A 115,343-nucleotide genomic window follows, 5' to 3' on the forward strand; every position below is an offset into this window, starting at 1 on the left:
TTAGCTTCGATTGCTGCGGTTTCAAGATTGACTTTGACCAGTAGCCAAGATGAAAGTGGTATTGGTCATCAAGTTGAAGTAAACGGTACAGCATTTGATCATCAAGAAGTACAAGCAGTTGCTGCTCAAAAGGGCACCCATATTCGTGTTCAGGATTTATTTTTTAATGTTCCTGCACGCCGTAAATTCTTAAAAAAACCAACTACAGAATTTGGTCATATTGAAGAAATTGTTCGCCGTCTAGCTCTAACACATTTCGATATACGTTTTGTGCTTGAACACAATGATAATATTAGAATTAATTTACCGATAGCAGATAGCGGAGAACTGCGTTTTCAGCGAGTTCAGCAGTTATTAGGTTCGCAATTCGTACAAAATGCATATTGGATGGATGCCGAAAGTATTAGCATGCGTTTATCAGGTTGGCTTGGTCATCCTTCGGATGCACGTGCACAGGCTGATATGCAATATGTCTATGTAAATGGTCGTATTGTCAAAGATAAAACGATTTCGCATGCGCTACGCATGGCTTATGACGGTATTTTGCATGGTCATCAACATTCATCTTATTTACTTTTTTTAGAGGTTGACCCTGAAAATATTGATGTCAATGTCCATCCTACTAAACATGAGATTCGATTTTTAAATCAAAGAGAAGTGCATGAGTTTGTAAGACATTATGCAAAAGAAACTCTCGCACAATTTCAGACAGCGAGTGCTGATCTAGCTCAAGCGATGAAAGTAGATGAACAATCAGATTATTCAGTACAGCCGCAGCCTAAATATCAAGAACAATTTTCATTGCACCGTGCAAATGAAACTTTAAATTCAGACAGTGAAGCACGAACTCAGCCTGCACCGACAGAATTATTAACTGATTTTAACGCTAGTCGTCCGCAAGCTGTTCACTATGCAGATCAAACACCAAAATATAATGGTTCTGCTCAACTAAATAATGCTTTAAAAACTTATTTAGCCCCACTTCGCGACCAACCTACTAGTTTTTCGGTAAATGAGGATGTTGAGCCAGTTGCTAAAGTAGATGAATTTCCATTAGGTATCGCAATTGCTCAACTGCATGGAATTTATATTTTAGCGCAGAATACTGAAGGGCTTATTATTGTTGATATGCATGCGGCACATGAACGTATTTTATTACAGCAAATGAAAAATGCTTGGGATAAACCTGAATTTTGGACATCTCAGCAATTGCTTATACCTAAGGTGATTTCCATTAGCCGTATGCAAGCCGTTAGAGTTGAAGAGTTAAAACCTCAGCTTGAGCGCTTAGGTCTGGAAATTGATTTATATGGTGATGAGCAAGTTATTGTTCGCGGTGTGCCTGCCATATTACAAAAAGCTGATTTTGAAAATCTTATTCCAGAGCTTTTAAATGATTTAGATCCAAATGATGAAGCACAAGGATTACTTCAAAAAAGAGATGAGTTGTTAGCTGGAATGGCATGTCATGGAGCCGTACGTGCGCATCGACAACTCAGTCTTTCAGAAATGAATGCTTTACTTCGTCAAATGGAACAAACCGAATTTGCGAGCCAATGTAACCATGGGCGGCCAACTTGGCGCGCATTCCCATTATCTCAATTAGATAAATTATTTGCTCGAGGAGAGTAGTTTTACATGTCAAATCAATTGCCCGTCATCAATTTAATGGGACCAACTGCGAGCGGAAAAACCGCTTTGGCATGTGAATTATACGAGCGTGGAAATTTTGAGCTAATTTCTGTTGATTCCGCTCTTGTCTATAAAGATATGGATATTGGCACGGCTAAACCAACTCGTGAAGAGCAAGAACTCTATCCTCATTATCTTATTGATATTATTACTCCTCTGGAAGTCTATTCAGCTGCTCAGTTTGTTGAAGATGCATGTAAATTGATTGATGAAATACATTCACGTGGCAAAACTCCTATTTTAGTAGGAGGGACAATGTTATATTTCAAGGCACTGTTAGAAGGATTATCTGGTAATCTACCAAGTGCTGATGCTGAAGTTCGAGCTGCAATTGAAGAAAAAGCTCTAAACGAAGGATGGCAGGCAGTTTATGATGAGTTGGTTTCTGTAGACCCTGCTGCCGCTATAAAGTTTAATGTAACTGATAAGCAAAGAATTATTCGGGCACTGGAAGTTTATAAAATTACGGGTGAACCAATTACTAAATTGCAGGCAGAACAACCAAAAAACGTACCATATCGATACATATTTCATAACTACGCTTTACTTCCAGATCGGGTAGAATTACATCAACGCATTGAGCAAAGATTAAGCAAAATGTGGGATATCGGTTTTTTGAGTGAAGTTGAAGCTCTAATTGAAAAATACGATTTAGATGAAAATTTACCCTCAATGCGTTCGGTGGGTTATCGACAAGCACTAGAATTTCTATTAAAAAGTGATCTAAGTCTCAAAAGTAAACGTGAAATGGAGGATAAAGCTTTATTTGCAACACGACAACTTGCCAAACGTCAATATACGTGGTTACGTTCTTTGCAAGAAATACACGATTTTAAAACTTACTTGACGATAAAGCAGGCGAAAGAAGACTTGCGAAACTCTTATGGATAAAGCAAAATTTGCACACTGTCTTTTTATAATTTTTAGTTGAAAAATAAAGATAGTTTTTTTGCGCTGATTTAAAAATTTTTTTTGGAGTTAAAAATGTCTAAAGGTCAAACTTTACAAGATCCGTTCTTAAATTCTCTCCGTAAAGAACGTATCCCTGTTTCTATTTTCCTTGTGAACGGTATTAAATTACAGGGTCATATTGAATCTTTTGACCAATATGTTGTTTTATTAAAAAATACTGTAAGTCAAATGGTTTACAAACACGCGATTTCAACTGTTGTTCCAGCACGTAACCCTCGTCCAGCAGGCGCACAAGGTACAGGCTTCCCAGCACAAGGCGGCACTCAAGGCGGTTTTGGTGGTCAAGGTAGCGGCTTTGGCGGCGGTCAAGGCGGTGGCTTCGGTGGCGCTCAAGGCGGCTTCGGTGGCGCTCAAGGTGGCTTCGGTGGTCAAGGCGGCTTCGGTGGTCAAGGTGGTTTCGGTGGTCAAGGTGGCTTTGGTGGTCAAGGCGGTTTCGGTGGTCAAGGTGGTTTCGGTGGTCATCAAGGTGGTTTTGACAACGATTCTAAATTTGAAGATGGTCAAGACGACGAAAATAATCGTTAATTGAAATCTTAAAAAAGAAACCAGTCAGACAATGACTGGTTTTTTTATGTGTATTTAAAGGTTGATTCAGAATATTTAACTGGTCATGGAGAATGATTTGCCATGATGACTAATTTTATTTAAATAAATAGGGCTTTAATGAATGCTATTAATATTAGCTGCTGCTTTTAGCAGCGTCTTGGTATCTATCCTATTAAAAAATTTAAAGAGAAAAGGTTATCAACCACTACAAATGATTGCGTGGAACTATGCAAGCGCAAGTCTTCTTTGTTTTTGGTGGTTTCAGCCTGATATTCAACATGTTTCAATACAACATACTCCTTGGTGGTTAATCTTTGCTTTAGGAATAATTTTACCTAGTATTTTTTTATGTCTTGCTAAATCATTAGAGTATGCAGGAATTGTGAGAACCGAACTTGCACAGCGTCTTTCAGTTGTTCTTTCCTTACTTGCGGCATATTTCTTTTTTCATGAACAATTTAATACCTTAAAACTGTGGGGTGTAGGCCTAGGGATTTGTGCGGTCTTACTCGTATTATTTGGGCAAATCAATTCTTCAGCAAATCACCAATCTCGAAAAGCGATCTTTGCTCTTTTAAGTGTATGGTGTGGTTATGCTGCAGTAGATATTCTCTTGAAATATACAAGTAGTTTAGGTCTGCAGTTTACACTCACTTTAAATCTTATTTTTATTACTGCTTTTATATTGTCGATTTCATATTTATTGCTACAGAAGACTCAAAAGTGGCAGTTTAAAAGTACGATAGCTGGATTAATATTAGGAATACTCAATTTTTCAAATATTGCTTTATATGTAAAAGCTCATATTCTTTTAAAAGATTCTCCTGCAATTGTTTTTGCGAGCATGAATATTCTTGTTGTGTTATTGGGAATTTTAAGCGGAGTGATTTTATATAAAGAAAAATTAAAATGGCCTACCATTTTGGGGATTCTTTTAGGAATAAGTGGAGTAGTTTGTTTAGCTAGCGCAATGGTTTGATAGTTCAAGAGAATAGAATCTCTTGAACTATAGAGATTTTTATAAATATGTGAAAATCACTTCATCTGGCAGACGTGATTTAGGAAGCTTAGCATTAAAGTCATTTTCACTGCGATAGCCTAGAGAAACAATTACAGAGCTTCGTAAGCCTTTTTCAGTTAACCCGAGCTCAGTATTTAGAACTTCTTCATCAAAGCCACCCATTGGAGTCGCATCAATGCCTTCTAAGCCAGCAGCAAAGAGTAGCTGTCCTAAAGCAATGAATGTTTGATTTTCCATCCACCCGAATAAATTCTTCTGTTCATTTCGGTAGAACTCGACGTAGCCATGGCGAGTATCTTTTTGGCCTAATTTTGCTTTTTCATCTTTAAAACGGCCACTTAAATCATCTTGCTCAAGTAGTTGATTTAAGTACTCAGATGTAATATCCGTTTTTGTACAGAATACAAGTGTATGTGATGACTCAAGCACTTTAGGAGCATTGTAAGCATACTTTCCTGTTAATGCTTTTGCGATTCGTTCTTTAGCTGCAAGATTGTCTGCAACTACAAAGTGCCAAGGCTGAATATTTACTGAAGAAGGGGTAAAACGTAAAATTTCTAATAATTTATTAATTTTTTCTTGAGGAATTTTCTTTTCAGAATCATATGCTTTTGTTGTATAGCGGCTTTTAACCGTATTTAATAAATCCATACTTTACTCCATATCAGTTTTATAGCAATTGAGAGAATTTAATCTTTGCCATCATACGCTATTTTATTCAAAAACATTTCCTGTGTAGTTTGATAAAGAAATATAATTTCATATAAAGTTTTAGTAATCTATTGAAAATGATTGATTTAATGCCAACAGATGCAAAGAGTAAGCTGCGGGAAATTAGAATTGTGAAAGCCTTTATCATTTTTGCATTTGTTTTGAGTCTTTTGATTTTATACATTGAGTATCATACTCATGCATATATAAGCTGGAAATTTGTATTTATTGCCAGTCTTTGTGCGATTTACGATTTTGATTTAAATAACAAAATTAAAGAATTGAAAGTTCAAATAAAAAGTTACTAACTTCATAACTAATAATTCCAGATAATCAATTCAAGCTGTTGCATATTTGAAGAGGGATCAATTTCTAAAATATAAGCTTGATCTTCACGCCAATCGCCAAGAACAATTCGTTGTTTAGCTTGTACTTGGTGAATTGCAGGGCGATGGGTATGCCCATGAATAAGTGTATCTACATATGTTAAAGCAGAAAGTACAGCTTGTTCATTTACATCCATAATTTCATAGCTTTTTTGCTGTTTATCAGCGGAGCTTCTTTTTCGAAAGCCATTAACCAGTTTGGTGCGAAAACTCAGGGGCGTACGGCGTAAAAAAGCCACTAAAAGTGGATTTCGAATAATTTTTCTAAATCTTTGATAGGAAACGTCATCTGTACATAGTGCATCACCGTGTTCTAGGCGGTACTGATGTCCAGCAATATTAAGATAATAAATGTCGGGTAGTAATACACCATTAAATTTATTAAGGAAAATCTGATTTAAAGCAAAATCACGGTTACCTACTTGGAAGTAAACCCGATTTCCTTTTTTGTTAAAGTCTTTTAATGCCTCAATAATTTCATCGAGCCATGGTGCCGAGTAATCATCGCCAATCCAAGCGTTAAACCAGTCACCTAAAATATAAAGCTGTGTTTGTTTATTTTGATAATGCACCAATAAATCTAAAAACCCTCGAACAAGTCGAGGGTGTTCAGGTGACAAGTGTAAATCAGAGATAAACAGATAAGTCACAGCTTATTCCTAAAATTATTCAGAAATAATTTTAGCAGATTCGATTACAACATTTTCTAATGGAACGTCAGCGTGGTAACCACGGTTGCCAGTGCGAACACCTTTGATCGCTTCAACAACATCCATACCTTCAACAACTTTACCAAATACAGCATAACCCCAGCCTTGAGCAGTTTTAGAGGTATGGTTTAAGAAAGAGTTGTTTTTTACGTTAATAAAGAACTGTGCAGAAGCAGAGTGAGGTGCTTGAGTACGTGCCATAGCAATCGTACCAACATCATTGCTTAAACCGTTGTCAGCTTCGTTTTCGATAGAATCACGAGTTGCTTTTTCTTTGAAGTTTTCATCCATCCCGCCACCTTGGATCATGAAACCATCAATGACACGGTGGAAAATAACGCCGTCATAAAAACCGTCACGTACATATTCTAAAAAGTTTGCTACTGTTTTTGGTGCTTTTTCAGTATTTAGTTCAAGAACAATACGACCTTTATTGGTGTTTAATTCGACTTGAGGAAAACTCATTACATTAATCTCCTAAACATGGGCTTATGACCATGGGTTTTTGGTTGAGAGAAGCATAAGCAAACTGTAAACTACAAGGCAAGTAAAAAACGTTAAAATCTTTGTGAAAAATGAAGATAGCGTTTAAATTTTTCGAAATTTATCTACAAAGAAGTGATTGATACACTATGAAGCCTAATGATGTTGTCTCGAGCCTGCCTAATAACCCGACACCGAATACTCATGCCTCTGTCGATTCTGCGCAGCAAGAACAACAGGCTGGCTTAGATTTTGTTCGCCAAGTCATTACTGATGATTTGGCTACGGGACGTGCAAAGCAGATCGTAACGCGTTTTCCACCAGAACCAAATGGTTATTTACACATTGGCCATGTAAAAGCGATTTGCTTGAACTTTGGTGTGGCTGAAGAGTTTGATGGTTTGTGTAATTTGCGTTTTGACGATACAAACCCTGATGCTGAAGAACAAGAGTATGTTGACGGTATTGCTAACGATGTGAAATGGCTTGGTTTTAACTGGAATGGTGAACCACGCTATGCATCGGGTTATTTTGATCAATTATATGCATGGGCAGTTCAACTTATTGAACAAGGCGATGCATATGTAGATTTACAATCTCCAGAAGAAATTAAGTTAAACCGTGGTAGCTTTGTTGAGCCAGGTAAAAACTCTCCATACCGTGATGCTTCTATTGAAGAGAATCTTGCTCGCTTTGAAAAAATGCGTAGCGGTGAGTTTAAAGAGGGTGAAGCGGTTTTACGTGCCAAGATTGATATGGCAAGTACAAATGTACATATGCGTGATCCGATTTTATATCGCGTATTACATTCAGAGCATCACCAAACTGGCGATAAATGGAAAATCTATCCAATGTATGACTATGCTCATCCATTGTCTGATGCGATTGAAGGGATTACCCATTCGCTTTGTACATTAGAGTTCCAAGATCACCGTCCGTTTTATGACTGGATTGTAGAAAAAGTAAAATCTAAAGCTGTTCCGCATCAGTACGAATCTTCACGTTTAAACGTGGACTACACCATTACGTCAAAACGTAAATTACGTAAATTGGTGGAAGGTGCGTATGTAAATGGTTGGGATGACCCACGTATGCCAACCGTAGTCGGTATGCGCCGTCGTGGTTTTACTCCTGAAGGCTTACGTGATTTTTGTAAGCGTGTAGGCGTGTCAAAAACTGACGGTATTGTTGATGTTGCAATGCTTGAGTTCTGTATTCGTCAATCTTTAGAAAATACTGCTGCGCGTGGTATGGCTGTTTTAAGTCCACTTAAAGTGACTTTAACTAATTTACCTGAAGATATGGATCTTACGCATGCTCGCCATCCTAATGTTGATATGGGTGATCGTGTGATTCCTTTAACTAAGGAAATCTATATTGATCGTAAAGATTTTGAAGAAGTACCGCCAAAAGGCTTTAAACGTTTAATTCCTGACGGTGAAGTGCGTTTACGACATGCTTACGTGATTAAATGTGATGAAGTCATTAAAGATGCAAATGGTGAGGTGATTGAACTGAAATGTTCAATTGACCCTGAAACTCTAGGAAAGAATCCGGAAGGCCGTAAAGTTAAAGGTGTGATTCACTGGGTATCTGCAACTAAAGGGATTCCTGCTGAAGTGCGTATTTACGATCGTTTGTTTACTGAAGCCGCACCTGATGCAGATGATGACTTCTTGGCAAATCTTAATCCTGAATCATTAAAAGTGGTACAAGCTGTCATTGAGCCAGCTTTGGCACAAGCGAATCCTGAAGATCGTTTCCAATTTGAGCGTGAAGGCTATTTTGTCGCTGATCAATATGATCATTCACCAGAGAAACCGGTTTTCAACCGTATTCTTGATTTGAAAGATAGCTTCAAGCCTGAGAAAAAGTAAGAGATTGATTATCTCTTACTTTTTCGCAAGACGAACAACATGTTGTGAGTAAACAAGAGATATAAAAAAGCCCAACTCAGTTGGGCTTTTTATTTAGATGTCTTCTCATATTTTCTTTTTCTTTATGATTAATATCCTTGGCAAATTAGCTTAGGTTGGATTAATCACATAAAAATAAAGAACCAAGATTATAAGGAGAATACATGAAAGCAATAAATAAGTATTGACCGTATTAAAGCTTTTAAGAAATTTCCAGATATCCATAGTAAATCAACGTATATTTCGTGTTACAAATTAATAATACACTGAAAATTTTATTAAATGTTTGTTAAAGGCGAATATAGCACTCTCTTTGTTTGAAAAATAAGCAAACAATAATACCAAATGGTAAAATTTAATATTAGCGCACATTCGAGTCTTTATAGTTTATCCACTATAACCAATTCTTTTTAAGAATTTTTGAATAACCTCAAATGCAGCATGTTCAAGTGCTTGAGCATATTGTAAGTTTTCTTCGCGAAGTTTCTGAATCGAAATCTTGGCATTACGAAGTTCACATGTGTGGCCAATTAACCATTTCTCAAAATTTTCTTCTGTTGTTTCAATATGAAACTGCAACGCGAGAATATTATTTCCAACTTCAAATGCCTGATTGGTATAAATCTCTGAACTAGCTAATAACACCGCGTTTTCAGGGAGATCGAAAGTATCGCCATGCCAATGTAGAACATGGACATTATTAAGCAAAGGAGATAACACCTGATTGGCACGTAGGCTTAAGCTCAGTGGTCCCCAACCAATTTCTTTTTGATGTCCTGCATATACTTTTGCGCCAAGCGCATGGGCAATCAGCTGCGCACCTAAGCAAATACCAAGTGTAGGTTTATCTGCTGCTAAACGTTGTTTGAGTAAAGCAATTTCATCTTTTAAAAATGGATAATCTTCAGTTTCATAAACCCCGATTGGACCACCTAAAATAATAGTTAATCCATCGTGTGCAAAAGCAGCAGTTAAATCATCTACACCTGCTTCAAAATAACGGACGCGAAATCCGAGTTGATAAAAGACATCTTCTAATGAACCTAAGTCTTCGAAAGCAAGATGCTGAATGGCATAAATAGTTTTAGGGAAGGCGTTTGTTGTGTTCATACAAATGATTCATAGAAGATCAATAGGTGGAGTATAGCGATAAATATAAAGAAGAAAATATCTGTATAAATCGTCAATACCTGAAAATTGATATTTTTCGTTAAGATAATATGGTTATGCAAAGGATTATCTATTTTCCAATAAATCTCTTTGCATATTCCATTGCTTAAAATAATAGCTTTTGAGTTTCTTCAAAATCTATATTTGGAAGTTGATGTTCATCTTTCAAATTAACTCCTGAAAAGCCAAGCTGTTTTGATTTTTTCATTAATGCCATTAAACGTTGTACTGCAACTGGAATACTTAAACCTGCTGAGCGAACATTAGAAATACAATTACGTTTGGCATCGAGGCAGCCTGAATATGCATTCCATGTGTAGTAAATTCCCATACTGTCAGGAGAGCTTAAACCAGGGCGCTCACCGATTAGCATCACAAGCATGGTTGCTTTAAAGATTTCTGCGACTTCATCGCCTAATGCAACCCGACTGCCTGTCGCAATTGTAATTGGTGCAAGGCTCCAGTTTTCTTGCTGAACTTGTTCATTCAGCATTGTAATAAATGGAATAGCATTCGCTTCAATCGCTCTTGCGGAGAGACCGTCACCGACTACAATACAAACATCATACTGTTGCGTGTTTTCTGCATACTTCTTAATTAAGACTTCTTTTGATAGGTTTGAAAGCTGACGACCTAAATCTGGACGTTTAAGATAAATTTCTTTATTAGGTGCATTACTTTGGACATGAAGACTTTGCAGCTGTTTTTGCGTTAATTGCTCAGATAAATATGAAACATTCATGTCTTGATAAACCGCATCTTTTGCTTGTGCATGCGACAACTGAAATTCAAGTAAGGCGCGTGTTGGGATACTACAACCCGCACGGCCCAGAGCAATACGGGCATCGGTAAACTGTTTAAGTTTTTCCCACTGATCTTGATGGGTAGAAGATGGATATTGAATATCACGGTTCAGTTTCATGGTGTTCTCCCTAGTTCATGAGCAGACGAGAGAATTGGTCGGGCATGTGGTCTGCCCAACATATTTGGGAGTTTTGTTGTTTAAAAATACCTTGCTGTTCAAGCCATGCTGAAAACTCAGGAGCGGGTTTTAAACCGAGGAGTTGTCTTAAATAGAGGGCATCATGGAATGAAGTGGTTTGATAGTTGAGCATGACATCGTCTGAACCCGGAATCCCCATTATAAAGTTAATGCCCGCGGCACCAAACAGAGTAAGGAGAACATCCATATCATTTTGGTCAGCATCGGCATGGTTGGTATAGCAAATGTCGCAGCCCATTGGCACACCAAGCAACTTACCGCAGAAGTGGTCTTCTAGACCTGCACGTATAATTTGTTTGCCATTAAAAAGATATTCGGGACCAATAAAACCAACGACTGTATTTACTAAAAGCGGATTGTATTTACGGGCGACTGCATAAGCACGCGTTTCTAATGTTTGCTGGTCAACGCCGTGATGTGCATTGCTGGATAACGCACTGCCTTGACCCGTTTCAAAGTACATGACGTTTTGTCCAATGGTTCCGCGCTTGAGTGCAAGTGTGGCTTCATATCCTTCTTGTAGTAAATCGAGCGATATTCCAAAGCCTTCGTTAGCCAGTTGTGTACCAGCGATTGATTGGAACATTAAATCAATTGGCACATTTTTTTCAGCAAGTTGAATGCCTGAGCTGATATGTGTGAGAACACAAGATTGTGTTGGAATCTGATATTCCTGAATGACATGATCAAGTAATTTTAGTAGCTCTGACAAATTATGAAGATTATCTGTGGCGGGGTTAATGCCAATCACGGCATCACCATTGCCATACATTAAACCATCTAAAATACTGGCAGAAATACCGAGCACATCATCGGTCGGGTGGTTCGGTTGTAAACGGGTAGAAAGATGGCCTTTTAAACCAATCGTGTTGCGAAACTGGGTGACCACTTCACATTTGCTGGCGACATAAATTAAATCTTGATTGCGCATAATTTTGCTGACAGCAGCTACCATTTCTGGAGTTAAACCTGATACTAAGGCTTTTAAACTTTGAGCAGTGGCTTCTTCTCCAAGTAACCAATTTCGAAAATCACCTACTGTAAAGTGTGAAATAGGGGCAAAGGCTGCCAGATCATGTTCATCAATAATTAGTCTTGTAATTTCATCAGTTTCGTAATCGACCACAACTTCATTTAAAAAGGTTTTAAGTGGTACATCGGCCAAAGTCATTTGTGCCGCAACATGTTCGGTTGCATCTCTGGCCGCTACACCTGCTAATTCATCACCTGAACGTAACGGCGTTGCTTTTGCCATCAAGGTCTTCAAGTCAGCAAAGTGATACTGTTGATTGGCGACAATATTGCGATAACTCATAGTTGAATCCTTTTTTATAGTTCTTGTTCTGCGGCTTTAATATTTGCAAACTCTTCTTCTGGTGTACCTTTAACTAAATGATAACGGCTATAGAATAAAAAGTAAGCAATAAATACGACATAAATAGCGGCAGCAATAAACCAAACTTTTGGGTTAACAACAAAGCCCGCAACTACAGCAGCGACTGCTAGAACTAAGGCAATACTTGAAGTAACGATTCCTCCAGGAGTTTTATAAGGACGAGGCATGTCGGGTTTAGATAGGCGTAGTTTGATGTGAGATAAAAGAATCAATACATAGGAAATGGTGGCACCAAAAACAGCGATTAAAATGAGTGAATCACCTTCTTTGGTGAGTGAAAGCAAGAACCCAATAATGCCCGGAATAATAATTGCGAGATAAGGGGCTTTATTTTTATTGGTTAAAGAGAGTGAAGTAGGTAAGTAACCAGCACGAGAGAGTGCAAAAATTTGACGCGAATAGGCATAGATAATTGAAAAGAAACTCGCGATTAAACCTGCTAAACCAACAAAGTTAACAAAAGTCGCAAGCCAAGTATTGGTGCCATACACTTTAACCAGAGCATCGACGAGGGGAGCGCCAGAGTTTTGTAAAGTACTTGCACCCGCTGCACCTGCACCTAAGAATAAAATGAGCATGGCAAAGGCTGTTAAGATGAGCATTGCTCCGATTAAACCGCGTGGCAGAGATTTGGCTGGATCTTTCGCTTCTTCGGCTGCTAATGGCACACCTTCAACTGCAAGGAAAAACCAGATTGCAAAGGGAACTGCGGCCCAGATGCCTAAATAGCCATGAGGTAGAAAACGACTTGCACCAGCTGCTGTGCCAACAGGAATATCTAACAGGTTTTGTGTATTAAAATGTGGAATCATTGCGACAATAAACACAACTAGAGCAACAGCTGCGACAAGTGTAATTGCGAACATAATTTTTAAGGCTTCGCCGGCACCTTTTAGATGTATGCCCATAAAAATGGCATAGCAGGCGAGGTAAATCATCCAGCCATTAATGCCAAATAAAGATTCGCAATAACCGCCAATAAACACGGCAATCGCCGCTGGTGCAATTGCGTATTCAATTAAAATGGCTGTTCCTGTTAAATAGCCCCCAAAAGGACCAAAGGCAGCACGTGCAAAACTATAACCGCCACCTGCTGTCGGCATCATGGTGGACATTTCTGACATAGAAAGACACAGGCACAGATACATGATTGCAGCAAGGGCAGTGGCAATAAACATACCACCCCAGCCGCCTTGGGCTATGCCGAAGTTCCAGCCAGCAAAATCACCTGATATCACATACGCTACGCCTAAACCAATCAGGAGTAACCAACCAACGGTACCTTGTTTAAGTTGGCGCTGAGCAAAATATTCTGCTGACGAGACTTCTGTCTTTGAGGAAATAATGGAAGCTGTTTCTGGTTGATTCATACAATACTCCTGCGAGTGGATTTGTATGAATTAATGCAAAAGCAATGCCTAAATGAAGCACCTCAGGGAGTAGATAGAACTTTTTTGTTCTAAATGATAAAAATTCAATCTTAACAATCGGGAATAAAGAAGCCAGTAATCTAAATTACTGGCTTCTTATATATTAATGGTCTTACTTCTTCTAGTGTTGATAGTTTGGTATCAACTTGGTGCGAAACTTAGAAGAAGCCCATTGGTTTAGTTGAATAACTCACCAACAAGTTTTTAGTTTGTTGATAATGATCTAGCATCATCTTATGGTTTTCACGACCAATACCTGACTTCTTGTAACCACCAAATGCAGCATGTGCAGGGTAGATGTTATAGCAGTTTGTCCAAACACGGCCAGCTTCAATAGCACGACCAGCACGATAAGAAATGTGAGCTGAACGTGACCATACACCTGCACCTAAACCATACATGGTGTCATTGGCAATTTTAATTGCATCGTCAAAGTCTTTGAATGTTGTCACAGCAAGTACAGGTCCAAAAATTTCTTCTTGGAAAACTTGCATACCATTGTGACCTTTAAAAATAGTCGGATCGACATAGTAACCATCGCCTACTTCTTTACGGCCGCTACCGCCAAGTAATAGCTCTGCACCTTCTTCACGACCAGTGTTAATACAACGTAAGATTTTCTCTTGTTGTTGCAAAGATGCTTGAGCACCAATCATGGTTTCAGTATCAAGTGGATGACCAGTTTTAATACGTTTTACACGCTCGACAGCCATCTCTAAGAACTGATCAGCAATGCTTTCTTGTACTAAAGCACGAGAAGGGCAAGTACATACTTCACCTTGGTTTAAGGCAAACATAGCAAAACCTTCAAGCGTTTTTTCTAAGAAGTCGTCTTCTTTATCCATGATATCTTCGAAGAAAAGGTTTGGTGACTTACCACCAAGTTCTAAAGTGACTGGAATAATATTTTCAGTCGCATATTGCATTACCATTTGTCCAGTTTGGGTTGAACCTGTGAATGCGATTTTTGCAATACGTGGGTTGGTAGCTAACGGGCGGCCGACTTCTGAACCGAAACCATTGACAATATTAAGTACACCCGGCGGCAAAATGTCTTGGATGAGTTCAGCCACCAACAAAATACCCACTGGAGTTTGTTCAGCTGGCTTAATCACAACACAGTTACCTGCTGCTAAAGCAGGTGCAAGTTTCCATGCTGCCATCAAAATTGGGAAGTTCCATGGAATAATTTGACCAACTACACCGAGTGGTTCATGGAAATGATAAGCAATGGTATCTTCGTCAATTTCAGAGATGCCACCTTCTTGAGCACGAATACATCCAGCGAAATAACGGAAATGGTCAATCGCAAGCGGAAGGTCAGCTGCTAAAGTTTCACGTACTGCTTTACCATTATCCCAAGTTTCGGCAACAGCAAGCATTTCAAGATTTGCTTCTAAACGATCAGCAATTTTTAAAAGTATATTTGAGCGTACCGTCGGTGATGCTTTATTCCATGTTGCTTTCGCTTTATGTGCTGCATCTAGAGCGAGTTCAATATCTTCGGCACTAGAGCGTGGAATACGTGTGAAAGCTTTTCCATCAACAGGAGATACATTGTCAAAATATGCACCCTTTAAAGGTGCCACCCATTCACCGCCAATAAAATTTTCGTATTGTGATTTAAATTGAACTTTTGAGCCTGGTTGATTTGGATCGATATAGCGCATATAAATATTCCTTTGCTTTTTAGGACTAAAGACTAACAAGAACCCTGTCAGTAGGTACTTTCGTACTTTGTATAATTAGGATATAAAGAAGAAGGTTGGAGAAAGGTTGGAATAGAAATGTGGATATATAAGGAATTTACAAATGTTCACAAAAAAGGATTTATTGCAGCAACGGACGTTGATTGATCAACTGCGCACGCAAAATAGTCTCTCTCCTCAGAACGCTGCCAAACTCGGCCAAAGTATTGCAAGCTCGTGGGAACGATCGGCTTCTGCCGCGATTCCTAAAGAGCGTTTTGCTGCTCCATTAGTCGAGAAAAAAACTGCTTCACAAAATGCTTTAGATATGGCTTTAAGCCAATGTGCCGATGACTTACGTCATATTGCAGAGCAATCTTCAATGGTAATTGCTGTCGGTGATATTGGCAGTACGATTATCTGGACGGCACCAAGTGCTCAAATGCAAAGTGCTGCTGAGCGTGTACATTTCGTACAAGGTGGTCAGTGGCGTGAAGAATTTGTGGGCACCAATGCCTTGGCTTTATCTTTAAAAACTCAACAATCAAGCTGTGTTTTTTCAAACGAACATTACATGGAGTCGATTCATGATTGGGTGTGTTATGCCGCGCCGATTATCGATCCATATTCAAAACAAACCCTTGGTGTCGTTGATTTATCAACCACTTGGAAGAACCATAATAGTTTAGGAATTCTGGCCGCTGAACGTTGTGCATCCATTATTCAGTCTGCTTTGTTAGAGCAGCAGCGCCAGCAATTACATATTCGTGCATTTTCGACACCGCAAGTTAAATTTAATGGCAAAAGTTTATTATTAACGCCGCGTCAAATTGAAATTTTAACCATATTGGCACTATGTCCACATGGTTTAACTTTAGAGCATCTTTATCAGGCGCTCTATGGCGAACGTAAAGTAAGCATGGGCACACTTAAAGCTGAAATGTCTCAACTACGAGATATTTTGGGTGGTTTACTTGGTTCTCGTCCATATCGTTTACTTGTACATGTAGAGGCCGATTTTTTACAAGCGGAACAAGCACTCGATGCAGGATATGCAGCCTCGGCTTTGCAGCTTTACACAGGTGTATTTCTGGCAAAAACTGAAAGTCCGTTTTTATGTGCATGGCGTGACTGCCTTGAATCACGCTTGAGCGATGCAATTTTTAAAACGCAAGAAACTGATTTATTACTTAAGCATTTAGCTCATTTCCCTGAAGCAATCGATGCGGTAGAGCGTCTTATGGAGTTAGTTCCGAGCGAACATCCTGCGCATCAATTGCTGATGAAATACCTTGACTCACCTAAGCTCAGTTAAGTGATTTTTTGATCCAGCCACTGAAACAATTGTTGATAGACTTGTTCTCGTACTGGCTGGGCCGAAAGGACTAGGTCATGCAACCCATTGTGAATAGACACAACAGAGACATCACCTTTGATTTTTTTACCAAATTTTTCAATGTCTTTAACGTCTAAAATTACATCGCTTTGAGTCGCATCTGCTCCCCATTTGCGCGGGTTTTTAGTTTGATGCGAATGCATAATCAGTGCGGGAACGTTTAGTTTAACCCCGCGGTGAATCTCTTTTTGTGCCGTATGAATCGCATGTACAAAGCTGAGTTGAACTGTAGGGGCAGAGGTTGGTTTCCAGTCAAGGTTAAACTCCCATTCACCTTTGAGCTGCTTGTGAAGACTGGTGGTGTACCATTTGTTGAGTTGGCTTGGGAATTTAACTTTTGGTAGATATTTTCCTACTCGACTGAGCATTGGAATACCAAATTTCTTTTCAACTAGACTTAAATTAAAGTCGTAAAACGGACTATTTGCCCATAGCGCTTTAATAAGAGGATGATCTGGATGATGGGCAGCATAAAGCGTTGCTGTCAAACCACCAGTTGAATGACCAGCGAATAAAACCTGAGTGTGTTGCTCTTCGCCAATAATCTGTAATGCTTGAGTAATTTCGGCGTTGTATTCATTTAAATCAAGCACATTATAGAAAATTTGATGAGGCAGCTTTGAGCGGCCATATTTTCTTAAATCAAGTGCATAGAAGTCATAACCATGAGCATTGAATTGCTCAGCCATTTCGGTTTGAAAGAAATAATCTAAAAAACCATGAATATATAGTACGGCTTTTTGAGTAGATTGAGCAGCTTTTTTACGCACTAAGGTGGCTACAACTTTCCCTTCATAATCATCAGGAAAACTAAGTGTGAGCTGTTCGTAGCCCGTGCCTAAAATATCTGGAACATAAGTTTGATTAGCTAAAGATGTATTCATTTTTATCGAGCTATTGTAATTAAGACATGCTGAGTATCCTTCAATGAAATGGGCGAATTGTCAATCAGGTTTAGAGAAGGTTGGAGTATAGGTTCTAAAAAAAGGGAATACCGCTGGAGCTAAGTATTCCCCAAAAAAGTAAGTCAACGGTCGGAGGGATTTGACTTACTAGAGGGATATGCCATTACATCAGTATTAAAGTGCTGCTTTGAAAATCTCCACAACTTGCGCATGATTTGCTTTACGAGGGTTGGTGAGCATACATGCATCTTTTTGAGCATTATCTGCCATCACTGCAAGGTCTTCAGTTTTTACACCAAGCTCGGTTAAACCAGATGGAATACCAATTGATGAAGACAGTTTACGAATGGCATCAATTGCAGCATAGGCAGCTTCTGTTACGGTGAGTCCGTGAGTTTTTACACCCATTAACTCTGCGATTTTTGCGTAGCGATCTGGGCAAGCAATTAAGTTAAATTCACAAACGTGTGGTAACAAGATTGCATTACATACGCCGTGAGGTAGGTTGTAGAAACCGCCTAACTGGTGCGCCATTGCGTGAACATAACCTAAAGATGCGTTGTTAAACGCCATGCCAGCCAAGTATTGTGCATAGCTCATTGCATCACGCGCTTCGATGTTTTCACCATTTGCGACCGCAGGTTGTAACCACTGGCTAATCATCGTAATCGCTTTTTCTGCACACGCATCAGTAATCGGGTTCGCCGCCGTAGAAACATATGCTTCAACTGCATGGGTTAATGCATCCATACCTGTTGCAGCGGTTAAACCAGCCGGTTTTGCAATCATGAGTTTCGGGTCATCGATCGCAATGAGTGGAGTACAACGCCAGTCGACAATTGCCATTTTTACGTGAGTATCGGTATTGGTGATAATACAGAAACGAGTCATTTCAGATGCCGTACCAGCTGTGGTGTTCACTGCAATCAATGGCGTCATCGGTACTTTGCTTTTATCAATGCCTTCGTAGTCACGAATATGGCCGCCACCCGCAGTGACTAAACCAATCCCTTTGGCACAGTCGTGAGATGAACCGCCACCTAGAGAGACAATAAAGTCACAGCCATTTTCATTATAGGCATCTACACCGTTATGAACATTAATATCGGTTGGGTTAGGTTCAGCACCTGGAAATATATGGCTTGCAACGCCTGCTTCAGTTAAATAGTTTGCGATAAGATCTGCAACACCAAATTTAAATAAGCCTTCATCGGTCACAATTAATGCTTTTTTTGCGCCGAGGTTTTGTGCCTTTGTACCAATTTCTTTAGCACATCCTGGTCCAAAGAGTGATACGCATGGAATATAAAAACCGTTTGTTTGATCTGCAATATTTTTAAAAGCCATGGAGTGATTCCTTCTTCCATAAATCCATTGTTTGTTATTACAGGTGAGCCTCACCATGGCCTTAGTATTGTGATGTGAAGTTTATTTTCCTACCTACCAAAAACCTACCAAATATTATTTTGTTTTTAATTATTGATTTATATGTGATTTTTAGAAAGTTTGGCACATTCATTTAATTTTTTCGGGAAAATCGTTAAGCTATGGGCTGTTGAAGATGTACATATGAGATTATGAAACAGGAAACTGCGCTTAAACTGCTTAAAGCAGGTGAAAATGTCTTTTTAACCGGTTCGGCTGGTGCAGGGAAAACCTATACACTTAATCAGTACATCCAATACCTCAAAGCACGTAAAGTGCCTGTGGCAATTACGGCGTCTACAGGTATTGCAGCAACACATATGAACGGTATGACCATTCATACATGGGCTGGCATTGGCATTAAAGATCTGTTAACTGACGACGATCTAAAACGCATGAAAGAGCGTAAATATCTCAAGGAACATCTTGAAAATGCGCAAGTTCTTGTGATTGATGAAATCTCAATGTTACACGCGAAACAGCTTAATCTGGTCAATCAAGTTCTAAAATATTTTAAAGAAAGCGACGAAGCATTCGGTGGTATTCAAGTCATTGTGGCTGGAGATTTCTTCCAGTTGCCGCCTGTAGGACGTAATGGTGAAGCCAATCGTGACAAGTTCTGCTTTATGTCAGATGCATGGGTCGAAGCCAAATTCCGCGTATGTTATTTAACAGAACAACACCGTCAAGATGATGAAATTCTGAATCAGATTTTAAACGCTATTCGCGCGCAAAATATTCAAGCAGATCATTTGCAAGCACTGCGTCAATCACGCTCGCATGATATTGGTGAGACCTTTACTCGTCTTTATACGCACAATATGGATGTTGACAATATCAATTATCAGCACCTAAATGAAATTGATAATGAAGGGCATCAATTCAATGCTGTTTTAGATGGTAATGAAAAGTTATTAGAAACTTTAAAATCTTCAGTGCGTGCGCCAGAAGAACTCACACTTAAAAAGCATGCCAAAGTCATGTTTGTAAAAAATAACTTTGATATGGGCTATATCAACGGAAGTTTGGGTGAAGTCATCGGCTTTGAGGAAGATGACGAAAATGGCTTACTGCCGAAAGTAAAACTGACTGATGGCACCACTTTACTGGTTGCCCCTGAAACTTGGTCAGTCGAAAACGAAGCAGGCAAAGTGATTGCAAGTTTTCAGCAAATCCCACTTCGTTTAGCGTGGGCGATTACTATTCATAAAAGCCAAGGTATGACTTTAGAAGCGGCTGAAATTAACCTCATGAATACCTTCGAGAAAGGTCAGGGTTATGTTGCATTGTCGCGCTTAAAATCTTTAACTGGTCTAAAATTATTAGGTATTAACGAGCAAGCTTTGAAGTTAGACAGTTTAGCTGTCAAAGCCGATCGCCGTTTCCAAGAACTTTCAAAAGAGGCCGAAGACAACTTTGCAGATGTAGATTTAACTGCTCAGCATAAAGCGTTTATTCGTCATTGTGGCGGTACCTTAAATGAAACCGAGATCTCTCGTAATGAGAAGAAACTCGCAAAAGGTGGCAAGCAAAATTACGCTACGGCAACTTTAGATGAGACACGTGTTTTGTTTGAAGAAGGCTATGAGATTGAAGACATCGCGCATGAACGTGGTTTAACCCCAGCGACAATTATTAATCACTTGGCTCGACTTCATAAAGAGCAAAAGCTAGATATTTCGATTGCTCATCCAGGTGAAGAAGTGGTCGAAGAAATTCGTAAAATTTATAAGAAGCTGAAAAAGCGCCAAAATCCAGATCATTTTTCTGATGATGGTTCGATCAAACTAAGACCAATTGTTGAAGCAACCAGTCCTCGAATGGGATATGATCAGGTCCGATTAGCTTTATTATTTATTGAGTAAAGTTTAATTAGCTTAATGACTTATTATATAAATTGAGGTGGCTATGCCGCACGTTATAGTTGATTATTCAGAAAATTTAACTGGATTAAACGCAAAACAATTACTTGAAGAAATTAATACCACATTGATTGATACAGAGCTATTTAGTCCAGAAGACATTAAAAGCCGTGCGCGTAAAGATGATGTTTTTCTCATTGGCTTAGGGGCTGATCAAGCCTATATTCATGTAAAAGCCTACATTTTGTCAGGAAGAATAGCTGAACAAAAACAACTTATGGGTGAGCAGTTATTAGCGGCACTCAGCAACAAAAAATATCTACAACCAGAGTTTAATAAAGAAATTCAATTGTGCGTTGAGCTTGTCGATATGCCAAGAGAAGATTATTTCAAGCAAGTTGTATAACACTAAAAAGCGCAATTTCGATCAAGAATAGCGATTAGCACTATGTAAAAGTAGTGCTATCGAATGAACAGACATCTACTTACTTTTAAAGTGAGTCTAGCGTGATACAGGCATAACCTAGATTATGCCAGTATCTCTAAAAGCTTAATATCTGCATATTGCTCAATCAAGTTGTCATCTAGCATGTGGATGTAATCCATAAAGATGGTGCTAAAACTTCCCATAGTTTGCGCTTGATTTGCAGCAAGTTTACCCGCAATCGCAAAATGAACATGAGCTGAAAGAGCAGCAATTGTTGGCGTCGTCACATCGCTATATGCTGCGATTAACGCACCTAAAGCGCAGCCTGTTGCTGTGATTTTGGGCTGTAAAGGGCTTCCGCCGTTCACTTGAATAACGGTGTCTAATTCTTTAGATAAAATATAATCTGACTCACCTGAAATAGCGATACAGTCCGCATGTGCTAATAGTGCATAAGCCTGTTGATAGGCTTGATCACTGCTTAAAGTACTATCTACACCTTTAGATTGAACTTGGTTGCCTGCAAGCGTACTAATTTCTGAGGCATTACCACGAATAACGCTTGGCTTGAACTGTAAAAGCTCGTCTGTCATTTGACTACGCCAAGCTAAAATTGGTCCATAGCCGACTGGATCAAGCACCCATGGAATGCCATTGAGCTGTGCAGTCTTGGCAGAGATTTGCATAGCTTGCATTTGCTCTGAGGTTGGCGTACCCAAGTTAATGCTCAAAGCTGATGAAATTTTAGTAAAACTTTCAGCTTCATAAGGATTATCAATCATGGCAGGTGAAGCACCAGAAGCAAGTAAGACATTGGCTGTATAGTTGGCCGCAACACTATTGGTAATGCATTGCACAAGAGGAGTTTTTGCCTGCATGTTTTGCCAAGCGTCAATTACCTGCTCAATCAAAGTCGATGCTGATGTCATATTATTATCCTTATTAAGCCAAAGTGATTATAGATTTAGTGAGTAAAATAATGATCTTGATGCTTACATCTTTGGCAGATTAAAGAAACATAATCTGCTGCATCATAATCAACACTTAAATCGTTTGAACCACAATGCATACAACGTTTAACTGAATAAAAGTTTAATCGAGGTTCAATTTTTCGCCATGCTTTCCAGACAGGTTGTACAAAGATCTGTTCGTCGTAGCCTAAGAAGCGGTTAAGTAAAATATAACTCATTTTACTGTAGGGAATATTGTGAGGACGAGGCAACATTGAGGTTTCCCACTTTTCAGCTAAGGCTCTCTCGCGATATTGCTCTAAGGTTTTCTTTAACAAATTGGTGTTAATAAATTTTTCATTACGCGGCTGTAGGGCTTTCTGTTTATAAAGATACTCAAGTGCGGTTTGAATTAAATAATAAATCTGCCCAATTGCCAATGAATCCATTAAACGATAACAAAAAGTTTGGAAATTAGAGCTTCCTGCAATTTGAATGCCCCAAGTTCGGCAATAGAACTGCATAAACTGAATAATCTCTTGATAGAGCACCTGAAAAAGTACGTCTTTTACTTCATCGGCACTACGAAACGGAATACCAAGACTTAAATTTTCATAAAACCAGTGGCGTAGTTGCTGAGCTACACTAAATAAACTTGGGTCACTATAACCGTCCAAGCGAATATTTAAATAAAAGCACTGAGGTTCATCAGCTTGATCTTGGGCGTTTAAAATTCCATCTTTATGGAGTTGCTTAATCAGATAGTTTTGAAAGATCCAGTTCGGGGTAATGGATTGATATTTAATTTGGTCCCAGTGAATGTATTCGTCATGAGCAACATCGTCTCGTGCATAGTCGTCGAGCAGGCTGAGTAAAAAAAGTTTATGCAAAAAACTGAGCTGTTCCAGACTACGTTGAGGTTGCTCTTTTGACTTAAACTGGCGTTGTTCTTGTAGGCGTGTTTGCTGTAAAAGCTTTTTTCGTTGTTTTGTGCATGTTTCACAATGGCAAGTCATTTTCGTGTCTTTAAAAACACGGTGCTGACAATGACTGCATTCATGAAACTGAATGTCTTGTTCAAATTGCTCGGCATCTACCCAGTACATTGAAGCTTGGCAGAGAGGACAATGGCTACTTTCATCTAGCTGTTTCTGTAGAATTTGTAAGACCATTTTGCTCCGAACGTTTAAAACTATCATGATTAACTTATTATACACAGCCGCATTGCCGATAGCTGAGATTGTCTTTTTGTTTGGTGCAAAAATAGAAAACCTAAAGTCTTTGTCTTAACTTTAGGTTTTCATAAGGGGTTAAAATTTAAAATTAAACAGGGCACGGCAAGCTCTCATCATTCTGTCCAAGCTTTTTGGCATTGATAAGTGCCTGCACTTTTTTACTTGGTAATTTTACTTTACCTAAAGCATCATAAGTATTAACGATAGAGGTCACCTCCTGAGCTGTAATAGAAATACCTTCCGCAGATAAAAATACTGCGATCACATGGTGGTCGAGTCCTGCTGCATCTAGATCATGAATTGCTTTGATATTTTCTAAACGATGAAAATGCGCTTTTAATTCCATACTGACACCTCTTGTTCTGATTGAAATATTTATATTGGTGTATTAGTGAAGGCAAGAACCATGCCCAAAATGTAAGCTGACTCTAAAAAATGTTAAAAGCTGAAGTTGTTTTATTTTTATTGTATAGATTGATTATATAAGCAACGATTATCGTAAATTTGGTCTAATCTGTGCTAATAAAAGACGATTCTAATTTGAAATGTATAAATGAAGTCCCATTAATTTTATAAAGGTAAATAAACACGGTATGTATGAATGTATATGATCAAGTTCATAAAATTCGTACTACGGTTTCCGAAAAGTATATAAGGAATAAAGATGAATATTGCGGCGCAGCCTCCAGTTCAGGCAGATCAAACAGTTTATTTAAAAGATTATCAAAAACCTTCATTCTTGGTTGAATCCATTAATCTTGATATTCAAGTATATGACGACAAAACAATTGTTGATTCAACATTAGTCATGAAGCGTCAAACTGCTGGAGACTTGGTGTTATTAGGTCGTGATCTTGAGTTGCAATCTATTCAGCTCAATGGTCAAGATATTACTCCTGCACAATATTCACTCGACAGTGAACAACTGGTGATCACTGATGCACCAGATGAAGTCATTTTACAAACTCAAGTCATTATTCACCCTGAAACCAACACTCAGCTTGAAGGTTTATATAAAGCAGATGAGTTGTTTGTAACCCAGAATGAACCTGAAGGCTTCCGTAAAATCACGTTCTATCCAGACCGTCCAGATGTACTTTCAGTCTTTACGACACGCGTAGAAGCAGACAAAAAATATCCAGTGTTACTTGCCAATGGTAATTTGCTTGAAACAGGTGAGGTAGGTGAAAACCGCCACTTTGCGATCTGGCAAGACCCGACTAAAAAACCAAGCTATTTGTTTGCTTGTGTCATTGGTGATTTAGCTGTTCTTAAAGATCACTATACGACTTCGGAAGGGCGTGATGTTGCTCTAGAAATCTATGCCATTGAGAAAGACATTCCAAAATGCCATATCGCGATGGAAGCATTAAAGCATTCAATGCGTTGGGATGAAGAACACTACGGCCGTGCGTATGACCTAGACAACTATATGATTGTTGCTGTTAGTCAGTTCAACATGGGTGCAATGGAAAATAAAGGTTTAAATATCTTTAATACTTCATGTGTGCTTGCCGATGAAGAATATACCACTGACGCAGCGATTATGCGTGTGCAGTCTGTGATTGCCCATGAATATTTCCATAACTGGACAGGAAACCGTATTACTTGCCGTGACTGGTTCCAACTGTGTTTAAAAGAAGGCTTAACGGTATTCCGTGACCAGTCTTTCTCGGAAGATTTACAATCTGCTGCGGTTCAACGTATTGATGATGTTGCGGTACTTAAATCGCATCAATTCCCTGAAGATGCAGGTCCATTGTCACATCCACCACGTCCAGACCATTTTGTCGAAATTAATAACTTCTATACAGCGACAGTCTATGAAAAAGGTGCGGAAATTAACCGCATGATGTCGACTTTGTTGGGTAAAGAAAAATACCGTAAGGGTACGGATGAATATTTCCACCGTCATGATGGCCAAGCCGTGACTGTAGAAGACTGGGTTGCTGCATTATCTGCAGGTTCAGGTGTCGATTTATCTGCATTCTTAACTTGGTACAACCAACCGGGTACGCCAAAGCTTGAAGCAAAAGGTGAGTACGAAGCAGCAGCACAAACATACCGTTTAAGCTTTAAACAAAGCCTAAAAGCACATCCTAAATATCCAAATTTAAAAGCTGTTCCAATTCCTGTTGCTTTAGCGCTTTTTAACGCTAAAACAGGTGAACAATATACATTGCACAGTGACAGCTTATTCGTAAATGATGTTAAAGATGGTGTGTACTTGTTTGATCAAGACGAAGCAACCATTGAATTCACAGGTATGACTGAACAGCCAGTTGTGTCGTTACTCCGTAATTTATCTGCGCCTGTAAATCTTGTATTTGACTATACCGATGCTGAATTAGCGTTCTTAATTCAACACGAAACCAACGGCTTTAACCAATGGCAAGCAACGCAAACCTTGCTTGAGCGTATTTTGCTAGAAGACCATTCTGCAGATGCGTACATTCAAGCTATTCAGAGCACTTTGCCTGAGTTGGTTGGCCGTGACCCACTTTTAGCATCACGTTTGTTTGATGTACCAAGTGAAGGTTATTTGGGTAGTCGTATTGATCAGAACTATGCACCAGCAGATATTCATGTAAAACGTGAAGCCTTGCTTAATCGTTTAGCACAAGAGTTGGGTTCATTCTGGAAAGATACTTATCTTACCCTTGACCCAGACTTGCAAAAAGAATTCTCGTTAGCCATGGGTGTTCGTGCATTAAAAAATATCATGTTGATGATGATGGCTCGTCAAGGCGATCAAAGTGCATTTGAATTAGCACATGTTCAATACCAAAACACAGGCAATATGTCTGAGCGTTTAGGTGCGTTACGTGTATTGGTTTGGCAAAATGCGCCTCAAGCTCAAGAAGCACTTGCTGATTTCTATGATCGCTTTAAAGATGAAGCCTTGTCTTTAGATCAATGGTTCATGATTCAAGCTGCAAACCCAAATGCCACTACAGAAACAATCGAGTACCTTACTCAACATCCAGACTATGATTTAACAACTCCAAATCGTATTCGTGCGGTAAGTGGTGGCTTGTCAAATAATCCTGAAAATACTTGGGGCTTTGGTGTAGCTCACTTTATTAACCTTGCAGAGTATCTAGACGAGAAAAACCCAATTTTAGGTTCACGCCTGTTACAGGTATTATCACGTTGGTATACGCTTGCAGAGCCTCAGCGTACTCAAGTACAACAAGCTTTACAAGCATTGCAGCCTAAAGTGAAATCGAAAAATGTTTCTGAAACTTTAAATAGCATGCTGAGCGTTTAATTATTTAAACTTACTAAATAAAGGTCTCTAAAGAGGCCTTTATTTTTTTATATCTCATAGCTCTTCAAGATTTAAAATAAATAAAACTATCCTTGTTATAGTTCATCTGTAGATCAAGTTTTATCATTTTATTTTTATATAAATTATAATCTCTAATAATTTTCTGAAGGTGCACTTTTAAGAAATAATGTAAAATGAAAATTAAAGAGATAAATAATATAAAAAATAAATTGGCTCTTGAAAATTATTTAATTTTTTAAAGTTAGCTAAATTTTGAAATATTTATTTAAATTTATCTTAATATTTTTTCTAGTGTTTTTATTAAAATTATTTAAATCAAATATTTATATTTTGTAAATATTGTTTTTTTGTATCCGTAAGATAGGTTTAAGTAAATTTGTTTTATTGATTAGAAATTAAAATAATAACGTGAACATGCATTTTATTTATTTTTATGTATTATGTTGGAAAGTAGGATAAAAAAATAAGCTTTAAAAGAGCAGTCAAATAAAAATGATTGTAAGAATAAGGGTTAAATTTTTTATATCTATTAATTCGACAATTTAGTTTAAAAGGTTTTGGCCATGAAAAAGACTTTTATTTATTTATCAGCAGTTGTTGCAGGAGTATTTTCTCTCAATGCGGCAAATGCAGCTACAGCAACAGGTACATTAACTGTTAGAGCAACAGTAACGAATAGTTGTGTATTGAATACCTCTGCAACTGGCACGACAACAAATGCCGTTTTAGATTTTGGCACTTTAAGTTCACTTGCTGGTAATGTTGATGCAGATACCACAACGACTGGTGGTACCTCAATTAAAGTCCTTTGTAATAATACTGTGCCATGGACTTTGTCATTTGATGGTGGTCAGAATGTTTTATCAACCCAACGTCGCATGATCGGCGGGGCGACTAGCAACGAATATATTCCTTACAACCTTTTCTCTGACACAGGACGTGCCACAGCAATTGGTATTGCAACGACAGCCTACAGTGGAACCGGAACGGGTAATGTTCAAACTGTAAATGTATATGGTCGTATTCCTGCAGGAACAACTTTACCAAGTGCAGGTAGCTATGTTGACAGTGTGACTGTAACGGTAACTTATTAATTTGCATAAATTAGAATTACGTTAGCCCTTTTGAAAGGGCTAATACATTAAAAAGTTATATTTGAGCAAATCATGAAAAAAAATATTTTTATTATTACGGGATTATTCTTATCTTTATCTAGCTCTATTAACGCCGCAACAATCCGTCTTTCACCTGTAAATGTAGAAATATTAAGTAATCAAAATGCTGCTTCAATTAGTTTATATAACCAGTCAAATGAAAGTGCTGATTTGCAGGTACGTGTATTTGAATGGAGACAAAATGCTGGTCAAGATCAGTTAATCCCTACGGATGAGATTGTAATTAGTCCACCATTTCTAAAACTACAACCTAGTGACTCTTATAACTTACGTGTAGTTAGAATTAACCCAGAACCTGTTTCTGGTGAAAAAACTTATCGTATTATTATTGATGAGTTACCCAAACCAATTGATAGCCGTAAAGCAGCTCAGGGAGTAAATGTATTACTTCGCTCATCATTACCTGTATTTGTCGTCAATAAAGATGCGATTACCAAACTGAGTTGGAAAATTGATGTTAACCAGAACACACCTTCTTTAAATATTAGCAATATAGGTAACCGACATGCGCTGTTAAATAGTCTAATGCTTGTTGATACAACTGCGAATAAAAGTTATCCGATTAAAGTAAATACTGTGAATGGTTATATTCTTGCGGAGAAGTCGAAAAGTTACTCGATTAGTAACTTTACCTATCAACCAAATCATAAATACAGCGTATCTCTAACAGTTAATGGTAAGAAAACCACACTTTAAGAGGCTTATATGAAATACATTATAGGTGTCTTATGTGTTGCGTATTTTCCTGCATATTCTTTTGCCGAACAGTTATTAGATCATACGAATACTGCAGTTCCCAGTGTTCCTAAATCTATAGGTAACGATAGTAGATATACACAAGTAGGAACGAATGAGCAGGAGCAAGATCTTAATTTCATCCAGCTATTTTTAAATATTTCGATTAACTCAAATGCTTCTGAAGATTTGGTTGCTGTAAAGCAATCTAAGGATGGAAAACTATATATTCGTTCTAGTGCCTTAAGAACTTTAAGAATAAAAATAGATGAACATATCCCAGATAACCAGTGGGTGTGTATTAATGATCTAAACGGAATCCAGTTTAAATATCTCGAAAATGAGCAGTCTCTAAACTTAAAAGTTCCGTCGAACATGTTAACGGGTTACTCAGTTGACTTAAGTGGTCAGCAGATCACTAGCCCGCGTTTGCTAAAGATGAAGCCCTTAAACGCGGCTATTCTGAACTACAGCCTGTATCAGACTATGACCAATGATGAGAACGTTTTCTCAGGTACGGCTGAGGGGATCTTTAATAGCTTAATCGGTAACTTCTCATCAGGGGTTTTATATAACGGTAGTAATGAAACTAGCTATAGCCATGAAAAATGGGTGCGCTTAGAAACTAAGTGGCAATATGTCGACCCTGAAAAGATCAGGATATATACCCTAGGGGACTTTATTCCCAATAGCCCAGATTGGGGAAGCAGTGTCCGTCTTGCCGGTTTTCAGTGGTCGAGTGCTTATAGCCAACGCGGGGATATTGTCACCTCGGCACTCCCGCAATTTTCTGGCTCGGCAGCATTGCCTTCAACCCTAGATTTATATGTCAATCAACAAAAGATTTATTCAGGGTTAGTCCCATCTGGTCCATTTGATATTAAACAGCTTCCATTTATTTCAGGAAATGAAGTCACACTTGTGACTACCGATGCAACTGGAAAGCAGAGCATTACCAAAAAGCCGTACTATTTTTCATCGAAGATTCTGGCAAAAGGCATTAATGAGTTTTCAGTAGATGTGGGGGTTCCACGTTATAACTATGGACTCTATTCAAATGATTATGACGATGCCACTTTTGCCTCAAGTGCGATTCGATACGGCTACAGTAACTCACTGACCTTAAGCGGTGGAGCAGAAGCTTCAACAGATGGCCTGTCGAATCTCGGCACAGGATTTGCCAAGAATGTTTTGGGGATTGGCATGATCAATGCCGACATTGCAGCGAGCCAGTATAAAGATGAAAACGGCTATTCTGCCTTGTTGGGTTTAGAAGGGCGCATTAGTAAAAATATTTCATTTAACACCAGTTACCGTAAAGTACTTGATAACTATTTTGACCTAGCCCGTGTATCTCAAGTGAGATATTTAAAAGATAACCAGATCAATGCCGAGTCACAGAACTACCTGAACTACAGCGCACTGGCAGATGAGATTTTTAGGGCAGGGATTAATTATAACTTTTATGCAGGCTATGGGGTTTATCTGGGCTATAACCAGATTAAATATAGCGATAACTCCTATAAATTACTGTCTACCAATTTAAGTGGAAGTCTGGACAAGAACTGGGGTTTTTATGCATCAGCATATAAAGATTATGAAAACCACAAGGACTATGGAGTTTACTTTGCGCTGAGATATACACCGTCCAGTAAAGTGAATGCGATCACGAGTGTATCTAGTGACAGCGGTAGCCTACGGTATCGCCAAGAAATATTCGGTTTGTCAGAACCACAAATTGGTTCATTTGGCTGGGGTGGTTATGTTGAGCGAGATCAGGATGCCAATGAAAACAATGCATCGGTCTATGCGTCTTACCGTGCCCGAGCAGCTTACCTGACGGGACACTATAACCGATTTGGGGATAACGACCAGGTTGCACTTTCGGCGACGGGTTCATTGGTTGCGGCAGCGGGACGTATCTTTGCGGCCAATGAAATTGGAGACGGCTATGCGGTCGTAACCAATGCAGGGCCACAAAGCCAAATTTTAAATGGTGGTGTTAATTTAGGTGCGACCGATAAGTCTGGCCGATTCTTAATTGCAAATTTAAGACCCTACATGTCTCATCATATCTACCTAGACACATCATATTTACCTTTAGAGTGGGAAGTTAGCTCTACGAATCAGACAGCGTTTGTGGGTTACCGTCAAGGAACTTTGGTTGACTTCGGTGCTCATCAGGTTATTTCAGGGTTGATGAAAATAATTCACCGTTAATGCCGGGTTATGCCGTTCGAATTAATGGTCAGCAAGATGGGATGGTTGGGTATGACGGTGAAGTATTTATTCCAAACCTGTTAAAACAAAACAAACTTGAAGTTGATCTTCTAGATCATGGCTCATGCCAAGTTGATTTTGCGTATGAAAATAAGCAATACAGTGCTAAAAAATTGGGGCCTTATGTATGTCGATAAATATTGCTAGCTTTAACCAGCCGACAACTTTTAAAGGTCTTTCATTTATCCTGAAATATTTTTTGGGAATGAGCTTGCTATGCCTGATCTTTACATTTTTTAACTCTGCCTATGCAACTTGCACACCTACAGGGACAACTTCTGGTACATACACATACACTGCCGCAACAATTAACAATGATGCAGTTCTGACATACACGGGAACAATACGTTGTTATGGGGGACGTACAACACCAGAAATTTCAGGTTATATGTGTATGAAAACCGTCTTTACTGGAACAACGAGTAATAATAATAATGTTTCATTACCTTACACCGTCACAGCAACTGTAGGTGGAGCAGGGTCTTCTACCACTAATCAAAATTCGAATATCTGGTATGGTCCAGTAAGAACAGTCGCTTCAAATAATGTTATTAGTTTCTCTGTAAATATAAAAGTACCAGCCCGTACAGGGTCGCTCATGGCATACCCTAAAGGAACCTATACGGGTACGGTTCAGCTATTTTGGGACATGCAAGCAAGCTCTAGCACTGTGTGTGAGGGGGATAGTGGTGGAGGTTGGGACTCGGGTAATACCACTATAACTGCTAATTATGTTGTGCCAAGTTTGTGTCAAATAGATTCAACATCAAATGTCGATTTTGGAAATATTAATGATATTGGTGAGACTGCTCGTGATTATACAGCTCAAGGAGTGGTAAATACGACCTGTAATAATGGACTGCCATATAGTATTTATTTGGGGGATGGGAATAACCGTATTGCTGGTGGCTTTAGGCAGATGACAAATGGTAGTGGTCAATACATCCCGTATCAGTTATATCAGAACTCGAATTATAGCGCGGTATGGGATACTACTGGTGGTGTAAGCGCAGTTGGAGGTTCTGGAGGTGTTTCTAAAACAGGTTCGGGCAATTCTCAGGGTACAAATGTCTATGGAAAAATTCCGCAAGGTACCACTATTTCAACAGCTCCGGGTAATTACTCAGATGCGATAGTTGTTACAGTAACTTATTAAGAATTTATTGGAATTTTATGTTGAGTATATTTTTAGGATTTGAGTTGAACACTTAGCATTTAAAAAGTGGTCTATAAATTTGGTGTTTAATTGTTCTAATTTAAAAGAAGCAGCTAGGTTTTTAAAAAGTAGGGGTAATAAGTGGTTAGCGGTAATGTTGTTTCAAGATGAGTAAAAACAGAAAAAGACAAATTAAAAAAATAAGAAAAAACATCTGATAAATATATACCTTATGAATATTAAATGTATTTTTACACAAGTTAACAGATTGTACAAATTAAATTACAGTTCTCTTTTCTTTATTTATTCTTTCTTATCAATAAAAAATACTTATAGAGACCAGCCGATTCTCAATAATTTAATGATTTGTATTGGAAAACAAAGTGTTAAAATTGAAAGGCTGAGATGCTCTGATATGTTTAATTGTATTTTATTCGGTGAATCTACGAATCGAAATTTGTGGATGCTTAGTATTACTAAAGACAAATGGCTACATGCGTGACAGCTATCCCGAATTTTAACCTCATGAAAATACAAAGGTTTATAAATTGTTTCAACCACTTACTATCCAAACTCGACTTGGTGGATTCTACTTTTTCTACTATTCCATTGTGGGTACATTCATGCCTTATTGGAATTTATATCTTCAAGATCAGCGATTTAATTATCAAGAAATTGGTGTTTTATCATCAATTGCGATTGTAACTCGTTTTTTTGCGCCTTTAGTTTGGGGGTGGATTGCTGATAAATCTGGTAGGCGGATGTTGCTTGTTCGGATAGCAACTTGGATGGAATCTTGTATATGGTTGGCTATTTTTATAGTGCCAAATACTTTTCAATCAGTTGCTTTGCTTATGCTTATTTTTAGTTTCTTTCAAAATGCGATTTTAGCTCAATTTGAGGGAGTGACTTTATTTTGGTTGGGTGATCAAAAAGCTAAACTTTACGGCAAAATTCGTAAGTGGGGATCGGTTGGGTTTATTGTTGGGGTATTCACTATTGGGGCTATTTTAGAAATAGTGCATATTTCAATGCTCCCAATTTTACTATTAATTATCGCGTCGCTAGCGTTTATTTGGTCTTTTACAATCCGAGAACCTGATAGTGCGCCTACTTCCCAAAAACATTTAGAACCTTTACTTCCTGTTCTTAAGCGCCCAACAGTGGCTGCATTTTTTGCAATTGAATTTATTCTACTTTTTTCACATGCGCCTTTTTATAGTTTTTATAGTAATTTTCTGAAATCTTTGAATTTCAGTACGACTGAAATTGGATTTTTATGGGCCATGGGCGTTTTTGCTGAAATTTTTATGTTTTCAATTGCCTCAAAGATTTTTCAACGTTTTTCGTGGCGCAGTTTAGTGATAGTGTGTCTGCTAGTGACGAGCATACGTTGGATGCTAGTTGCAGTATTTTCACATTATTTTATTGGTCAACTTTTTGCGCAGTGCTTACATGCCTTTAGTTTTGGTTTATTTCACTTGATCGCAATGAGAGTTATTTTTCAAAACTTTTCTGCTGGACAGCAAGGGCGTGGACAAGCACTTTATAGTACCATGTGGGGGTTAGGTGTAGCTTTCGGTAGTGTTCTGGCTGGGCATTTCTGGAAAATTCTTTCTGGTGAACTCATCTTTATGTGTGCCAGCGTGGTTGTGCTCTTAGGTTTGTGCTTTGTAAAGTGGCTTCCGAAACAAGTCGATTCTTCAACTACCTAAGCTTGAGATCATGCAAAACAAAGAATTTATATTGAAAAAAGCAAGTAAATATAAAATTGTTTGATGACTTGTTGTGACACGTTACAGTTGAAAAATATTGTTTTTATATGGTTATGGAGCAGTGATTTTGTCAAAAAATATGCTAACTTAACTTCATGCGTTTAATGATTAATAAATCTATGAAAAATATTTATATTATTGGATTATTGTGGGCTTGTTCTGGTTTGGCTGTGGCAGAAACGGCTACTCAACAGCCAGCTGAACAACCCGTTCGGACCGCAAGTAATCCTAATGCTATACGTATTGTTACGCGCCCTGAAATTATGGGATTATGGGGAATGGAAATTCCAAATAATAAGAAATGTGTGGAATATTATAACTTTCGTAGTAGTAATGATGTAGTGATCAAAAGCGGTCAGGAATGGTCTTATGGTATTTATGAATATCAACCATCTGATGACCCTAAAGAGCAGCTAGCCGCTTTAGTAATGCAAATTAAATTTGACAATAATAAAGTAGATTGTTCTGGTCAGAAACAAGACCAAACAGGTGATGTCTCACAGTATTTTGTACAATGGAAAAACGACCATACAATCAATTTCTGTTCAACAGCTAAAGGTGAGCAGTGCTTTGCGACTTTACGTCGGGTATTACCATAAAATTATAGATATAAAAAAAGCCTCTTATTTAAGAGGCTTTTTTTATTATGCAGTTTCAGCTTTCTTTTCTTCGACTTGCTTTAACAAGTGTTTTTCAAGATAATGGATATCCATTGCTTGAGAGCAGAAGCTCTTATCTTGCAAAATAAGATCTTTATGTAGAGGAATATTTGTTTTAATTCCCGTAAGGATCATTTCATCTAGCGCTTGACGCATACGAGCAATTGAAGTTTCACGGTCTTTACCATGAGAAATCAGTTTAGCAATCATAGAGTCATAGTAAGGTGGAATGCTGTATTCTGGGTAGATATGAGAATCTAAACGAATACCAGCACCGCCTGGTGCGTAGAAACTTTCAATTTTACCTGGTGAAGGTAAGAAGGTTGTTGGATCTTCTGCATTGATACGGCATTCAATTGCATGTCCTTGAACTTTGATATCTTCTTGTTGAAGCTCTAGTCCTAGGCCACCAGCAATGCGTAACTGTTGTTCAATAATATCGACACCGGTAACCATTTCAGTTACAGGGTGCTCTACCTGAACACGAGTATTCATTTCAATGAAGAAGAATTCACCGTCTTCAAATAAGAATTCAAACGTACCAGCACCACGATACTGCATCAACTGACATGCATGAACACAAGCTTCTAAAATATCAGCTCGAGCTTGCTCTGGTAGGTTTGGTGCAGGTGCTTCTTCTAGTACTTTTTGATGGCGACGTTGTAATGAACAGTCACGGTCATATAAATGAATTGCATGACCATTACCATCACCAAGAACTTGAACCTCGACATGGCGAGGTTTTTGTAAGAAGCGTTCCATGTAAACGGTATCATCACCGAACCACATTTCTGCATCGCGCTGCGCTGCTTGAACTGATTCAAGTAGTGTATCTACACGCTCAACAATACGCATACCACGACCACCACCACCAGAAGCCGCTTTAACAATAAGCGGGAAGCCGATTTCTTTCGCTTCTGCCAAGGCATTGTGGATGGTTACTGCATGGTCGCAACCTGGTACAGTAGGTACGCCAGCTTTTTTCATGGCAACAATCGCAGAAACTTTATTCCCCATAAGGCGGATATGTTCTGGACGTGGACCAATAAAAGTAAAGCCTGAACTTTCTACAATTTCAGCAAACTCAGCATTTTCTGAAAGGAAACCATAACCCGGGTGAATAGCATCAGCACCGGTAATTTCTGCAGCAGTAATAATTGCCGGGATATTTAAATAGCTATCACTACTTGCGCCCGGACCAATACATACTGCTTCATCAACAAAACGTAAATGCATCAAATCCTTGTCGGCATCTGAATAGATACCAACAGTCTTGATTCCTAATGTTTTACAAGCCCGGGTAATACGTAAAGCGATTTCACCACGGTTTGCAATTAAAACTTTTTGCAACATAGACGTCCCCGGGGTAATTACGCGCGATAACGGAATAAAGGTTGACCGAATTGGATAACTTCACCATTTTTCACTAAAATTTCTTCAATCACGCCGCTTTGAGTTGCTTCAATTGGGTTCATGATTTTCATTGCTTCAATAATACCCAAAGTTTCACCAGCAGATACTGTTTGGCCTACTTTAACAAATGGTGCTTCACCTGGGCTTGGAGCAGCGTAGAACACGCCAACCATTGGAGAAGTTTCAACTGCTCCACGCGGTGTTTTTGCAACTGGTGCTTCTGCAACAGGAGCAGCCGGAAGTGCTACACCAGCCGCAGCAACGACAGGATTGCGACGAGTTAAAGCGATTGATTGATCACCTTCTTTAACTTCGATCGCTTGCAAGTCAGACTCAATCATTAAATCGATGAGTTTCTTAATTTTGCGGATATCCATGGGCGACTATTCCTAAACTAGTTTGGGTTAGATGGTTGAATTTTTTCAATAGCGTAATCGAGTGCAAAGCGATAGCCTTTTGCACCTAAACCACAAATCACGCCAATTGCTTTATCAGATAAATAAGAATGATGTCTGAATGCCTCTCTTGCATGGACATTAGACAAATGAACTTCAATGAATGGAATCGCAACGCCAAGTAGGGCATCACGTAGAGCAACTGAAGTGTGGGTGAGGGCAGCAGGGTTAATAATGATAAGTTTTACGCCTTCAGTTTGTGCCTGATGAATACGATCAACAATGGCACCTTCCCAGTTGCTTTGAAAAGTATCTAATGTGAGTGAAGCTTGTTGAGCTTGGCTAATAAGTTGTTGGTTAATATCATCTAAGGTAAGATGACCATATACTTCTGGTTCGCGTTTTCCCAGCAAATTCAAATTCGGTCCATGAATCACCAAAATGGTCGAACTCATTCAGATTGCTCCAGCTCTAAAGTTGCAAATATTCTTTGCAAGATGTCTGCAAAGTTTGCTTATTATGGCATATGTTTCTACAATTTTTTTATAATTTGTTTTCATCGTCGCAGAAAGGGTATACCAAATTCGGCTTATATATTGTAAATTTTGCGATGATTTAGCAATGTTAAAAAATGACAAAATTTCAAGTAATTTAATGGAGCTTATTTTAAACTGAATTGACAAAAACAGTTCATGTATTTTGTGTAACGGCTATAGAGTTCTCTCCAATCACTAATAGCTCATTCCATCGAGTTAGATAATTTTTTGAACGGTGGCATTGTTTCATGTGCCAAGATGGATTGCGGGAATGATAACCGACTTGTAAATAGTGACTACCGAATCGGTTACGAACTGTGCTGAGGGTTTGCATTAATTGTTGTCTTTGCTGAATCAACTCAAGAGGTTGCCATAAATCATCAATGTGATGTTGACGAGGATGCAAACCACAAAATAAAACTCCAATCTTTATATATTTTTTATTTTCTTTATATAAAACATCTATTTGCTGCATGGCTGCTTTTGTTAATATGCATAAATCATCTGTTGCATAATTTAAGCCTATCGCTTGAGAAGATGCTTTTTTATAAGGTGGTTTATCTATTTTTTCATAAAGCATGACTTGAACGCAGGCACAGAGCTGTTCTTGTTTCATTAAACGGCGATGAGCTCGGTTAAGATGAAAAATAAGTGCTTGCTTAATAATTTCAATGCTGGACAAAGCTTGAGCAAAACTACGTGATGCTAAAATTCGTTTGGTGACAATTGCAGGATCGTCGAGTTGAATACAGGATTGGCCTTTTAGCTCACGAATGGTACGTGCCATAACCACAGAAAAAGCTTTTGCTAGATGATGCTCATTGGCAAAAGTTAAGTCTAAGCATGAATAAATCTCATAGCTACCTAATTGTTTGACTAATTGATAGCCAATTCCCCAGACTTCTTTGACTGGAGTGTGTTGCATGAGGTCTTCAAGAAGCAGAGGATCTAAAGTAGTGAAATTACAAATTCTATTAAAGCTTCTAATTTTTTTAGCATAGTGATTGGCTAATTTTGCTTGAGTTTTTGAATATCCGATGCCAATACAACAGGGTAAGCTTAACCATTCTTCTAAGGTTTCTACGACTTTGACACAATAAGAATGAATATCTAGAGATTGAAGGTAAGGGGTAAGGCGAATAAAACATTCATCTATAGAATAAGCTTCTAAATCATCGGGCGAGAAAAACTCACCAAGAACTGAAAAAAAGCGACGTGACATTTCAGCATACAAAGTGTAGTTGCTTGAATAGACGTGTACACCTGCTTGAAGAGCTTCTTGTTCGATTTGATACCATGGAACCCCCATTTTGATACCCATATTTTTTGCTTCTTCACTACGTGATACAACACATCCGTCGTTATTAGAAAGTACTACGACTGGTAGGCCAATAAGTTTGGGATTAAATAGTCGCTCACAACTCACATAGCAGTTATTAATGTCTACGAGCGCGTAAATTTCGCGGTGTGAGATTTCCATTATGATTTGCCCCATTAAGAATATTGGTAAAACTACATATTGATATTGTTTTCATAAACACAGTGGGAGGAAGTGTTGGATGAAAAAGTTGCATCTTGAATATGTAACAAAATCAAGTTAACAAAATTTTTAGCAGAATACTAGGGTGGTTCTGTGGGTTTAACTTAGGTTAACCATGGAAAAAATAGATAAGGATTTAATATTTTTAATAAAAAAAAGGAGACCGTATTGATCTCCTTTTTGTGACACATTCAATGTCAGTTTTTGATTACCATTTATGGCTATAAGAAACTTTCAGCGTTGCACCATTTGCTACTAAATGGCTAGTGTTATTACCAGATCTTAATAATTGGCTATAGAGAGGGTAGTACTTGCGGTTAAACATGTTCTCTAAACCAATCGTCACAGTGTCTTTTTTGTTAAGCGCAAAGCTACTGATTAAATCTGCTGTTGTATAAGTTTTTACATCATAGCGGCCAAAACTGTTTACACCGTTTAAGCGGTAGTCTTCTGAACCGAAGTAAGTAGCTTGTAGACGATTCGTCCAAGTTTCAGTTGGACTATAAGAAACGTAAGCTGTGAGTTTTAATGGTGGAATACGGAAGCCTGTCATGTCTTGTTCTGTACCGTTTTGCGGTTTTTCACGGCCTTTCATCCAAGTAACGCTACCACCAGTTCCCCAAACATTGGAATCGTCAAGATAGTCAAAAGTTGCTTCAACACCAGTGACTTTCTCTTTCGTTCTAGTCATATCCAAACTATTACTTACTGGTTGCACAGCGCCAAGGTCAGAAGTAGAGTGGAATACAGCTAAACTTGAAGAGAAGTTATTGAAGTTTCCTTTCCAGCCTAACTCATAGTTATCAACTTTTACAGGTTCTAAGAATGACGAACCAAGGTTAAAACCTGTGCTGGCATTGCGAATGACTACACCGACATCAGGCAACTGGAAACCTTGGTTGAATGATGCATAAATCGAGTGTTGATCATTTGGAGAGAAAGTCACATTAGCATTGTATAACCATGCATCAGCTTTTACTTTTCCGCCCTCAACGGTGTAAGGGTTAGGCTTACCTAATTGTGATAATGGAACAAAGCTATCAATTTGGGCATAGCTGTCTTCATAACGCGTACCAGCTTCTGCTGACCATTGGTCATTAAAGCGGTGTTTTAACTGTACAAAGCCACCCAAACTTTGCGTGGTAAGTTCAGGTAAATAAATAAGTTTGCCAATTTTTACAAACTCTAAGCCACCAGATTGATCATAAATATCAGGATCGAAAATATCTAAAGGCATTTCGCTTTTTTCGCGGCTAAAGTCACCACCCCAAACTAGGGATGTATCACCTAAAAACTCAAGCGGTGTGGTCACAGTTAAGCGGCTACCGAGTACGTTATTTTCTTGATAAACCTGATCCACTTGTCCACCACGTGGGCTGACTTTACCTGGAGCAACACGTGCGTCAAATGGTGAAAAACGGGTAAAGAAGTCACGGTAATAAATTTGAGCATCAACTTTATTGCCAAAAAAGTCTTTATGGTTATAGGTTAAATTGTAAATCTGGTTTTCGTTTTTAGTCTGGTCTTTAAGCTTTAAGCCTTTAATTGCTTTCGCTGGTACAGTTCCAGCAGGAGCATTTTTTACACTTGGGTCAGATGCATAATCTGAGTCTTGCTCGGCATTATAATAGTTTGCAGCGAATTGTAGGTATTGGTTGTCATCAATATGATAACCAAGTTTACCACCTACGCTGTAAGCATCGGCATCATATAAATCGCCTTGACTTGGTTCTGGTGCAACACGGTCACCACTTGCATCGTACGGGCTACCAATACGCTGATAACCAAAGTCGAGCGCATAGTCAAAAGCGTTAAAGCTGCCTGTGAAATATTGGTGAATATCGCCACTTAAAGCATTAGAACGGAAATTTGTTAAAGGTGTTTGAAGTCCAACAACTGTTTTTGCTGTAGGTTCACCACCAGCCGCTTTCGTGGTAATTGAAATAATACCACCTGCAGCGCCACCACCATAAATTGCGTTACTGCCGCGAATCACTTCGATGTTGGCAATGCTTTCAGGGTCAATTGCTGAAAGTCCGCGTGATGTGTCACGTGTGAGGTTCATTGGAACGCCATCGACCAAGATGAGAGCATTACGACCACGTAAAGTTTGACCATAATCGGTAATGGTTCGGCTTGAGTCTGATAGGCCCGGTACGGCTTTTGCTAAAACAGTTGCAATACTGCCAGATGAACCATTTCTTAAAAGTTCAATTTGTTTTTCATCTAGTTTGGTGACTTGCTTGGCAGAAGTGGAAAGTTCATCTGCACGTGAAGCGGTAATTGTAATTGTAGGAAGTGCCTCAGGCTTTTTTTCAACATCTGTTGTTTCAGAGGCTGATGCTGCAAAGGCCGAGTTTGAGAGAAAGATGGCCCCACCAAGTGAAAGGAGTGGAATGATATTTTTTACTTCAGACTTCCTGGTAAAAAGTTTGTGACTTTTTATCTTATTTCCCATTGTCTCGCCCTGAGAGTGATTTTAAATTTGTCGAATTATAAGTGAGAATGATTGTAATTCACAATATCGTTGTTGGACAAAAAATAATAAAATTTATTTTTATTAATTGTTGTGTAGAGGAAGGTGCACCCATCGCTCTACACAACTGAAAATTTACGAGATTTCTTTATAAGAATTCAAATGATTTTGATGAGCACGACGAATAATGCTGCGGTCATCACCGAGTACAAAAAGCTGAACGGATTGTTGTTTCCATGCCGCAATATCTTCAGGTTGTCGGGGAATAGCACAGAAATGCTTTTGACTATTTTTAGTCTTAGCATACATCTCTTGAACTTTTTCTTTCACTTTTGGATGGCTAGATTGCCATGGCATTCCCATAGATTGAGAAAGGTCGGCAGCACCTTCCAGAATAATATCAACGCCTTCAACTTTTAATATTTCATCTAGTTGTTCTAGTCCTTCCAAACTTTCAATCATGGCAACGACAACCGTTTCGTTTGCTGCGTGTTGAACAAAACTAGCTAAATCATCTATGCCATATCGATTTAACCTTGTCGAGTTGAGACCTCTTTGCCCAAGAGGCATATAGTGACAATAGTTCACGGCTTCTTGTGCTTGCTGAGCATTTTCTATACGCGGAAAAACAATACCCGTTACCCCTGCATCGAGCAGAGGTAGAACTAAATGGTTGGCGTTTAACGGCACCCTGACAAAGACATCAAGACTCATGGCTCTAGCGGCTAAAATCATGGTCTCGACTTGAGACGTACTAAATAAAGTATGTTCCAAGTCGATAATAATAAAGTTGTAACCCGCAAGTGCCATTTGCTCGATATTAATTGGAGAAGCTACGGAACAAAAGATTCCGTAGAGCGTCTCGCCATTTGCTATTCGTTTCTTAAAAGAAATCGAATACTTATTCATATTCAATTTCCTTAATCAGGCTGAGCGGGTTTGGCGTGGTTTGTACTCTTAAGCGAATTTCTGGAAGGAAACGGCGGCTTGCGAGTTGTTCAATATCGATGGTGTCATCTGTAAAGTTAAACAATTCATATCGCTCGGCAAACTCTGGGTGAGCTTCTTTATGCTGATTAATAATGGTTCTTAACATGGTCCAGAATTTGATTTCATCGAAGTCATAATGTTCATTTAAGAAAATCGCTAACTCAGCCAGATTTACAAACCAAAGCGCATCTTGAGTAAAGTCTCTTAACTCATTTGGAGAGTGGGTTTCCAAGAACGAGTTCGGGTTAATCTTGGCGTGCTCTTTTGGCGCATCTTGTAAGTTGGGTAAAAGGCTCGGCTCACGTAAAAGATGACGACTAAAACGAATTCCATCATGGAAATCTTTCAAAGCTGCTTTAACGGGTAAGCCATTTTTATGAATTAGTACCATGTTTTGTGCATGTGATTCTAAAGCGAGGCCGTGACACCACAAAATATGCATGATTGGTAAATAAGCATTGCTGAGTAATTTTTCTAACCAGAACTCAATACCATACTCTTGGATCCACTCATCGATTAGTGGTTTTTGGTCCGTATCAACTTGCATTAGACCCGTTACAGGCGTTGCTGATTCGCCTTCTTTTAAGTAGCTGTAAATACTTTCGCGCCAAATGCAAGCCAGTGCGCCGTATTGAACAGGTAGCGCAATTTGCTGGTTCACTGAAAGACCGCCGATCTCTCTTAAAATAACAGGCTTACGCTGTTTTTCTAAAATATGGTCTTGTTCAACAATGTTATAAAGCCAGTCACTCATTTTTGCCGCATTTTGAACGGTATGCGGTGCCAATACACGAGAGGTAGAAGTATTGACCAAGTTCATTGCCAATTTAAGAGAAAGCGCCGAGATATCACTAATATTTGATAAGGTTCGAATGGACTGTTGCGGTAAATAAGTCGGACCTTCAATATCTAACGGGATGATCAGTTGGTTGCTAATAGCATCTTGATAATATAATTCAATAATTTTATCCCACTGCCACGGGTGAATTGGGGTGAGGATATAATCTTTAAAATCTATATTTTGCTCTTTCAATTGATCGTTAATGGCTTGTAGATCTTTTTCTGAAAAATGCTGTTTATAAAGCTGCTCTAAGTTAATGGTTTCACTTAAAACTAGTTTGCATAAACTGTTATGAGTCGCCACCCATTGAACCGTAAAACCTTCAGAAAGCTCTGGTGCGTATTTTTTATTTTCTTTTAAATCGAAGCCGATACGAGACTTAAAACTTGGGTGATATAAATGTGCATTGGTAATCCGCGCTTCTTGTTCTAGGTAAGGCAAGGTTCTTAAAGGTTGGGCAGGAACTTGGCTCAAAGTCTGCGCATGTTTAACGTAAGTTAAATTGAGTTCATCATTAAAGTTTTGCCATTTAACTGGGTCAGCTTCAATAATATTTTTTAGATCGGCAAGTAATGTTTTTAAGTTAGGGCGAGTTTCAGTGCCTAAAGTAATATCAGAGCGGACTAAGCTTGAAGGATCTAACTTAATTCGTTTAAAACTAAAATGTCGTTTGGCCGCGCAGGTATAAAAAACGGTATCGGAAATATAGAACTTGATTTGACCTTTAGAAAACTCGTATTTAAAAGTATTTTCAAAAATGAGTGCTTCTAATAATTGGCCCATCACGCGATTTTCCGCGAGGGTTTTATAATTGGTTTGTTGTGTTGGTTGAAGAGGGCAAAGTGCTTCTGCGCCGCGATATTTATAAATAGGGTTTTCAACTTCAATCCAGATAGGATTGCCACCACTGTGGTAGAGCGTATTTAACATATTTGCCTTGATTGGTAATGTGAGTGAATTAATTAATAAATCGCGATATTGCTGGCCTTTGGCGCTAAAATTTTCTTGCGTGAGCGTAAGGCGTGTAGCTTGCCAAAGCTCAGATTCTTCAATGGCCGTAACTCGTGCAATTGCACTGATGAGATGAGCAATGTGATTGATCACAAGGTAATATTTTAAAAAGGTCCACGCATCTTTCTGAGAGAACCAAACGGTACTATCTTCAGAAATAGATGAGTCGTCTTTTATCATTTCTGGAACAATGCTAATGCCTTCCATGTCTCGAAGAATAAGGCGATGTGGATAGCCGTTTTTAAATTCCATTAAACTATTTTGCATGTGCGCTTCTACGCTAATGCCTTTATTTGCAAACAACTCAATTAATGGAATCAGTGAAACTTTAACGTACTGTTTCCACCAGAAAGTAATGAAGTCTTTCGCGTCTTTCGATTGTAGATTTTGATTCGGTGCCGCTTGCTGAATAAAGCTTAAAAGTGGGATTTCATGGTTTTCATTTTCTTCAACCAAGCCGCCCAGCATTCGGGTATTTTCTAATACATCAGTAGTGAGCCCAGCTCTATAGAGGATGCCAAATGAACTTTCAATCTCTGGAATTTTGACTGTTTTTGCCTCTAACTCCGGCAGAATCACAAGGTCTGGATATTGCTCATTAATCTTGTGATTAATAATAATTTTGCTCGCATCAATCGCGCGTTCCATTTCATCCATTGGGTTATTACGAATGAAACTGGTAATTCGTACATCAATTGATAGCTTTAAGAATAGATTTGATTGAGGCAACCATACTGTACGAACGGATGAGGTCGGCCATACGGTTTGACCTAAAGCTCCCAGATAGATCACGTCTTGGCTATCTAAATGTTTCTTTAAAGATGGATGTTGAAGTAAGAAATTAGCTTGCCACGGATGGGTTGGCATTAGCTCGTAATTTGCTAAGTTTTCTTGTAAACGTTCTTTTGCAGTTTTTAAAACTTCATCTTCAATACGATGAGAAAGCTGTTCTTCACTTACAAGCTTTTGGATTAAAGAAGAATGGATTGCAAAGTAATGAAGTTGGAAACTTGCGCCTAACTCAGGGCTATATTTTTTCATGTCTTCTTTAGAGAAACCTAAATTGGCTTTAGAGGTCACATGAAAAGGGTGCCCATATAACATGCCTTGTTCCGTAGCCTGAAAACCGCTTAACGCTTTAGTTGCTGTTTGGGAAGGCTTATTTTCTAAAAAGAATTTTGTATTTTCGATACTATTGGCAATATCGGAGTACAGGTTCTTATTTTGGTTTTTATCTTTAAATAGACTATTCAACTCATCTGTAATCAGTTTCACTAACTGTTTAGGGTTGGTGAGTGAGTCAAATGTATTGTCGTTTAAGTTTTGCAGGACAAAACCACGTTGATATCGGTGATAACCCGTAGTTGAAAGATGCTGAACTGCACCATAAACAATCGTGTTAGACGCATTAAACGTATAAGCAAAATACAGTGTGTCTGGTTGCTCAGCATATAGGGTGAATAAAGGAGAATCTTGAGCTGGGATAATGTGCTTTTCAAGATTTACTTTGAGTTCACGAAAGAAAGTATTCAGGTACTGTTCGAAAAGTTTATAAGACCATGCATCGGTTGTAATAATTGAGTTCATTCTTGTGCCTCTTCTAAAATTGTATCCATTAAGAATCTGTTCAAAATCACCACTAATCCCGCACCGATAAAAAATAGTGAGGTGCAGATTAATGCAGCTGTAATATTGAAAAATGAGTAGGTGAGCGTGATCGTGATTGGGCCAATAAGTTGTCCTAAGACAAAGGCACTGTTAGAAATACCAATCACTTTTCCTTGGCTTTGAGCGCCGGCTTTTAGAGAAATTGTGTGCAAGATCGAAGGAATAAGGGCTGCAAAGCAGAAGCCTTGTATGAGTCGTAATACAAGAATCAGCCAGAGATTAGAAACCCAGATCAATGCGAAAATCGTGATGCCGCAAATTAAGGATGCGTAAATGAAGTTATTAAAAGAATCTCCTTTATCATCATTTCTTTTTCCCCAATAGGTTGCAGCAATAAATGCTGCTCCCCATGAAAGCGCATGAATTGTTCCCGTTAAACTCGCAGCAGATAACGATGAGTGAGTGCTTTGGCTTATTTCACTAATGTATAAAACAAAGCATGACACCAAACCAAAGCCGCCCGCTTGAACCAAAATGCCGGCGCTTAACCATGAAAAAATCGTTCTATCAAAGAAAGCTGGAAGCTTAGATTTCTCTTTGGTTTTTGTGGTTTCGGTTTTAACGGGATTGGTTAATACAAATGACGCAATCACAATGAGTGTCATCACAACAAATGCTGTCGCGTTGAGTAATACTTCAACCCGCCATTGATCCATAAATATCCCGCCGAGCACGGGACCACATAGGCAAGCTAGCGCAACACTACTTTGTAGTTGCCCAAAAGCGGCACCACGTTGTTGTTCATTAGAAAGATATGAAACATAGGCATTTAAAATTACGGAAAGACCGCAAAAACCGAGTAAAACTCGCGCGAAAATAAATAGGTATAAATGCTGGGCGCTCGCCATGAGCAGTATTGAAATACAGAAACCAGCCAGAGAAAGTAACAAGGCTTTTTTATGGCCGAATGTGTCGGATAGGTGGCCAACAATCGGTGCGGTAAATAAGCTGCCAATAGCTGGAGCCGCGAGTGCCAAACCTGCCCAGATAGTGGGAGCACTCATATGTGCCGTCAGTTTTTCCATATAGAGCGGCATGATCGGAATAAGCACCATGAGCCCGAAAGTAGAAAAAAACTGACAGAGCAAAATAATGAAATGATCTAGGCGAGATGAGCGCATGATTTAGATATCCATGGTCTCATAGCTAGAAACAGATAAGCTCTGATAAGGGTTTGGCGTACTTCCGATTTTACTTGGCATACCTGTTGAGTCGCTTTCTTGCGCAAGTAAAGGCGTAAGTAGCTGTTTGAATGGCCAAGTCGTATTGTCAAAAAGATAGGTTTGAATTTGCGATTTTGTTTGTTCTGAAATGGGTTGGGTTTCTACAAAATCTTGAATAATGTCTTGAACCATCTCCCAAAAATCGCTTTCTGTACGATCCGTATACTTCAAGGTAGCTAAAGCAATCGGGTAGAGGTTAATTTGAATTCCTAGGGTAATGAAGTAATTAAATAAGTCTTCATTTTTAGTAAAGATAAGATTGTTCGGTGTGCTCGTATCGATGGTATAAATCGGAGGTGTAAAACCATTTTCTTCAATGGCTGTGGTACATATTCTTAAGGTATCGTGGTCACGCAAAACAAAGCATTTAAACTTATTATTTTCATAACACACCATAGTGTTTTGCCCGTGGCATTCAGGCATGATTCCTTTTGCCCAAAGCGTTAAGAATGTTTGAATAAAATGAACACTTAAGTCTTTTAGTAATGACCATTTGTCACCTTCAACGCCTAAAGTTTCCCAAGGGTCGACATACGTACAGCTTAAAGCTGACATGGTGATTGGTGTAACGTTTTTATCTTGGCAAAAGTCGGGTAAATGTCTGACTTGGCAGCCAATCACCCCTAAATTTTTTACAATCGGCTCTTGTTTACCTAGCACCCACCAATGCGTTTCATTACTTAAAAAGAGACGATTTTTTAATAAAGCAGTTTCATTAATGACGTCATTTAAAAAATCATAAGCCGTATGACCATTCATTAAATAACGACCTGGCATGGAGCGGATTGCACCTAATGTTTTGGCATTGGTTGAAAGTTTTAAATGCAGAGTCGGGTTTGTGTTGTGAATAAGAGTTCTTAAAGAAGAAGTCGGTAAACCAATTGTGGTGACATGGTTTAGGTCAATACCGTCGTACTTATTTTCTTCAAACTTTAAATAGCGATGTTGCGTCTCTAACAAAGGCAGGGCTAAGTAATCATCTGAAAGCTGAGCCATTTTGTCAGCAATAAGACTTTCCTCAACTTCTGATAACAGAAGCTCTTTGTGAGGAATCGACTTCATATTATTAATCACGTCATCTTTCTTAAATGCCCACCAGTACACCTCAATTTCTTTTTGAGTTGTGAGTGGTGCAAGTTCACCTTTTGAGTGAGCGAACGGATGAAATGGACGATCAGCTACCAACGATAGCAATTCACTAGTAATCAAAGGCGAAGAAAATGAAAGTGCTGACTGCAAAATTTGAGGAATTCTTTCAGCCGTTACTAAGTTATCTAGCCAATAATTAATCGCTTTTTGATGGTGTGGTGACGGCCACCAAGTTGCTTGGGTTAAATAGTTAAAAACTTCAGAAATAGAAATTTTAGAAGTTGTATTGCTCAACACGTTATGAAGAAAAACTTCGGGTTGGGTAACATAGAAAGGATTTACACCATCTACTTTTAAACAGCTGAAATAGAGTTCCAACTCATCATTGAGAGTAATTGCCAGATAAGGCTTTTTATAGGAAATATAATCTTTAAAATCTCCATAATTCTCCATGTAGAGTGCGTCTATCGTTTTTTGTAGTTGTGCTGTGTAAATCCGATCTAACATTTTAGTTATTCCTATTCTTATAAAAGCGGTAGAACCGTGCCAACGTTTTGTTCTTGTGCAGCATTGAAGAACCATTTAGCGCAGACAATGTCATCAATCGCCATGCCCATTGGGTTGAGCAAAATGATTTCATCTTCGTGTTCGCGGCCGTTTTTATGACCAATAATGATGTCGCCAAGTTCAGCATGTAGTTTTTCACGGCTGAATAAGCCATCTTCAACCAGTACATTGATGACTTTCTTTTCTCGGTTTGATTGGTCCCAGTCATCTACAATCACTTTGTCGACTTTTAAGAAGACTTCAGGCTCGATATCCATAATTGAAATATTTGAAACAAAGCAGCCTTTTTTAAGCCACTCAAATGGAATGTAAGGTTTATCTGAGACTGTGCAGGTAATGAGGACATCAGCTTGCTGAATCGCAGACTTAGCACTGTCATGAATTTCAATTTCTAGATGTGGATATTCTGATAAAAACAACGCTTTGAGTTTTTCAGCTGCTTCAGGGTTTACATCAAATAAATGTACTTTTTTCACTTGAGCATATTGTTCAAGCACAGTTTTAATCTGCATTTGAGCAATTGGACCGCAGCCAATTACAGTAATGTCTGAAAAGTCTTTTTTTGCTAGATATTTAATCGAAACACCAGTAATTGCCGCAGTTCGCATGGCACTGATGAGGCTGCCTTCCATCACCGCAACTGGATAATTTGTTTCTGAGTCATTTAAAACAATCAGTGCGCTGGCACGCGGAATATTGAATTTTTTAGGGTTATGTTGTCTTGAACCAATCCATTTGATTCCAGCAATCGGGTCGTTGCCGCCTAAATAACAAGGCATTGCGATAATACGGTCGGCAATATGGTCTGCACCTTGCCAGCGAAGATAAGGTTTTAAAGGTTGAACAAACTGTTTATTTGCATGCAGAGTTAAACCTTCAGTAATCGCTTCAATAAATGAATTACTATGATTTGCGCCAAGATTTAATAAATCTGATTGACTTAAGTAGCGAAGGGTAGCCAAATTGCTCATGAATATTTCCTAAGGAGAAGGTTAAACAGCATTTTGTAAAGTAAGGTTTTCTTGACGTCGTACGTTTCGATTGAAGTGACGCTTCTTGATCATTTCGAACCATTCATCTTCATAAACCAGATCGAGATAACGATCGCCACGATCGGGCAACAGTGTTAAGACGCACGATCCATCAGGAATGGTTGGAATCAGTTTTTTGATGGCTGAAATTGATGAGCCACTTGAACCGCCAGCAAAGATTCCTTCGTGTTCAAGAAGTTCTCTGCAACCGAGTGCCGACTCATAGTCATCTACATAAATGACATCATCAATTTCATCGGGGGAGAGTAGCGGTGGGACTGTACTTGCACCAATCCCAGGAATTTCGCGTGGACCAGATGTGCCACCGAACAACACAGAGCCGACGATATCGACTGCGATCACTTTTAATTCTGGAAATCTTTCTTTAAGGCGACGAGATACGCCCATAATCGTGCCAGAGGTACTTGCCCCAATCACGAGGTAATCAATCTTGCGATCAATTTGATTTAGGATTTCTTCTGCTTCTCCAAAATAATGGCTTTTCCAGTTATTTGGGTTTGCATACTGATTAATCCAAACAGCATTTGGAAGCTGTTGGCAGAGTCGTTTTACAGTGTCAATTCTGGTTTTTAAATAACCGCCGTTTTGATCTTTTTCAGAGACCATTTCGATATTGGCCTTGTAGAGCTTCAACATTTGTAAGTTTGCTGAGGCAATTTTCGGGTCAATAACGGCAGTAAATTTTAATCCATATATTTTGCAGGCCATTGCAAGCGCAATCGCTAAGTTCCCTGATGAACTTTCAACAATATGACTATCTTTATTAATCACTCCAGATTTCAGGCCTTCCTGTAGCATGAATAATGACGGACGGTCTTTAATACTTCCTCCTGGGTTTAACAATTCCATTTTCGCAATCACTGAGATCGATTGATGCGTGAATAGCCTTGATAATTGTAGTAGTGGCGTTTTACCTATGCAGTCGAGAATATTTTCATGGATCATGGTAGATCTTCTCAGGTTTTTATGTGGTGTGAATGATAATGATTATTAATTTAATTATTATTACCATTTGTTCCATGATTGTTGCGGTTTGTAACTAAAAACAGGAGGGACTTAGAGGATTTTTCACTAATTTTTTTTATCTAATTATTTGAATCGTAATATTTAAGTTTTACAAAAGAATTAATAAATAAATCTTTTTAAATATAATGATATAGGCAATAAATTACTTTAGAGCTAAAAAAATTAATTTAATTAAGACAGAGGCGAGAAATTATTTTGAAGAAATAAAATGAAATTTATGACCTCACCCGCGTAATTGATGCATCACTATTCTGTAGTGAGTATGGGTAGATTTAAGGCTTAAAGAAGGGATAAATATTTAAAGACTGACTTAAGATGCTTTGAATAATGAACTGAAATTGATCAAGTGGCAGTTATTGATATGAAAATGACTGAAAATGATACGCTTAGATAGATATGATCATTTCCATAAGCGCTATATTTTCAATGGATCAGTTGAGCCTAGAAAATATAGTAATGCGTGTTTCGCATTTTGTCTTATGGGTCTTTCAAGCTGTCTTTGTCATAAAAGACAGCTTTTTTTTATGGCGATTTAATAAGTAGAAAAGTTATGAACGATAGTGTTGTTTAGCTTGTTCATAAGCCTCAAGATTAATGCATTGAGCACCCAAGCTTGTGATTTGTGCTTGGTCGAGTTGAAGTTCATCCCATTTTTGCATTTGCTCGAGCAGCCAATAAAAGTCTTCTACTTTTGGAAGTGCACTTTCTTTTACTAAATGACGGACAATATCCTGAATCATATAGTATTTGTCGACATGTACTTCTTCTGAACAATGGAAGCGCACAATTCCAAACTCGACCAATAATTTTAAAATTGGAGCAAAATCGTCTAACTCACTCAATTCTTGCTGGGCTTTCATAATTGCCGTGATGAGTGCGACCAGTGTTTGTGGATGCTGTTCAGCCCATTCTTGAGTTACGGCTAAAACCTTATCAGCCACAGGTGGAATAATGTTTTGACTTGAGCAAATCATTTTACTTAAGCCTAAAAGCTCGCCTTGAGTATTCCATGGTTCTCCGACGCAAAAACCATCAATCACATGTTTGTCTAATGCTTCTACCATATAAGGTGGCGGTAATGTTTTAAGCTGGATAGATTGTGCAAGTTCAGGGTTTGCTAAGGCGAGCCACTCTCTTAAACAATAATGATGAATAGAATGCTTAAATACATGCGCTAAAGAAATGGAGTGACCTTGTTCGAGATAATCTGCCACTTTTTGCGCTGTTACTTGAGCCGTATCATTTTTTTGAATTGCAAGTTGATGAGTAAGTTTTTGACTTAAGCTAATGAAAGCACGATTTTCACTTAAAACGAGTGATGTTTGTAGTGGCGTGCCAATTTGATCTGTGCCGACAGCCGCCGCAGGTAACATTGCAGATAAGCAATGCGCTGCATCTAATAGACCAAAAGCAAGACGGTCTCGAAGACTTGCCCAAGATGCTTCTTTAACTAAAGTGACGTCTAAACCGACTTCCTCAAAGAAGCCTCTTTGTTTTGCCCAAAGCAATGCAAGACAATCAAGCAAAGGAATATAGCCGAGTTGTAATTGAGTCTTTTCTAATGTGCTCATTTATTCATCCTTTAGTTGATTGTTGAGTAATTTTTGGGCATCAAGTAACCGCCGTGCCATTTCTCCAATCGTTATACGGTGACTCATGGCATTTTTTCTGAGAAGTTGGAAAGCTGTATCTTCAGGCAGACCGTGGAGTTGCATGAGTAACACTTTGGCCTTTTCAACATCTTTACGGTCAGCCAGTTTGGTTTGAGCCTCTTTTAAGTCACCTTCGAGTTTTTTGTGTTTTTTATATTGCTCAATCGAGATTTCTAAAATGGTATGTAAACGGGCAGGGTCTATGCCATCTACAATATAAGCCGTTACTCCCGCATCGATGGCTTGTTTGATGGTGTCTTTATCTGAATTTTTAGTGAACAGGACAGTCGGTAGGTCATAGCTACTCACACAACTTTCAATAATGTCACGATGAGGATGATCCATATCGAGCAAGATCACATCGGCTTGTAAATGCTCGAGACGAAAAATATTTAAATGGTCCAAAGTAAGACAAGCGACCACTTCAAAATCATTTTCAAGCAGACTTTTTCTTATATAGTCTGCTCGCGCATGATCATCATCAATAAGGGCTATTTTGAGTTTTGGCATAAGTTCAGAAAATCAGGCTAAGAAAATGCGCCAATTCGACGCGTTTTTTGTTATCAGGTTTTAAGCAAGATTAGTGCCATCCAAAACTAAACAAAAAATCCAGTTTAAGTGGCATTTCAGCGAGCTAAACAATGAATGTGGTCAGTCTTGGTGCAAAAATACGATTCATTTTGTGGCAAGACATATTTTTATCTTAAGCATTTAAGTGTACAGCGATGGGGCAAATAGAATAAGACATTATTTTTATAAGATAGCTGGCGAAATTATATCTATATGAAATTAAAAATAAAAAATTTTTAAATTAAATTTATATAAGGATTGGCATGCAAAATGCTTACTTAATTACAGGTCGAAGACGACCATAAGTTTTAAAGACGGCCAACGATGTCCGTTCTGATCGAATTTGTGAGTGCAACTGTGCACACAAAGAATTTACGTTCAGTCGGAGTGAAGGCCATGTCTTTATTTTTATTGCATAAAAAAGTTACATCTGAATTATCTAATTTTTCAGTTCCAGCGATGCGAGCCTTCTCTATGAGGGGGCTCGCTTTTTTTATTTCTTTTTATGACTTTGCTGTGCACTGGGTGTCATTAACGAGTGGGAAAAATAGATTCCAAGCAGCTACATGCTTTGTGAGATTGATTCGCTTCTCGGTAGAACACAAGGCAAAAAAACAACGTCTATTTGAGAACGCAATAACGCAGCTTAAAAGCAACGTGATTTGAGGAGAAACACTATGAAATTGGTAATGATTGGTCATGGTATGGTGGGCCACAAATTCATCGAAGCCATTTTAGAAAAAGCAGATGATGAACTGGAAATCACGATTCTCGCGGAAGAACCTCGTATCGCCTATGACCGTGTACATTTGACAGAATATTTTTCTGGGAAATCAGCAAAAGATTTATCTTTAGCACGTTTTGACTTTGCTGATGCTCATGGCATTGACTTACGTCTAAATACAAAAGCAACTGCAATTGATACAGCTGCACAAACAGTCACAACCAATCATGGTGATGTCATCAGCTATGACAAATTGGTGTTGGCAACTGGTTCGTATGCATTCGTTCCACCAATTCCGGGTAATGACCGTGAAAACTGCTTCGTTTACCGTACGATTGAAGACTTAGACGCGATTCGTGCAGCGAGTCTTAATGCAAAAACAGGTGTAGTCATTGGTGGTGGTTTACTTGGACTTGAAGCTGCAAAAGCTTTACGTGATTTAGATCTAGAAACGCACGTTGTTGAGTTTGCGCCACGTTTAATGGCAGTTCAAATTGATGATTTGGGCGGTAAAGTTTTACGCCGTAAAATTGAAGACCTTGGTGTAAAAGTTCATACACAAAAAGCGACACAATCTATCGAATGTGGCAACAGCACTACACATGTAATGAAATTTGCAGATGGTAGCGAGCTTGAAGCAGATGTCATTTTATTCTCTGCGGGGATCCGTCCACGTGATGAGCTCGCACGCAATAGTGGTCTGGCGATTGGTGAGCGTGGCGGTATCGTCATTAATGATTATTGCCAAACTTCAGATAACAATATTTATGCCATTGGTGAATGTGCGCTTTGGCAAAATAAAATTTATGGTTTGGTTGCACCGGGCTATGACATGGCGCGTATTGCAGCAAAACACATTTTAGATGAAGAGTGTAATTGCTTCGCCGGTGCAGACATGAGCACCAAGTTGAAGTTGATGGGTGTGGACGTTGCTTCTGTAGGTGATGCACATGCCATGACTCCGGGTGCATTAAGCTATTTCTATGCAGATGAGCATGCGCTGGTTTATAAAAAGATTGTTGTAAATGCAGATAAAACCAAATTGCTGGGCGCAGTTTTGGTGGGCGATGCCAAAGAATACAATGACCTTTTACAAATGATGTTAAACGGTCTAGCTTTACCGGAAGTACCTGAAAGCTTGATTATGCCTGGCTTTGAACAATCAGCAGGTAAGTCTGGTGGTAGCGGTGTAGATTTACTTCCAGACAGCGCGACCATTTGTTCGTGTAACAACGTATCAAAAGCAGACATCTGCCAAGCAATTAGCGATGGTTCGACCTCTTTAGGTGCATTAAAGAAATGCACCAAAGCAGCAACAGCATGTGGTGGCTGTGCACCATTAGTGACACAAGTGTTGAAGTCAGAGTTGCAACGTCAAGGTGTGACTGTAAATAACCACATTTGCGAACACTTCCCGTACTCGCGTCAAGAGTTGTATCACTTGGTTCGTGTCAATGAAATTAAGACATTCGATGATTTGATTCATCAACATGGTCATGGTTTAGGTTGTGATATCTGTAAACCTGCTGCCGCAAATATTTTGGCATCTTGCTGGAACGATTTCGTACTTGAGCCAAGTCATGCAGGCTTACAAGACAGTAATGACTACTATTTGGGGAACATCCAAAAAGACGGTTCTTACTCGGTTGTACCGCGTATGGCAGGTGGTGAGGTGACTCCAGATGGTTTAATCGCGATTGGTCAAATTGCAAAGAAATATAACCTGTACACCAAAATTACTGGCGGTCAACGCGTTGACATGTTTGGTGCTCAAGTTCATGAACTTCCATTCATTTGGGAAGAGCTGAATGCTGCGGGCTTCGAGTCTGGTCATGCTTACGGTAAATCATTGCGTACCGTGAAATCTTGTGTAGGTAGCACATGGTGCCGTTACGGGGTAGACAACTCAGTTGGTTTAGCGATTGAGCTTGAAAACCGCTACAAAGGTTTACGTTCACCGCATAAATTAAAAATGGCAGTGTCTGGCTGTACTCGTGAGTGTGCGGAAGCGCAAGGTAAAGACGTTGGTATTATCGCTACCGAAAAAGGTTGGAACCTTTATGTCTGTGGTAACGGTGGTATGAAACCACGTCATGCAGAGTTACTTGCATCTGACCTTGATAAAGCAACACTGATCCGTTACATCGACCGTTTCTATATGTTCTACATCCAAACCGCAGACCGTTTACAACGTACGAGTGTATGGCGCGACAACATGGAAGGCGGCTTAGATTACCTTAAATCTGTAGTGGTGGATGATTCACTTGGTTTGGCTGCCGAGCTTGAGCGCCGTATGGAACACATTATTGGCACATATCAAGACGAATGGCGTACTGCGGTGGAAAATCCTGAAGTTCGCAAACGCTTCCAAACGTATATCAACGCAGGAGCAAATGAACAGGCCGATCCACACATTCAATTTACAACTGAACGTGGTCAAATTCGCCCATTAACTGAAGCTGAACGTTCAGAAGACCGTATTCCAATGGTTGAAGCATAAAGGAGAGTTTCTATGAATATTGTACAAGACAAAAATATGCTTCCTGATGATCAATGGATTGATGTGTGTGCACTCGATGATTTAACCCCAAACACTGGTGCAGGAGCGCTAGTGGGCGGACAAGCGGTAGCAATTTTTCGTGTAGGACATGAAAAACGTGTTTACGTGCTGAGTAATAAAGATCCGTTTAGCCAAGCGAATGTGATGAGCCGTGGGATTATTGGTGATTTACAAGGCGAACGCGTCGTTGCATCTCCAATCTATAAACAACATTTTAGTTTGGCAACGGGCCGTTGTTTAGAAGATAAAGACCAAAAATTGGCGGTTTACCCGAGCAAAATTGTTGATGGTCGTGTTTGGGTCAATGCGGTACCGCAAAAAACTTATATTACCAATACAGGTGTATCACAAGACAAACTTAAACTGGTGCTGATCGGGAATGGCTTGGCGGGTATGCGTTGTCTGGAAGATTTACTAGATATGGCACCAGACCGTTATGAAGTTACGGTGATTGGTGAAGAACCTTGGGGTAACTATAACCGCATTATGTTATCTCCGGTTTTATCGGGTGAAAAAACTATTGAAGACATTATGTTGCATCCACCAAAGTGGTATGACGATAAAGGCATTAAATTTATTGCCGGTGATAAAGCCGTAAAAATTGATCGTCCACGTAAAGTGGTTTACACCGAAAAAGGCCAGACAGTTGATTATGATCGTTTGATCCTGGCAACAGGTTCGGCACCATTTATTCCACCAGTTCAAGGTGTTGACTTAAAGGGGGTGTTAACTTTCCGCGATATTTATGACGTCAACACCATGATTGAATACTGCGATTCAAAAACCAATGCAGTGGTGATTGGTGGCGGTTTACTCGGTTTAGAAGCGGCGTATGGTTTAAAACAACGCGGTATGAATGTCACAGTATTGCATTTGATGGACCGTATTATGGAACGTCAACTTGATGGTCGTGCGAGCCAGTTATTACGTCATAGTATTGAACAAAAAGGCATTCAAATCATTACCGAAGCCAATACCGAAGCGTTAATTGGTGATGAAAATGGGCATGTGAAGCAAATCCGTTTGAAAGATGGCACGGTCTTAGATGCAGACCTTGTGGTGTTCGCCGTGGGCATTCGTCCAAATATTGCTTTGGCACAAAGTGCTGGTTTACGTTGCAATCGCGGTGTATTGGTGAATGACACCATGCAAACATTTGACCCAAGTATTTACGCGGTGGGTGAGTGTATTGAACACCGTGGTCAAACTTTTGGTTTGGTTGAGCCACTATGGGGGCAAGCTTTTATTTGCGCGACCCATTTAGCAGAGCACGGCAGCTTAACTTTTAAAGCACCAACTGTGCCGACTCAGTTAAAAGTCAGTGGTGTCGATGTATTCTCGGCTGGTAATTTTGAGCCGAAAGATGATTATGAAGACATTATCCTGAACGATGAAAAACGCCAGATTTATAAGCGTATTATCATTCAAAGCGATCGGGTAATCGGTGCAGTACTGTTTGGTGATACTGAAGATGGCATGTGGTATGCAGAGTTAATTGCAGACCAAACACCTGTTTCTTCATTTAGAAATAAACTGCTATTTGGTCGAGATTTTGCATTAAAAAATGCAGGCTAAATAGGGAAAGGAGCAGTTATGAGTAGTATTCCAAGCGTTGAAGTCGATAGCTCCGATCATGTTGCAAAAAACACTAAAACAACATGTCCATATTGTGGTGTAGGTTGTGGTGTTAGCGTAAACGTCCAACAAAAATCTCAAGGACCTGTGGTGCAAGTTGAGGGGGATGCTGAGCATCCTTCCAACTTTGGACGCTTATGTATTAAAGGTAGCCGTCTTGCGGATACTTTAGGGTTAGAAACACGTGTTTTACAACCAATGATGGGGCGCAAAGCTGATCGAGTGGTAACGACATGGGATGCGGCAATCAATAAAATTGCTGATAAATTCCAATCTTGTATCGATCAATATGGTCGTGACAGCATTGCATTTTATGTTTCAGGTCAGCTTTTGACTGAAGACTATTATGTGGTGAATAAGTTTGTAAAAGGCTATTTGGGTACTGCAAATATTGATACCAACTCACGCCTTTGCATGTCATCTGCGGTGGCAGGTCACAAACGGAGTTTCGGTGAAGATATTGTGCCTGCGAGTTATGAAGATTTTGAACATGCAGATATGGTGGTATTGGTCGGATCTAATACTGCATGGTGCCATCCGGTGCTGTATCAGCGGATTATGCAGGCTAAAAGCCAAAATCCGGATATGTTTGTGGTGGTAATTGACCCACGTTTTACCAGTACCTGTGAACAAGCGGATTTACATTTACCGATTTTACCGGGCCAAGATGTCGCATTGTTTAACGGTCTATTCCAATATCTATATCAAAATGGTCATGCCGATCAGGCATTTGTAGAGGCTTATACCGAAGGCCTGCAAGATGTTTTGGCAAGCAGCCACCCAGAAGCCGATATTGAATATGTGGCAAAACGTAGTGGTATTTCCTTAGACAAATTACAGCAGTTCTTTGAGAAATTTGCTCAAACTGAAAAAGTAATTACCCTATTTTCAATGGGTGTGAATCAATCAAGTCAGGGCGTAAATAAGGCCAACAGTATTATTAATTGTCATTTACTAACAGGCAAAATTGGTAAGCTCGGCGCCGCACCATTTTCAATGACAGGCCAACCCAATGCGATGGGTGGTCGAGAAGTGGGTGGCTTAGCCAATATGCTAGCGGCACACATGGACTTAGATAATCCATTACATCAAAAAGTAGTGCAAACCTTTTGGGATAGCCCATTTATTGCAACTCAAGCTGGTTTGAAAGCAGTTGATTTATTCCGTGCCGTTGAAGCTGGAAAAATTAAAGCGATCTGGATTATGGCAACTAATCCAGTGGTGAGTTTGCCAGATGCCGATCAGGTGAAACGTGCTTTAGAAAAATGCGAATTAGTCGTTGTGTCAGATATCTGTGCCGATACGGATACTACAGCTTACGCCGATATTTTGCTTCCAGCTTTAGGTTGGGGCGAAAAAGATGGAACCGTTACTAACTCTGAGCGTCGTATTTCACGTCAACGTGCTTTTTTACCTGCGCCGGGCGAAGCAAAAGCAGATTGGTGGTCGGTGAGTCAAGTCGCGAAAAAATTAGGCTTTAATGGTTTTGACTTTGCGAATGCAAGTGACATCTTTAATGAGCATGCAGCGCTATCTGCACAAGACAATGCAGACATGGGCATGCGAGAAGAGAGTAATAATTTTCGTTATTTCAACCTGAAAGGTTTAATGAACCTAAGTACTGCTGAGTACGACGCTCTACAACCAGTGCAATGGCCAGTATGGGATAAAAACCAAGATGCTAAAGCCGTTCAACAACTGTTTGGCAAGGGCCAGTTTAGTCATAAAAATGCCAAGGCAAAATTGATTCCGACTGTTGCAATTGATCCGGTACATGCAGTTTCAGAAGATTATCCGCTCATTTTGAACACGGGACGTATTCGTGATCAATGGCACACCATGACGCGTACTGGTTTGTCACCAAATTTGACCAGTCACCGCGCTGAACCATTCTGTGAGATTCATCCAAGTGATGCCTTGAAATTTGGTGTACGTGATCAAGGCTTGGTAGAAGTTCGTTCGAAATGGGGCTGTTGTGTACTACGTGTGACCTTCTCATCGGGTGTCCGTCGTGGGCAAATTTTTGCACCGATTCACTGGACTGAACAGGTTGCATCCGACGCCCGCATTGGTAAAGTCGTTAATCCAGAAGTTGATGCAATTTCAGGTGAACCTGAGTTCAAACATACGCCTGTAATCATTCAGCCGTTCTATACCACTTGGCAGGGCGTGCTCTATATTCGTGAAGGATACGATTCGCATATTCAAGAATCGCTACATCACTGTGCATGGTGGACCAAAGTCAAAATGGTGAAAACCAATCGTTATGAACTTGCAGACCGCCAAACTTTTCATGATACTCAAAAGAATCTGAAAAGCTTTTTACCATTTGCCGATGAAACCTTTGAATGGTTAAGCATAGAAGATATCTCTTCACAACTGAGCCATAGCGTTATTTTGAAAGATGGCATTGTAATTGCAAGTCTATATATTGCACCGCCAGATTTATTGCCAGACCGTGATTGGGTAGCGAGTCTCTTTAAACGAGAACGTTTGAGCGCCTTGCACCGAAAAGCTTTACTAGCGGGTATGCCAATGGCGGCTACTAATAATGATGGGCCTTTAGTGTGTAGTTGTTTTAAAGTAGGTAAGAATAAAATTATCGACGTGATAAAAACACAAAACATTACCCATGAAAAACAGGTTACTGCATGTTTAAAAGCAGGTGGGAACTGTGGTTCATGTTTACCTGAGATTCGTGGCTTGATTAAAGCTTGCCAACAAGAGGTGGAAGTGTGAATAAGGGATATCCCGTAACTGATCTGGTCATTTTGGCGGGTGGACAAGCCCGCCGTATGAATGGTTTAAATAAGCTGTTGCAGCAATTTGATGGCGATACGCAACTACTCAAAATTCATCAAAAACTAAAGTCATCTGTATCTGAAATTTGGGTAAATAGTCATCGTGATTATTCGATTTATCAAAGTATTGTGCCTGATATTAAGTGTTTTCAAGATGATGCTTCCGGTTTTTTCGGCCCACTTATGGGCATGAAAAGCGCATGGTCACATGTAAAAGCAGATTATGTTTTGTGTATTCCCTGTGATGTGACGTATATACCTACGCAAGTCGTTGCGAAATTACACAGTGCACTACGCAAAAATAAACAAGCTCAGGCAGCCTATGTTTCAATTAATGGGGATGCTTTATACCCATTTTGCTTATTAAAGCGTGAAAGCCTGCTTACGATAACAGCGCAAATTGATAAACAACGATTAAGTTTAAAAGAGTGCTTTAAGCTTTTACATGCACAAGTCGCCGTATTCCAAAAACAAAACTTATTTTTTCATAGCATTAACTCTTTGGATGAGCTTCAACAATATAAACAAATCAATGCTTTTAAAGAGATATTTACCGCGAGTTAGACATTGGATTCTACCAGTTTACAAACTAAAGTGATGTTATAAACAAATTTAAAATGATGCGTTCTTGACTATCTAATACATAAGTTCTATTTTGGAACCTGATGTTTTCATTCTAGCCAGATGTATAAAAATAAATGGAGCCAGAAAAATGATGGACGCAGCTCAGCAAAGTAAAACAGATGTGACCGCATGTATTTTATGTTCTAGGAACTGTGGTTTAAGTGTCGAAATTAAAGATAACCAGTTTGTCAAAATTAAAGGTGATCCCGAACATCCTTTTTCTCAAGGTTACATTTGTCAAAAAGCTGCCAGATTACAGCATTACCAGCAACACGCAGACCGTTTGACCACACCTTTGAAACGTCAACCTGATGGATCATTTCAAGAAGTAAGTTGGGATGTTGCCATACAAGAAATTGCTGATCGATTAGTGCAGATTAGAGATGATTTTGGTGGGACTGCTTTTGCTTCGGTTGGGGGTGGTGGTCAAGGCAATCATTTAGGTGCAGCGTATGGTCGACAACTTTTGCTGGCCATGAAAAGTTATTATGCTTACAACTCACTTGCCCAAGAAAAAACGGGCGATTTTTGGCTCAATGGACGTTTGTTTGGTAGTCAGGCTTGCCATACCACAGAAGATGTTGAACACGCCGACTATGTACTTTTCATTGGAACAAATCCTTTTCAGGCCCATGGCATTCCTAACGCCCGAGACACGCTAAAACATATTAAGAAAGATCCGAACCGAACCATGGTGGTGTTTGACCCGCGTGTTACCGAAACGGCCAAACAAGCAGATATCCATGTGCAATTAAAACCGGGGACAGATGCTTTTTTAATGTCGGCCATGATTGCGATCATTATTAAAGAAAAGCTTTATGATGCAGCGTTTATTGAGCAGCATACACAAGGTTTCGAAGACGTAAAAACAGCATTTAGTCGAGTTCCAATTGAAGATTATATTGCTAAAGCTGATGTACCTGTCGATTTGATTTATCAGGTTGTTCGAGACTTTGCTAAAGCAAAAAGAGGCTGTGTGCGGATTGATTTAGGTATTCAACATACTTTGAATACGACTTTAAATGGTTATTTAGAAAAGCTTTTATACTTACTGACAGGGAACTTTGGAAAACAAGGTACTAATAATTTACATACTATGTTTATTCCAATCTTAAGCGATACAGATGAAAGAAAGCCGAAATATAGACGTAGTGTTTACCATAAAATGTTCCCGATTTCCGGGTTTTTCCCGCCTAATATTTTACCCGATGAAATCTTAAAAGCAGGGGAAAAGCGAATTCGTGCTGTGTTTGTAGATAGCTGTAATCCACTATTAACCTATCCTGATACACCAGCTTTTGAGGAAGCATTTAAAGCCTTAGATTTATTGGTGGTAGTTGATGTTGCTATGACAGAAACAGCGAGGCTTGCGGACTACATTTTGCCAGCTCACACTCAGTTTGAAAAATGGGAATTTACTGGTTTTAATTTGGAATTTCCTAAGAATGGCTTTCACCTAAGACATCCCGTATTGGCTGCACAAGCAAACACTTTACCGGAAGCCGAAATTTATACTCGATTACTTGAAGCTATGCAGGTGATTCCAAAACGCTTTCCAATTTTAGAAAAAATAGCTTCAGTCGACTCGAAAAAAACAGCCTATTTACCGTATTTGTCGGCATTAGGACTCACTTTTGCACGACACAAAAAATATATTCCTTTTGCAGCTTCAATTATCTATCGTACTTTAGGTAAGCAGTTAGAAAACTCAGCTGGTTCAGTTGCTTTTTTATTGCCGCTCTCTATTCAATATGCTGTGTTACACACCAAAGCGGTAAGTCGTGCAGGTTATAAAGGTAATCCGTTAACACAAGGTGTCAAACTATTTGAACAGATATTAAAGCAACGTTCAGGTGTTGTGCTGTCGCAACATGAATATGATGAAGTCTGGAAACTGGTAGCTTATAAAGATAAGAAAATACGTCTAGCTATTCCCGAGATGTTAACTGAGCTCACAAATTTAAAAAATCATCAGGTTAACGTTGAAGAATTTCCTTTTATCCTCTTATCAGGTGAGCGACGTAGCTATAACGCCAATCAAATTTACCGTGATCCAGCTTGGCGAAAAGTAGATGTGGAAGGAGCTTTACGAATTCATCCTGAAGATGCAGAAGCCTTAAGTGTAGCTATGGGTGATCAAATTAAATGTATCTCACAACATGGAGAAATTCAGGTTACTGTAGATTTTGATGAGGGAATGCGAAAAGGAGTTGTTTCGCTTCCACATGGTTATGGCATGCGCTTTCAAGGTGGGGAACCAATTGGACCACAATTAAACATGCTCATTTCTGGTGAGCATTGTGACCCTTTATCTAAAACACCGTACCATAAATATGTACCCATCCGTTTAGAAAAGTGCTAGAAATAAAGTAGGGTATATAAAAGGTTGACGCCGCACTGATTTTGTAAAGCTTTAAAGTTTGAGCTAAAACGGTACGGCCGAAATTTCAAATACAACCCAAAAAGTTATGGATGATAAATAGAATTGGAACAAATTTTGCAATAAAGATCAAAGCACTACTAAGGCGCAATTTTAAAAGTTTAATTGCTCTTAATGAGTGCTTGCAATATTTGAACTGTTCTCGATATGAGTGCAAATAATGAAACAATATCACTCTGAAACTGCGCCAATGCTTTTGCAAGATCAATATGGGCGTATCAAGCGAAAGTTACGTATTTCAGTAACTGATCGCTGTAATTTTAAGTGTGTGTATTGCATGCCTGAACATCCTGAATGGCTAAATAAACAAGATTTGCTTAGTTTTGAGGCGCTCTTTCAGTTTTGCAGTTTTATGGTGCAACAAGGTATTGAAAGCATCCGTATTACGGGTGGTGAACCATTAATGCGTCAAGGTATTGTTCATTTCATTCGCGATTTACAAGCTTTAAAAGCATTAGGTTTAAAGCGTATTTCAATGACCACTAATGGACATTATCTTGCAAAATACGCTCAGCAATTAAAAGATGTTGGTCTAGATGATTTAAATATTAGTTTAGATAGCCTAGATCCGATTCAATTTAAAGAGCTCACTAAGAAAAAGTTAGAACCAGTTCTTGAGGGTATTCAAGCTGCAAAAGATGCAGGGTTACCTTTTAAAATTAACTGCGTGTTAATGAAAAATAAAAATGACGATCAAATCCTACCTATGGTGAAATGGTCTATCGCCAATCATATTCCGCTACGTTTTATTGAATTCATGCCACTTGATGGTGATGCACTTTGGTCAAATAAAGATGTGGTGAGTGAAGCCGAAATTTTAAAGGCGTTGCAACCACATTATTCAGTACAAGTGATTGAGCAGCAACATGAGCCAGCACGCCAATATTTACTTAACAATAGCTACGCGCTAGGCATCATTTCTACCATTACTCACTCATTTTGCCATCAATGTGACCGTATACGACTAACGGCACAAGGTGAACTTTATAACTGTCTCTTTGCGCTGCAGGGTTTAAATATTAAGCCACAGCTTCAAACGCTGGTAAGTAAACAACGTACACCAGAATACGATATGTATATCCAAAATTTAAAGAATTTGGTCCATCCTTATATTTGGCATAAAGCTACAGGCTTTCATGCCTTACAACATCAACAAACCCGTAAAATCAGTATGCATATGCTTGGGGGATAAATGCAGCAATCTATCCAAATTAAAATAGAATCATTTGGTGCAATTGAAAAATTGCTTCCACAAAATCTTTCGTTAGTTTTCCCCACCGATATTTTAGTTAAAGATGTATTAGATGAAATTGTTTCATTGCATCCGGAATGTATACAGGCCATGGAAAAATGTGCATGCGCTATTGGCGATAATGTCATAACAAGACAATCTGCCTTAAGTGAACCGTGTACTTTGGTTTTATTATCACCAGTTGCAGGAGGATGAGTCATGCGAGATTTTGCACGTATTCAAGAGCAGGTTTTAAGCCTAGATATTTTTGATCCTATTGAATTATTTCCTGAATGCGGTGGAATTGATATTTTTATGGGTACAGTTCGTAATCACCATGAAGGTAAAGCGGTTAAGGCTTTGAAATATACCTCGTATAAACCGCTTTCTGAAAAAATGATACGTGAAATTGAACTGGAAATTGAGAAAAAGTATCAGGTATCTTATGTGCGAGTGGTTCATCGGATTGGGCATCTAGATGTCGGTGAAACAGCCATTATTGCAATTGCTTATGCAGCCCACCGCCGTGAAGCTTTTCAAGCATGCGAAGAAGCGGTTGAGCGGGTAAAACATGAAGTGCCTGTTTTTAAAGAAGAGTTCTTTACAGATGGCACAAGTCATTATGTAGAGGGCTGCTGTATTCGTAAGGATGCACCGCACGAACACAAGCATCACCATCATGCCGGCCATGAACACTCACACTGAAATAAGTTCGACTAGGATAAATAATGAAAAACGTAGGAATGAAGCCGGAAAGTTATCGTGTTGCTGAAGCACAAGCAATTTTATATGCACCACCGCACTGTATTGAATTATTAAGACAAGGGAATACGGAAAAAGGTGATGCATTAAAAACCGCACGTGTTGCAGGAATTTTGGCAGCAAAACGTACTGATGAGCTGATTCCTTTATGTCATCCACTGCCGATTTATCGGGCAGATGTTGAATATGAACTAGAACATGATTTTGTAAAGATCATTGCCGTAGTTGAAACCATTGGTCCAACTGGCGTAGAAATGGAAGCTTTAACGGCTGCAAGTCTTGCCGGCTTAACCATTTACGACATGTTAAAACCACATTGTGAACCAGAAGAACTCTGGATGGACCAATGTAAATTGCTTAAGAAAAAAGGTGGTAAATCACACTTTAAGCGAGTTCTTCGTCAGCCTGTTTCGGCTGCGGTTATTGTGTTGTCAGACACCGTAGCGGCGGGTAGAAAGCCCGATACTGCCGGAAAATCTGTGGTTGAAACTTTAACCGAAGCAGGATTCGATCCAATCCATTACCAAATTTTGCCAGATGAGGCGGATACTTTAAAAAACTTAGTGCTTGAGTTGAGCAAATCATATGCTTGCATTATGACGGTTGGTGGAACTGGAATTGGTAAGCGTGACATTACGGTTGATACGCTAGAACCACTTTTAGAACGAAAGCTAGATGGCTTAATGGAAGCTGCTCGTTCATTTGGACAAAAACGCACGCCATACGCTGCAATGTCGCGTGGAGTAGCTGGTTTTATTGATCGTTCTTTAGTGGTGACTTTACCGGGAAGCCGTGGTGGAGCAAGCGAATCAATGGCTGCTATTTTACCTGCCTTAGTCCATATTTTTGATGTTTGCCGTGATTTACCACATCCGGGAGGCTATGAATAATGTCAGGTTGTGGTACAGAACGTGGGTTGATTAGCGTAGATGAAGCAATTGAGCTGATTAGTAACCGACCTAAAAAATTAGGTTCGATTCAGCAACCTCTTCAAAATAGCCTAAGTAGGTATCTTGCTAAAGAAATCTATTCAGAAATTAACCTACCAAGCTTTTCTCAAAGTGCTGTAGATGGTTATGCACTTTGTTGTCATGCCGAAGATTTAAATAATCAGAAGTTTAAGGTTACTGGGGAGATTCGTGCTGGAAGCGAAAGTCATGACATTTTGAGTGAAGGTCAAGCAATTCGTATATTTACAGGCGGCAAAATTCCTGAAGGGACAACGCACGTAGCTCGGCAAGAAATCGTATCGGTTGTTTCGCCTCAAGAAATTTGTTTAACGGAGCATATACGCCTTCAAGCTGATATCCGTTTTACGGGTGAAGAAATCCAGCAAGGGCAGTTGCTTGCCCAAGTTGGACAGTTTTTAAATATTGGAAGCTTGGCTGCCTTAAGTATGGCGGGTGTACAAACGGTTGACGTTTACCGTGCGCCGAAAGTTGCTGTTTTGATCACGGGTGATGAAGTTGCCGAAACAGCAGAAGATCTAGCTGAAGGTAAAATCTTTGATGCAAATGGACCATTACTAAAAGCTTGGTTTGAAGATTATGGTTTAGATGTTGAACTCATTCATGTGGCAGATGAGGCAGCACAGGTCACACAATATTTCGACCAATTAAAAGATAGCCATGATGTGGTAATAACCACAGGTGGAGTCTCTGTAGGTGATTATGACTTTGTTCGGCCATGTGCTTTTGAAGTTGGTTTTGAACAGATCTTTTGGAAAGTAAAACAAAAGCCAGGTAAGCCACTCTTTTTTGCTGAATATTTTCATCCAGAATCAGATCACCACTGTTATTTACTGGGGTTGCCCGGTAATCCTGCTGCGGTCTATGTGTCTATGCAGGTTTACGGTAAAGCATTGCTCGACACTTTGCAGGGAAACCAAGCTGGGCCAGTGTGGTTTAGTGCAATTTTAGATCACGATTTAAAAGAAGATGCACGCGAGCGTTTTCTAAGAATGCATGCCTATTTTGACAATGGACAACTCAAAGTTAAAAGTTTGGCAAAACAGCAATCACATATGCTCAGTAATTTAATGCAAGCTAATTGTCTAGTCCGAATTCCGGCAAGTGCAAAATTGGAAGCGGGTTATATATTGAAGGGCGTATTTATTTCAAATTAATAACCAGTAATGATAAATATAACTCACTATATAATTGAGTGAATTATATTTATTAAGCAATTTTAAATAATAACTTTTAATTTTTTATAATGAAAATTCGTTCCTAAGCTTGATAAGAAGTTATTTTAAGAATGAATCTTGCATAAATTGTGCTAAGTGGTTTAGGGTATAAACAATAGGGCCATTAGGCTAGGAAATATCGAGGAACGCATAAAGATGAAATGGGATGACATCGGTGATCAACCTTGTTCGGTTGCTCGTATGCTATCAGTGATTGGCGATCGATGGACGATGCTAATATTACGTAATGCTTTTATGGGAATACGCCGTTTTGACGATTTTCAAAAGTCATTAGGTGTCACTCGTCATGTCCTTTCGGATCGTTTAAAGCGTTTGGTTGAATATGAAATTTTAGTCAAAGCCCCTTATTTTGATCGGCAGGAACGCTTTGAATATAAATTGACTGATAAAGGTTTTGAACTTTATCCAATTATTTTGTCTATGGCGAATTGGGCAGATAAATGGATGGATCAAGGTTTAGGCAAACCTTTAGAATATCGTCATAAAACTTGTGGTCATAAATTTGAACCAGTCATGGTATGTTCGGTTTGCCGTGAACCTTTACATGCAAAACAAGTTCAGGTTTCAGCTGGGCCGGGTTATTTTGCATATATGCAGCAAAAACAGAAACAAGCTTAATTTCTCTTATTGCCAACTAAGACTCTTGTTGAATCGCATCAGCTAGAGTCTTATAAATGTGGTCATGATTTGACTGTGTCACATTAAAGCGTATGAATTGACCAGCATTGGAAGCTTGGCTAAACGCATTTCCTGGCGCAAGAATAACCTGATGATTAATACAATATTTTGCAATTTCTGAAGCTTCAACTCCCTTTGGCAAATGACACCAAACAAAAATTCCAGCTTGAGGCTTAATCCATGGTTTTATACCCAATGGTTCTAACTGAGTAATGGTATCGTGCATCGCTTTTGCTAATCGGACCTTTAATAATTCTATATGTTTACGATAAGATCCATCTGTTAAAGCACTTAATAAAACTTCAGCTGATACACCATTGTGAGAAAAGCTTGTGGCAATTTTCAGGTCAGTGAGCTGATCAATCCATTCTGGTTTAGCAATAACATAACCACAACGAATAGATGCGGATAACGTTTTAGAAAAACTTCCAATAAAGATTACACGTGAAAGATTATCCAAAGCAGCAAGCCGCGGAGCAGGGCTATATTCAAAGTCTGAGAAAATATCATCCTCAACAACAATCAAATTTGATTGTTCAATAAGTTTTAATAATTGATGCGCCGTAGAAAGAGAAAGTACTGCACCAGTTGGATTATGAATTCCTGAGTTGGTGATATAAAGACGGGGATTATAAGTTTCAATTGCTTCTTTAAATGCCTCTAAGTCAGGACCTGTTGGTGTGTAGGGAATACCAATAACTTTGACTTGATGGACTTTAAGTAATGCATGAAAGTTGAAATAACAAGGATCATCAATGAGAACGACATCATCAGGCTTTAGTAAAAATCGGCATACTAAATCAATTGCTTGAGTTCCTGAGTCTGTTAAAAGCACTTGATTAAGATTTGCATTGATACCTTTTGCTTGAGCGCGTCTTGCCAGTAAGTCACGTAGAGCGGGTAATCCTAATGGCGTTGAATAACCCATCAAACAATCATCTGGGCTTCTTGCAGCCGACCTTAATGCTTTACGAATACTATCTAATGGCATCCAGTCATCAGGTAACCAACCGCAGCCGGGTTTAAAAACATCTGCTTTTGCTTCTAAAGATTGACGTGAAATCCATAATGGATCGACTGAGCGATCTAATTTAGGACTTAATTCGCTTAAAGAAAGAGGGGCAAGCGGACCAACAATATAAAAACCAGAGCCAGTTCTTGATTCGATTTTGCCTAGAGCAATTAATCTTTCATAGGCTTCTACGACGGTTGAAACCGAAAAGCCAAGATCATTCGCTAATTTGCGTACAGATGGTAAGCGTGCTCCAGGCATTAAAGACCGATTTTTTATTTGTTGCTCAATCTCTGAAATGACAATTTCAATTTTGGTTTTGTTCTGTTTCACTGGCTTACAATCCGAACTGTACTGGTTATTAATGCATTACAGTTCTTTTGAATTGTACTGCTTTGTATCTGGTTTATTCACCTTAGCACAGCTTAAATTCTTCGTATAGTGACGGAGAAAATTATGAATAGGTTTATGAATGGCTGGGTGAATGGTTTTATTGGCGTGGCTATTTTTGCGGGATCACTACCAGCAACACGCGTAGCCGTAATGGGGTTCGAACCGGGTTTTCTAACTGCGGCACGTGCCGCAATTGCAGGTATTTTAGGCCTTATTCTTATTTTGGTTTTAAAACAAAAAAAACCAGCCAAGCAAGATTGGTGGCCTCTTGCCATCGTCTCTTTAGGCGTGGTGATAGGTTTTCCTCTATTTACAGCGCTTGCTCTCCAATACATGAATGCGGCTCATTCAATCGTTTTTGTTAGCCTTTTACCTCTCGCAACTGCAATATTTGCTGTACTGAGAGGCGGAGAAAAACCCAATCAATTTTTCTGGATATTTGCAATCTTGGGGAGCGCGGTTGTATTTGCTTATATGTTCTTCATCTCTGGTGATACCTCACTTGGGATAGGAGACTTTTATATGTTAATGGCGATTATTTTATGTGGTTTTGGCTATGCAGAAGGCGGTGTACTTTCAAGAAAAATAGGGGGGTGGCAGGTCATTTGTTGGGCGCTAATTTTATCATTACCGTTTATGCTATTTCTGACTATTTTCTATATGCCAGCTTCATTTCAGAGCGTATCTACATCAGCTTTGGTCGGCCTTATTTATGTGTCTTTATTTAGTATGCTGATAGGTTTTTTCTTTTGGTACAAAGGGCTTGCACAAGGAGGAATTGCTGCGATTAGCCAACTACAACTCTTACAACCTTTAATGGGATTAGGTATTGCTGCGGTCTTGTTACACGAACAAGTAAGTTGGTCAATGTTGGTGGTTACAGCAGCAACGATTTTATGCGTCGCTGCTGCCAAGAAATTTACTTAATTTTATAAACAATTTGCTGGTTTAGGGATTCCTGCTAAACGACTTAAATGACGCGCCACTAAACCAGTATTAAATTGTTGCTGTAAAACTGCATTATTAATCTCTGGACTAACCGTTTTCATTAAAAATTTAATCAGCGGGCGAGTTGCTGGAGAATGTCCAAACTGTTGATAAAACTGACGTACAGCTGCTAAAACTTCAAAATGCCAATCGGTGAGTTCAAGATCAAGCGATTTGGCAAGTTCTTGCGCAACTTCAGGATTCCAGATTGTGTAATCAACCAAATGACCATCTTGGTCTAATTCTAAATTCATGAAACCAGCCTAAATATATTATTTAAGAGAAATACAGCGATTAAACGTTGAAACCAGATCAGCAAATTGATCGTAATCTAATACTTTCACTTGAGATAAAGTATCTGTATCAAGTAAGTCTTTTTCGATGCTTAAGCATGAAACAGATTCAAATGGTTGAATCATTTCAGCAGAAAGGTGTGCAGTTGCATCACCCATAAAAACAATTTGATCACCTACCCGAAAAAGATTGCGTAATTCCTCAATAATCTTCGGCGTAGAATGGTAAGAAGATTGCACAAGATAAAGTGTTGACGGATTCATTAAACTTACACCTTTATCTACCAATATAGAACATGATCAAAAGATTGAATAAACTCAGCATTCAACTGAACGAATTCAATTTCTTGTTCGGTTTTTTGTACAAGAGGATGCTGCTGATTTTTACTTTCAATCAGAATAGGGCTCAAGTCGTAGAACTCAAAACTTTCGACCATATTTGAGGCCACTTTGAAAGCCTGACGAAACTGATCAAAGCTCAAATCATTTTGCAAAAGACTAAGAGCAGCATCTTTCAATAATACTTTGACTGGTGAGCCAAAGGTTGCTAAAACCATAGTAGCAGAAAGGCTTTCATTGATTTGAAGACTGGTTAAATTGGCTTGGCTTAAAATGACGAGTACAGATTTCACACAATATACCTTTTAAAAGCAACAATCTAAGCAAACAAAGTAACTTAAAATTGAATAAGACGAGATGCTGACTGTACTGCATCAGCAAGTTCACCTAACCCGACAAGTTCAAAGTCTTTGGCAAGGTTGTGATGAGTAAGGTGATGACGACTGGCATTTTCTGCATCTGTAATACCACGAGCGAGGGCAGCACTCACACAAACAGGAAGACGAATAGCAAGCTTTTGCCATTCATGCGTTAAATTACGCTGGTCGTCAGGAACCCATTGAAAATCATTAGCAACCTGCACGCCATCTTGGTAAAAGAATACACGGAAGTCTTCATTTTTACTTTTGAGTGCCTGAGCAAGTCCTAACGCATGCCAAGCATGAATGGAAGTAGGAGCAGAGGTAATTAGTAGTAATGTACTCATTGAGAATTCACTATGGTCATACGTCTAAATGGGCGTAGATACATTAAGAGAAAGGTAAGTATACAATGATTTTAGTGACAGGTGGTTTAGGCTTTATCGGTTCACACATTGCGTTGAGTCTAATGGCTCAAGGGCAAGAGGTGGTAATCGTCGATAATTTGGCTAATTCAACCTTGCAAACTTTGGAACGGCTAGAGTTTATTTCTGGTATGTACGTTCCATTTGTCAAACTTGATGTACGCAATACACCAGCGCTGAATAAGGTGTTTGAGCAATATTCAATTGATGCAGTTATTCATACTGCCGGATTCAAATCAATTGAAGAATCTAACCTTAAACCTCTTGAATATTATAATGATAATGTTAGTTGTATCATGAGCTTGCTTCGTGCCATGCAACGTACGGGTGTTCGTCACTTTATTCATCTGTCTAGCCTTGCAGCTTATGGGAAATCTGGCTTGCAATTGAGTGAAACAGAAGAATTTAATTATGCTTATCCTAATCCCTACATTAAGTCTCAACAGATGATTGAAGAAATTATCCGTGATACTTATAAAATTGACCATGAGTGGAAAATTGCGATTCTACGATTGTCTAATATCGTAGGTGCATTTGAACATGGGGTACTCGGAGAGTATGTCGCTCAGCTCCCTAAAAATATTGTTCCGCTTGCGATGCAAGTCGCAGCAATGCAACGTGATTTAATTGAATTACAAGATCAAGCTGAAACGTCAGATCATACGACTGAACGTAGTTTTTTACATGTTTTAGATTTATGTGAAGCCGTCATTGCGAGCTTACATTGGTTGCGTGAACAAACGCATTGTTGTGAAGCATTTAATATTGCACATGACCAAGTTCATTCAATTCGTCAATTACTCGATGAAATTTCACAAGTTACTAAAGCTGAAGTTCCTACACAATCAGCAATTTATAAACATGTCGAGTTAGATCAAGTTGGGGCTAATATTGAGAAAGCAAAAACCTTATTGCAATGGACACCGAAGCGCCCATTAAAACAAATGATCGAAGATGAATGGCGCTTTTATCAAAATACTCTAAATGGAAGATAAGATAATGATTCTTATTTACAATACTGGTATGCTTGAGTACGATATTCAAAATTAACTAGCCAGAGCAAATACTTGCTTCAGCCCGTGAGTTCTTTATTGAGATAACTGAGGTTTCTATGCAAACACGAATTGAACATGACACTATGGGTGAAATTGAAGTTCCAAATGAAGCATTGTGGGGGGCACAGACTCAACGCAGCTTACAGAACTTTAAAATCGGGCAAGAACGATTACCCCGTGCCATGATTCGAGCGATGGGTTTTGTAAAAAAGGCTGCTGCAATAACCAATGCTGAACTTGAACAACTACCACAAGATTTGAGTCAGTATATTGTGGGTGCTGCTGAAGAGGTCATTGATGGTAAGTGGGATTCCCAATTTCCTTTAGTTGTCTGGCAAACAGGTTCTGGTACCCAAAGTAACATGAACTGTAATGAAGTGATTGCCAATATTGCAAACCAGAAATTAGGGCAAGCCTTAGGTGCTCAAAAACCAGTACATCCAAACGATCATGTCAATCGTGCTCAATCAACAAATGACTCATTTCCAACGGCTATTCACGTGGCAGCAAGTTTGCAAATTAATGAATTGCTCATTCCTGCTGTAGAGCAGCTTAAAGCGACTTTGCAAAAAAAGTCAGATGAGTTCCAAGATATTGTCAAAATTGGCCGTACCCATTTGCAAGATGCTACTCCACTAACCTTAGGCCAAGAATTTAGTGGTTACGTATCACAGCTTGAGCATGGATTGGTTCGACTACAACAAGCTTTGAGTGGTTTATATGAGTTACCATTAGGTGGCACAGCGGTAGGTACAGGATTAAATGCACATCCTGACTATGCAGTAAAAGCTGCAGCTCAGCTTGCATTACTTACAGGTTTGCCTTTTGTAACTGCGCCTAATAAATTTGAAGCACTAGCAGGACGGGACGCCGCTGTTTTTGCATCAGGAGCATTAAAAACTTTGGCTGTAAGCTTAAACAAAATTGCGAATGATATTCGTTGGCTGGCAAGTGGACCTCGTTGTGGTTTTGGTGAAATCCGTATTCCAGAAAATGAGCCTGGTTCAAGCATTATGCCTGGGAAAGTAAACCCAACACAAAGTGAAGCAATGACCATGGTTGTAGCACAAGTGCTTGGAAATGATACGACCATTAACGTAGCAGGTGCTTCAGGTAACTTCGAATTAAACGTCTTTATGCCAGTGATTGCTTATAACTTATTACAATCTATTCAGTTACTTGGTGATGCATGTAATAGCTTTAATGATCACTGTGCGGTGGGAATTGAGCCTAATCGCGATAAGATTGATCACTTCTTGCATAATTCTCTGATGCTAGTTACAGCTTTAAATCCAGTAATCGGCTATGAAAATTCTGCAAAAGTTGCAAAGACTGCTTATAAAGAAAATAAAACGTTGAAGCAGGTCGCTGTTGAGCTTGGTTTGGTTACAGCGGAACAATTTGACGAAGTAGTTAAACCTGAAAAAATGGTTTCACCAAATAGTAAGTAATCTATGTAAAAATAACCATATTTTTAGAAACTCAATCAATAAAAAGGCACTTTTGAGCTATTTCAAAAGTGCTTTTTATTTTAGTAATTCGAAATACTTAACTCCTATGAAAACTTACTTTTTAATAATCGTATAATTCAGAATAAAATATCAATCGTTCTCATAGTGTAAAAAAATTGAGAAATATAGTGAGAGGAAGCTATGTTTAGAAATCTTTGGAACATTTTCGGCTTCTCGTATTTCTTTTGAATATTTTTTAACTCAGCTCAATTTATTACTTTTGTGTTAAAAAGTGCTTTTAATCATAAAATTTGCCTTAAAATCCATGGTTTTACTAATTACATTCTGGTTTTTCTATGGGAAATTTAACAATTTTAGGTGAGGCATTAGAAAGTGCAGAAATCTTGAAAAACGTTCAATATCATATTAAAGACAACAGATTACCTATATCATTAAAAGATGATTTGAATAAGCAAATTATTGAAGTTGAAAAATATTTTGGAGAAGATGATTTTGAAAAACTAGAAGTTAAGAAAAATAAAATCAATATATGGACAGGAGTTCTTGCGGTTCCAATATTGATTTATTGTATTGCATTATTCTTAAGTCGATATGTACATAACTTTGGTATCAATATTGATGTAGATGTCTTAAATCATATGTTGTTCGATAATATATTTAAATATATTTGGATTGTCATAATTTATGCAGTCATATTCTTTGGATTGATTGGATACTTTTATATACTTAATAACCAAAGCAAAAAATTAATTGAAAAGAATGTGAATAAACTTCTTAGCTAAATATGTTTAAAATCTTTAAGCATACAATATGCTGTGCACTCTATTATCTGTATATACAGATAAATCATTAATAAAAGTGTACGCGCTAATATTTATATAAAAGCCCTCAAATGAGGGCTTTTTTGGGGTGGAAGGATTTAGCTTGTATCTTGAAATTGGAAAATATCAAAGTAAGCCGTCTATGTATTCCCAACCATGAGATTTCATAGCTTCAAACTTCTTTTTTAGCTCTTCTTTTTCGTACTCATGTATATCGCGTGCTAAAAGAACATGATATGAGTTAGATTCTGGTTCTATAGTCACTTCAATAATCTCTACTGGTTCAATCACTCCACTCTCAGTTAAACCAGAGTCTATAAAACACATTCCTTTTACAGGAATAACAGTACAATCATATTCCTTAGAAATAAAATAATTATTTGCTGAAGCGGAATACGTACGTGATGCTCTAACTTTCATGTGTATCTCCTTCAAGCATAAAAAGGGAATGTTTTAGTCTGGCGTGCTTCCACAGTTATTTCTGTTTAATTTATATAGTGATTTTATTTTTTACTTCAATATTCTAATTATAGATTTTTTATTAGCATAAAATGCTGTTAGCTATAATTTACAAGTAAGGTATTAAGAAACTTATGAATCAAAAGCCAATTTCAGTTGTTTTAATTCCTGGTTATATGCTTGATGAATCTCTCTGGAATGAACTCATAGATGAAATGCCTAAAGAGAGGAATATATCTCGAGCTACTTTAAAACAAGGGCAAACAATCAAAGAAATTGCTCAAAATATTGTTGAACATGCGCCAGAAAGCTTTGTACTGATTGGATTCTCACTTGGAGGATATATCGCTAGATCTATAGTGGAGCAATTTCCTGAAAAAGTTAAGGCACTTATTTTAATAGCGTCTTCACTACGCTCAGATACAGAAGAGCAGAAGAGTCAAAAATTAACGGCGATTAAACTTAACTCTGGGAAAAATTTCCATGGGCTAAGCTCAATATCGATTGAAAAAACACTTCATCCATCAAATGTGCAGAATCGTACTCTTGTAAAAAGAATCCAAGAGATGGGCAGGACTCTAGGTTATGAAGAGTTCGTTAAACAATCTATGTTAGATAGAAGTTCTTATGATATGAGTAAGATCACATGCCCAACTTTAATTATTTCTGGTACAGAGGACCAGCTGCGCTCTAAGGAAGAAGCTATAGAATTATTAGATCAGTTACCCCATGCAAAGCTTGAGATAATTAATAATACTGGTCATATGATTCCGATTGAACAACCTAAGTCACTGGCATCAGTGATTTCCATATGGTTAAGTGAAAAGAATTTAGGAGCAAGTTAGAGAACTTTAAATAACTTAAAAAATAGTTACTTGAGGACTTATGTTTCAGGAGGGCCTAACTTTCGTTTTCTTCGTCAGAATCTTAATAATCCTGAAAACTTGATTACCAAGTTTGATCTTTTGGTGAATGGTTGCATGATCAAGCTGATCCCATAACTCAAATGGGAAAAACTCTGAACTATGATCAAATATCCATAACCATTGGTAGCTATTGTTAAGCGTATTCTTATCAAAACGAACATCTTGGACTTTAATAATCTTAAACTGTTTATGATGTTCGTCTTGAAGAATAATTTCATGATTCTCCATTAGACATCCATACATTAAAGATAATTTTCAATTGTACTAAAATTAATAGTGTCTAATTAACTTGTTAGGTTGGCATTAATTTACAAAAGATTTCCGGTTGTTAAAGTTTGTCATTTTCAAAAAGAAAATAATCTTTACTTTTGAAATACAAGGTTTTAAATAGCTTACATTGTAAGAAGAGAGGGTAGATGTCAGAATGGACATTAAAATCTATCTTCGAGTATCGCTATGAGTTTAATAGGCTTTATGTATGCAAGTAAAACCAATAGTGAACATAGTCAAATAAAACAAGATTTAATTGATATTCTCACCGAAGCTGTCAAATTCAATTCACATAATGATATTACAGGAGTGCTTTACTATGGTAATGGATACTTCTTGCAGTATTTGGAAGGTGAGAAAGAACAGGTCGAATCGCTATTTTATAAATTAATTTTGAAAGATTCGAGACATCAGAACTGTGAAATCATCTTTTCAGAACCATCCGAACAACGGCTATTTAAACATTGGAGTATGAAATTTGCTCCCATTAACACGAAAATAAAAGAGTTCTTTCATCATCATCATGTTGATGAATTTAATCCTTATCTGCTTAACACTACATCTATTCCGACTTTTATTGAACTGCTTGTAGATCAGCCAAATTATAAAGTTGATCAATATCAAGGTTAATCGAAACCAAGAATTACAACGGATTTTTGATGTTCTATTTAAAGTTAAGCTCTCTTCGGAGAGCTTTTTATCACAAAGGCTGAAACTTTCACTAATTAATGGCGAATTGGCGTTGAATAAGCCGTCATAATTGTTAAAATGCCCACCTTGTCCTGTTTTTACATTGTTTTTTGTTTTGCATTTATTTCGCAAAGTTAGAGATAAAATTATTAAAAACAGCTGCTTAGTTAAGGATTTTTGAATGCTCTCTATTTATTTGACAGATACCCAACAACATGTGCAATTTAATGATTACCCTAGTGATCAGCCAGTTAAGTTTCTGTTAAATCTTAAAAAGATTTTCCCAAGTACAGCGGATTTATTATTACCAGTTTTACCTGAAGATAATGATCTAGAAAACGTAACGTGGGAATCAACCTCAAAAGATTTTGAAGTTTTTAAAAAACTATTAGCGGGATGGGGTGTTATTGAGCTTCGTTTAAATGCAATTACTGCTTATAAAGATAAAAACTTTGCAAATGAGCTAGTGAAACAAGCACAGGTAAAACGTAAGAAAACAGCGCAAAAAAATCATCAGCTTTCTTTAGTTGCTCTAGATTATATTTTTATGCACGAAGTTCATGCATTGATTGATGCTGAATTGGTCACTATTGGTGAGAAATTCTATTTACCAACCTTGCGTGAGCAATGGAAGGGTACGGTTTCAGACCAAGTGCTTAACGGTAAACTCTAATTTAAGTGTAAAAGGTGGATTTATAAAAATTCACCTTTTTTATTTTCTAATTAAATCAGTATTTTATAATTTTAAGATTGCTTATACAAAAGTTTACAAGAAAAGAATGCGTTTTTTTCAATGTGGCAGATACATTGCTTATATAAATACAAAATTATTGCGGGAGAGAGGTTCATTAAGAACCCGCCGAAGGAGCAACAAGCCCGGAAACTCTCAGGCAAAAGGACTGTAATAATTAAAAAATCTGGAGAGAAGCTTAGATTTATAAGAATGGAAAACAATGACTTATAAATTATAAACTCACCGAAGGGGAAGATCTAAACGTTAAAAGGTAACGTTGGGGTCGAAACTCTCAGGTACCAATGACAGATGGGCTGAACTGATGAAATGTTCTTGCATTTCTGAGGAGTCTGTTATGCCACATGTTATTGTGATAGGTGCGGGAATCACAGGGGTTACCTCTGCTTATGAATTATCGCAACTGGGTTATCAAGTCACAGTGATTGATCGACATTTATATCCTGCAATGGAAACATCATTTGCCAATGGAGGGCAATTATCGGCTTGTAACGCCGAAGTATGGAACCAAAAAGCCACCGTCATTAAAGGCTTTAAATGGATGAGACAAAAAGATGCTCCTCTATTGTTGAACCCTTCATTTAGTTTGCATAAGTATAGTTGGTTGGTTGAATTTCTATCACATATTAAAAACTATGAAGCGAATACGATTGAGACGGTCCGTTTGGCATTGCTTGCTCGTAAGCGTTTGTTTGAAGTTGCTGAAAAAGAGCAGCTTGAGTTTGATTTAGAGAAACGTGGAATCCTCCATATGTATCACAGTAAGGCTGACTACGAGATTGCTAAACAAGTTAATAACGTATTGAACAAAGGTACATTGGAACGCTATTCGGTTTCACCTGATGAAATGAAAACAATAGAACCATCTTTGACGGGTGACTATTTCGGTGGCTATTACACACCAAGTGATGCGACGGGTGATATTCATAAATATTCAACTTCTTTGGCTGAGAAGACTAAACAATATGGCGTTCAATATAAGTTTGGCCTAGAAGTTATGGATATTAAGTGCAGCGCAGACAAAGTAGTCGTAACTTGTCAGCCAAGTGCTGAGCATCCTTATCTGGTTGAGTCCGATAACATTCAGCTTGAAGGTGATGTACTTGTTGTTTGTGGTGGTGTGGGGAGTTATCAACTTGCCGATATGATTGGTGAGCGAGTAAATGTGTATCCAGTAAAAGGTTATTCAATTACCGTGCAATTAAAAGATGAGCACAGTGTAAACAATGCTCCTTGGGTAAGCTTGCTAGATGAAAGTGCAAAAATTGTGACTTCTCGTTTAGGTAAAGATCGACTGCGTGTGGCAGGGACTGCTGAGTTTAATGGCTATAACCGTGACATACGGGCTGATCGTATTCAACCATTAGTGAATTGGGTTAATCGTAACTTTGATATTTCAACTGAGCATGTGGTGCCTTGGGCAGGGTTAAGACCAATGATGCCGAATATGCTGCCTGTTGTTAAGCAATCTAAACAACCTCGTGTTTTTTATAATACAGGGCATGGGCATTTAGGTTGGACTTTGTCTGCGGCAACCGCAGTTTTAGTCGGTCAGGATATTGCTCAAAAATATCCAGCGTAGAAAGTAAAAAGCCAGTGTTCAAACACTGGCTTTTATTTTAAGCGTTAATCATATAGGCGGTAGATTCCGCTAAAACGTTCACAGCCTTTTTGCTGAGTTTTCACATTAAGTAAAGCTTTTTGAAAATTAAACTGATATTTACAGTTGTGCTCATTGTCTAAAATTTCACTTTTTTGTTCAGGTGAACTATAGGCCATCAATGAGATCGTTTGAGTTTCTTTGCGGTTATTTGGATTGCGGTATGCTATCCCTTCAATCTTAATTTTATCTTTCGCGAGCTGATGGACTTGAATGTGTACAGGCTGAGCTGCTATATGTCCATTTTCAAACTTAAGATAATGCTGGGTAAGCGTTTGCTTAAGTGAAGCATAAAAATTTAAGTCATCAGTACGTAAATCAAACTGTTGTTGAATACATGTATTACTCTTGCATTGCTGAGTATGTTTAGACCATAACTTTTGTGTATCCTGTAAAAGCTGTAAGGGGGCATCAGTAACTAAATATGCAGAAAGATATTTATTATTGAGTTGCTTTCTCGATTCACTAAATGTTTTTGAACAGATTTTAAGCTCAGCTCCAGTATTGGAACAGTCTATTGATTCTGCAAAGACAAGAGGTGAACATAAACAACTCAGTGTCACGACAAAACTTAATCTTTTTAATTGATTCATATCAGTATTAGACAGCATGATCGCTTATACTTTCAGTCTACTTTGCTAGGTGTACTATAGCGAAACAGAACGGCTGAATACAAGATTTCTTAAGTTTTTATGGAAGGTAATAATTTATATGGTTGCTCAGATTCGTATTGGACAAGGAATGGATGTACATGCCTTTGAAGTGGGGAACTTCGTTACATTGGCGGGTATTCAAATTCCACATACACATGGTTTGAAAGCGCACTCTGACGGTGACGTTGTACTTCATGCGCTATGTGATGCTTTATTAGGTGCTTTAGCGCTTGGAGATATTGGACAACATTTTCCTGATACTGACCCAGAATACAAAGGCGCAGATAGCCGAGTATTGTTAAAGCATGTTTATCAATTGATCTTAGACCGTGGTTATCAGTTAAATAATGCCGATATTACGGTGGCTTGCGAGCGTCCAAAATTAGCTAAGCATAATCTTGAAATGCGTCAAAGCATTGCTGACGTTCTAAATGTAGATATTAATCAAATTAGTATTAAAGCAACGACAACCGAAAAACTTGGGTTTACCGGTCGTCAAGAAGGTATTTTGGCTACAGCGACTGTTTTAGTCTCTCATCACACCAAGTGATCGGCCTGCTGCAAAGACTGTTGAAGTTCTAAAGTTGCCTTACGGCCTTGTAGCTGTAAGGTAATACTATGAATGAGTCCAGTCCAAGTCTCATTAGGTTCCCAAATTTCGTGCAATAAATCCTGAGAAGTCGGCATATCCATATTCATATAAAACTGTCTATAGACATACATAAGGCAACTTACGCGTTTATTTTTGGCGCAATGTATCCAGATAATTTCATTTTGCACTAAATGATCAATCAAATCTAAAACTAATAAGCACTGCTCAGCGGAAGGCATCTCCCAATCAATTGGAATATGAATATAATTTAAACCAAGGTCTAAACAAATACGGTCTTCATTCTCAAGATGATTTGAAGCATTAGTTAAAGCAAGGTTAATGACTGTGCTACAACCAAACTCTTTAATCAATTTTAGTTGTTCAGCAGAAGGCTGGGCCGAGCTAAATAAATGTTCATGAATAATCGAAAATGCGGGAATTTGAGATAATGATTGTTCAAGGGGTGTCATGATCGCACTCTACAAGAGTAGGCTTAGCTTATTGTGTAGAATGTTATACACGATTCTAGAGAATAGTTGAAATACAGCCTGCTTATATATTCGGCAACGTTATCAAATTTTTAAAAATAATTAACTGGAAGAGTACAAGTCTTATAAAATAAAAAACAGCATCATAAAGATGCTGTTTTTTAAACTCAAAATTTAAGCTTTCTTTAAATTTTCATTTAATAAAAATTCGACTAAAGCTTTTTGAGCATGGAGACGGTTTTCTGCTTCATCCCATACGACTGCATTTTTATAATCGAGCATGGTTTCAGAAATTTCTTCGCCGCGATGAGCAGGTAAGCAGTGCATAAATAAACAGTCTGGGTGAGCAAGGCTCATTAATTTTTCGTTAACCTGAAAATCAGCAAAGGCTTTTTCACGAAGTTTTTGCTCTTCTTCTTGGCCCATGCTTGCCCATACATCAGTTACAATAAGGTCAGCATTTACTGCTGCATCTTCCGCATTATCATAAAGCTCAACGCAATGACCAAACTCGGCTAAAAATTCAGGTTTAGGTTCATATCCTTTTGGCGATGCAATTTTGAGTTTGAAACCCATCATGTGTGCAGCTTCAATATATGAATTACACATATTATTACCATCACCAATCCAAGCAACGGTTTTGCCTTCAATGCTGCCGCGATGTTCAATATAAGTTTGTAAGTCAGCAAGTAACTGGCATGGATGATGATCATCAGTTAGGCCGTTAATTACAGGAACTTTTGAATAAGATGCAAAACGTTCAACAATGTCATGACCGAAAGTACGAATCATAACAATATCAAGCATACTTGAAATTACACGTGCAGAATCTTCGATTGGTTCACCACGGCCTAATTGTGTGTCACGAGGCGATAAAAAAATCGCACTACCGCCAAATTGGTTAATACCTGCTTCAAAAGAGATACGTGTACGCGTACTTGATTTCTCAAAAATCATTCCCAATACTTTACCAACAAAAGGCTGGTAGACCTTATTGTCATGTTGCATTTTTTTAAGCTCGCTTGCGCGTTCTAAAATGCGATTAAGTTCTAGAGTGGATAGATCACGTAAAGTCAGGAAATGTCTTAGAGCCATGTAGCTACTCCATAATAATTGTTTTGAAATACAACAATTATCTGTTGTTGGCTGGGTGGATGTGGGAAAAAAGAAGTCTACTATACTATAAGCATTTTAAAATGCAAAAGAATTAGACTTTATGATGGCCTTTTAAGAAAATATCTACACAATATTCAATATAATCAAAAGCTTCTTTCTCATCTGGAAGAGCTGGCATACCCATAATCATACGCCATTCAATATCTCGTAAAATCCCAAAATACATGAGTGAAGAATAATACGGAGAATTACATGTAATTTCGCCTGATTTATCCGCAAACTCTAATGCTTGAGTAAGTGTATTTTGTAAATTATGTACCCATTTGTCATATAAGTATTGTATGAGGACAGTGTTACATTCCGTCTGTTCAATAATAAGTCTTAAAAATGCAACATGTTCGGGCTGAATAATATGAATATACACACGATTAAGTGTTTGAATCAGATATTCTCTTAAAGTGCTTTTCTCTGGTTGGAATGGAATGCAAATATCTTTAAAAAACATTTCACGTTTATGATCACATATAGCCGTAAAAAGTCCTTCCTTATTGCCAAAATATTTATAAATAGAAGCCTTGGAGCCACCTGCATGATTAACAATATCATCGAGAGATACAGCATCATATCCTTTCTCTAGGAACAGCTCAGTCGCGCTTAATAATAGAGCTAAACGACGTTCAATACCGCGGCGTGTTTGAGGTTTCTCACATGCAAGGTGATGTGAATCCAGGACTGAATCATGCATAAAATTTAATAACAACAACTGACTTTGCTTATCTAGTATAGCAAAACTATCTTTAGTGATGGTCATAACCATTTTTTTAGATCATATGCTGAACAGTAAGTGGCTAATTAAAAAAATAAACTAATAGAAAATATAAGCTTAGAGTTAATTGTGGAAAGATTTAGTGATGTAACCTTATGTTTACATTATATTTTAATCAAAAATCTGATTGATAAAAAGCGGCTAAGAATGACTTAACCGCTCTCAAGTTAAATAATGAGACTTCTAGGCTTCAGTTTGAGTAACCTTGTGCTCATCTTCTTCGTCATCATCTGCAGAATCCATTCCTAGTTCTTTTAACTTGCGTGTTAAAGTATTGCGACCCCAACCCAATAATTCAGCTGCATGACGTTTGCGTCCACGTGTTTGTTGCAAGGCTGCGTTAATCAATGTGCGTTCAAACATTGGTGTGGCAATATCCAAAATTTTCATTTCACCATTTTTAAGCTTTTGAATAGCCCATTGATTTAGTAGTTCATCCCAATGGTGTAGAGAAATACGCTCAAAAGAAGGTGCCGGTTGACTAGAATCACTATTCTTTTGCAATGGAACTTGTTTGAGCTCAGAAGGTAAATCTTCCGGATAAACTTCACGACCAGTAATCATTACAGTTAGCCAGCGGCACGTATTCTCAAGTTGTCGTACGTTACCTGGCCATGGTAACTGTTGCATATAGTCTGTCGTCTCGGTACGTAAGATTTTTGGACTTACGCCAAGCTCTTTACCTGCACGCGCAAGGAAATGCTGCGCAAGCATTGGAATATCTTCACTACGGTGGGCAAGCTTAGGAATGTGAATACGAATCACATTTAAGCGGTGATATAAGTCTTCACGGAAGCGACCTTCATTTACCAGTTTCTCTAGATCCTGATGCGTTGCCGCAACAATTCGAACATCTACTTTAACGGGAATGTGTCCGCCTACACGATAGAACTCACCGTCAGCGAGTACGCGAAGCAATCGAGTCTGAGTTTCAAATGGCATATCACCAATTTCATCAAGGAATAATGTTCCGCCATTTGCCTGTTCAAAGCGGCCTTGATGTTGAGTATTCGCGCCTGTAAATGCTCCTTTCTCATGACCAAATAACTCGGTTTCAATTAAGTCTTTTGGAATTGCCGCCATATTTAAAGCAATAAAAGGCTTGGCACGGCGTGGGGAGTGCTTGTGTAAAGCATGAGCAACTAATTCTTTACCTGTACCCGACTCACCATTAATTAAAACAGTAATATGAGATTGAGATAAACGGCCGATAGCACGGAAAACCTCCTGCATTGCTGGAGATTCACCAATAATTTCTGTTGATTGAAGAGGTGAGGCTGTTTTTGTAGCTTCTTGCTGTTGTAGTTTATTAATATGCAGGATCGCGCGATTGACTAAAGCTAAAGCTTCATCAATATCAAAAGGCTTTGGTAAATATTCAAACGCGCCTGTTTGATAGCTTGATACAGCAGACTCTAAGTCAGAATGTGCTGTCATAATAATGACAGGTAAATCTGGATGAGTGTTTTTGACTTTAGATAAAAAAGTTAAACCATCAATTCCAGGCATGCGGATGTCAGTTAAGATGACATCGGGAGCATCATGGTGCAAACGTTCAAGCGCAGTTTGAGCTTCTTCAAAATTGGTAACATCAAAACCTTCCTCTTTAAAGGTCTTTTCCAATACCCATCGCATGGCGCGATCATCATCAATAACCCATATTTTATTTCGCGACACGGTCTGACTCCCAAGGTAAATATAAGCTAAAAATTGTTTTTCCAGGAACAGATTGGCATTCAATCATTCCGTTATGTTGATGCATAATATTCTGTGCAATACTCAGGCCAAGCCCAGTACCTTTTGCTCGTCCAGTAACCAATGGATAGAAGACTGACTCCAAAATACTTTCAGGAATGCCTGGTCCATTGTCCTCTATATCGACTCGTACGGTAGATCGATTTAGTACACCGTTAATCGTGACAAGACGTTGTATACGTGTACGTAGAATTAACTCCGGTTCGTGATCTATAAAGAATGCTTTGTTTTCTGTTATGGCTTGAATTGCATTTACACTAATGTTGAGCATGACTTGTATTAACTGATCACGATCGGCATTAACATCGGGTAAAGACAAATCATAATCCCGTATAATTTTAATTTTCTTCTTTGTCTGGTTGGCGATAAGTGAACGCACTCGCTCCAAAGGCTCGTGTACGTTAACATTTTCATAACTTGGGAGTTGTCTAGAACCCAACATGGTATCTGCCAAGTTAGTTAAACGATCTACTTCATTAATAATGACATCTGTAAATTCAGCATAACTCTTATCGTTTAAACTGCGAGCCAGTAATTGAGTTGCACCACGAATACCTGCAAGTGGGTTTTTAATTTCGTGCGCAACGCCACGTACGAGCTGCCTAGCGACCTGATGTTGTTGTACCAGATTTTCTTCTTTAGAAATCTTTAACATACGATCAATCGGGTTGAGCTCAATCAAGAGTAATGGGTGATAACTTTTACCTGCATTTAATTGAGACACTGTGTAATCAACATGAAGGTCTTTAAAGTTGACATTAATAACCGCTTCTCGACGAGTATAGGGTTGACCGGTTTTTATAGTGTTTAATAACGCTTCATGTGTATTAAAAGTATCATCTGGTGCATGAAGTAAGTTCAAAACCGGCTGTCCTGAAGCTCGAAGCAAACTAATGTCAAATAGTGCTTCGCAGGCAGAATTTAAGTAAAAAATATTCAAGTTACTATCGATCAATAAAATCGCAGTAGTTAAGTTGTCTACCAATAGGCGATAGTCGATAGGGTTGTGTTGATCCATTAGCGAATCGTTCCTGTCTTAAAATAGCGCAATGGCATCTTCATTGGTTATCGGATTTTCACCGTTATAGAACATGAACGATGCAAAATATACGCCAACTTTGTTTATGGGTTATTTTAAAGTTTTAAAGTATTTAAAAACGCGCTGAAATCGGTCTTTATATCGGTTGATCAAAACTGATGGCTTGAATATAGATAATAACATGATCCAACTTGGTGCAAAGGTGAGTTTTGGTGCAAATGTTGGTCGTATTTTGGTGCATTACACAAAGAGTAGGCTTTCCACCTATGCTTGAGACAAGAAAAGACATACAATACGCGCATTCAAGTGGAGCGCAGATTCATGAAGACCCCCAAAGTCGGTTTTGTTTCTTTAGGTTGTCCTAAGGCATTGGTAGATTCTGAACGAATTTTAACTCAGTTAAAGACTGAAGGTTATCAAGTTGCATCAGATTATGATGGTGCTGATTTAGTTGTTGTTAATACCTGTGGTTTTATCGAATCTGCGGTACAAGAGTCGCTAGATGCAATTGGCGAGGCCATGAGTGAAAATGGTCGAGTAATCGTTACTGGATGCTTAGGTAAAGACGAAGACAAAATTCGTCAAATGCATCCAAATGTTTTAAAGGTTACTGGTGCAGCAGCTTATCAAGATGTAATGGAAGCTGTACATGAATATGTCCCAGCACCACCTAAACACAACCCGTTTGTTGATTTAGTTCCTGAACAAGGAATTCGCTTAACACCAAAACATTATGCCTATTTAAAAATATCTGAAGGATGTAACCACCGTTGTACCTTCTGTATTATCCCAAGTATGCGTGGCGATCTAGTATCGCGTCCAGTTGGAAGTGTACTGGAAGAAGCCGCTGCGCTTAAAAGAGCAGGTGTTAAAGAAATCTTGGTTATTTCCCAAGATACATCAGCATATGGTGTAGATACCAAGTACAAACTTGATTTCTGGAATGGACAGCCTGTTAAAACAAAATTCTTTGATATGTGTGAAGCACTAGGCCAACTTGGTATCTGGGTGCGCTTACATTATGTTTATCCATACCCACATGTTGATGCGGTTATTGACTTAATGGCACAAGGTAAAATTCTGCCATATCTTGATATTCCATTCCAACATGCAAGCCCGCGTATTCTTAAGTTAATGAAGCGTCCGGCTCACAGTGAAAATACACTCGAAAAAATTAAATTGTGGCGTGAAAAATGCCCGGATCTTGTGATTCGTTCTACATTTGTAGTGGGTTTCCCAGGCGAAACTGAAGAAGATTTTCAAATATTGCTCGATTGGTTAGTTGAAGCTGAACTTGATCGTGTTGGCTGCTTTACCTACTCACCAGTAGAAGGCGCTACGGCAAATGATTTACCCGATCATGTGCCTGAAGAAATTAAGCAAGAGCGTTACGAGCGCTTTATGCAAGTGCAGCAACAAATTTCTGCTGCTAAGTTGCAAAAACGTATTGGTCAAACGATGACTGTATTAGTCGATAGTTTGGAAGATGAATATCCTGTTGCTGTTGCACGTTCTTATGCCGATGCTCCGGAAATTGACGGTAATGTCTTTGTAGAAGATATCGATAAGAGCACTATTCAACCAGGCGATATGTTGGAAGTCGAAATCACCGATGCGGATGAATACGACTTATTTGCAAAGTTAGTTAAAATTAAGTCGGTTTAATCGATAACGATTCAAAAAAGCATTCAGTTTAAGAGGTTTTGGAGCAAACTCATGGCGGAAACAATTAGCCCCCGTTATTCACGCATTTTATTAAAACTATCTGGTGAAGCATTATCAGGTAACAAAGACATGGGTATTGATGCCCAAGTTCTTGACCAAATGTCCCTTTCAATTGCTCACTTAGTTGGCTTAGGTGTGCAAGTGGGTATCGTTGTTGGTGGCGGTAACTTGTATCGTGGTAGTCAGTTGCAAAAGGATGGCTTGGTTGGTCGTGTAACAGGCGATCAAATGGGTATGCTTGCAACTGTAATGAACGGTTTGGCTATGCGTGATGCATTGGTTCGCCGTAATATCAGAACTCGTCTTATGTCTGCATTACCAATTGGTACAGTAGTAGAGTCTTATTCAAGTCGTGATGCGATTCGTCACTTGAGTCAGGGTGAAGTTTGTGTTTTTGTTGCTGGTACTGGAAATCCATTCTTTACGACTGATACGGCAGCTTGCTTACGCGGAATTGAAATTGAAGCAAATTTAATTCTAAAAGCGACCAAAGTAGATGGCGTATATAATAAAGATCCAAGTAAATACGAAGATGCGGTTAAATATGATCATTTAACCTTTGATCAAGTATTAGACGAAAAACTTGGTGTTATGGATTTGACAGCTATTTGTTTATGTCGTGACCATAATGTGCCATTACAAGTTTTTGATATGAATAAATCAGGCGCGCTATTGTCAGTAGTCATGGGCGAAAAAGAAGGTACACGCGTTACTAAATAATGTACGTGTTGACGAAAGCTCTTTATACTAGCGCTAAATTAAATTTGTTAAAACATCCTTGAATAAATAAGTAAGGTAGATCATATGATTAACGATCTGAAAAAAGACAGCGAACAGCGTATGTTAAAAACTCTTGAGTCTTTGGAACTAGGGTTTGCTAAAGTTCGTACCGGCCGTGCACACCCATCAATCTTAAATGGGGTAATGGTTCCTTACTACGGTTCTGATGTGCCTTTAAATCAAGTGGCAAACGTTGGTGTTGAGGATTCTCGTACACTTCTTGTTCAGCCATTTGAACGTACAATGGTTTCAGCTATTGATAAGGCAATTCGTGAGAGTGATCTTGGTTTAAACCCAATTACAGCGGATGCAATTCGTGTACCTTTACCTGCATTAACTGAAGAAACACGTCGTGATATGCAAAAAATTGCGCGTAGCGAAGCTGAAAATGCAAAAGTTGCAATTCGTAATATTCGTCGTGATGTATTAGGTGATATCAAAGCATTATTAAAAGAGAAAGAAATCTCAGAAGATGATGAGCGCCGTGCAGGTGATGATATCCAGAAAATCACTGACAAATATGTTGCAGAAGTAGACAAGCGTCTTGCAGCGAAAGAAGCAGAATTGATGAAGGTCTAAATTTTATGACCGATTCAGAAGAGTATCATCTTCCTAAGCATGTTGCCATCATCATGGATGGCAACAACCGCTTTGCAAAAAAAAATCAAATGCAAAAAGGTGATGGACATCGAGAGGGTAAAAATGTTCTTGATCCTATCGTTGAACATTGTAAAAAAACAGGTATTCGTGCTTTAACGGTTTTTGCATTTTCAAGCGAAAACTGGAATCGACCACAATTTGAAGTCGATCTGCTTATGAAGCTTCTTGAAGAAACTATTCATGAGCAAATACCTCGCATGAAGAAATTTAATATTGCTTTGCGTTTCATAGGTGATCGTTCCAGATTACCGTCACACCTAGTTGCCTTAATGGAAGATGCAGAGCAACAGACAGCACACCATAACACTATGACCTTAACTATTGCTGTGAGCTATGGTGGGATGTGGGATATTGCAAATGCAGCAAAACAAGTTGCTGAAGCGGTTTCCCGTGGTGAATTTGGTGCTGATCAAATAAATGTTGATTTGTTCGAAAAATATGTCAGTCTAAACGATCTGCCAGCTGTGGACTTATTGATCCGTACAGGTGGAGATTATCGCATATCTAATTTCTTGTTATGGCAAGCAGCATATGCGGAGCTGTATTTTACTGATACTTTATGGCCAGAATTTACAGTACAAGAATTCGATCATGCATTGAATGTTTTTTCGGGGCGTGAGCGTCGTTTTGGCAAAACATCTGAACAAATTCAGCAAGAGAAAATAGAGAACTTATAATGTTAGAGCGGATTGTTACCGCATTGGTACTTGTTGCAGTTGTTTTAGGCTGTATGTTTGCTACGCAATCACATTATCCAATGTTGGTTCTTATGATTGTAGCAGCAGGGGTTGCGGGGTATGAATGGTATAAATTAATGCCCCATGAAACTGTAAATGCTGTAAAGCCAAAAGCCTGGTGCTACGGTCTGCTTGTTGCATTCGTTTCAGGCGTTGCTCTATTTTTCCATGATATTGCATTACTTTTGTGGTCAGCTTCAATTTTGACTTGGCTTGTAAGCGTTTATTGGGTCAAATCTTTTCCTGAATTTGATGGGTGGTATAACGCTACTCTATATGTAATTGGCATTATTTTAGTTTGTGCTGCGGTAACTTCAATTTTTGTTGTCTGGCAAAGTTCGCCATGGTGGTTAATGTATCTGTTCTTACTCGTGTGGGGTGCAGATAGTGGTGCTTACTTTGTTGGTCGTAAATTTGGTAAAAGAAAACTAGCACCAACCGTAAGTCCGAACAAATCAGTAGAAGGCTTGTATGGTGGTATTATCACGACCATACTGGTGATGTTGGTTGTGCAATATCAGTATTTAAATTTAACTTTAATTCAGCAAATCCTGTTTCTTATCTTGTCACTGATTACAGTATTCGGTTCAGTTTTGGGTGATTTATTTGAGTCAATGATTAAACGTCGTGCTGGTATTAAAGATTCTGGACGTGTACTACCTGGTCATGGTGGTGTTTTAGATCGTATTGATTCTTTACTTGCTGCAGCCCCGATCTTTGCAACGGGAATGTATATATTAAAACTTATTGGTGTAGATTTATAAATGACACAATCTGTTTGCATATTGGGTGTAACCGGTTCCATTGGGCAAAGTACCTTAAAAATTTTAAATCAACATCCTGATAAGTATTCAGTATTTGCAATTTCAGCTCATAGTCGAATTTCTGAATTGGTTGATATATGTAAACAATTTCAACCAAAAGTTGTAGTTGTTCCAAAGCAAAAAGTTGACGAATTAGCAGTTTTATTTGTAAAGAATGAATTACAAGATATTGAAATTTTGACTGATCAGGAAGGGCTAGTAAGTATCGCATCTCATCCAGATGTTGATGTAGTTATGGCTGCAATTGTTGGAGCAGCTGGTTTATTACCAACATTAGCGGCTGTAAAAGCTGGTAAACGCGTATTGCTTGCTAATAAAGAAGCTTTGGTCATGTCTGGTGAAATCATGATGCAAGCAGCACGTGATCATCAGGCATTATTATTACCGGTAGATTCAGAACACAACGCTATTTTTCAGTCATTACCTCATAATTATTTAGAGGCTGAAAGAAATGGACAACCGCAACAGGGCGTATCAAGAATCTTATTGACCGCTTCAGGTGGACCATTTTTAAACCATTCGTTAGAACAGTTAGAAAAAGTTACTCCTGCGCAGGCTTGTAAGCATCCCAACTGGTCTATGGGGCAGAAAATCTCAGTTGACTCAGCTACTCTTATGAATAAAGGGTTAGAGTTGATCGAGGCATGTCATTTGTTTTCAATATCTGAACATTTTGTTACAGTTGTTGTTCATCCACAAAGTATTATTCATTCTATGGTGCAATATGTTGATGGTTCAACATTGGCGCAAATGGGTAATCCAGACATGTGTACACCGATTGCCCATGCATTAGCATGGCCAGAACGTTTACAGACTCGTGTTCCTGCTTTAGATTTATTTGAGTATTCTCAGCTTAATTTTCAAGCACCGGATATCCAGAAATTTCCAGCACTTGATTTAGCCCGCCAGGCAATGCGTGCAGGAGGGCTGGCACCTACTATTTTAAATGCTGCAAATGAAGTTGCTGTTGCTGCATTTTTAAACCAACAGATTGGATTTACAAATATCCCACAAGTGGTAGAGCATACTTTGCAAAAATTGGAAAACTCAGTTGCTGATAATATCGAGTCTATTTTAAATAAAGATAAAGTAGCACGACATATAGCACAGCAGTATATATCAAGTATAGGAGGCTGAAATGAGCGCATTATTTATGATTGCAGCAGCAGCTCTCTTGCTCGGTCCATTAATTGCAATTCATGAGTTCGGTCATTATTGGGTGGCACGAAAACTTGGTGTTAAGGTTCTAGTTTATTCTATTGGTTTTGGTCCGACATTACTTAAGTGGACATCAAAAAAATCTGGAATTAAGTACCAACTTTCAGCTTTGCCTTTAGGCGGTTATGTAAAAATGCTCGATGAGCGCGAAGGTAATGTTGCAGAACAAGATTTACCTTATGCATTTAACCGTCAAAAACCATGGAAGCGTATAGCAATTGTTGCGGCTGGACCTTTAATTAATTTAATTTTTGCTGTTTTACTTTTCTGGATTTTATTTTTACCAGCACAGGAACAACTAAATACAAGAGTAGGTAAAGTTATACCCAACTCGCCAGCAGCAACAGCTCAACTACAAGTAGGTGATAAGATTATTGCTGTTGACGGAAAGGAAACCCAAACTTGGGAAAAACTTAACTTTGCTTTGATTGATCGTGTAGGTGAAACTGGTAACTTGAATATCGATGTAGATCGTGCAGGTATTGAAAAAAATATTGTTTTACCAATTAAAGATTTTTTAAAAAATCAAAATGAATCAGCTTTAGATGTATTAGGTTTTTTACCTTATCGTCCCGTTATTCCCGCTGTTGTAACTGAGTTGACTGCAGATGGGGCAGCAATTCGTCAAGGAATGAAAGTCGGTGATCGTATTGTTTCAATTAATGGTCAAGTAATGAAAGACTGGTTTGATGTTGTGGAAGTTGTGCAACATTCACCAGAAAAATTACTTGGTATTGATGTGTTACGTAATGGTCAGCTCGTTCATTTGCAAGTTATGCCTCAAGGAAAGCGTGACAATATGGGGCAAGTGAGTGGGGTTTTAGGCGTAAAAAGTGACGCAGGAAAAATTACAATTCCTGACGAATATAAGCAAACAATTCAATATACTCCATTGCAAGCTTTCCAGATGTCGCTAGATAAGACTAGCCAAATCTCTAGCATGATATTGAGTTCAATAGTAAAAATGGTTAAGGGTTTAATTGGTCTAGAGAATCTTTCTGGACCAATTACAATCGCGAAAGTAGCGGGGCAAAGTGCAGAAATGGGATGGCAGACTTTTATCTCATTTATGGCTTTGATGAGTGTAAGTCTTGGAATTTTAAATTTATTGCCAATTCCAATGCTTGATGGTGGACATCTCGTTTATTACATTATTGAAGCTATTCGTGGGAAGCCTGTTTCTGAACAAATACAAATGTTTGGTCTAAAAATTGGTATGGTACTGCTCGGTAGTATGATGCTTTTAGCTTTATTTAACGATTTTATGCGTTTGTAAACGTATATGGATTTATAACTTACTGGAAAAACTGGCATGCGGCACACACATTTTTTAATGCCTTTGGCACTTGTTAGCGCTATGGCAGCGGTACAACAAGCATATGCAGCTGATGATTTCGTTGTTCGAGATATTCATATAGATGGTTTGGTCCGTCTTACTCCTGCAAATGTTTCTACCATGTTGCCAATCAACAGTGGCGATCGCGTTAATGAACCGATGATCGCAGAAGCAATTCGAACATTGTATGCCACTGGACTTTTTGACGATATTAAAGCATCAAGAGATAACGATACTTTAGTTTTTAATGTCGTAGAGCGCCCAATTATTTCAAAACTTGAATTTAAGGGTAACAAACTTATTCCTAAAGAGGCTTTAGAGCAAGGCCTCAAAAAAATGGGCATTGCTGAAGGCGAAGTTTTCAAGAAGTCAGCTTTGCAAACAATTGAAACCGAATTAGAGCAGCAATATACTCAGCAAGGTCGTTATGATGCTGATGTAACTGTTGATACTATAGCTCGCCCAAATAACCGTGTTGAACTTAAATTAAATTTTAATGAAGGTACGGCAGCTAAAGTTTTTAATATCAATATTATTGGTAATACTGTTTTTAAAGACAGTGAAATTAAACAAGCTTTCGCAGTTAAGGAAAGTGGTTGGGCTTCAGTTGTAACTCGTAATGACCGTTATGCTAGAGAGAAAATGGCAGCGAGCCTTGAAGCTTTGCGCGCGATGTATCTGAATAAAGGTTATATCAATTTTCATATCAATAACTCACAGCTCAATATTAGTGAAGATAAAAAGAATATCTTTATTGAAGTTGCAGTAGAGGAAGGTAGTCAGTTCAAATTTGGTCAAACCAAATTTTTAGGTGACGCACTTTATAAACCTGAAGAACTGCAAGCTTTAAAAATCTATAAAGATGGCGATACCTATTCTCAAGAAAAGGTAAATGCTGTTAAGCAATTGTTATTGCGTAAATATGGTAATGCTGGTTATTACTTTGCAGATGTAAATGTTGTTCCGCAAATTAATAACGAAACGGGTGTTGTTGACTTAAACTATTATGTAAACCCAGGTCAGCAAGTAACCGTACGTCGTATTAACTTTACAGGTAATAGTAAAACTGCCGATGAAGTATTGCGTCGTGAAATGCGTCAAATGGAAGGCGCTTTAGCGAGTAATGAAAAAATTGATTTGTCCAAGGTTCGTTTAGAGCGTACAGGATTCTTCAAAACAGTTGATATTAAACCGGCTCGTATTCCAAATTCACCAGATCAGGTGGACTTAAACGTAAATGTTGAAGAGCAACACTCAGGAACTACAACTTTAGCGGTAGGTTACTCACAAAGTGGTGGTATCACATTCCAAGCAGGTTTGAGTCAAACTAACTTTATGGGAACGGGTAATCGTGTTTCGATCGATTTATCTCGTTCTGAAACTCAAGACTACTATAACTTAAGCGTTACCGACCCTTACTTTACAATTGATGGGGTAAGTCGCGGTTATAACGTTTATTATCGTAAAACAAAGCTAAATGATGACTATAACGTTAATAACTATGTTACCGATAGTTTCGGTGGTAGTTTAAGTTTTGGTTATCCTATTGATGAAAACCAAAGCCTAAGTGCCTCTTTAGGTATTGATAATACTAAAGTAACGACTGGTCCTTATGTCTCTACTTATGTACGTGACTACTTAAAGGCAAATGGTGGGAAAACCACTTCAACAAGTACTTACTGCCTCGTTGACCTTGAGAAAGATCCAACAACAGGATTGTATAAGTGTCCAGATGGCAAAACTTCTGAGCCTTATGGAAGTGCGTTTGAGGGTGAGTTCTTTACTTATAATTTGAATTTAGGTTGGTCATATAACACATTAAACCGTCCAATTTTCCCAACTTCAGGTATGTCTCATCGAGTGGGGCTTGAAATTGGTTTACCGGGTAGTGATGTCGATTATCAAAAAGTAACCTATGATACACAAGCATTCTTACCAATCGGTAATTCAGGCTTTGTATTACGTGGTTATGGTAAGCTTGGCTATGGTAATGATTTGCCATTCTATAAAAACTTCTATGCGGGTGGTTATGGTTCTGTTCGTGGTTATGACAACAGTACCTTGGGCCCGAAATATTCAAGCGTGAATTTACAAGAAGAAGGTAAAAATGACTCTTCTCCAGAAGAAGTTGGTGGTAATGCTTTAGTTCAGTTTGGTACAGAGCTTGCTTTACCATTGCCATTCAAGGGAGATTGGACTCGCCAAGTACGACCAGTCCTTTTTGCTGAAGGCGGTCAAGTATTTGATACTAAATGTGATGTTGGCTCTTATTCTATGATGATGAATGGCCAAGAAATTCCAAATGCTAAAAAATACTGTGAAGACAATTACGGTTTTGATTTAGGCAATATGCGTTATAGCGTAGGTGTTGGTTTCACATGGATCACTATGATTGGACCATTATCTCTTAGCTATGCATTCCCGTTAAATGACAAGCCTGGTGACGAAACTAAAGAGATTCAGTTTGAAATCGGTCGTACTTTCTAAGTACGACTTGACTAAACATGCAATAAGGACACAAATTAAGATGAAAAAATTAAATATATTAATGTTAGGATTAGGCCTTACAGTTTCTGCTATGACTAATGCAGCTGGTTATGGTGTTATTGATCTTGCTAAAGTTGTTGAAAGTAGTACTTATTTAAAACAACAAAATGCAAGTTTAAATCAATCTGTTAAACCAACAACCACTCGTCTTGAGCAGTTGGGTAAAGAGTTAGAAGGTCTTCAACGTCAAGCCCAAACCCAAGGGCAAAAAATGAAAGAAGATGATATTAAGAAGCTTCAGACTCAATATCAGTCAAAATTAAATGAATTCAACTCAACTCAACAAGGTTTGCAATCTAAAGTTCAAACTAGTTTGCAAGGAATGAACTCAACTTTCGAGAGTCGTGTGAAGCAAGCAGCTGAACAATTACGAAAAGAAAATAATCTTGACTTCATTTTGAATAAAAATTCGACCGTTGCCTATGACGCTAAATATGATTTAACTGATAAAATGATACAAAAGGTTAATTCAATGAAATAAATTAATGAAAGTGCAACATTATCGTTTAGATGAACTAGCTCACCTAGTGAATGGTGAGTTAGTCGGTGCGGGTAGTCTTCAATTCATAAACCTAGCAAGTTTAGAAAATGCTGAACCTTCTCATATTACTTTCGTAAATGGCGAAAAGTATATCGATCAAGCAAAGGCTAGCCGTGCGGGTGCGTACATTGTTACAAGCTCTATTAAAGAACAGCTTACTGATAAACAAAATTTTATTATTGTTGATAATCCATATTTGGCTTTTGCCATCCTTACCCATGCTTTTGATAAAAAGATCACATCAATAGGGATTGAAAGTACTGCTCAAATTCATCCTTCTGCAATTATTTCTGAAAAAGCATATATTGGCCATTACGTTGTAATTGGTGAAAATTGTGTAGTAGGTGAGAACACGATTATTCAGTCTCATACTCGTCTGGATGATAATGTAGAAATTGGCAAGGATTGTTTTATCGATTCTCATGTCACTATTACTGGCGGTTCTAAATTACTTGATCGTGTTCGAGTTCATGCAAGTACTGTGATTGGTAGTGAAGGCTTTGGATTTGCACCATATCAAGGTAAATGGCATCGTATCGCACAATTAGGTTCAGTTATTATTGGTAATGATGTCCGTATTGGATCAAATTGTAGTATTGATCGAGGGGCACTAGATAATACGATTTTGGAAGATGGGGTAATTATTGATAATCTTGTGCAAATCGCACATAACGTTCATATTGGTTCCAATACAGCTATTGCTGCTAAATGTGGAATTGCTGGAAGCACTAAAATTGGCAAAAACTGTATTCTTGCAGGAGCCTGTGGTGTGTCTGGTCACCTTTCAATCACTGATAATGTGACTTTAACTGGAATGTCAATGGTCACAAAAAATATTTCTGAAGCTGGTACCTATTCTTCAGGAATTGGATTATTTGAAAATAGTCATTGGAAAAAGACAATTGTACGCTTGCGACAATTAGCAGATGTGCCATTGACCCAAATCACTAAACGACTTGATCATATACAAGCTCAAATAGAGTCTCTTGAATCAACTTTTAATTTGCGTAAATAGAATATTATGACCGAGTCAACTACACCTAAATTTGCCATCCCTGAATTACCAATGCAGATTCAAACGATTCGTCAATATTTGCCGCATCGTTATCCTTTCTTATTGGTTGATCGTGTGACTGAAGTTACTGACAATAGTATTGTTGGTTATAAAAATGTTTCTATCAATGAAGAGTTCCTACAAGGACATTTTCCAGAATATCCAATTATGCCGGGTGTTCTAATTGTAGAAGCATTAGCTCAAGTTTCGGGCGTTCTAGGTTTTATTATGAACAATGAGACGCCAAAACCAGGTTCTTTATTCCTCTTTGCTGGTGCAGAAAAGGTAAGATTTAAAAAACAAGTAGTTGCTGGCGACCAACTTGTATTAAAATCTGAATTAGTAATGCAAAAACGCGGTATCTACAAATATAACTGTACGGCTACCGTTGACGGTATTGTAGCAACAACCGCTGAAATTATGATTTCACACCAAAAAACAGAGCAGGCATGAGCAATCACGATTTAATTCATTCTACGGCCATTATTGATCCATCTGCAGTGATTGCCCCGGATGTCCAGATAGGACCTTATTGTATTATTGGTCCAAATGTGACGATTGGCGCTGGTACTAAATTACATTCACATGTTGTAGTTGGTGGTTTTACCAAAATTGGTCAAAATAATGAGATTTTCCAGTTTGCAAGTGTTGGTGAAGTTTGCCAAGACTTGAAATATCAAGGTGAAGAAACTTGGTTAGAGATTGGAGATCATAATTTAATTCGTGAGCATTGCAGTTTACATAGAGGAACTGTACAAGATAATGCTTTAACTAAAATAGGTAGTCATAACTTATTGATGGTTAATACGCATATTGCACATGACTGTATTGTTGGTGATCATAATATTTTCGCAAATAATGTTGGTGTTGCTGGACACGTCCATATTGGTGATCATGTCATTATTGGTGGTAATTCGGGAATTCATCAATTCTGTAAAATCGATTCTTACAGTATGGTTGGTGGAGCATCTTTAATTTTAAAAGATGTGCCAGCTTATGTTATGGCATCTGGTAATCCAGCACATGCGTTTGGTATTAATATAGAAGGTATGCGCCGAAAGGGTTGGTCTAAGGATACAATTCAAGGTCTTAGAGAAGCTTATAAATTGATTTTTAAATCAGGCCTGACCTCTGTTCAAGCTGTTGAGCAGATTAAAAATGATATTCTTCCGAATGTTCCAGAAGCTCAATTATTAATTGACTCTGTTGAGCAATCAGAACGTGGTATTGTGCGTTAAGCCGAGATATTCAAAAAAAGACACCGCAATCTGCGGTGTCTTTTTTTCTTAAAAACTTTTATTTGTTAAAAAATTTGGCTTCTTCAGATTTTGGATACTGACTTAAAATTTTAGCTTTATATTGGTTTGCTGATACAGTGTTTTTATCAACATCTTTGGCAATACTGTAGAGTTGATAAAGCGCGCGAGGAGCTTTACTAGAATTTGGGTATTGCGTAGCGACTACATTATAGTTCTTTTTAGCTTCATTATAATTTACCGGATCAGTTGCTAAATTAAACTCGGCTAACCAAAAATAGGCATTCCCTGTATAAACGCTATTAGGATGATTTTTGATAAAGTTTTGCATTGGAGCAATCGCTTTTTTCGCTCCACCTTGTTTGTAGGCATCTAAAGCGACAGTATAAGCTGCTTTTTCAAGTTCTACAGGGTTCGATTGATTTTGCGTAGCAGGCGATGAAGCTGGTTGTGTTACTTGCGTTTGTGAAGGGGAAGTAACTTGACTTGCAGCAGTTGTAGTAGTACTAGCTGCTTTATTGTCGGTAGGAGGAGCTTCTGAGCTTCCGGTAGCTGTAGCATCACTATTTGCTGTATTGTCTGGTGCTGCACTTTCTGGATCTACTTTTTGATTTAGTAATTCCAAACGCTGGTCTAAATCAGTATAGCGATTAGATAAATCTTTTTTCAGTTGTTCAATATCATTCGATTGTTCTTCTAACTGTCCGCGTAAGGTACGTATATCATTTTCTAATTGTTGGTTTTTTTGCATCAATTCCCAATTTAAATTACTAGGGACTGAAGCGTTATTCGATGAAGTGTTAGTTGAACTACCACCACTTTGACTTAAACCGCGCGATTCAATTGGAATATTGGCATAGAGAGAAGTAGTGCTCATTAAGGCAATAAATAATAAAGAATGCTTCATCAATCGCATGAGTATAGGTCCATAATTTTATGTAAAAGCTAACTTGAGAAGGGAATATGTAAACTATTCACATTAGCTATCTAAGGTTTTAATTGATCATTGCAATTAAAACAGCTAACAATATAAATGCAAGAATAGTTTACAATCTTCAAGCATATTTTATTCAAAATAAGTATCAAGAAAGAATATAAGATAAGAGATTCTAGGAATTTATATGTTTTTGACGATGAATTAATCAATTGAAACATAAACTTGCTTAAAATTGAGAAGAAGGCTTGCAACTCTTTTAAAAATCTCTATACTCTGTTTTGCAATGGTAGCCCCGCTGGTGGCTTCGCAATTGTACTCTGTGAACCCCGCCAGGACCGGAAGGTAGCAACGGTAGCAGATCTATGATGTGCCGAAGTTTTGCTAGTGGGGTTGCCACCATCTTCTAATCCGATCTCCGTTGGATTGCCTTCATAATTACATCTAAATCAAATCCTCTATATTGTAAAAACCTCATCTGTTTTGCTTTAAGTTTAGGATCTTTTTCTACTTCTTCACCAAACTTTTTCACTTTAAGTTGATAAGCCTGTTCCACCCAATCAATATTATGAATTTCATCTGCAATTAAATCATTTTCGATTTGTTTAGTTTTTAAAGCTTGTTTGATGCGTTTTGGTCCTTTGCCTTTACGAATTTGGCTAGCCAATGTTAGTTCTGCAACGCGTTGGTCACTTTGATAATTTTGCTCAGATAACTCTTCAACAAGTTGCTTAACCTCTTCAGGGTTTTGTGCATAACGATTCAATTTCTCGATAAGTTCTGCTTTCGAATAATCTCGACGAGTCAATAATGCAAAAGCATATGAGCGCAAACGTTGCCCTGTTAGCAAAGCGCGTTGTTGGGGCTGTTCTTCTGTTCTTTTGAACATATTTAATATTTCCTTGTAAAAAACGCCCCGAAGGGCGTTTTAAGACTTATAAGCGGTAATTAAGACTCTAATAGAAGATCTTCTTCTTCATCTTCCACTTGTACAGCACCATTAGTACCCGTAGTTAGCAGTTGTTCACGGATAATCTTTTCAATTTCTCCAGCCATTTGAGGATTTTCTTCAAAGTGGCGGATAACATTGTTTTTACCTTGGCCAATTTTATTGCCTTGATATGAATACCAAGCGCCTGCTTTTTGCACGATATCTTGTTGTACAGCTAAATCTACAAGTTCGCCAAGCTGGTTTGTACCTTTACCGTATAGGATTTGGAAAATAGCTTCTTTAAAGGGAGGAGCCATTTTGTTTTTAACAACTTTAACTCGAGTTTCAGAGCCGATGATTTCATCACCTTCTTTGACCTGACCAATACGGCGGATATCTAAACGTACAGAAGCATAGAACTTCAATGCGTTACCACCAGTCGTAGTCTCAGGGCTACCAAACATTACACCAATTTTCATACGGATCTGGTTAATGAAAATAACCATACAGTTCGAGCGTTTAGCGTTACCCGTAATTTTACGTAATGCCTGACTCATTAAGCGAGCTTGTAAGCCCATGTGAGAGTCACCCATTTCGCCTTCAATTTCTGCTTTAGGAGTAAGAGCAGCAACTGAGTCGACAACGATTAAATCAATTGCACCAGAGCGAACTAGCATGTCTGCAATCTCGAGTGCTTGTTCACCGTTATCTGGTTGCGATACAAGTAGATTATCAATGTCCACGCCTAGCTTACGTGCATATTGTGGATCTAATGCGTGTTCTGCATCGATAAATGCACAAGTACCACCAGCTTTTTGACATTGTGCAATCGCTTGGAGAGTCATTGTGGTTTTACCAGAAGATTCTGGACCATAAATTTCAACGATACGACCTTTCGGTAAACCGCCAATCCCCAATGCAATATCTAAAGTCAAAGAACCTGTAGATACAGCTTCAACTGCTTGAACAGTGTTGTCACCGAGACGCATCACCGTATTTTTGCCAAATTGCTTCTCAATTTGACTTAGCGCGGCTTGTAATGCTTTGCTTTTATTCTCATCCATCTCAAAAACCTCAATACTCTAAGTTCATCACGTTTAACCCAAGTGGATGTATTGAATCTCAACTTGTTTCACAGGGCTAATAGTGACAGATTTTTTCTATAGCTTCTATGTGTTGTCTGTGTGTGTGCGACACAACTCGACGTTTTTATTCATCACCATACGACCAGTGTTGATCATTGTCCTGTTTAAACCGATTAATCTGTCTACGATCCTTTTTACTCGGTCTATGATCAGGTCGAGCAAGATTATGCAATTTTCGTTGGGATGCAATCAACTCCCGTCTAGCAATACTTACTTCTGTTTCTTCATAAAGTTGCTGGGCAACCGGTGCTGGACCACGTATGTTCGAAAGCGCTTTTACGACAACGGTTTTTTTATCAAAACCTTGTTGAATAATAAGTTCCATTCCAACACGAATTTCTTTGGAAACTTTTACACGCTCATTATTGTGATGTACTTTACCTCCTTCGATTGCTGCTTTAGCAATTGAACGAGTTTTAAAAAAACGAGCAGCCCATAGCCATTTGTCGATACGCATGGTCTCTACAGCATCGTTTTCAAGCGATTTTGACATCATTATCCTTTCTATCAATTTGATTCAATATAGACAGCAATTCTGTAAGTCGATCTAGTGCTTTATATTCTAAATCTTCATACTTTCTTACATCCTTTAGACTTGAGGGCTGCAAGATAGTAAACAAGTGCTTGATACCAAATTTTTCAGCTGTTTTGAGTACAGGACCTGTATCATCAATAAAAATGGTTGCTTCTGGGTCGAAAGGGTGTAATTTTTGGAGCTCTTGCCAAAAATGAATATCTTCTTTTGCATAACCAATTTGTTCACTCGATACGGTTACGTCAAAGAAGTGTTCAATTGCAACATTATCGAACTTTAACCGTAAGCTTGCACGATCGGCATTTGTAACTAACCAACAACTATATCCTTGCTTTTTCAGTTCCTGTAGAAGCTCAATACAACCAGACCGAGCTTGAATTTTTGTCTGAAATTCTTGCTGTAATTTGAGTACATCAACGCCTACAGTTTTGGTCCAATAAGCTGATGAATACCAAACAAGCGTATGTCTATGTGATTGATAAAACTGATATAGTGTTTTTTGGCTCTGGTCGAGTGGAAGTTGATGTATCTCTGCATGTCGCTTAGGAAGACATTCATTCCAAATGAAATCATCAAAAGCGAGATCTAATAGCGTACCATCCATGTCAAACATTACGATTTTAGACATATCTAAATATCTCCAAAATCATTTAAAGCAAATTTTTTAAGACACATCTATCATATATCCTTTTTAAAATCATTAATTAAAGAAACTTCGAGATATAAAATTAATTTAAAACTCCACCCATTAATTCTTTCAAAAGGTGTTTTGATTAATGTGATGGGTAGGGAGGATAAATGATTTGAAAATTATAGCGTGTAATTTTGCAAAACAGGAAGCAATAATAAGTGCTTTTTAGTGGATAACTTTTACTGTGTTTGAAGTAAAAATAGACAGGCAAAGTTTTATAATTAAGAAATCTTAAAAGCCATCTATATTTATAGTTAATTTTGCTTACATAGGATACGTATTGACATACATTTTATAAATTGAAGGATACTTGTTTAAAGATATATTTAAAATTAACCCTAATAAGAATTTAGAGAAAGCAATGAAAATTGGATTTATTGGCGGAGCCAATGACGGTATTGTAATCAATGCTGCTGATGGCCTTGATACTTATAAGCTTGAATGGCATTACAAAGCAGAAAAGCACTGTGAATCACAGCCAACATTAGGTCTTAATGGGCCTGAGTATGATTACTACAACCTATTAATACTAAGAAAAAATAAAGAGGCTAAACTCTTTTATGTACTCACTACAATGGGAAAAGATGATATCGCAAGTAAAATTCATGAGTATTGGGAGTGCTCTACATCTGTTGGCTATGATTTCGATGATTAAGAAAATTTTTATTAATAATTTAAAATTTTGACTTTAATCAAAAAATAAATGAAGAGCTTGTAATTTCATATAACACATGTGCTTTTAGTTGGTGATGGAGAGGAACCTTGGGATGATCAAAGTTTTTAACTTTGTGCATTCCAAGTCTTTCCATGACGGCTTGAGAGGGTGCATTTATATTAGCAGTAAATGAAACGATCTTATCTAAATTCAGTACATTAAAACCATAGTCTAAAGCCGCTTTTGCTCCTTCAGTTGCATAACCTTGTTTCCAGAATTCTTTTGCAAGTCGCCACCCAATTTCCACACATGGAGAAAAGTCAAACTGTTCAGGTTGGCTGTGCAAACCAATAAACCCGATAAATTGATGGGTTTGTTTTAATTCTACTGCCCAGAAGCCCCAACCATTTTCATTAATGAGAGATGAAATTTTTTGGATTAAATTAAGGCTTTCTTGGGGTGTTAATAGAGTTGGGAAAAATTGCATAACATGTTGATCTAAGCCCATTGTTATAAAAGGCTCAACATCACTTTCTTTCCACTGTCTTAAAATTAAACGCTGAGTTTCGATCATGAGACGGCTCTATAATTAAAAATGATGGGTCAAAGTGGCTTTTGCACAATCTTCTGTAAAATGATCTTGGAATTGATGCTCACTACACCTTTTATTTTATTTAAGGTATTAATGACGAAATGAGAAAAAGAACTCAAATCTTTGGTCGCAACGTGTAAAACATAATTAGATTCGCCAGTAATAATATATGCATTAATGACTTCATCAAAATTTTTGATCTGACTTAAAAAGAAGTTGTGATCATTTTCTGTGAGTTGGGCAAGCTTTATTTCGACAATTGCCTCAATTTTTATACCTAGTTTTTCATAATTAACTTTCGCTTGATATTTTTCAATTACACCATTGCTTTCTAAAATTTTAACTCGCCGATGACAAGCTGAAGCCGAAAGGTTAACGAGATCGGCCAGTTCTTGGTTACTTAACCGAGCATTATCTTGTAAATGTTTTAAAATTTTAAGATCAATTGCATCTACATTCATTTTCGAATTTCATCCATGTTTTTTAATTTTAATTCGAATTTTATACGAAAATAGCAAATTTTAATCAAATATTATCGAATAAATCGAAAGAATTGGCGTGATAAAATTCAAATACAAAGGAAATGTTGAAAATAGGTGAAATAACAAATGATTACTCACGAACAATGCCTCTATTGGGATCAGGAAGATGAACTCAAAAAGTTTAAAGACGAATTTGCACTACCAGAAAATGTCATTTATTTAGATGGTAATTCTTTGGGTGCAAGACCAAAAAAATCATTAGAGGTTGCTCAGCATATTATTGCAAAAGAGTGGGGTGAGGACCTCATTAATAGCTGGAATAAAGCAGATTGGTGGGGACTACCGACTAGACTCGGAGATAAAGTCGCGCAGCTTATCGGCGCTGAAAAAGGTGAAGTCGTTATTTCAGACTCAACGACCCTAAATTTATTCAAAGTTTTATCAGCAGCGGTAAAAATTCAAGCTGAAAAATTTCCGGAACGTAAAATTATTGTTGCAGAAAAAGATGCCTTTCCAACCGATATTTATATTATTGAAGGCTTTATAGACTTGATTCATCAGGGTTATCAAGTTGAATTGATTGATGGCACCGATGATTTATCTCGTGTTTTAGCAAAAGATGTGGCGGTAGTTGTTCTTTCTCATGTGAATTATCGGACTGGATATTTCTATGATATGGAGTCTATTAATCAACAAATTCACGCTAAAGATGCTTTGATTATTTGGGATTTATGTCACTCGGTTGGTGCAGTGCCTATGGATCTTAATCAGAGCAATAGTGATTTTGCGATTGGTTGTACTTATAAATATTTAAATGGTGGCCCAGGTTCTCCAGCGTTGTTATGGGTAAATCGAAAGCATCGTGATCAATTTTGGCAACCTCTCTCAGGCTGGTGGAGCCACAAGAAACCTTTTGATATGGCTCAGCACTATGAACCAGCTAACAGTATTCGCCGTTACTTGTGCGGAACTCAACCCATCATTTCTATGAATCTAATTGAATGTGGTATCGATATTTTCTTACAAGCTGATATGCAACAAATACGCGAGAAATCACTCAAATTAACTGATTTGTTTATTCAACTTGTTCAACAAGAATGTGCTCAGTTTGGCTTTGAACTCATTACCCCTTTAAACCATAAATATCGTGGCAGTCATGTCAGTTACAGACATGAGTTTGGCTATGAAATTATTCAGGCGCTTATTGCGCGTGGGGTAATTGGGGATTATCGAGAACCGGAAGTATTACGTTTTGGAATTACACCTTTATATCTAAGATTTGAAGATATTTGGAATGCCGTACAACAACTTAAGCAAATTATGCTGAATAGTGAATGGAAAAATGAACGTTATCTGGTGCGCAGTGAAGTGACCTGATCATTAAGGGTTAATAGCAGAAGAATGGCTAGGAGGGCCTATGAGCAGTTTTGATGAAATACAAAATCGAGAAGCGGGTTTACATAAAAAATTATCCGCAAAACAGATGGGAATGATTGCAATTGGTGGAGCGATTGGTACAGGGCTGTTCATGGGAAGCAAGTTCGCAATTAGCTTTGCTGGCCCAGCCGTCATTGTGAGTTATGCCATTGGAGGCTTAATCGCATTTGCTATTATGGCTTGTTTGGCTGAGATGACAGTCCAGCACCCTACGTCAGGCTCATTTGGGGCATATGCTGAGCATTATGTAAGTCCGCTTGCTGGGTTTTTAGTCCGTTATTGTTATTGGGCATGTATTGTATTAGCGGTCGGTACAGAAATTACAGCAGTTGCTGACTATATGAAATTATGGTTTCCTCATGTAGGTTCTTGGGTTTGGATTGCGTTTTTTTCGCTAACCTTACTTGTGGTTAATGCATATAGTGTTAAAGCTTTTGGATTGGTTGAATATTGGTTTTCGACCATAAAAGTCTTTGCAATTATTGTATTTATTCTTTTAGCAATTGGTATTTTGACTCAAGGTCATGGAGGAACAGCTCAGGTTGTCTCTAATCTAACTGATCATGGGGGTTTTTTTCCTCATGGTTTTAGTGGAGTCTGGATTGGAGTAATCATTTCAATATTTAGTTATTTAAGTATTGAAATGATCGCTGTAGCGGCAGGTGAGGCTAAAGATCCGGAAAGAGCTGTTAAGAAAGCTTTTAAAAGTACTGCAATTCGTTTAATCCTATTTTATTTACTGTCTTTATTTCTTATTGTGGCACTTGTTCCTTGGACAACTTTAATTGGAGCCGAAGCGACCAGCCCTTTTGTGATGGTGATGAAAATTGTAGGGATTCCATATGCTGACAGTATTTTAAATTTTATTGTAATTGTCGCGGCCTTGTCAGCCATGAATAGTATGCTGTATATCTCAACACGTATGCTATTTAGCTTGTCACGAGCAGGAGATGCACCAAAACTATTTGGCCGTATTAGTCATAATGGCGTACCAATTAATGCGTTGTTATTGTCAGCAGTAGGTATTGGAGTCGCGAGTATTGTTTATACGATTAACCCAGCTTCTGCTTTCCCGATCATGATTGCTTTATCTATGTTTGGTGCGTTGTTCACTTGGGGCAGTATTTTTGTTACCCATATGTTTTTTAGAAGGAATATGGCACGAAAAGGAGAACAGTTAAAATTTAAGGTTCCAGCGAGTCAGTTAATCTCCCTGTTAGGACTAATCGCAATTTTAAGTATTACGATCACAACGTGGTTTACCAATGAATTCAAGTCAACTTTACAGTTTGGAGTCCCATTAGTTGTTGTTCTTACATTTTTCTATTATTTAAAACGTTCATCAGCCAAGCTTGCTTTAAATAATCATGAAGAATCTTTGAAGTGAGAGACCTATGCGACTATATGATAATTCTAGAACCGTAGCGAATGAACATGAAATATTGGCAGAATTTAAAAGAACAAGCTTGTTGAGCTATCAAAAAATTACCCATATTGCAGATATCCAATATGGTACGCACTCACGGTCAACTTTAGATTTTTTCCCATTAGAGCAAGCCAAAAAGACTGTTATTTTTATTCATGGTGGTTATTGGCAATGGTGTGATAAATCAGATTTTGCATTCATCGTACCGTATGTTCTAGCAAAAGGAGTCCAGTGCGTTCTTTTAGAATATGATCTAGCCCCACAAAGCAAAATTTCAGATATTGCTTCTCAAATTAATCAAGCTCTCGATTTTATTCGAGAGCAAGACTGGAAAACTAATGAGGTAGTTTTGGTTGGGCATTCGGCAGGGGCGCATCTGGCTGCTTTGTCATTAGGCCATCCACTCATATCTGAGATGGTTTTGTTAAGTGGAATTTATGATCTTGAGCCTATACAAAGTACACATTTAAATCATGCTCTCAATCTTTCAAGCGAAGATATCTTAAAATACAGCCCTGTTCATCAGTCAAAACGAATTACTACTCCATGTTCAATTTTCTGTGGTGAACTCGAACTTGATGAGTTGAAATGGCAAAGCCAAAATTATTTTGAAATGAAGAAAAGGCAAGATCAGGATTTTGTTTCTTTCAAGCTTATTCCTAAAATTAACCATTATTCTATTTTAAATCATTACTTTAATAATATTTTAATTTAAGTGTTTGAAATAGAATGTAATTGAGTAAAGAAAAACAGATTAAACTTATTAAAAGATAAAATGTGAGATAAATCACAACTCAACCTAATTTTTATAAAAATTAAGTATCCTTATTGACCTGACTATAGAACTTAATTAGATTAAAAAGATAGTGCTTTCTCACTAAGCGGCAAAATGTTTAGCTGTTGTTTAGTTGAGTTTCAAGTCCGTAGCTTCCCAAGATGCGGACTTTTTTATTTGATTTTTAAAAACAATAAGATAAATCGAATTTTGTTCTTGGATATGGCGGTAATATCTATTTAATGATTAATATGAGTTAATCACATAGCCCTCTGCCAAATAAGAAACAAATTAGTATTTGCTTTTCATTATTTAACTGGAATTATCATTTAATTAATAGATTATATAAAATATATTTTACCAAACTAACAAAGTGTGAGATTGCACTCGGAACTTCATGAATTTGTCATATAGGTTAGATAAATTAAAAACAGAAAAATAAAAGAGAGAAGGCTATAGCGCATAATTTAATAATATATAGTATCTGTAAATAAATGGTTTAGTCGGCTCTTATGAGTTGGCTTTTTTATTTTTAAAGGAGTGTTAATGAAAGTACAGTATTTTGAAGGAGGCATGTATAAACATATGTGTCCTGCTTGCGGATATCTTCATTATATTCCTGTACATTATCCTTTCTCTAACGGCAACCAATGGTTTTTTAATGGTAACTTGGAAAAACCGACATTTGATCCCATCATAAGTATAAATGAATATTGTAATTACTTTATTAAAAATGGCTTTATCGAATATAGCGTTAATTGTAGGCATCATTTAGCTGGTTGTAAGGTTGAGCTGCCAGAACTAAAATTAAAAAACTATAGAATATATTGATTTTGGTATTTATTAATTATGACCATTTAAAAGACTGCACATTTCCTTAATTATCACATATTTTTGCAATATATCTTTACACATTTGATACTGAACACATATAGTTTAAAAAATTGTAAATCTCTTTTAGTTGAAGGCTATATTATAATTTGCAAGAATTTTCATAACTTACTGTTTTATATTTTTATTTATGGATATCTGGAAATTTTTAAAAAGCTTTAATACAACTGGAACATATCTCATTATTTCTACATTTATATTATTTTTAATGATTATATATTTTTACATTATACATCCTACCTAAACTAAATTATAAATAAAGTAAGATAATTATTTATTCTAAAATGTTTGATGTATCGGTTTATTTGAATTGGTTCTCAATTTTAAATGAAAAAAGATAATAGCATTGTATAGGTCCAAGTTTTATGAAAACATGACGTGGTTATAATATATGGAGAATATAATAAAAATTCCTTTCTAAAGATGTTAATCCCTAAATATAAAGACTGTACTGATCATAACAATGATGTCTAAAGTAAAAAATATGGAGATTTTCTATGAAGTTTTGCCAAGTTTCGACTTTTCTTTTAGCAATAGCGCTGAGTCATTTAACATATGCTGCACCTGCTACAACAAATTCTGTATTAGGCTCATCTGAAGCAAAAGGAATTATTAAAAATCAATATATTGTTATTCTTAATAAGGATGTGGGTTCTTCTAACGAGTTTGCACAAGGTATTGCTAAACAACATGGTGGGAAGGTATTACAGACCTATGATGCTGTACTTAAGGGATTTGCAATTTATTTACCCGATGTTGCCGGTACTGCTTTTGTTGAAGCCATGAAAAAAAATCCGAAAGTCGTTTCAGTAGAAAATGACACAATCATGAAAGTTGATGCGACTACCCAAAGCAACCCAGATTGGGGACTAGATCGTATTGACCAAAAAAACTTACCTCTAGATTCAGCCTATTCGTACTTACAAACAGGTTCAGGTACAACTGCTTATATTGTTGATACAGGAATATTGTCTACACATCAACAGTTCTCTGGACGGGTATTAAGTGGCTATACCGCGATATCTGATGGTAATGGAACAAGTGACTGTCATGGTCATGGTACCCATGTGGCAGGAACAGTTGGTGGTAGTACCTATGGGGTTGCCAAGAATGTAAGCTTAGTACCCATTCGGATTTTAGGATGTGATGGTTCTGGTGCTTCGAGTAATGTGATTGCGGGGCTAGATTGGATATTAAAAAATGGTAAAAAGCCAGCTGTAGTGAATATATCTTTAGGTGGTGAAGCAAACGCATCTTTAGATAGTGCAGTGGAAAATTTATTTAATAATGGTTATGTAATGGTTGTGGCAGCAGGAAACTCGAATACAGATGCATGTAGTTCTTCTCCTGCCAGAGTAAGTAAGGCAATTACTGTTGCTGCTACAGATAGTACAGATACTCGAGCGAGTTATTCGAATTATGGAAGCTGCGTTGATATTTTTGCGCCTGGAAGCCAGATTAACTCTTCTTGGATTGGGAGTAATACAGCAACTAAAGTTTTAAATGGAACTTCAATGGCTACTCCACATGTTGTTGGAGTCGTAGCTGAAATGTTGCAAAGTACACCTACAGCAACACCTCAGACAATCTCAACTAATCTGTTAAATCAAGCAAGTAATAATGTGGTAAAAAATCCTTCAGGTAGCCCAAATCGGTTGCTATATAAATCTGCGCAGTAAAAGTAGTTATTTAAATTAGAAAAGGTCCCGAAGGACCTTTTTTAGATTTTTGCATGAGTACCGTATTTATCAATCATGATTGAGCTGGCTTCATTTAAACCGCGAACCGTTACCTGAATACCGTTCTTTTGAAATTTATTCACAACTGAATCTAACATGGCAACTGAGGTCACATCCCAAATATGAGAATGGGTGAGATCAATAATGACTTCTTTAACTTTTTCTTTAAAGTTAAAACCTTGCATAAATTTTTCAGATGAACTGAAAAATATTTGGCCTCTTAATTCATATAAACGAGCTTGATCTTCGAATGAAGTTTCAATACGAATATCATTTTCAAGTTTATTTGCTAAGAAAAGTGCTGAAAGTAATACCCCAGTTAATACACCTAACGCTAAGTTATGGGTAGCAACCACTACAATAACGGTAGCGATCATAACGACATTACTACTTTTAGGATTATTTTTAAACTGAGTCAGAGAGCTCCACTCAAAAGTACTGATAGATACCATAATCATGACTGCAACCAAAGCAGCCATAGGAATCACTTTTAACCAATCACTTAAAAACACAACTAGAATAAGTAAGAATATACCTGCGCAAAAAGTGGATAAACGTGTACGACCACCAGATTTTACATTAATCATTGATTGACCAATCATGGCACAACCAGCCATGCCGCCCATAAAACCTGAAGCAATATTTGCGATACCTTGACCTTTACATTCTTGAAATTTATCACTAGATGTATCTGTCATTTCATCAACGATTGTTGCAGTCATCATGGATTCAAGTAGACCAACTGCAGCCAGCGCTAAAGAATATGGAAGAATAATAAGGAGGGTTTCTAAATTAAAAGGAATATTCGGAATCAGAAATATCGGCAAAGTGTCTGGTAATGAACCCATATCACCAACTGTTCGAACATCAAACCCTAAAAAAATGGCGAGTAATGTGACTATTACAATACAAATAAGAGGTGAGGGAAAGAACTTTCCAATTTTTGGAATATAGGGGAAAAGGTAAATAATTCCTAAACCAATTGCTACTAATAAGTAGACATGCCATGTAACGCTTATTAATTCCGGTAATTGGGCCATAAAAATGAGAATAGCAAGGGCATTAACAAATCCAATTACTACTGATTTAGAAACAAAACGCATGAGTTTGGCAAGTTTAAAATATCCTGCCAAAATCTGTATGACGCCAGTTAATACTGTCGCAGCGAATAAGTATTGAAGCCCGTGTTCCTTTACTAGCGTTGTCATAACCAAAGCCATGGCACCCGTAGCTGCCGAAATCATAGCTGGACGACCGCCTACGAAAGAAATAATAACGGCAATACAAAAGGATGCATATAAACCGACTTTGGGATCTACACCCGCAATAATTGAAAATGCAATTGCTTCTGGAATTAAAGCAAGACCGACAACGAGACCAGAAAGAATATCTGCGCGGACATTAGAGAACCATTGTTCTCGGACATTCGATAACATGAGAAATAGCCTAAGTTCTAAATTTTGAAAGGCTAGTGATGTGATATACCAACACAAACGACTACACCACATCACTAAACAGTGATGAGTTATTTACAATAGATAAGGGTAAATAAACTTAAGGTGGCGTAAGTATCATAGGCATAGAGAGTTTGAGGCATTTAAAAGTGCCCGAAGAATAACATAAGTTTTTAAGGCTGACTAACCTAAGTCGACTAAACCGATTTAATCATAATTTTTCATTTCAGCTTTTGGCATTGAGGCAAATTCATTCGCAGGCATATCTAAGAAAAAATCTTTGGCTTCAGAATGAGTACAGTTGAGCCAATCATTTCTAAGATTATCAGGTATCACAATAACCGAACGTTTTTCATCATCAGGTTTGTGAAATTGTTTCATGAAAGGGTGATGATCAGCATTAATTGTTAATAGCGACATTGACCTAACTTTCTGTTCATCTATAAGTGTTTCTTCATAGATTGCAGCAAGGGTAAAAGGTTGCCCATCTTGACGGAAAATACCATACCAATGTGCTTTCCCATTGATATATTTAGGTTCATAAATAGCTTCAACAGGAATAAGCGCAAACTGGTCATTTAACCAAGCATGTTTAAAAGAGCGCTTTTGTTCTACTGTCTCTGTTCTGGCATTATAAGTTGCATATTTGAATGCGATTTCTTTGGCATAAGGGGGAAGCATTCCAAATTTAGCTTTTCGCCACTCAAGCTCATTTTGATGAGATAAAATAAGTGGACAATCATCACTTGGGAAAATATCCATCTTATATTCAAAAGTGGGTTCAAATAACTCTAATTGATTGGCATGTATTTTCTTAATAGGTTTAAAGTTTGCACACATAAGACACCTTCGTTGTAAAAATAGCTCTCAATTACAGCTTCTAACTTTTAGTCTTTAGTGATGTATATTTTTATAATTAGAATTGTCTCTTTGAGTATTAATTTTTAACTATCAATTACTTCGTTAATAAATATTTATTTAACTCATGGACATTTCAAAAAAATTTCAGATATAAAATTAATAGAATAGATAAATCGTATAGTTAAGTTGCTCATCTTAAAGAGAGTTTATTCAGTTTTAATAGCTACTTTTATGCAACAGAGCCTTTCAGAAATTTAGATTTTAATAGATTCGTTATTCATCATAATACAAATCATATAGAGAACTCGTACAAACCAGTTGCTAAAGGTTTAAAAATTCTCGGAAAATTTTGACAATTTATAAGGTGGACACATGAATAAACATTTACTGGCAAAAATTGCTTTATTAGGCGCCGCTCAGGTAGTTACACTCAATTCAGCATTTGCTGATGTTCCTCTTACTCCATCTCAATTCGCTAAAGCGAAAACAGAAAACTTTGACAAAAAAGTTATTCTGTCTAATTTAAATAAGCCGCATGCTTTGTTGTGGGGGCCAGATAATCAAATTTGGTTAACTGAGCGGGCAACAGGTAAGATTTTAAGAGTGAATCCAGAGTCGGGTAGTGTAAAAACAGTTTTTCAGGTACCAGAGATTGTCAATGATGCTGATGGTCAAAACGGTTTATTAGGCTTTGCTTTTCATCCAGATTTTAAAAATAATTCTTATATTTATATTTCAGGTACATTTAAAAATCCGAAATCTACAGATAAAGAATTACCGAATCAAACGATTATTCGTCGATATACCTATAACAAGTCAACAGATACGCTCGAGAAGCCAGTAGATTTATTGGCGGGATTACCATCATCGAAAGACCATCAGTCTGGTCGTCTTGTCATTGGTCCAGATCAAAAGATTTATTATACGATTGGTGACCAAGGGCATAACCAGCTTGCTTATTTGTTCTTGCCAAATCAAGCACAACACACGCCAACTCAACAAGAACTGAATGGCAAAGACTATCATACCTATATGGGTAAAGTACTACGCTTAAATCTTGATGGAAGTATTCCAAAGGATAATCCAAGTTTTAACGGGGTGGTTAGCCATATTTATACACTCGGACATCGTAATCCGCAGGGCTTAGCATTCACTCCAAATGGTAAATTGTTGCAGTCTGAACAAGGCCCAAACTCTGACGATGAAATTAACCTCATTGTCAAAGGTGGCAACTATGGTTGGCCGAATGTAGCAGGTTATAAAGATGATAGTGGCTATGCTTATGCAAATTATTCAGCAGCAGCCAATAAGTCAATTAAGGATTTAGCTCAGAATGGAGTAAAAGTAGCCATAGGGGTTCCTGTGACGAAAGAATCTGAATGGACTGGTAATAACTTTGTCCCACCATTAAAAACTTTATATACCGTTCAAGATACCTACAACTATAATGATCCAACTTGTGGAGCGATGACCTACATTTGCTGGCCAACAGTTGCGCCGTCATCTGCCTATGTCTATAAGGGCGGTAAAAAAGCAATTACTGGTTGGGAAAATACATTATTGGTTCCATCTTTAAAACGTGGTGTTATTTTCCGTATTAAGTTGGATCCAACTTATAGCACGACTTATG

Annotated in this window: 104 protein-coding genes, 1 other RNA gene, 1 pseudogene and 1 riboswitch (2 of these 107 cut by a window edge); of the genes and pseudogenes, 58 read left to right on the plus strand and 48 right to left on the minus strand. The window is 38.1% G+C overall.

The annotated features are described in order from the left end of the window. The 4 genes from mutL to B806_RS0111030 form a co-directional block, all read left to right on the plus strand. Nucleotides 1–1,632, plus strand: the 3' portion of a protein-coding gene (gene mutL, locus B806_RS0111015) for a DNA mismatch repair endonuclease MutL (protein WP_017385413.1). 318 nt of this gene lie to the left of the window's left edge; 1,632 of the gene's 1,950 nt are visible here — the last part of the coding sequence; its start codon lies off the left edge, out of view; the stop codon is at nt 1,630–1,632. Between the two features lie 6 nt (nt 1,633–1,638). Next, nucleotides 1,639–2,583 carry a tRNA (adenosine(37)-N6)-dimethylallyltransferase MiaA gene (gene miaA, locus B806_RS0111020; protein ID WP_017403024.1) on the plus strand — a complete coding sequence of 315 codons (945 nt, stop codon included), beginning with the start codon at nt 1,639–1,641 and terminating at the stop codon, nt 2,581–2,583. Nucleotides 2,584–2,676: 93 nt separating this feature from the next. Further along, on the plus strand, nt 2,677–3,189 hold the full coding sequence (gene hfq / locus B806_RS0111025) for an RNA chaperone Hfq (RefSeq protein ID WP_002122267.1): 513 nt from the start codon (nt 2,677–2,679) through the stop codon (nt 3,187–3,189). A gap of 142 nt (nt 3,190–3,331) precedes the next feature. Next, entirely contained in the window at nt 3,332–4,189 is an 858-nt protein-coding gene (locus B806_RS0111030) for a DMT family transporter (protein WP_017385411.1), read from the plus strand. A 39-nt stretch (nt 4,190–4,228) separates the two neighbouring features. Here the strand turns inward: B806_RS0111030 and nfsB are convergent, their stop codons facing one another. Continuing rightward, nucleotides 4,229–4,882, minus strand: coding sequence for an oxygen-insensitive NAD(P)H nitroreductase (gene nfsB / locus B806_RS0111035; protein WP_017385410.1), 654 nt, complete (start codon nt 4,880–4,882; stop codon nt 4,229–4,231). Between the two features lie 137 nt (nt 4,883–5,019). Between nfsB and B806_RS0111040 the strand changes: the two genes are divergently transcribed. Further along, nucleotides 5,020–5,250, plus strand: a complete 231-nt coding sequence (locus tag B806_RS0111040; protein ID WP_017385409.1) for a hypothetical protein — start codon at nt 5,020–5,022, stop codon at nt 5,248–5,250. Nucleotides 5,251–5,258: 8 nt separating this feature from the next. On the opposite strand, the gene B806_RS0111045 is transcribed toward B806_RS0111040, so the two are convergent. Then, nucleotides 5,259–5,978 (minus strand): UDP-2,3-diacylglucosamine diphosphatase, encoded by a 720-nt coding sequence (locus tag B806_RS0111045; RefSeq protein ID WP_017385408.1) that lies wholly within the window; start codon nt 5,976–5,978, stop codon nt 5,259–5,261. A gap of 15 nt (nt 5,979–5,993) precedes the next feature. After that, on the minus strand, nt 5,994–6,503 hold the full coding sequence (locus B806_RS0111050; protein WP_002122280.1) for a peptidylprolyl isomerase: 510 nt from the start codon (nt 6,501–6,503) through the stop codon (nt 5,994–5,996). A gap of 167 nt (nt 6,504–6,670) precedes the next feature. On the opposite strand from B806_RS0111050, the gene B806_RS0111055 reads away from it, so the two are divergent. Next, nucleotides 6,671–8,398, plus strand: coding sequence for a glutamine--tRNA ligase/YqeY domain fusion protein (locus B806_RS0111055; protein WP_017385407.1), 1,728 nt, complete (start codon nt 6,671–6,673; stop codon nt 8,396–8,398). A gap of 426 nt (nt 8,399–8,824) precedes the next feature. Here the strand turns inward: B806_RS0111055 and B806_RS0111060 are convergent, their stop codons facing one another. The 5 genes from B806_RS0111060 to B806_RS0111080 all read right to left on the minus strand — a co-directional run bounded on the left by B806_RS0111060 (nt 8,825) and on the right by B806_RS0111080 (nt 15,106). Next, nucleotides 8,825–9,547 carry a glutamine amidotransferase gene (locus tag B806_RS0111060; protein ID WP_005073676.1) on the minus strand — a complete coding sequence of 241 codons (723 nt, stop codon included), beginning with the start codon at nt 9,545–9,547 and terminating at the stop codon, nt 8,825–8,827. Between the two features lie 166 nt (nt 9,548–9,713). After that, nucleotides 9,714–10,529 (minus strand): ethanolamine ammonia-lyase subunit EutC, encoded by an 816-nt coding sequence (gene eutC / locus B806_RS0111065; RefSeq protein WP_017385405.1) that lies wholly within the window; start codon nt 10,527–10,529, stop codon nt 9,714–9,716. A 10-nt stretch (nt 10,530–10,539) separates the two neighbouring features. Further along, complete coding sequence (locus B806_RS0111070; RefSeq protein WP_017385404.1) at nt 10,540–11,925, minus strand: ethanolamine ammonia-lyase subunit EutB; 1,386 nt, start codon at nt 11,923–11,925, stop codon at nt 10,540–10,542. A gap of 14 nt (nt 11,926–11,939) precedes the next feature. Further along, complete coding sequence (eat, locus tag B806_RS0111075) at nt 11,940–13,376, minus strand: ethanolamine permease (RefSeq protein WP_017385403.1); 1,437 nt, start codon at nt 13,374–13,376, stop codon at nt 11,940–11,942. 218 nt (nt 13,377–13,594) lie between these two features. Continuing rightward, nucleotides 13,595–15,106, minus strand: a complete 1,512-nt coding sequence (locus B806_RS0111080) for an aldehyde dehydrogenase family protein (RefSeq protein WP_017385402.1) — start codon at nt 15,104–15,106, stop codon at nt 13,595–13,597. Nucleotides 15,107–15,248: 142 nt separating this feature from the next. Between B806_RS0111080 and B806_RS0111085 the strand changes: the two genes are divergently transcribed. Continuing rightward, nucleotides 15,249–16,439, plus strand: a complete 1,191-nt coding sequence (locus B806_RS0111085) for a helix-turn-helix domain-containing protein (RefSeq protein WP_017385401.1) — start codon at nt 15,249–15,251, stop codon at nt 16,437–16,439. On the opposite strand, the gene B806_RS0111090 is transcribed toward B806_RS0111085, so the two are convergent. Further along, entirely contained in the window at nt 16,436–17,404 is a 969-nt protein-coding gene (locus B806_RS0111090; protein WP_017385400.1) for an alpha/beta hydrolase, read from the minus strand. The genes B806_RS0111085 and B806_RS0111090 overlap by 4 nt on opposite strands. A gap of 195 nt (nt 17,405–17,599) precedes the next feature. Further along, nucleotides 17,600–18,772 carry an iron-containing alcohol dehydrogenase gene (locus B806_RS0111095; protein WP_017385399.1) on the minus strand — a complete coding sequence of 391 codons (1,173 nt, stop codon included), beginning with the start codon at nt 18,770–18,772 and terminating at the stop codon, nt 17,600–17,602. Nucleotides 18,773–19,002: 230 nt separating this feature from the next. Between B806_RS0111095 and B806_RS0111100 the strand changes: the two genes are divergently transcribed. Then, the gene (locus tag B806_RS0111100) at nt 19,003–20,715 is read left to right on the plus strand and encodes an AAA family ATPase (RefSeq protein ID WP_017403025.1); all 1,713 of its coding nucleotides are present in this window, start codon (nt 19,003–19,005) and stop codon (nt 20,713–20,715) included. Between the two features lie 43 nt (nt 20,716–20,758). Then, a complete protein-coding gene (locus B806_RS0111105) occupies nt 20,759–21,118 on the plus strand; it encodes a 5-carboxymethyl-2-hydroxymuconate Delta-isomerase (protein WP_017385397.1) in 360 nt (119 codons plus the stop codon). Nucleotides 21,119–21,240: 122 nt separating this feature from the next. On the opposite strand, the gene thiM is transcribed toward B806_RS0111105, so the two are convergent. The 3 genes from thiM to B806_RS0111120 all read right to left on the minus strand — a co-directional run bounded on the left by thiM (nt 21,241) and on the right by B806_RS0111120 (nt 23,670). Beyond that, nucleotides 21,241–22,068 carry a hydroxyethylthiazole kinase gene (gene thiM / locus B806_RS0111110; RefSeq protein ID WP_017385396.1) on the minus strand — a complete coding sequence of 276 codons (828 nt, stop codon included), beginning with the start codon at nt 22,066–22,068 and terminating at the stop codon, nt 21,241–21,243. 35 nt (nt 22,069–22,103) lie between these two features. Then, nucleotides 22,104–23,261, minus strand: a complete 1,158-nt coding sequence (locus tag B806_RS0111115; protein WP_017385395.1) for a hypothetical protein — start codon at nt 23,259–23,261, stop codon at nt 22,104–22,106. Between the two features lie 151 nt (nt 23,262–23,412). Beyond that, nucleotides 23,413–23,670 (minus strand): hypothetical protein, encoded by a 258-nt coding sequence (locus tag B806_RS0111120; protein WP_005068647.1) that lies wholly within the window; start codon nt 23,668–23,670, stop codon nt 23,413–23,415. A gap of 318 nt (nt 23,671–23,988) precedes the next feature. Between B806_RS0111120 and pepN the strand changes: the two genes are divergently transcribed. The 7 genes and pseudogenes from pepN (at nt 23,989) to B806_RS0111155 (ending at nt 34,336) form a co-directional block, all read left to right on the plus strand. Continuing rightward, nucleotides 23,989–26,595 carry an aminopeptidase N gene (gene pepN / locus B806_RS0111125; RefSeq protein ID WP_017403026.1) on the plus strand — a complete coding sequence of 869 codons (2,607 nt, stop codon included), beginning with the start codon at nt 23,989–23,991 and terminating at the stop codon, nt 26,593–26,595. 578 nt (nt 26,596–27,173) lie between these two features. Continuing rightward, nucleotides 27,174–27,710, plus strand: coding sequence for a spore coat U domain-containing protein (locus B806_RS0111130; RefSeq protein WP_014207080.1), 537 nt, complete (start codon nt 27,174–27,176; stop codon nt 27,708–27,710). 72 nt (nt 27,711–27,782) lie between these two features. After that, nucleotides 27,783–28,487: a fimbria/pilus periplasmic chaperone gene (locus B806_RS0111135; protein WP_017403027.1), complete on the plus strand. Its 705-nt coding sequence runs from the start codon at nt 27,783–27,785 to the stop codon at nt 28,485–28,487. 9 nt (nt 28,488–28,496) lie between these two features. Further along, nucleotides 28,497–30,943 (plus strand): annotated as a pseudogene (locus B806_RS0111140) (fimbria/pilus outer membrane usher protein). After that, nucleotides 30,934–31,962, plus strand: coding sequence for a spore coat U domain-containing protein (locus B806_RS0111145; RefSeq protein WP_017385965.1), 1,029 nt, complete (start codon nt 30,934–30,936; stop codon nt 31,960–31,962). Before B806_RS0111140 ends, B806_RS0111145 begins: the two are co-directional and overlap by 10 nt. A 548-nt stretch (nt 31,963–32,510) precedes the next feature. Then, nucleotides 32,511–33,677, plus strand: coding sequence for an MFS transporter (locus tag B806_RS0111150; protein ID WP_193786209.1), 1,167 nt, complete (start codon nt 32,511–32,513; stop codon nt 33,675–33,677). A 155-nt stretch (nt 33,678–33,832) separates the two neighbouring features. Next, a complete protein-coding gene (locus B806_RS0111155) occupies nt 33,833–34,336 on the plus strand; it encodes a hypothetical protein (RefSeq protein ID WP_002115710.1) in 504 nt (167 codons plus the stop codon). A 45-nt stretch (nt 34,337–34,381) separates the two neighbouring features. Here B806_RS0111155 and accC read toward each other — a convergent pair whose 3' ends face one another. The 11 genes from accC to sbnA form a co-directional block, all read right to left on the minus strand. Continuing rightward, a complete protein-coding gene (accC, locus tag B806_RS0111160) occupies nt 34,382–35,749 on the minus strand; it encodes an acetyl-CoA carboxylase biotin carboxylase subunit (RefSeq protein ID WP_002115704.1) in 1,368 nt (455 codons plus the stop codon). Nucleotides 35,750–35,766: 17 nt separating this feature from the next. After that, entirely contained in the window at nt 35,767–36,186 is a 420-nt protein-coding gene (gene accB / locus B806_RS0111165) for an acetyl-CoA carboxylase biotin carboxyl carrier protein (protein WP_000354611.1), read from the minus strand. A gap of 17 nt (nt 36,187–36,203) precedes the next feature. Next, nucleotides 36,204–36,659, minus strand: a complete 456-nt coding sequence (aroQ, locus tag B806_RS0111170; RefSeq protein WP_017385967.1) for a type II 3-dehydroquinate dehydratase — start codon at nt 36,657–36,659, stop codon at nt 36,204–36,206. Nucleotides 36,660–36,894: 235 nt separating this feature from the next. Further along, nucleotides 36,895–38,220 carry a Y-family DNA polymerase gene (locus tag B806_RS0111175; RefSeq protein WP_017385968.1) on the minus strand — a complete coding sequence of 442 codons (1,326 nt, stop codon included), beginning with the start codon at nt 38,218–38,220 and terminating at the stop codon, nt 36,895–36,897. 268 nt (nt 38,221–38,488) lie between these two features. Beyond that, on the minus strand, nt 38,489–40,738 hold the full coding sequence (locus B806_RS0111180) for a TonB-dependent receptor (protein ID WP_017385969.1): 2,250 nt from the start codon (nt 40,736–40,738) through the stop codon (nt 38,489–38,491). Between the two features lie 153 nt (nt 40,739–40,891). Continuing rightward, on the minus strand, nt 40,892–41,665 hold the full coding sequence (locus B806_RS0111185; protein WP_017385970.1) for an aldolase/citrate lyase family protein: 774 nt from the start codon (nt 41,663–41,665) through the stop codon (nt 40,892–40,894). After that, a complete protein-coding gene (locus B806_RS0111190) occupies nt 41,658–45,185 on the minus strand; it encodes an IucA/IucC family protein (protein ID WP_017403028.1) in 3,528 nt (1,175 codons plus the stop codon). The genes B806_RS0111185 and B806_RS0111190 overlap by 8 nt, the downstream gene beginning before the upstream one ends. Further along, nucleotides 45,182–46,387: an MFS transporter gene (locus B806_RS0111195; RefSeq protein ID WP_017403029.1), complete on the minus strand. Its 1,206-nt coding sequence runs from the start codon at nt 46,385–46,387 to the stop codon at nt 45,182–45,184. Before B806_RS0111195 ends, B806_RS0111190 begins: the two co-directional genes overlap by 4 nt. 3 nt (nt 46,388–46,390) lie before the next feature. Beyond that, entirely contained in the window at nt 46,391–48,031 is a 1,641-nt protein-coding gene (locus tag B806_RS0111200; RefSeq protein WP_079380948.1) for an IucA/IucC family protein, read from the minus strand. Nucleotides 48,032–48,102: 71 nt separating this feature from the next. Next, nucleotides 48,103–49,116 carry a 2,3-diaminopropionate biosynthesis protein SbnB gene (gene sbnB, locus B806_RS0111205; protein WP_017403031.1) on the minus strand — a complete coding sequence of 338 codons (1,014 nt, stop codon included), beginning with the start codon at nt 49,114–49,116 and terminating at the stop codon, nt 48,103–48,105. 21 nt (nt 49,117–49,137) lie between these two features. Further along, on the minus strand, nt 49,138–50,142 hold the full coding sequence (gene sbnA / locus B806_RS0111210; RefSeq protein WP_031944685.1) for a 2,3-diaminopropionate biosynthesis protein SbnA: 1,005 nt from the start codon (nt 50,140–50,142) through the stop codon (nt 49,138–49,140). Nucleotides 50,143–50,649: 507 nt separating this feature from the next. On the opposite strand from sbnA, the gene B806_RS19440 reads away from it, so the two are divergent. Further along, nucleotides 50,650–50,766, plus strand: a complete 117-nt coding sequence (locus B806_RS19440) for a hypothetical protein (RefSeq protein ID WP_079380949.1) — start codon at nt 50,650–50,652, stop codon at nt 50,764–50,766. Nucleotides 50,767–50,771: 5 nt separating this feature from the next. Here the strand turns inward: B806_RS19440 and B806_RS0111215 are convergent, their stop codons facing one another. Further along, entirely contained in the window at nt 50,772–51,794 is a 1,023-nt protein-coding gene (locus B806_RS0111215) for an ABC transporter substrate-binding protein (RefSeq protein WP_017385974.1), read from the minus strand. Beyond that, on the minus strand, nt 51,795–52,385 hold the full coding sequence (locus B806_RS0111220) for an ANTAR domain-containing protein (RefSeq protein WP_002115726.1): 591 nt from the start codon (nt 52,383–52,385) through the stop codon (nt 51,795–51,797). It abuts the gene before it with no gap. A gap of 384 nt (nt 52,386–52,769) precedes the next feature. Here B806_RS0111220 and B806_RS0111225 point away from each other — a divergent pair, with 384 nt between their 5' ends. From B806_RS0111225 to B806_RS0111280, 12 genes are all read left to right on the plus strand, one after another. Beyond that, entirely contained in the window at nt 52,770–53,111 is a 342-nt protein-coding gene (locus tag B806_RS0111225) for a hypothetical protein (protein ID WP_017385975.1), read from the plus strand. Between the two features lie 11 nt (nt 53,112–53,122). Continuing rightward, complete coding sequence (nirB, locus tag B806_RS0111230; protein WP_017385976.1) at nt 53,123–55,669, plus strand: nitrite reductase large subunit NirB; 2,547 nt, start codon at nt 53,123–53,125, stop codon at nt 55,667–55,669. Nucleotides 55,670–55,681: 12 nt separating this feature from the next. After that, nucleotides 55,682–57,304, plus strand: a complete 1,623-nt coding sequence (gene nirD, locus B806_RS0111235) for a nitrite reductase small subunit NirD (protein WP_014207013.1) — start codon at nt 55,682–55,684, stop codon at nt 57,302–57,304. A gap of 18 nt (nt 57,305–57,322) precedes the next feature. Next, complete coding sequence (locus B806_RS0111240; RefSeq protein ID WP_017385977.1) at nt 57,323–60,103, plus strand: nitrate reductase; 2,781 nt, start codon at nt 57,323–57,325, stop codon at nt 60,101–60,103. Further along, nucleotides 60,100–60,729 carry an NTP transferase domain-containing protein gene (locus tag B806_RS0111245; protein WP_017385978.1) on the plus strand — a complete coding sequence of 210 codons (630 nt, stop codon included), beginning with the start codon at nt 60,100–60,102 and terminating at the stop codon, nt 60,727–60,729. Before B806_RS0111240 ends, B806_RS0111245 begins: the two co-directional genes overlap by 4 nt. A gap of 148 nt (nt 60,730–60,877) precedes the next feature. Continuing rightward, nucleotides 60,878–63,151: a molybdopterin-dependent oxidoreductase gene (locus B806_RS0111250; protein WP_017403033.1), complete on the plus strand. Its 2,274-nt coding sequence runs from the start codon at nt 60,878–60,880 to the stop codon at nt 63,149–63,151. A gap of 229 nt (nt 63,152–63,380) precedes the next feature. Continuing rightward, complete coding sequence (gene moaA, locus B806_RS0111255) at nt 63,381–64,421, plus strand: GTP 3',8-cyclase MoaA (RefSeq protein WP_079380945.1); 1,041 nt, start codon at nt 63,381–63,383, stop codon at nt 64,419–64,421. Then, nucleotides 64,422–64,676: a MoaD/ThiS family protein gene (locus B806_RS0111260; protein WP_016145671.1), complete on the plus strand. Its 255-nt coding sequence runs from the start codon at nt 64,422–64,424 to the stop codon at nt 64,674–64,676. A 3-nt stretch (nt 64,677–64,679) separates the two neighbouring features. Further along, complete coding sequence (locus B806_RS0111265; RefSeq protein ID WP_017385981.1) at nt 64,680–65,165, plus strand: molybdenum cofactor biosynthesis protein MoaE; 486 nt, start codon at nt 64,680–64,682, stop codon at nt 65,163–65,165. A 23-nt stretch (nt 65,166–65,188) separates the two neighbouring features. After that, complete coding sequence (gene moaCB / locus B806_RS0111270; protein ID WP_014207007.1) at nt 65,189–66,112, plus strand: bifunctional molybdenum cofactor biosynthesis protein MoaC/MoaB; 924 nt, start codon at nt 65,189–65,191, stop codon at nt 66,110–66,112. Then, the gene (locus B806_RS0111275) at nt 66,112–67,347 is read left to right on the plus strand and encodes a molybdopterin molybdotransferase MoeA (protein ID WP_017403034.1); all 1,236 of its coding nucleotides are present in this window, start codon (nt 66,112–66,114) and stop codon (nt 67,345–67,347) included. The genes moaCB and B806_RS0111275 overlap by 1 nt, the downstream gene beginning before the upstream one ends. A 216-nt stretch (nt 67,348–67,563) precedes the next feature. After that, nucleotides 67,564–68,046, plus strand: coding sequence for a helix-turn-helix domain-containing protein (locus B806_RS0111280; RefSeq protein ID WP_005068860.1), 483 nt, complete (start codon nt 67,564–67,566; stop codon nt 68,044–68,046). Between the two features lie 16 nt (nt 68,047–68,062). Here B806_RS0111280 and B806_RS0111285 read toward each other — a convergent pair whose 3' ends face one another. Further along, nucleotides 68,063–69,451: a PLP-dependent aminotransferase family protein gene (locus B806_RS0111285; RefSeq protein WP_025465972.1), complete on the minus strand. Its 1,389-nt coding sequence runs from the start codon at nt 69,449–69,451 to the stop codon at nt 68,063–68,065. A gap of 123 nt (nt 69,452–69,574) precedes the next feature. On the opposite strand from B806_RS0111285, the gene B806_RS0111290 reads away from it, so the two are divergent. Beyond that, nucleotides 69,575–70,438: a DMT family transporter gene (locus B806_RS0111290; protein ID WP_025465973.1), complete on the plus strand. Its 864-nt coding sequence runs from the start codon at nt 69,575–69,577 to the stop codon at nt 70,436–70,438. Between the two features lie 2 nt (nt 70,439–70,440). Here B806_RS0111290 and B806_RS0111295 read toward each other — a convergent pair whose 3' ends face one another. From B806_RS0111295 to tusD, 4 genes are read right to left on the minus strand one after another with little or no spacing between them, the layout of a single operon-like run. Next, entirely contained in the window at nt 70,441–70,752 is a 312-nt protein-coding gene (locus tag B806_RS0111295; RefSeq protein WP_002115694.1) for a TusE/DsrC/DsvC family sulfur relay protein, read from the minus strand. A gap of 18 nt (nt 70,753–70,770) precedes the next feature. Continuing rightward, nucleotides 70,771–71,055 (minus strand): hypothetical protein, encoded by a 285-nt coding sequence (locus B806_RS0111300; protein WP_017385984.1) that lies wholly within the window; start codon nt 71,053–71,055, stop codon nt 70,771–70,773. 17 nt (nt 71,056–71,072) lie between these two features. After that, a complete protein-coding gene (locus tag B806_RS0111305; RefSeq protein WP_017385985.1) occupies nt 71,073–71,423 on the minus strand; it encodes a hypothetical protein in 351 nt (116 codons plus the stop codon). 44 nt (nt 71,424–71,467) lie between these two features. Further along, nucleotides 71,468–71,836, minus strand: coding sequence for a sulfurtransferase complex subunit TusD (gene tusD, locus B806_RS0111310; protein WP_002115623.1), 369 nt, complete (start codon nt 71,834–71,836; stop codon nt 71,468–71,470). Nucleotides 71,837–71,901: 65 nt separating this feature from the next. On the opposite strand from tusD, the gene galE reads away from it, so the two are divergent. The 3 genes from galE (at nt 71,902) to B806_RS0111325 (ending at nt 75,223) form a co-directional block, all read left to right on the plus strand. Beyond that, nucleotides 71,902–72,909, plus strand: coding sequence for a UDP-glucose 4-epimerase GalE (galE, locus tag B806_RS0111315; RefSeq protein ID WP_014207002.1), 1,008 nt, complete (start codon nt 71,902–71,904; stop codon nt 72,907–72,909). A 116-nt stretch (nt 72,910–73,025) separates the two neighbouring features. After that, nucleotides 73,026–74,420, plus strand: a complete 1,395-nt coding sequence (gene fumC, locus B806_RS0111320) for a class II fumarate hydratase (protein WP_017385986.1) — start codon at nt 73,026–73,028, stop codon at nt 74,418–74,420. A gap of 356 nt (nt 74,421–74,776) precedes the next feature. Further along, nucleotides 74,777–75,223 carry a DUF6097 family protein gene (locus B806_RS0111325; protein WP_017385987.1) on the plus strand — a complete coding sequence of 149 codons (447 nt, stop codon included), beginning with the start codon at nt 74,777–74,779 and terminating at the stop codon, nt 75,221–75,223. Nucleotides 75,224–75,388: 165 nt separating this feature from the next. Here B806_RS0111325 and B806_RS0111330 read toward each other — a convergent pair whose 3' ends face one another. Then, nucleotides 75,389–75,682 (minus strand): hypothetical protein, encoded by a 294-nt coding sequence (locus B806_RS0111330; protein ID WP_002115649.1) that lies wholly within the window; start codon nt 75,680–75,682, stop codon nt 75,389–75,391. 173 nt (nt 75,683–75,855) lie between these two features. Between B806_RS0111330 and B806_RS0111335 the strand changes: the two genes are divergently transcribed. Continuing rightward, complete coding sequence (locus tag B806_RS0111335) at nt 75,856–76,566, plus strand: alpha/beta hydrolase (RefSeq protein WP_017403035.1); 711 nt, start codon at nt 75,856–75,858, stop codon at nt 76,564–76,566. A gap of 45 nt (nt 76,567–76,611) precedes the next feature. On the opposite strand, the gene B806_RS0111340 is transcribed toward B806_RS0111335, so the two are convergent. Beyond that, nucleotides 76,612–76,875, minus strand: a complete 264-nt coding sequence (locus tag B806_RS0111340; RefSeq protein WP_017398951.1) for a hypothetical protein — start codon at nt 76,873–76,875, stop codon at nt 76,612–76,614. 228 nt (nt 76,876–77,103) lie between these two features. Here B806_RS0111340 and B806_RS0111345 point away from each other — a divergent pair, with 228 nt between their 5' ends. The 3 genes from B806_RS0111345 (at nt 77,104) to B806_RS0111360 (ending at nt 79,940) form a co-directional block, all read left to right on the plus strand. Beyond that, the gene (locus B806_RS0111345) at nt 77,104–77,547 is read left to right on the plus strand and encodes a BLUF domain-containing protein (RefSeq protein WP_017398952.1); all 444 of its coding nucleotides are present in this window, start codon (nt 77,104–77,106) and stop codon (nt 77,545–77,547) included. Nucleotides 77,548–77,788: 241 nt separating this feature from the next. Further along, nucleotides 77,789–78,280: a hypothetical protein gene (locus B806_RS0111350; protein ID WP_002115670.1), complete on the plus strand. Its 492-nt coding sequence runs from the start codon at nt 77,789–77,791 to the stop codon at nt 78,278–78,280. Nucleotides 78,281–78,430: 150 nt separating this feature from the next. Then, a riboswitch (glycine riboswitch) is annotated at nt 78,431–78,519 on the plus strand. 143 nt (nt 78,520–78,662) lie between these two features. Beyond that, a complete protein-coding gene (locus tag B806_RS0111360) occupies nt 78,663–79,940 on the plus strand; it encodes a D-amino acid dehydrogenase (RefSeq protein ID WP_114149601.1) in 1,278 nt (425 codons plus the stop codon). A gap of 44 nt (nt 79,941–79,984) precedes the next feature. Here the strand turns inward: B806_RS0111360 and B806_RS0111365 are convergent, their stop codons facing one another. After that, complete coding sequence (locus B806_RS0111365; protein ID WP_016140721.1) at nt 79,985–80,629, minus strand: hypothetical protein; 645 nt, start codon at nt 80,627–80,629, stop codon at nt 79,985–79,987. Nucleotides 80,630–80,729: 100 nt separating this feature from the next. Between B806_RS0111365 and ispF the strand changes: the two genes are divergently transcribed. Beyond that, nucleotides 80,730–81,221, plus strand: a complete 492-nt coding sequence (gene ispF, locus B806_RS0111370) for a 2-C-methyl-D-erythritol 2,4-cyclodiphosphate synthase (protein WP_017398954.1) — start codon at nt 80,730–80,732, stop codon at nt 81,219–81,221. Here ispF and B806_RS0111375 read toward each other — a convergent pair. The 5 genes from B806_RS0111375 to glnL form a co-directional block, all read right to left on the minus strand. Then, nucleotides 81,209–81,733, minus strand: coding sequence for a protein tyrosine phosphatase family protein (locus tag B806_RS0111375; protein ID WP_017398955.1), 525 nt, complete (start codon nt 81,731–81,733; stop codon nt 81,209–81,211). The genes ispF and B806_RS0111375 overlap by 13 nt on opposite strands. Nucleotides 81,734–81,925: 192 nt before the next feature. Then, the gene (argF, locus tag B806_RS0111380) at nt 81,926–82,846 is read right to left on the minus strand and encodes an ornithine carbamoyltransferase (RefSeq protein ID WP_005068890.1); all 921 of its coding nucleotides are present in this window, start codon (nt 82,844–82,846) and stop codon (nt 81,926–81,928) included. A gap of 112 nt (nt 82,847–82,958) precedes the next feature. After that, on the minus strand, nt 82,959–83,612 hold the full coding sequence (locus tag B806_RS0111385; protein WP_005803466.1) for a TetR/AcrR family transcriptional regulator: 654 nt from the start codon (nt 83,610–83,612) through the stop codon (nt 82,959–82,961). A 264-nt stretch (nt 83,613–83,876) separates the two neighbouring features. Continuing rightward, nucleotides 83,877–85,370 (minus strand): nitrogen regulation protein NR(I), encoded by a 1,494-nt coding sequence (glnG, locus tag B806_RS0111390; protein ID WP_002115702.1) that lies wholly within the window; start codon nt 85,368–85,370, stop codon nt 83,877–83,879. After that, on the minus strand, nt 85,357–86,466 hold the full coding sequence (glnL, locus tag B806_RS0111395; protein WP_002115631.1) for a nitrogen regulation protein NR(II): 1,110 nt from the start codon (nt 86,464–86,466) through the stop codon (nt 85,357–85,359). Before glnL ends, glnG begins: the two co-directional genes overlap by 14 nt. A 342-nt stretch (nt 86,467–86,808) precedes the next feature. Between glnL and rimO the strand changes: the two genes are divergently transcribed. The 12 genes from rimO to lpxA all read left to right on the plus strand — a co-directional run bounded on the left by rimO (nt 86,809) and on the right by lpxA (nt 99,147). Beyond that, on the plus strand, nt 86,809–88,152 hold the full coding sequence (rimO, locus tag B806_RS0111400) for a 30S ribosomal protein S12 methylthiotransferase RimO (protein WP_017385993.1): 1,344 nt from the start codon (nt 86,809–86,811) through the stop codon (nt 88,150–88,152). Between the two features lie 51 nt (nt 88,153–88,203). After that, nucleotides 88,204–88,932 (plus strand): UMP kinase, encoded by a 729-nt coding sequence (gene pyrH / locus B806_RS0111405; RefSeq protein ID WP_000852257.1) that lies wholly within the window; start codon nt 88,204–88,206, stop codon nt 88,930–88,932. Between the two features lie 84 nt (nt 88,933–89,016). Further along, entirely contained in the window at nt 89,017–89,571 is a 555-nt protein-coding gene (frr, locus tag B806_RS0111410; RefSeq protein WP_002115638.1) for a ribosome recycling factor, read from the plus strand. 5 nt (nt 89,572–89,576) lie between these two features. Continuing rightward, complete coding sequence (gene uppS / locus B806_RS0111415) at nt 89,577–90,329, plus strand: polyprenyl diphosphate synthase (protein ID WP_002115643.1); 753 nt, start codon at nt 89,577–89,579, stop codon at nt 90,327–90,329. Continuing rightward, nucleotides 90,329–91,153 (plus strand): phosphatidate cytidylyltransferase, encoded by an 825-nt coding sequence (locus tag B806_RS0111420; RefSeq protein WP_017385994.1) that lies wholly within the window; start codon nt 90,329–90,331, stop codon nt 91,151–91,153. The genes uppS and B806_RS0111420 overlap by 1 nt, the downstream gene beginning before the upstream one ends. Beyond that, nucleotides 91,154–92,350, plus strand: coding sequence for a 1-deoxy-D-xylulose-5-phosphate reductoisomerase (gene ispC / locus B806_RS0111425; RefSeq protein WP_017385995.1), 1,197 nt, complete (start codon nt 91,154–91,156; stop codon nt 92,348–92,350). Between the two features lies 1 nt (nt 92,351). Then, nucleotides 92,352–93,707: an RIP metalloprotease RseP gene (rseP, locus tag B806_RS0111430; RefSeq protein WP_017385996.1), complete on the plus strand. Its 1,356-nt coding sequence runs from the start codon at nt 92,352–92,354 to the stop codon at nt 93,705–93,707. 36 nt (nt 93,708–93,743) lie between these two features. Continuing rightward, the gene (bamA, locus tag B806_RS0111435; RefSeq protein ID WP_017385997.1) at nt 93,744–96,254 is read left to right on the plus strand and encodes an outer membrane protein assembly factor BamA; all 2,511 of its coding nucleotides are present in this window, start codon (nt 93,744–93,746) and stop codon (nt 96,252–96,254) included. Between the two features lie 40 nt (nt 96,255–96,294). Then, nucleotides 96,295–96,795, plus strand: a complete 501-nt coding sequence (locus tag B806_RS0111440; RefSeq protein WP_014206985.1) for an OmpH family outer membrane protein — start codon at nt 96,295–96,297, stop codon at nt 96,793–96,795. A 4-nt stretch (nt 96,796–96,799) separates the two neighbouring features. Then, nucleotides 96,800–97,870 carry a UDP-3-O-(3-hydroxymyristoyl)glucosamine N-acyltransferase gene (gene lpxD / locus B806_RS0111445; protein WP_014206984.1) on the plus strand — a complete coding sequence of 357 codons (1,071 nt, stop codon included), beginning with the start codon at nt 96,800–96,802 and terminating at the stop codon, nt 97,868–97,870. A 6-nt stretch (nt 97,871–97,876) separates the two neighbouring features. Further along, entirely contained in the window at nt 97,877–98,362 is a 486-nt protein-coding gene (gene fabZ / locus B806_RS0111450) for a 3-hydroxyacyl-ACP dehydratase FabZ (protein ID WP_002115603.1), read from the plus strand. Then, entirely contained in the window at nt 98,359–99,147 is a 789-nt protein-coding gene (lpxA, locus tag B806_RS0111455) for an acyl-ACP--UDP-N-acetylglucosamine O-acyltransferase (protein WP_017385998.1), read from the plus strand. Before fabZ ends, lpxA begins: the two co-directional genes overlap by 4 nt. Nucleotides 99,148–99,205: 58 nt before the next feature. Here lpxA and B806_RS0111460 read toward each other — a convergent pair whose 3' ends face one another. Further along, a complete protein-coding gene (locus B806_RS0111460; RefSeq protein ID WP_005068911.1) occupies nt 99,206–100,081 on the minus strand; it encodes a YbgF trimerization domain-containing protein in 876 nt (291 codons plus the stop codon). A 314-nt stretch (nt 100,082–100,395) separates the two neighbouring features. Between B806_RS0111460 and ffs the strand changes: the two genes are divergently transcribed. Continuing rightward, nucleotides 100,396–100,492: signal recognition particle sRNA small type (gene ffs, locus B806_RS19450), an RNA gene on the plus strand. Nucleotides 100,493–100,505: 13 nt separating this feature from the next. Here ffs and B806_RS0111465 read toward each other — a convergent pair. The 4 genes from B806_RS0111465 to B806_RS0111480 form a co-directional block, all read right to left on the minus strand. Further along, the gene (locus B806_RS0111465; RefSeq protein ID WP_005068912.1) at nt 100,506–100,988 is read right to left on the minus strand and encodes a regulatory protein RecX; all 483 of its coding nucleotides are present in this window, start codon (nt 100,986–100,988) and stop codon (nt 100,506–100,508) included. 59 nt (nt 100,989–101,047) lie between these two features. Further along, the gene (recA, locus tag B806_RS0111470; protein WP_002115680.1) at nt 101,048–102,094 is read right to left on the minus strand and encodes a recombinase RecA; all 1,047 of its coding nucleotides are present in this window, start codon (nt 102,092–102,094) and stop codon (nt 101,048–101,050) included. Nucleotides 102,095–102,239: 145 nt separating this feature from the next. Beyond that, nucleotides 102,240–102,668 (minus strand): S4 domain-containing protein, encoded by a 429-nt coding sequence (locus B806_RS0111475; RefSeq protein ID WP_017403036.1) that lies wholly within the window; start codon nt 102,666–102,668, stop codon nt 102,240–102,242. Next, nucleotides 102,652–103,338: an HAD-IA family hydrolase gene (locus B806_RS0111480; RefSeq protein ID WP_017385999.1), complete on the minus strand. Its 687-nt coding sequence runs from the start codon at nt 103,336–103,338 to the stop codon at nt 102,652–102,654. The genes B806_RS0111475 and B806_RS0111480 overlap by 17 nt, the downstream gene beginning before the upstream one ends. Before the next feature lie 424 nt (nt 103,339–103,762). Between B806_RS0111480 and B806_RS0111485 the strand changes: the two genes are divergently transcribed. Then, on the plus strand, nt 103,763–104,056 hold the full coding sequence (locus tag B806_RS0111485; protein ID WP_025465974.1) for a hypothetical protein: 294 nt from the start codon (nt 103,763–103,765) through the stop codon (nt 104,054–104,056). Nucleotides 104,057–104,093: 37 nt separating this feature from the next. Here B806_RS0111485 and B806_RS0111490 read toward each other — a convergent pair whose 3' ends face one another. Both B806_RS0111490 and gigD read right to left on the minus strand, forming a co-directional pair. Next, nucleotides 104,094–104,630: a GNAT family N-acetyltransferase gene (locus tag B806_RS0111490; RefSeq protein ID WP_017386001.1), complete on the minus strand. Its 537-nt coding sequence runs from the start codon at nt 104,628–104,630 to the stop codon at nt 104,094–104,096. Nucleotides 104,631–104,659: 29 nt separating this feature from the next. Beyond that, nucleotides 104,660–105,109: an Lrp/AsnC family transcriptional regulator GigD gene (gene gigD / locus B806_RS0111495; RefSeq protein ID WP_017386002.1), complete on the minus strand. Its 450-nt coding sequence runs from the start codon at nt 105,107–105,109 to the stop codon at nt 104,660–104,662. 147 nt (nt 105,110–105,256) lie between these two features. Here gigD and kynU point away from each other — a divergent pair, with 147 nt between their 5' ends. The 5 genes from kynU to B806_RS0111520 all read left to right on the plus strand — a co-directional run bounded on the left by kynU (nt 105,257) and on the right by B806_RS0111520 (nt 111,338). Next, nucleotides 105,257–106,507, plus strand: coding sequence for a kynureninase (gene kynU / locus B806_RS0111500; protein WP_017403037.1), 1,251 nt, complete (start codon nt 105,257–105,259; stop codon nt 106,505–106,507). A 40-nt stretch (nt 106,508–106,547) separates the two neighbouring features. Continuing rightward, on the plus strand, nt 106,548–107,954 hold the full coding sequence (locus B806_RS0111505) for an amino acid permease (protein WP_017386004.1): 1,407 nt from the start codon (nt 106,548–106,550) through the stop codon (nt 107,952–107,954). A 7-nt stretch (nt 107,955–107,961) separates the two neighbouring features. After that, nucleotides 107,962–108,708, plus strand: a complete 747-nt coding sequence (locus B806_RS0111510) for an alpha/beta hydrolase (RefSeq protein ID WP_017386005.1) — start codon at nt 107,962–107,964, stop codon at nt 108,706–108,708. Between the two features lie 606 nt (nt 108,709–109,314). Continuing rightward, a complete protein-coding gene (locus tag B806_RS0111515) occupies nt 109,315–109,599 on the plus strand; it encodes a DUF6527 family protein (RefSeq protein WP_017386006.1) in 285 nt (94 codons plus the stop codon). 557 nt (nt 109,600–110,156) lie between these two features. After that, entirely contained in the window at nt 110,157–111,338 is a 1,182-nt protein-coding gene (locus B806_RS0111520) for a S8 family peptidase (protein WP_017386007.1), read from the plus strand. A 41-nt stretch (nt 111,339–111,379) separates the two neighbouring features. Here B806_RS0111520 and B806_RS0111525 read toward each other — a convergent pair whose 3' ends face one another. Both B806_RS0111525 and B806_RS0111530 read right to left on the minus strand, forming a co-directional pair. Beyond that, the gene (locus B806_RS0111525; RefSeq protein ID WP_017386008.1) at nt 111,380–112,834 is read right to left on the minus strand and encodes a SulP family inorganic anion transporter; all 1,455 of its coding nucleotides are present in this window, start codon (nt 112,832–112,834) and stop codon (nt 111,380–111,382) included. A 225-nt stretch (nt 112,835–113,059) separates the two neighbouring features. Further along, entirely contained in the window at nt 113,060–113,692 is a 633-nt protein-coding gene (locus B806_RS0111530; RefSeq protein ID WP_017386009.1) for an SOS response-associated peptidase family protein, read from the minus strand. 393 nt (nt 113,693–114,085) lie between these two features. Between B806_RS0111530 and B806_RS0111535 the strand changes: the two genes are divergently transcribed. After that, nucleotides 114,086–115,343 carry the 5' portion of a glucose/sorbosone family PQQ-dependent dehydrogenase gene (locus tag B806_RS0111535; protein WP_017403038.1) on the plus strand. It continues 182 nt past the right edge of the window, so 1,258 of the gene's 1,440 nt are visible here — the first part of the coding sequence; the start codon lies at nt 114,086–114,088; the stop codon falls past the right edge of the window.

The sequence above is a fragment of the Acinetobacter sp. TG2027 genome (assembly GCF_000302435.1).
Classification (GTDB): Bacteria; Pseudomonadota; Gammaproteobacteria; order Pseudomonadales; family Moraxellaceae; genus Acinetobacter; species Acinetobacter pittii.

What these genes read in the sequence shown, in the direction of transcription:
- miaA (WP_017403024.1), top strand. Translation starts at nt 1,639, where the DNA reads ATGTCAAATCAATTGCCCGTCATCAATTTAATGGGACCAACTGCGAGC.
- hfq (WP_002122267.1), top strand. Translation starts at nt 2,677, where the DNA reads ATGTCTAAAGGTCAAACTTTACAAGATCCGTTCTTAAATTCTCTCCGT.
- B806_RS0111030 (WP_017385411.1), top strand. Translation starts at nt 3,332, where the DNA reads ATGCTATTAATATTAGCTGCTGCTTTTAGCAGCGTCTTGGTATCTATC.
- nfsB (WP_017385410.1), bottom strand. Translation starts at nt 4,882, where the DNA reads ATGGATTTATTAAATACGGTTAAAAGCCGCTATACAACAAAAGCATAT.
- B806_RS0111040 (WP_017385409.1), top strand. Translation starts at nt 5,020, where the DNA reads ATGATTGATTTAATGCCAACAGATGCAAAGAGTAAGCTGCGGGAAATT.
- B806_RS0111050 (WP_002122280.1), bottom strand. Translation starts at nt 6,503, where the DNA reads ATGAGTTTTCCTCAAGTCGAATTAAACACCAATAAAGGTCGTATTGTT.
- B806_RS0111055 (WP_017385407.1), top strand. Translation starts at nt 6,671, where the DNA reads ATGAAGCCTAATGATGTTGTCTCGAGCCTGCCTAATAACCCGACACCG.
- B806_RS0111060 (WP_005073676.1), bottom strand. Translation starts at nt 9,547, where the DNA reads ATGAACACAACAAACGCCTTCCCTAAAACTATTTATGCCATTCAGCAT.
- eutC (WP_017385405.1), bottom strand. Translation starts at nt 10,529, where the DNA reads ATGAAACTGAACCGTGATATTCAATATCCATCTTCTACCCATCAAGAT.
- B806_RS0111070 (WP_017385404.1), bottom strand. Translation starts at nt 11,925, where the DNA reads ATGAGTTATCGCAATATTGTCGCCAATCAACAGTATCACTTTGCTGAC.
- eat (WP_017385403.1), bottom strand. Translation starts at nt 13,376, where the DNA reads ATGAATCAACCAGAAACAGCTTCCATTATTTCCTCAAAGACAGAAGTC.
- B806_RS0111080 (WP_017385402.1), bottom strand. Translation starts at nt 15,106, where the DNA reads ATGCGCTATATCGATCCAAATCAACCAGGCTCAAAAGTTCAATTTAAA.
- B806_RS0111085 (WP_017385401.1), top strand. Translation starts at nt 15,249, where the DNA reads ATGTTCACAAAAAAGGATTTATTGCAGCAACGGACGTTGATTGATCAA.
- B806_RS0111090 (WP_017385400.1), bottom strand. Translation starts at nt 17,404, where the DNA reads ATGAATACATCTTTAGCTAATCAAACTTATGTTCCAGATATTTTAGGC.
- B806_RS0111095 (WP_017385399.1), bottom strand. Translation starts at nt 18,772, where the DNA reads ATGGCTTTTAAAAATATTGCAGATCAAACAAACGGTTTTTATATTCCA.
- B806_RS0111100 (WP_017403025.1), top strand. Translation starts at nt 19,003, where the DNA reads ATGAAACAGGAAACTGCGCTTAAACTGCTTAAAGCAGGTGAAAATGTC.
- B806_RS0111105 (WP_017385397.1), top strand. Translation starts at nt 20,759, where the DNA reads ATGCCGCACGTTATAGTTGATTATTCAGAAAATTTAACTGGATTAAAC.
- thiM (WP_017385396.1), bottom strand. Translation starts at nt 22,068, where the DNA reads ATGACATCAGCATCGACTTTGATTGAGCAGGTAATTGACGCTTGGCAA.
- B806_RS0111115 (WP_017385395.1), bottom strand. Translation starts at nt 23,261, where the DNA reads ATGGTCTTACAAATTCTACAGAAACAGCTAGATGAAAGTAGCCATTGT.
- B806_RS0111120 (WP_005068647.1), bottom strand. Translation starts at nt 23,670, where the DNA reads ATGGAATTAAAAGCGCATTTTCATCGTTTAGAAAATATCAAAGCAATT.
- pepN (WP_017403026.1), top strand. Translation starts at nt 23,989, where the DNA reads ATGAATATTGCGGCGCAGCCTCCAGTTCAGGCAGATCAAACAGTTTAT.
- B806_RS0111135 (WP_017403027.1), top strand. Translation starts at nt 27,783, where the DNA reads ATGAAAAAAAATATTTTTATTATTACGGGATTATTCTTATCTTTATCT.
- B806_RS0111145 (WP_017385965.1), top strand. Translation starts at nt 30,934, where the DNA reads ATGTCGATAAATATTGCTAGCTTTAACCAGCCGACAACTTTTAAAGGT.
- B806_RS0111155 (WP_002115710.1), top strand. Translation starts at nt 33,833, where the DNA reads ATGCGTTTAATGATTAATAAATCTATGAAAAATATTTATATTATTGGA.
- accC (WP_002115704.1), bottom strand. Translation starts at nt 35,749, where the DNA reads ATGTTGCAAAAAGTTTTAATTGCAAACCGTGGTGAAATCGCTTTACGT.
- accB (WP_000354611.1), bottom strand. Translation starts at nt 36,186, where the DNA reads ATGGATATCCGCAAAATTAAGAAACTCATCGATTTAATGATTGAGTCT.
- aroQ (WP_017385967.1), bottom strand. Translation starts at nt 36,659, where the DNA reads ATGAGTTCGACCATTTTGGTGATTCATGGACCGAATTTGAATTTGCTG.
- B806_RS0111175 (WP_017385968.1), bottom strand. Translation starts at nt 38,220, where the DNA reads ATGGAAATCTCACACCGCGAAATTTACGCGCTCGTAGACATTAATAAC.
- B806_RS0111180 (WP_017385969.1), bottom strand. Translation starts at nt 40,738, where the DNA reads ATGGGAAATAAGATAAAAAGTCACAAACTTTTTACCAGGAAGTCTGAA.
- B806_RS0111185 (WP_017385970.1), bottom strand. Translation starts at nt 41,665, where the DNA reads ATGAATAAGTATTCGATTTCTTTTAAGAAACGAATAGCAAATGGCGAG.
- B806_RS0111190 (WP_017403028.1), bottom strand. Translation starts at nt 45,185, where the DNA reads ATGAACTCAATTATTACAACCGATGCATGGTCTTATAAACTTTTCGAA.
- B806_RS0111195 (WP_017403029.1), bottom strand. Translation starts at nt 46,387, where the DNA reads ATGCGCTCATCTCGCCTAGATCATTTCATTATTTTGCTCTGTCAGTTT.
- B806_RS0111200 (WP_079380948.1), bottom strand. Translation starts at nt 48,031, where the DNA reads ATGGAGAATTATGGAGATTTTAAAGATTATATTTCCTATAAAAAGCCT.
- sbnB (WP_017403031.1), bottom strand. Translation starts at nt 49,116, where the DNA reads ATGAGCAATTTGGCTACCCTTCGCTACTTAAGTCAATCAGATTTATTA.
- sbnA (WP_031944685.1), bottom strand. Translation starts at nt 50,142, where the DNA reads ATGATCCATGAAAATATTCTCGACTGCATAGGTAAAACGCCACTACTA.
- B806_RS19440 (WP_079380949.1), top strand. Translation starts at nt 50,650, where the DNA reads ATGGATCAGTTGAGCCTAGAAAATATAGTAATGCGTGTTTCGCATTTT.
- B806_RS0111215 (WP_017385974.1), bottom strand. Translation starts at nt 51,794, where the DNA reads ATGAGCACATTAGAAAAGACTCAATTACAACTCGGCTATATTCCTTTG.
- B806_RS0111220 (WP_002115726.1), bottom strand. Translation starts at nt 52,385, where the DNA reads ATGCCAAAACTCAAAATAGCCCTTATTGATGATGATCATGCGCGAGCA.
- B806_RS0111225 (WP_017385975.1), top strand. Translation starts at nt 52,770, where the DNA reads ATGTCCGTTCTGATCGAATTTGTGAGTGCAACTGTGCACACAAAGAAT.
- nirB (WP_017385976.1), top strand. Translation starts at nt 53,123, where the DNA reads ATGAAATTGGTAATGATTGGTCATGGTATGGTGGGCCACAAATTCATC.
- nirD (WP_014207013.1), top strand. Translation starts at nt 55,682, where the DNA reads ATGAATATTGTACAAGACAAAAATATGCTTCCTGATGATCAATGGATT.
- B806_RS0111240 (WP_017385977.1), top strand. Translation starts at nt 57,323, where the DNA reads ATGAGTAGTATTCCAAGCGTTGAAGTCGATAGCTCCGATCATGTTGCA.
- B806_RS0111250 (WP_017403033.1), top strand. Translation starts at nt 60,878, where the DNA reads ATGATGGACGCAGCTCAGCAAAGTAAAACAGATGTGACCGCATGTATT.
- B806_RS0111260 (WP_016145671.1), top strand. Translation starts at nt 64,422, where the DNA reads ATGCAGCAATCTATCCAAATTAAAATAGAATCATTTGGTGCAATTGAA.
- B806_RS0111265 (WP_017385981.1), top strand. Translation starts at nt 64,680, where the DNA reads ATGCGAGATTTTGCACGTATTCAAGAGCAGGTTTTAAGCCTAGATATT.
- moaCB (WP_014207007.1), top strand. Translation starts at nt 65,189, where the DNA reads ATGAAAAACGTAGGAATGAAGCCGGAAAGTTATCGTGTTGCTGAAGCA.
- B806_RS0111275 (WP_017403034.1), top strand. Translation starts at nt 66,112, where the DNA reads ATGTCAGGTTGTGGTACAGAACGTGGGTTGATTAGCGTAGATGAAGCA.
- B806_RS0111280 (WP_005068860.1), top strand. Translation starts at nt 67,564, where the DNA reads ATGAAATGGGATGACATCGGTGATCAACCTTGTTCGGTTGCTCGTATG.
- B806_RS0111290 (WP_025465973.1), top strand. Translation starts at nt 69,575, where the DNA reads ATGAATAGGTTTATGAATGGCTGGGTGAATGGTTTTATTGGCGTGGCT.
- B806_RS0111295 (WP_002115694.1), bottom strand. Translation starts at nt 70,752, where the DNA reads ATGAATTTAGAATTAGACCAAGATGGTCATTTGGTTGATTACACAATC.
- B806_RS0111300 (WP_017385984.1), bottom strand. Translation starts at nt 71,055, where the DNA reads ATGAATCCGTCAACACTTTATCTTGTGCAATCTTCTTACCATTCTACG.
- tusD (WP_002115623.1), bottom strand. Translation starts at nt 71,836, where the DNA reads ATGAGTACATTACTACTAATTACCTCTGCTCCTACTTCCATTCATGCT.
- galE (WP_014207002.1), top strand. Translation starts at nt 71,902, where the DNA reads ATGATTTTAGTGACAGGTGGTTTAGGCTTTATCGGTTCACACATTGCG.
- fumC (WP_017385986.1), top strand. Translation starts at nt 73,026, where the DNA reads ATGCAAACACGAATTGAACATGACACTATGGGTGAAATTGAAGTTCCA.
- B806_RS0111325 (WP_017385987.1), top strand. Translation starts at nt 74,777, where the DNA reads ATGGGAAATTTAACAATTTTAGGTGAGGCATTAGAAAGTGCAGAAATC.
- B806_RS0111330 (WP_002115649.1), bottom strand. Translation starts at nt 75,682, where the DNA reads ATGAAAGTTAGAGCATCACGTACGTATTCCGCTTCAGCAAATAATTAT.
- B806_RS0111335 (WP_017403035.1), top strand. Translation starts at nt 75,856, where the DNA reads ATGAATCAAAAGCCAATTTCAGTTGTTTTAATTCCTGGTTATATGCTT.
- B806_RS0111340 (WP_017398951.1), bottom strand. Translation starts at nt 76,875, where the DNA reads ATGGAGAATCATGAAATTATTCTTCAAGACGAACATCATAAACAGTTT.
- B806_RS0111345 (WP_017398952.1), top strand. Translation starts at nt 77,104, where the DNA reads ATGAGTTTAATAGGCTTTATGTATGCAAGTAAAACCAATAGTGAACAT.
- B806_RS0111350 (WP_002115670.1), top strand. Translation starts at nt 77,789, where the DNA reads ATGCTCTCTATTTATTTGACAGATACCCAACAACATGTGCAATTTAAT.
- B806_RS0111360 (WP_114149601.1), top strand. Translation starts at nt 78,663, where the DNA reads ATGAAATGTTCTTGCATTTCTGAGGAGTCTGTTATGCCACATGTTATT.
- B806_RS0111365 (WP_016140721.1), bottom strand. Translation starts at nt 80,629, where the DNA reads ATGCTGTCTAATACTGATATGAATCAATTAAAAAGATTAAGTTTTGTC.
- ispF (WP_017398954.1), top strand. Translation starts at nt 80,730, where the DNA reads ATGGTTGCTCAGATTCGTATTGGACAAGGAATGGATGTACATGCCTTT.
- B806_RS0111375 (WP_017398955.1), bottom strand. Translation starts at nt 81,733, where the DNA reads ATGACACCCCTTGAACAATCATTATCTCAAATTCCCGCATTTTCGATT.
- argF (WP_005068890.1), bottom strand. Translation starts at nt 82,846, where the DNA reads ATGGCTCTAAGACATTTCCTGACTTTACGTGATCTATCCACTCTAGAA.
- B806_RS0111385 (WP_005803466.1), bottom strand. Translation starts at nt 83,612, where the DNA reads ATGCATGATTCAGTCCTGGATTCACATCACCTTGCATGTGAGAAACCT.
- glnL (WP_002115631.1), bottom strand. Translation starts at nt 86,466, where the DNA reads ATGGATCAACACAACCCTATCGACTATCGCCTATTGGTAGACAACTTA.
- rimO (WP_017385993.1), top strand. Translation starts at nt 86,809, where the DNA reads ATGAAGACCCCCAAAGTCGGTTTTGTTTCTTTAGGTTGTCCTAAGGCA.
- pyrH (WP_000852257.1), top strand. Translation starts at nt 88,204, where the DNA reads ATGGCGGAAACAATTAGCCCCCGTTATTCACGCATTTTATTAAAACTA.
- frr (WP_002115638.1), top strand. Translation starts at nt 89,017, where the DNA reads ATGATTAACGATCTGAAAAAAGACAGCGAACAGCGTATGTTAAAAACT.
- uppS (WP_002115643.1), top strand. Translation starts at nt 89,577, where the DNA reads ATGACCGATTCAGAAGAGTATCATCTTCCTAAGCATGTTGCCATCATC.
- B806_RS0111420 (WP_017385994.1), top strand. Translation starts at nt 90,329, where the DNA reads ATGTTAGAGCGGATTGTTACCGCATTGGTACTTGTTGCAGTTGTTTTA.
- ispC (WP_017385995.1), top strand. Translation starts at nt 91,154, where the DNA reads ATGACACAATCTGTTTGCATATTGGGTGTAACCGGTTCCATTGGGCAA.
- rseP (WP_017385996.1), top strand. Translation starts at nt 92,352, where the DNA reads ATGAGCGCATTATTTATGATTGCAGCAGCAGCTCTCTTGCTCGGTCCA.
- bamA (WP_017385997.1), top strand. Translation starts at nt 93,744, where the DNA reads ATGCGGCACACACATTTTTTAATGCCTTTGGCACTTGTTAGCGCTATG.
- B806_RS0111440 (WP_014206985.1), top strand. Translation starts at nt 96,295, where the DNA reads ATGAAAAAATTAAATATATTAATGTTAGGATTAGGCCTTACAGTTTCT.
- lpxD (WP_014206984.1), top strand. Translation starts at nt 96,800, where the DNA reads ATGAAAGTGCAACATTATCGTTTAGATGAACTAGCTCACCTAGTGAAT.
- fabZ (WP_002115603.1), top strand. Translation starts at nt 97,877, where the DNA reads ATGACCGAGTCAACTACACCTAAATTTGCCATCCCTGAATTACCAATG.
- lpxA (WP_017385998.1), top strand. Translation starts at nt 98,359, where the DNA reads ATGAGCAATCACGATTTAATTCATTCTACGGCCATTATTGATCCATCT.
- B806_RS0111460 (WP_005068911.1), bottom strand. Translation starts at nt 100,081, where the DNA reads ATGCGATTGATGAAGCATTCTTTATTATTTATTGCCTTAATGAGCACT.
- B806_RS0111465 (WP_005068912.1), bottom strand. Translation starts at nt 100,988, where the DNA reads ATGTTCAAAAGAACAGAAGAACAGCCCCAACAACGCGCTTTGCTAACA.
- recA (WP_002115680.1), bottom strand. Translation starts at nt 102,094, where the DNA reads ATGGATGAGAATAAAAGCAAAGCATTACAAGCCGCGCTAAGTCAAATT.
- B806_RS0111475 (WP_017403036.1), bottom strand. Translation starts at nt 102,668, where the DNA reads ATGTCAAAATCGCTTGAAAACGATGCTGTAGAGACCATGCGTATCGAC.
- B806_RS0111480 (WP_017385999.1), bottom strand. Translation starts at nt 103,338, where the DNA reads ATGTCTAAAATCGTAATGTTTGACATGGATGGTACGCTATTAGATCTC.
- B806_RS0111485 (WP_025465974.1), top strand. Translation starts at nt 103,763, where the DNA reads ATGAAAATTGGATTTATTGGCGGAGCCAATGACGGTATTGTAATCAAT.
- B806_RS0111490 (WP_017386001.1), bottom strand. Translation starts at nt 104,630, where the DNA reads ATGATCGAAACTCAGCGTTTAATTTTAAGACAGTGGAAAGAAAGTGAT.
- gigD (WP_017386002.1), bottom strand. Translation starts at nt 105,109, where the DNA reads ATGAATGTAGATGCAATTGATCTTAAAATTTTAAAACATTTACAAGAT.
- kynU (WP_017403037.1), top strand. Translation starts at nt 105,257, where the DNA reads ATGATTACTCACGAACAATGCCTCTATTGGGATCAGGAAGATGAACTC.
- B806_RS0111505 (WP_017386004.1), top strand. Translation starts at nt 106,548, where the DNA reads ATGAGCAGTTTTGATGAAATACAAAATCGAGAAGCGGGTTTACATAAA.
- B806_RS0111510 (WP_017386005.1), top strand. Translation starts at nt 107,962, where the DNA reads ATGCGACTATATGATAATTCTAGAACCGTAGCGAATGAACATGAAATA.
- B806_RS0111515 (WP_017386006.1), top strand. Translation starts at nt 109,315, where the DNA reads ATGAAAGTACAGTATTTTGAAGGAGGCATGTATAAACATATGTGTCCT.
- B806_RS0111520 (WP_017386007.1), top strand. Translation starts at nt 110,157, where the DNA reads ATGAAGTTTTGCCAAGTTTCGACTTTTCTTTTAGCAATAGCGCTGAGT.
- B806_RS0111525 (WP_017386008.1), bottom strand. Translation starts at nt 112,834, where the DNA reads ATGTTATCGAATGTCCGAGAACAATGGTTCTCTAATGTCCGCGCAGAT.
- B806_RS0111530 (WP_017386009.1), bottom strand. Translation starts at nt 113,692, where the DNA reads ATGTGTGCAAACTTTAAACCTATTAAGAAAATACATGCCAATCAATTA.